The sequence below is a fragment of the Tenacibaculum sp. Bg11-29 genome, assembly GCF_002836595.1.
Lineage (GTDB): Bacteria > Bacteroidota > Bacteroidia > Flavobacteriales > Flavobacteriaceae > Polaribacter.
In genome coordinates this window covers 3,247,430-3,362,772 of the sequence record NZ_PJBB01000003.1, presented here as the reverse complement: position 1 = coordinate 3,362,772, position 115,343 = coordinate 3,247,430, and the positions used below count along the sequence as shown (strand labels likewise).

Genomic DNA, 115,343 nt, shown 5'->3' with positions numbered 1-115,343 from the left:
TAGATAGCGAATTATTATATAATGATATTAAAATATCTGATATAACAATCGATGATAAAGCTGATTTTCCTTTTAATATGACTTTTAAAGATGGTGAAAAGGAGAGTGCTGAAGTTTATTTTGGTGACTTTACTAAGAGAATCGAAGAAATTACAAAAAAATATTTTAATTAATGAATTGTTCAAAAAAAATAGTTCTACTACTTTTTTTAACTATATATAAAATCGCTCTTTCTCAAAAGAGCGATTCTTTTTTGGATATAAGAGATAGTAAACATCAAGTAAGTATTACTGCATCCCGATTTATAAACTCAGTTTTTCCTACGGACAAGAATGCGTATTTATTAACATATAGATTTAAAAAAAACAAGAAATATCATTACCGTTTAGGTTTAAATTATAATTTAGATACAAGTGAAGGAGGAACGGTTGATTTAGGAGTTAAAATAGGATATGATAAACTATTTAAGAGAACCCGAAAGTGGGAGTTTTATTATGGTTTTGAGTTGGGTGGTATGTATCATCATATTAAAGAGAGTGATAAGCATTTAGGGGCTGCCTTAGGAAATAGTTTTTTAGGGATAATGTTTAATATTTCTAAACACTTTAGTATAAGTACAGAACCAGGTATTTTTATTAAGTATAACTTTGTTGTCGATAATGGAAGTTTTGATAAGAAAGCAAACAAAAAATGGATAGATAGTGGTTTCTCTAATGTAGGAATTATTAATCTAAATTTTCACTTTTAATATGTAATATAATTATATTTATACGACTTAAGATGTATAAAATATGATATATGAAATTAATAAAGATACTTACCTTATTAGTTATTCTTGTTAGTTTACTTGGTTTTAAAAGTAAAAAAATAAAAAATGTAGAGGGTGTAAATAAGGAAAAAAAGGAATTAAAAAAGGCTTATTTTGCAAGTGGATGTTTTTGGTGTGTAGAAGCAGTCTTTGAAAGTGTAATAGGGGTAGAGGAAGTTGTTTCTGGTTACGCAGGTGGTCATACAAAGAATCCGACATATAAAACTATAGGAACAGGTCGTACAGGACACGCTGAAACTGTAGCTGTATATTACAACCCTAAAAAAGTAAACTTTAAAACATTAGTAGCTGTATTTTACGGGTCTCATGACCCAACAACTAAGAATGGACAACATCCGGATTATGGATCACAATATAGATCTATCGCTTTTTATAGTACGGTAAATGAAAAGAGAATTATTGAGGACACAATTAAAAAGTTAAACACAGAAATATATAATGGTAAAATAGTTACAGAAGTTACAAGGGTTATAAAATTTTATCCTGCTGAAGAATATCATCAAAATTATGAACGTCTGCATCCTGAAAACCCATATGTAAAAAATGTTTCAATACCTAGGTTGAACCGTTTTAAACGTAAATTCCCTCAATTATTAAAAAAAGGAAAGAATTAAGATTTAGCTTTTATAAATAATATTACAAAAAAAACTTCCCAATTTGGGGAGTTTTTTATTATAAATTATAGTAATTATTGTACAGTTATAGGAAAAGTATTTTTTTTATTCGTAGATGTATTTTTATGAAAAGTATTTTTTCTTTATTTGGATGATTTTTATAAAATAAGCTTCTTATGCAGGTATTAAGGTTGTTTATTTTAAGAATAGATACTCTATTTAGCTGTCTCTAAAGTAATTTGTTAAGATGTAATGTGTTTTGTTAATGTGTTTTTTTAAAGTGAAAAATTAACACTATTTTTGCAATCGCTATGTATTAAAAATCTTATAAAACTATGAAAAAAAAACTACTTTTCTTTTTCTTTATTTTTTCTTTCACTACTCTTTCTTACAGTATTAATAATAACTTTATTCCCATAGATAGTACTTCAATAAAAAAAGAACTATCTAGAGTGTTTTCATTTAATTCAAATGTAAAAGGTGAATTAGATTATAATTATGTAAATGAAAATTATTCGTTAAGTGCCAAAGGAGATAGTATAAAAAAGAAGGCTAAAGCACTAATTAATAGTATTGAAAAAACAGGTAGTTATGTCGGTGTTTTAGGTGCAGATGATATGATAAGTTTACCGGTTGGAGTAAAGAAAAAATTCGGAAAATATACTACTACAATGGGGGTTAGCGAAGCTAAATTTTATCCCAATTATACAGAGGTAACTTTATTTGTAAAGTTGGTGATTGCCCAGATTGGTGTAAATGGAAAGCAAAGAGAACTTTTTTTTGGAGCTGATAATGTTAAAATTTCACATAAAGGAGGTATTTATGGAGATATGAATATTTCTTTATTAGGTGATGTTGCGATACCTATAAATGGAAATAAAGCTTTATTAGAATTAAAAGGTGGTTTTGATATGAAAACTGGTGCAATAGATAATAAAACGTACATTACTATTGATTGTTCTGGAATTAAGAAGATTGGTGTAGAAGGAGCCGTTGTGCTTTCAAGGGACCTAGTAGAGCCCCTTGAAAAGAACTATATGCCTTTAAAAGATAAAAAAGCGAAAGTAAGGGGCTCTTTTAAAACAACAGCTACAGATTGGAATGATATTTTAGCAGAAGTAGATTTTAATTATCCTTTTCAAGTAACAAATGAAAAAGCAAAGGCTGATGCAAAAGGCAATAAGAAAGGAAAAGGAGGTTTAATAATAGATGTACAAAATGCTGTTTTTGATTTTAGTGATCTTAGGAACTCAGAAAAAGTTAAGTTTCCTAAAAACTATAAAGAGAAGTATTTAATAAAAGGAAATGAACAATTATGGAAAGGAATATCTATCGAGAAAGTAAATGTTATTTTACCAACAGAGTTTCGTAAGAGAAATGAGAATAATAGAATTGAAATTTTAGCTGAAAATTTTTTAATTGATGGAGAGGGGCTTACTGGTGAATTTGGAGTGAAAAATCTTTTTGATATAGAAGATGGGGATGCGTCTGGATGGCAAATTTCAGTAACAGATTTATATGCTTCTTTTATGGCAGGTAAATTAACTGGAGCTGGATTCGGGGGGCATGTTGGATTACCTACATCTGGTAAAGTAACTAAAGAAGATATTATAAATCAAACAGAATTGGTAAAAGGTTTACGAAAAGCCGCTAAATATACAGCTATAATTGATGTTGGTAATGACGAATATAGTTTAGCTTTAGAACCTATTTCTAAGGAAGGATTACATTTTCCTGTTTTTATGGCACAGGCGCATTTAAAATCTAATTCTAGTATCACTTTAAAAGTTAAAGATGGTAAATTTAGGCCGAAAGCAAATTTATATGGTAGTTTAACTATTAAAGGAGGTAGTGGATCTAGTAAGAAGTTGGTTGATTTTAAGGGAATTACTTTTGAGAACTTACAGTTACAAACAGAATCACCACATATTTCTGTTGATTATATGGGGTATGAGGGAATAGTTAATAAGTTCTCTAATTTTCCTGTAACGATATCAGATGTAAGTGTTACTACAAACGATAAAATAGCAGCTTTAAAGTTTACTTTAGATGTAAATTTAATGAGTAAAGGTTTTGCAGGGAACACTGATTTAGAAGTGATTGGTAGTTTCGAAAATAAAGAAAAGATACATACTTGGAAATTTAAAAAAATTAAATTACATAAAATAGAAATAGAGGCCGATCTCGGAAGTGTTAAATTTAGAGGGTTAGTTGATATAAAGGATAATGACCCAGTTTATGGTAATGGGTTTTATGGTGAATTAGAAGCTGATTTTAATGATATAAATGTAAAAGCAACAGCTTGGTTTGGAAAAACAGATGTACGATATTGGTATGTAGATGCTTATGCAGATTTATCAGGAATGCCAACGAAACCAACTATTGGAATTGTAGAGGTTAATGGTTTTGGTGGGGGAGCTTATTATCATATGAAAAAAAAATCTATACCACCTAAATTAGTGTACCAAGGAGAGGTGGATAAAGAAGGAAATGCAATTGCTGTAAAAACTCCGAAACCACCTTCAGGTATGGATTATGTTCCTGATGCTAAATCTGGTTTAGGGTTTAGAGCTATGGTTGGTTTTGCTTTAGGTAACGAAAAAGCGTTTAACGGAAAAGTTGGTTTTGAAATGGCTTTTAATAGCCATGGTGGATTAAACCGAATATTCTTCTTTGGAGAAGGACATATTATGAAAGCGATTGATATTCCGTTTGGAGATAAGTTTAAAGAGAAGCTTACGAAAATGCAAAAGAAAATTAATGATTTCGGAGAACATAATAAAATTATACAAAAATTAAAAGAAACGAATTTAGTTGAATATAGTAAGGTTTCTTTCCCGCAAGATGGTTTAAGTTTTGATGTAGGTATAGATGCACATTTTTCTATGGAAATGGATTTTGTTAATCATTCTTTTCATAGTGAAATGGAGGTGTATTTAAATACGCCAGGTGGTATACTTGAAGGTGTGGGAGATAGAGGTAGAGCTGGTTGGGCTGTATTTCATACCGGACCAGATGGTTGGTATTTGCATATGGGAACTCCAAAAGACCGTATAGGTTTAAAGTTTGGTATTGGGGCTTTAAGTGTAAAAGCAACGACTTACTTAATGATTGGTGATAAAATACCAGGTAGCCCACCACCACCACAGGCAGTAGCAGATATTTTAGGGGTTAATTTAAATAGTTTAGATTACATGAGAGATCTAAATGCACTAGGAGACGGTAGAGGTTTTGCTATTGGAATGGATGTAAGTGTGGATACAGGAGATTTAAATTTCTTAATTTTTTATGCACGTCTTAGAGCAGGAGTTGGTTTTGATATAATGATTAAAGATTATGGTGAAACAGCATGTAAAGGAAGTGGACAGATAGGTATTGACGGATGGTATGCAAACGGGCAGGCATATGCCTATGTAGAAGGTGAGTTAGGTATTAAAGTAAATTTATGGTTTTATAAAGGTAAATTCCCTATTTTAAAAGCTGGAGCAGCTGTGCTGTTACAAGCTAAATTGCCTAACCCTGCTTGGTTTAGGGGGTATGTTGGTGGCCATTATAGTGTTTTAGGTGGTTTGATTAGTGGCCGATTTAGATTTAAGATAGAATTGGGTGATGAATGTGAAGTAATTGGAGGTGCTCCTTTAGGAGGTATGAAAATTATTTCAGGTGTAACGCCAAATAATAATGCTAAAGAAATGGATGTTTTTATAGCTCCTCAAGCAGCATTTAATATGAAAATAAATAAGCCTTTTAAGTTAGAAGATGATGAAGGAGTAAAGACCTATCGAATTTTATTAGATGAATTTTCGGTAACAAAGGAAGGAAATGTTATAACGGGTGAATTGGAGTGGAATACATCTAACGATGTCGTTAATTTTATATCTTTTGATGTACTACCCCCAAAATCTACAATAAAAGTAAAAGTTGCGGTTAGTTTTCAAGAGTTAAAAAATGATACTTGGGTTACGCTTATGAATAAAGGAAAAAAAGCACAAGAAATTGAAGAAAGAACGTTTACAACAGGCACAGCACCAGATTATATTCCAACAAAAAATATTGTTTATTCATATCCTGTAATAAAACAATCTTATTTTTATCAAAAAGAAAGTCCACAAGGGTATGTAAAGCTAAAAAGAGGACAACCTTATTTATTTTCACCTGAAACAAATTGGAAACAAATAGTAAGATATAATAATGAATCAGGTCATGTTGTAGCAAATACTGTTTCTTATGATAAGGGTAATAGACAAGTTAATTTTAATTTAAGTAAATTAAATAATACTAAAAAGTATACATTAAATATTGTAAGTTATTTAGATGGTCAACAAACTTCAGAAAACGGGGTTACTTATACTTCACAAAACACAGGGCAAGAAGGGAATACTATAAAAATAAAAAATAAGGAGGTACAAACTGTTGTAAATAATAATGCAGAAACTGAAATTTTAAAATATAATTTTACAACAAGTAAGTATGACACTTTTAAAGAAAAAATAAGAGATAAGAATGTTGTTCAGCATTACTTAGAACCTATTTATTCAGATGTACATGCTATACAAACGGATGTTAAAAAGTCTGAAAGATTTGGTATTGAGGAATTAGAAGGTAACAAATATTCAGGTAATGAAGCATTAATTGCAGTAGAAGCAACTTTAGAGGATTCTTATTATAAAGACAGAATACATCAGTTAATTTATGATAAATATCCGTTAGAAAAAGAGTTTACTGTAAACAGAAATGTAAATGATTTGGGTATTCCTCCTAAGAAAGGAATCGATGTTTTAACATGGTATATACCGTATTTAAGAGAAAAACCTACTTTTTCTTCATTAGATTCAAGAATACCGTTTAGATACAATTTACCATATCATTATAAAAAAGATTTTATTGATATACAATATAAGGTTGTAAATAAGTACCTGAATTATCCTAGTCAATACTCAACACAAATTAAAAAATATAACTATATAATTAATGGTATTTTTCCTGCTATTAGAACAGGTAAATATAAAGTAAAAATGCAGTACGTTATGCCAGGGAATATTTTGGGAACTAACGCTATATTTAAATATAAAAACCCTTTTTAATGTTGTTTTATAAAAAAGAAAAAAATATTTTATTGTTGATTTTTATGTTGTTAGTTCAACTAAGTTTTTCTCAAAAATCTTCTAAAAAAAATGAAATAATGGTTTTGGCAAGACCACTTACTAGTAATAAAATAATGTTACGATGGGGACCAACAACACCAATAGCTTATAGAAAACTTAGTAAATATGGTTATAAGGTTAAACGATATACAATTAGTATTGCTGGTCAATCGCTATCAAAACCTATAGAAAAAGATTTAGGCGTTTTTAAACCAGCACAAAAAGAAGAGTGGTTAAAAATAATGAAGAGCAATAGTAATGCGGCTGTAATGGCACAATCATTATTTGGAGAAAGTTTTAATGTAGAAGGAGTTGGTACGCTACAAGGTATAATTAATATGTCTCAAGAACAAGAACAACGGTTTACTTGGGGGTTGTATGTTGCTGATCAGGATTTTAAAGTAGCACAACTTGCAGGTTTAGGTTTTGAAGACCTTAATGTAAAAGCTACTGAAAAATATGTTTATAAAGTTTTTTCTCTAGTACCTAAAAATGAGATAGATATAAAAGATGGCGGTGTTTTTGTAGGATTACAAGACTATACTAAATTGCCTAAACCAGTAGATTTGGCAGCTATTTTTACAGATAAAAAAGTAATGTTAAATTGGAATTATGCAATTTATAAGCGAGAGTATAATAGCTACTTTATAGAGCGTTCAGAAGATGGGGAATTGTTTAGTAAAGTTAATAAATTGCCTTATACAACACTAAATAGTGGAGGGAAAACTAATAGTAAAAGAATTTATTATATCGATTCTATAGTAAATAACAAAACATATTATTATAGAGTAAAAGGTAGGACACCTTTTGGTGAATTAAGTCCAGCATCAGAAGTGATTTCAGGAAAAGCGGTGAAAGTTTTAGCCTATGTACCAAGAATAAAGACAAAAGAAGTCGTTAATGAAAATAAAAGTGTACTCCTTAAATGGGAATTTTTAAAAGAAGGTAATAAATTTATAAAGGGATTTGAACTGAATAAAAGTAACAAAGCAGATGGAAATTACAAAACAGTAATTAGAAATATATCTGTTAAAACTAGAAAAATACAATACGATAAATTAGATCCTACAAATTACTTTACAATTACTGCCATTGGTAAACAAGGTAATAGTAGAACCTCATACCCTGTACTGGTTCAACCTGTAGATTCTATACCACCAGTAAAGCCAGTAGGCTTAGAAGGTAAAGTAGATAGTTTGGGGGTTGTTACTTTAAATTGGAAAGCAAATGTAGAGCCAGATATGTTGGGTTATAGAATATTTAAAGGAAATAATAAAAACGAAGAATACAGTCAGCTAACAGTAAAGCCACATGTAGCAACTACATTTTATGATAGTGTATCTGTTAAAAGTCTTAATAATAAAGTGTATTATAAAGTGGTAGCGGTAGATAAACGTTTTAATATGTCTAAATATTCGGATATTTTAACATTAAAGAAGCCCGATTTTATACCGCCAGCTCCTCCTGTTATAACTTCTTATAAAGTTAGTAAAGAAAATGTGTATTTAACATGGGCAAATAGTCAAAGTAATGATGTTGAAAGACACGAAGTTTATAGAAAAATTAGAGACAGTATTAACTATAATTTAATTGCAACTTTGCCTAAAGATTCACTTAAAATTGAATATACAGATTGGCAAGATTCTAATGTAGAAGGAGCAACGGATTATAATTACCTGATAAAAGCGGTAGATGAAAGTAATTTAAAATCTATAAACACCAAATCAATAACTATTGAAGTACCAAGGTTTAAGCTATTAACTGGTGTTAAAAATATTGGGAGTTATGTAGATAAACAAAATGGATTTATAGAATTGTTTTGGAAAGTGATAGATGAAAAGGCTATTGTTGAAATTATGATATATAAAGGTAGTAAAAATGATAAAATGTCTTTACTAAGAAATGTATTACCAAGCATTAATAGAGTTGCAGATGAAGATGTAAAACCTAATAATATATATAATTATATTTTTAGGCCTGTATTTATTGATGGTAGTTTAGGTGCTATCAAAAAAATTGAAGTGAAATACTAAGGTTACATTATGAAAGTAAAAATAATTTATATCTTCTTTTCACTAATATATTTTGCTGGTTTTTCTCAATCCGAGTTGTATGTTTTAAACTCATCAACAGAAGGGTATTCAAGTAGATATGACAATTCTTGGTACAGTTTGTCTTATTATAAAGGAAAATATAATTTAGTAGACACATCAGTTGATATAAAATTAGATTATATTCATTTTTATAATGACGATCCTAGTAATGATTGTGGAGGTCCATGTGGACAATATCTTGATCATTGTGATGGAATTGAGTTTTTCAATAGGATTATTTTTTTTGATAAGATAGAGGTGGAAGCCGATATTGAGCCGTTTAGTTGTTTACCTTTAAGTTATCATGCTGTTTTATTACCAAAAATAGAAGCCCCAATAGATAGACGATGTGAAAAACAAGAATTATTCCCTCAACATTCGGATGGAGTTGATCATAATATAAAAGGTATAGTTTGGGAGTATATGAATGCTTCTAATCGTTGGGAGACTCTCCCTAATTTTCAAGATAGATATCCATTAAATGTAAGTTTATTAGATGTTTTTGGAAATGATTGGCGTAATCAATTCACAGGTAACCTGCAATTACGATTTAAATTTACAGCGCTTTTTACTAGTGAAGTTATATATTCTATTCAGAATTATACAATTCAATTAACAGAATGCTCACCTGGATTGGTTGGTATCCCTATTCCTCAAAAAACAACATGTAATTATAAAGATGATGGGGTATTTACTTTTACTATAGATAGAGATTTGGCCCCTAATGAAAAGTTAATAGCTACATTATATTATGAGTTTTTACCTAATAATTATGATATTCCACAAAATGGTCAAGAAGAAATAACAAGTTTAATAGATAATTTAAATGGAACATATAGCTATACTTGGAAAGGAAAATTACCCTCAGGAAAATATAAACTTAAATATCAAACGTTAATAGGTACGGGTAAAATTAGTTCAACTGATCCTAGTTGGGCAAGTCTTGAGTTTCCAAAACCAGATAATCCATTTATAATATTACCAGCAGAAAATGTAAATTTTACAGCAACTAAATTTAGTAATGAAACTTGTGCTGGTGCAAAAAACGGAAAAATAAAATTAGCTATTACTAGCGGAGAAACCAATAAGTATAAATATATAATTTACGAAGTTAATGGTACTAGTGTAACACTTTATAGAAATTGGATAACCTTTACAGGACCAACTACCATTATTGAGAATTTAGAAAAAAAGACTGAATACAGAATAAAAGTACAAGACACCAAAGGATGTTTTGCAAGAAAATAAATAAGTTAGCTATGACAAAAAAAATAATTTTATTTTTATGTATGCTTTTCGTATTAATGTTCATAACAAGAATACAAGCCCAAGTTACTGACTATGGTTATTTAATAGAAACAAATGTTACTGGTTATTTGCATGCTAATAATGGTGAAATGTATGTATCTTCAAATGTTGGATTTATTGGATCAACAAGTTTCTTTGCAAGTTCTTCAACTGTAGGTAATGTGTATTTTAATTTTATGCCTATTCAAGATAGTTTTACAGATGTAACAATAAAAGTAAATAACACAGCTATCCGTATTAATAACTTTCCAGATTGTACTTACGAAAGAGAACAAGAGGTCTTAAAAGCTAATTTTAATAATGGTATTTTATATTTTAGTGGCTGCAGTTTTTATCAAAAAATGTACCCTCTTCATATTATTGATGAACTCGCAATAGGTGATAATACCGTATGTGCTAGAAACACATTAGAATTAAGCGGTGGTTATGATTGGCAATATTATATAGGTAGTAAAACCAGCCCTTCAGACGGTGATTGGAAAGAATATGCAAGTGCAGTTACAAATATTAGTGTAAATGTAGGCGATTTATATGCTACAGAGGGTATAAGTATTATTGACCTTGCTCCAGCCGCACCACAAAGATCTTTAAAAATTAGAACTGGGCATAAAGCCAGTGATAAATTTGTATCTGCTAAAACGTATCAAGTATCAGACTGTTCACCAGAATTTAAGGAATATTATAACAAAATAAAAACATCATGTGTGTATAATACTGATGGTAGAATTTCACTAAACTTAGGACGTGACATAGATATAGCAACTGACGAAAAATTGGTAGTTACTCTATTTAAAGAAGATTTAGTTAATGGAAATTTATTGATGGGACAAAGCTCTATAGAGACCAATTTAGTAAATAATGGAGGAAGTAAATACGGTTTTGTTTGGCCTTTCGATATTGATACAGGTAAATATTTTTTTAAATACCAATCCATAAATAAAAATACGCAACCACCAGACCCTTTGCCAGATGCAAATGATAATTATTGGAAATCACTGGTTGAAACTCCTGTCTTTGAAATATTTTCAGCAAAAAACGTGAATTTTACTGCAACTAAATTTAGTGATGAAACTTGTGTTGGTGCAAAAAATGGGGAAATAAAATTAGATATCACTAGTGGAGAAACCAGTAAGTATAAATATATAATTTACGAAGTTAATGGTACCAGTGTAACCCTTTATAGAAATTGGACAATTTTTACAGGGCCAACTACCATTATTGAGAATTTAGAAAAAAAGACTGAATACAGAATAAAAATACAAGACACCAAAGGATGTTTTGCTAGAAAAAATTAAGTTAGCTATGACAAAAAAAATATTTTCATTTTTATATATACTTTTCGCAATGTTGGCGATAACAACAATGCAAGGGCAAGAAACAGATCCTAATGATTTAAGTTTGTATTATAAAATACAAATTTTAGGACCTGATGCTGGGGTAGGATTATCTACAGAGGTAGAAACAGTAATTAAAGAACATAATACAGGTACAGAAATTGCTATAAATAAAAGAGGAGTATTAAGTATTGTTCCAACAGGCGGAACAGCTCCTTATAAGTTTTATGTTTATAAAGATGGTAGTACTACACCGTTAGCAGAGAGTAATAGAGATATTAATAATGCGAATGAAGAAAGAATTGTAGATAATCTACTTCCAGGGAATTATGTAGTTGAAATACGTGATGCAAATTATAGTTCATCTCCAGTTACAGCTTGTAACACTATAAGTAAAACAGTAGTATTAAAAAATCCAACATTATTAGAAATTTCAGCTTCACCAGAAGCTATTAAATGTAAAGGAGATAAAGGAAAAATAACAATTTCAGTAAAAGGAGGAATAAAACCAATAGTGAATTCAGGAAAGTATAAAGTAGCACTATTTTTAGGTGGAATATTACAAGAAGAACAATCTGTAAATTACAATGAAACCACATATAATTCATGCACTTTTACAGGATACCCTGCTGGAAATTATAGGGTTGTTGTTTCTGATAGGTATGTTTCTAAAGAGTATAAGGATATAATAGTAACACAACCGGCTGCATCATTAACCATTAATATAGTATCAGATAGTATAAAAGATGTAAGTTGTAATAATACAGATCCATCAGATGATGATGGTTCAGTTGAGATTCAAGCTACAGGTGGTACAGTTCCTTATAGCTTATTATTAAATAATGCTAGTTCAGGTATTACATATACTCCAGTACCAGGTACATTTACAAATACTAAAGCAATAAATAATTTAAGTGTTGGTACCTATAATGTAAAGGTTAAAGATGCTAATAATTGTGTTAGAGGGTTTAAAACTTTTACTATTGAAGAGCCAATTAGTCCGTTAATAATTACACCTACACCAGGAATTCAAGGGAATACTACATCTACGGGTGGTGTAAATGGTTTTGTAGAATATTCGGTAACAGGAGGTACACCAAACCCAAATTATACCTACTCATTTAAAGGCGCAAATACTACTGCACCTAATGCTGTAGATTTATCAGGCTCATTTCCAGGATTAGGAGTTCCTAAATTATTTAATAATTTAAGAGCAGATACATACATATTAATAATAACAGATGATGAGGGATGTATTAATGAAGAAGAAATAGTAATCTCAGATCCTGCTCCAATTGAAATTGATTTTGATAAAACACATGTTAGTTGTTTTGGAGGAAATGATGGAACAATTACAGCAAAAGTCATCGGAGGAGCAAGTAATAAATATCACTATGAATGGACTAAAGTAGGAACAGGTGTTATAGCAATTCCAACTCCAGGCACTGCTTCAATAACTGTTTCTGAAGGTACTTATATAGTAAAAGTAACTGTTATTTATGATTTTAATCCTGTAGAAATTAAAAACTCTACTGAAGTTATTATTACTCAGCCAATACAACCATTATCAATAGCAGAAACCATTAAAGACGTTTCATGTAAAGGTGGTAATGATGGAAATATACAATTAACTGTTACAGGAGGTACACAGCCTTACACATATTCATGGAAAGATATTGGCGATACTGAAATAGCGACAACCAAAGATATTACAGCACAACTTAAAGGAAGTTATAAAGTAATAGTTACAGATGCTAAACTATGTAGTGTAGCACAAACATATACTATTAATGAGCCTATCGATGATCTTATTGTTGCACTAGATAGCGCAAAAGATCCATTATCATTTAACGGAACAAATGGTAGTATTAATATATCAGTTACAGGAGGTAATGGAGGCTACAGTTATGTATGGACAAACAGTTTAGGTATACAAGTAGGAACTTCGGAAGATCTTATAGGAATTGGAGCAGAAACATACAAAGTGATGGTTACAGATGCTAAAGGATGTACCGATGAAATATCTCAAACATTAAGTCAACCAGATGAATTAATAGCAACAGTAACTATACCAACCGACGGAGTCTTATTCTGTAACGGTGATGCAGATGGTAAATTAGAAGTTACAGTAAGTGGAGGATTGGTACCTTATACATATCATTGGTATGAAGTTTTATCAAACGGATCTAAATCTTTTTTGTCAGGAGAAACAAATATAACAGTAGAAGGTTTAGTTGCGGGAGATTACGGAGTAGAGGTAACTGATAGAAATGGACTAGGAATAAAAGTATATGACAAAGTTAAATTAAGCGAACCAAATAAAGTTATAATAAATACCCCTGTAATAACAGATGTAGATTGCCATGGGAATACAACAGGAGCTATAACACTGGATGTTGTTGGTGGTACAGGAGCTTATGTTTATGAATGGTATAAAATAGGTACTACAACGCCAATTTCTACATCAAAAGATTTAATAGGTAGAGAAGCAGGACAATACAAAGTTATAGTACAAGATACGAATAACTGTCCTAGTATACCATTAGAAGAAATTATAACAATAAATCAACCAGCATCTGAATTGTCAATAGATTCTGCAACAGAAGTAGTTACAAATGCAACCGGTTTTGAAGTAAGTGATGGAAGTATAAAAATAGACGTACTAGGCGGTACACCATTCGATCCATCTGGATCACCACATTATAATTACTCATTAATAGAAAAAAGTTTAGGTACCGTAGTAGCAATGTCTAATTTGGTTACAGGATTAGCAGGGACAGTCTTAGGAATTACTTATGAAATGACAATAACTGATGCAAACGGTTGTCAATTACAAAAAGAATACACGATACACCAACCAGAAAAATTAATAGTAAAATTAGGTTTACAAACAGCAATTCGATGTAATGGTGAAAACGGAACTTTAAATGCTACCGTTACAGGAGGATATTCAGCACCAACACCAGTTTACACCTATAAATGGTATAACAAAAATGATCTAACTACAGTAATTGGTGAGCTAACAACATTAACGAAAAAAGCAGGAGCATATCGATTGGTGGTAGAAGATGAAAAAGGAAATACTTCATATGACGATTTTGAATTACTACAAAACGATGAAGTAATTGTAACGTATACGAAGCAAGATGTTACTTGTTATTCAGGAAATGATGGAGCGATTAATTTATCAGTTTCAGGAGGAACAGGCATATATACTTATGTTTGGAGTAACGGACAAAGAACAGAAGACGTATCTTCATTAACATCTGGAGATTATAATGTAACAGTATCCGATGAAAATGGTTGTAGTAAAAAAGTGTTAATTACAATAGCACAACCAAGTGAATATAAAATTTCATTAAATTTATTTAAAAGACCTACAGGAAAAGGATTATCTAATGGAAAAATTGAAGTTGAAGTTATTGGAGGGGATCAACCAGATATATTTGAATGGAAAGATGAAAACGGAATCGTAATAGGGAATACAAAAAGTATTACTGACATTCCTGCCGGAAAATACACCTTCTTTGTTACAGATAAAAAAGGATGTAAATTACAAGAAACCTATAATTTAGGTGAACCAGAAGAATTACTAATAACATTAAATCAAAACAACATAATATTATGTAATGGTGGTTCAGAAGCTAGTGTTAAAGCAACGGTAACAGGAGGAGTTATACCTTATCAGTATACTTGGTATGATAGTGAAAATACGCTTATATCCAATGAAGTAATTTTAACTAACGTAAAAAAAGGAAGTTATTATTTGGTGATAAAAGATAGTGAGAATAATCAAAAACAAAGTGTTGCTATACTAATATCTCAACCAGAACTTTTAAAAACTGAATTAGAAAGCACCCCAGGTAATTGTGGTACAGCTAATGATTGGACAATTACTGCAAATACAACAGGAGGTACATTACCATATAAGTATTTTTGGAGTACAGGTGCTACAACTCAAAATATTACAAACATGTCTTTAGGTAGCTATTTTGTAATGATTACAGATGCCAATGGATGTCAAACAACACAAAACATTGTATTAGAAAACACAAGTCCATTAACAATAAATGTAAATGTAACAGATGTAAATTGCTACAATACATGTACAGGAACTATTAATTTAGATATAGCAGGTGGGTTAGCACCATATACAGTAGCTTGGAATACGGGAGATACTGGTAAATCTATTGTAAATGCTTGTAAAGGCGAATATATAGCCACAATAACAGATAAAAAAGGTTGTACAATAGTAAAAACAATAACCATAAAAAACACTGACGAAGTTGTTTTTAGCCTTGTACCAAACAAGGTTACTTTATGTTACGGAGAAACTATAGAATATGATGTTACTATGAATGATGTTTCTAAGTATTCTTGGACATCAGATAATGGTTTTACAAGCAACGAAAGTATCGTAACATTATCAGAAGGAGGAAAATATACATTAACGGTAACTACAACAAAAGGATGTATAATAGTTAAAGAATTAGAGATTTTAAAATCAGATGTGAAAATTGATGCACAATTAATATTAACATCACAAGCCTTTGTAGGCGAAGACATTGCTATAATAAATGTATCGAATCCAATAAGCTCAAATATAGCATGGAGTATTCCTTCGAACGTAACAATAGTACAACAAACAGATGAAGGTTTAGTATTGCGTTTTCCAGCCCCAGGAAATTATAATATTGCTTTAGTTGCAACTGAAGGAAACTGTATAAAAAGAGCAATAAAAACAGTAACGGTTTTAAAATCTAGAAATTTAGATGCTATAGGAGATACTAAAAATCCATTTATTAAAGAATTTAAAGTGTATGCAAACCCAAATAAAGGAAACTTTAAAGTAGATATCGTTTTAGAAAAAGAATCTGAAGTTTCATTACGTCTTTTTAGTTTAAGTGCAAATTCAGTGGTCGCTGATAAGCGTTTAAAAGGATTAAAAGAATATACAGCAAATTACGAAATGAACTTGTCGGTAGGTATTTATGTATTACTATTAGAAACACCAAAAGGAAAAAGAATTAGAAAAGTAATAATTGAATAATGAAGAAGATAATATTTTTTATAGTTATACTTTTAAGTAGCTATGCCTGTGTAAATGAAGTAGCCTTACCGGTTATTGCAACATTTAGTACAGAAATTGTAGTAAATGATAAAACTGTACCTGTTAAAGTGAAAATAATAAACAGTACAGAAGGTGCAGATACGTATAGTTGGACATTTAACGGAGCAAGCCCTGCAACATCAAGCAATAGAAATCCAGGAACTATTACTTACGATAAAGAAGGAACTTATATCGTAAAACTAGAAGCATCAAATAGAGATGGAAGCATCGATGTTAAAGAAAAAACAATAAAAGTAAATTCGGCTATAAATATTGGTTTTGAAACTCAAGTTGTAGAAAATAACTTTTCACCTGTAAAAATTAAAATAACCAATACAACAGTTGGAGCAACAACCTATGATTGGTTTTTTGAAGGAGGCGTACCAAGTACATCTACAAAACAACATCCAGAAGACATTGCTTTTACTACACCAGGTACGCACAATATTCGTTTAAAAGTAAGTAACGGAGACGAAGAGTACACGCTAGAAAAAACAATAGAAGTTGCACCACTACTATCAGCAAATTTCGAATATGCTGTTGCTTTTGAAGACGACGATTATCAAGTACCTGTAAAAGTTACGTTAGAAAACAAAAGTATAAGCGCAACAAATTACCAATGGACTTTTGAAGGGGCTAATATTACAACTAGTAGTACCGAAAACCCTGAAATTATATTCAATACACCAGGAACTTATACCATGCAATTAAAAGCATTGAATAGTAAGAGCGAAAAAACTATTTCTAAAACAATTACTGTATATGAAAATACTAATTTAAGAACATTTACAAATATTAAGTTAGGTATAAATACAGCACACAAAAACAATCATATAGGCGCATATTTTTCAACTCAAACAAGAAAAGTATACACCCAAAGCAAAGTAAATAATACAATAGGCTCAAAAATTGATATTGCTTTTTTTGGATTAAATGAAACCTTTAATTTTAATAAATTTATAAGCCCCAATAAGGTACAAGAATTAGCGTTTTCGGCAATACCAAATGCTACAATAACAAAGCTTATAAATAAACAAGAATCATGTGGTTGTTCATCATCAGTATCAGTAACTAATTTTAATGCAATGACGAATGATGCATTTCTAACAAGTTTAAATGTTGATGAAACAGTTGGAGGATTAACTGAATTTGACAATGTAGAAAAACCAAGGATTGTAATTTTTGAAACTGCCGATAAACGAAAAGGAGTTATAAAAATAAACGAATTTGTTAAAGACGGAGCAAACTCATATATCGTAATTGATATAAAAGTTCAAAAAGAAGCTAATTAAGAAGAAAAAGTTTATGAAAACTAGCCCAAACTATAAAAACATACAACAAAGGTTGCTTTTAATTGTAAGTATTTTTTTAAATACGTTATTATTTGCCCAAACTTACCCTGTACAAATAAACCCGCAATTAATACCACCGTATAGTTTAAAAATATCAGATTACGCTACCACCACTAGCGAAAAACTATACCTTAATATCCTATTAACCGATATAAATGAAGTAGGGCGAAGAGTTCGACTTAAAATGTATATAGAAGGGCAAGGATTTGCTATTAGTACCCAAGAAGTAATTATGGGTGAAACCCCTATTTTTTTAAACGGAGGTATTAACACACGCTTATCTAATGTAGATTTACAAGCCTATTTTCAACTAAATAATTTAATAGGAATAACACCACAACAATTTAATAACCCATTACCAAATGGTGGTTATGATTTTTGTTTTGAGGTATATGATTATTTTACCAACCGTAAACTATCAGGTAAAAGCTGTACTACCGCTTATTTATTACAAAACGATCCGCCAATATTAAATTTACCTTTTAAAAATAATATTGTAACCGCAACCAATCCGCAAAATATATTATTTACTTGGACCCCAAGACATACCAATGCTAATAACGTACAATACGAGTACACATTAAAAGAATTATGGGATGTACAAAACCCACAAGCATCCTTTTTAGCATCTATTCCTTTTTACCAAACTACAACTTATAGCACTACTTTATTAGTGGGACCAGAAGCACCACAATTAATGTCTGGTAAAATATATGGTTGGCAAGTACGTGCATTTGTAAGCGATGGAATAAACGAAACATCGGTATTTAAAAACGATGGTAAAAGTGAAATTTTTTGGTTTAAATATTTAAAAGACTGTAGCGCACCTAGTTTTGTAATATCACAAGCGTTAACAGCCGAATCGGTACAAATTAACTGGCAAGCCTCAGCGCATATTCGTTACCGCATACAATACCGAAAAAAAGGATTTGGAGACGATGATTGGTTTGATGTAAACACCTATACCAATGAAGGGAAAATATTTAATTTAGAAGCAAATACTGTTTATGAATTTAGAGTAGGAGGTGAGTGCACCCAATTATCGGGATTTGCATATTCAAACATTCAAGAATTTACCACACCAACAACCGATGAAGCTGCCTATTATAACTGTGGACTTACACCAGAAATAAACATAACCAATAACGATCCCTTACCAAAATTAGGCATTAATGAAACCTTTACTGCAGGTGATTTTCCTGTAATAACAAGAAAAGTAACAGGTAGTAATGGTACATTTAGTGGTTGGGGATATATTACACTTCCTTTCTTAGAAAACATAAAAGAAATAATTGATGCTGTAAATATACTAACAGACGACGGTACAGAAGAAAAAAAAGGAAATATAAACATTGGTAAATATACCCGTATAAAAGTAACATTTAGTGGAATAAGCATAAATACAAGTTATGAATTAACAAAAGGACTTGTAAAAACAGACTATGACCCTGAATGGGGAGGTATACTAGATCTTGATGCTGTTATTGATGATGTTTTTGGTGATGATGGTGAAACTAACAGTTTTGATGCTTCAAATATTGATATTAAAACGGTTACTGTTAATGCAGACGGAGCTATTGTTATTACTGCAGAGAATGGAGAAACTCAAACAATAACTAGTGATAAGCCAGTTACAATTACTGATAAAAATGGAGATCAGTGGACTGTTAAGGAAGACGGTACAGTAACCAAAGGAAAAGTAGCTGAAGGAGGAGTACCTACAAAAAATAATACAGAAGGTATTTCAAGTGCTGGAAATGTAACAGAAATTAGCTCGAAAGATGTACGTGTAAAATTTATACCGTCGGGGTATTATAGTAATGATACTCATAATGAAAGTATAACCTCTAGTAAATATAAAAAACAGTATGAATTTATAAAAACACACGACGATAAAGAATATTCAGTTTTATATAAATTAGTAAGTGATGTAAGTAGTAATAAAACAGATGTAGTAAAAGCGGAAGTATCTTTTGCAAATGGTAAAACAAAAAAAGATATAGTTTTTAAAACAAAACAAGGAATTAAGATTGATAGTTCTTGGTCTGGTAACGTAGTTACTTTAAAATTAAAAAGAGAATTTGAATTTGCGAAAGATGAAATTATAGCTACTGTAAAACCAAAGGATTCTACTAAAAAACATACGGTTGCAGGTAAATTAAATATTTGGCATGCACAACAGCAAAGTATTAACTTAACGTTGGTATCTGTTAATAAAGCAAATACTGATGGGGTTAAAAAACGTATTAATGAAATTTATAATAAAGCTGGGGTAAATTTTAATATAACGACAGACGAATTAAAGTTAGGTTTAAAAAACTTAGATGTCGGAGATAGCGATATGATATCAAATTATACCCAAGGTCAAAAGAATATTATTAGTGCCTATAAAAATAAAGCCAAAAAAGAGCAGTATTATATATTCTTCTTGGATAAAGACGTAGAACTATCTAAAAAAAATGTGGAAGGTTTTATGCCATTAAAACGTCAGTTTGGTTTTGTATTTACTCAAAAAGATCCAGGGCGGGTAGCAGCACACGAAATTGGTCATGGTATTTTTGGTTTAAAGCATCCTTGGGATCAGTACAATACCAAAAAAGGAGAAAGTACCTATTTAATGGATAGCGGTACTAACGGTACCGATTTTACCCATATGGATTGGCAAAAACTCCACGCACCAGGTATTCAATTGTATATTTTTCAAGGTGATGAGGCTGGGGAGCTTAGTGGAAGAACTTTTTTAACGGCTGAATGGAAACCTTTTACTTTTAAAAATGAATCAAGTTTAGTTTCTCCATCAGGTTTGGAAAACATACCTAATGGAGCGATAAGAGGAATTAAGTATAAGAATGTTGTCTACAAATCAAAAGGTAATTCTTTTACTAGTGATTCAGGAAAAAAATTGGATGGTATTAGTTATAAAAATTTGTTAAAAGATGATTATGTTTATTTATTTAAGTATATAAAACCTTGTGATAACGAATTGTATAAAACTAAATGGAGTAATGCGATTGGTTTAAAAGGAGAAAAAAATATTGATTACACTTCTGATATCTTTGAAGCTAAGGTAGCTGTTAAATGTAAAGTGCCAGAAAAAAATAATGAATGTGATAAATTTACTGTATTAAAAGATGAGAATAAAGAGCACCAATCACGACTTAATTTTTATCAAAAGAAAATAGATGAAGCTCTAGAAAAAGCTTTATCTGGAATAAATAGTAGTAAAGGAACTGAAGAAAGAAATAAGGGAAATTTTAATCACATACAATTTGCAAATGTAAAAAATAGCTCAATTTTACAAGAATCTAAAAACTTTGATATTTTAGAGGATAAACTTCATTTACTAACGCATTATACTAAAGATACATACATGATTGTTACGCTATTAACAATAGATAACAATACAAGTATATCAAATGCTAAATTGAGTGAAATGGCTCAAATAAGTTTAAAGCATAAAGAAAGTTTAGTAAATGGTAAAAAAGTAATTAATGTAATAGTTTCTTCTGCTGATTATGAATCTATTTTTGGGGTAGGTTTATTTAATAAAGATGCTTGTTATAGTATTGGTTATCATCAAAATGACTCAAGTTTGATACAACCATCACAGATAAAGACTGGGAATACGCCATTTATGGATATTATAAGTTTTTATACAAATATAGAGAAGCCTTTAAATTTATATGCTACAGTAGTAAAGTCAAGTGGATCTTTTAGTTCTTTAGAAAAAAGATCACGTACGAATGTAAGAGGTTTTCCTTTAATAAATTCGTTAGCTACTTTAAAATCTCCTCATTTGAGAGATATTAAAATATTAAGAAAAGAAAGACCAGAAAAATTAGAAGAAGATGCTTCTATAACAGAAAGACTTAAGTATGAAAATGACTTTGTAAAGTGGAAGAAAAAATATGATGATTTATTAGAAAAAGCTGAAAGAGAAGATACTGAAGCTATAAAAGCAAATAATAAAGATTATTTTGCTCAAGTTACCGGAGCTATTGAGTTAAGAGAAGTATATATAACTAATAGTAGTTTTAAAAGTGGACTTCAAATGAGGTATGGAGCATTTCATTTTCATAAGGAAGAAACGTTTGATTTTGTTGTTAAGATAGCATATACATTTGGAGAATATGATAATTTAGATAGTAAAAAACATTTTTACGAAGGAGAAATAAATAGGAATGAAGTAATCTATGGTATGATAGATGCTGGTTCTCTTATTTTCGCTCCAATTGGAGGAGATACTCTATTTGATGTTGCAGGGTTATTATTTGCAGCTTATAATCAGGATGCAGGTCGTATGGGGGAGTATTCTGTAGGATTAGTATTGGTTGGGTATGCTCAATATGGTAAGGTGGCATATAAAAATTTTAAATTAATTAAGTCAAACATAAAAGGGTCTAATAAAATAAAGTATTCTTTAAAGAAAATTAATGATGCATTAGGTGAAGGTGAAAAATTTGTTACCAATGTAATTGGTCGAAATATTTTTGATACTCGAAATAGTATGAGAGCAGATAATTTTGTGTTTGGAGCTATTAAAGGTCTTGGAGATATTATAGCTAGTAATCATATGATTGTACTCGGTGGAGATTTAGCAAAAACTAAAGCTAGACTTGCTGCAATTGAAACTAAAACAAAAGATGGTTTTATTGATATTGTAATTCATGGAGCAGACAATAAATTAATTATTGATGGAAAGGAAATTAGTGATTATACAGAAATAACAAAATACCTTGATAAAGTACATCCAAGTAATAAAAAAGTTAGGTTACTTTCATGTACAAACCTTGAAGGAGCAAGAGATTTTACCAAAGCTTTAGGAGATGATTATATAGTACACGCTACAGATGGTTATGTTCGTGTACATAATGATGGTTTAATAACAACTGTTCCAAGAGAAATAGGAGGAGATACAAAGTGGTATCAATTAACTGAAGGGAAGGATGAAGTTCTAACAATTAATGGGCCGAGAGGACCTGATGGTGTTTCTGATGCTAAATATTTAGATGATTTTATAGAACTTTCAGCAAGGTCTGCAGATGAAATTAATTGGGCAAAACTACAGGAACTTAATCCTAAATTAGCTAGTAAAGTTGAAAGTGAATTTTCTGATAGTAATGATAGGGCAAAATTTGTAGAAGATTTATTACATAGAACAACCATAAAAAAACCTAAAACACTACAAAAAGAATTACTTTTTAAGAATTTAGATAATATTACAGAGGCACATATGGATGCCTGGATAATATTACGAAAGGCTAACCCAGATATAGTTAAAAACTTCTCTAATTTAGAAGGTTTTTCTAATATATTAAATCGTTTTAATAAGTTAGAAACTGAAAAGCAAAAAGAATTTTTAAAAGTATTAGGTGTAACTGATGCAAATAAAATACAAAGTGTTGCTCAGAAAGAATTATTGGGAAGCAGTATTAGTAAACTAAAAGAAGAGCATATAGATGCTTGGTTAAAGTTGAGAGAGTATCCTGAAGTAAATGCACAATATAAGTTTGATGATATAGCTTCGTTATCTAGAAAAGAGGCTTCGCTTGAAAGTATAGTTCTTAAATATGGAGAAAGAGGTGGAAGCTTAGAAAGTTTTTTATTAAAATTTAATTATAAGAATGCGGCTTATGCAGCAAAATGGGCTGGTAAAGTGAGTGCTTATAATTTAAATGCTCTTAAAAAATTAACTGGAACTCAATATGAATTTATGAAAAAAGCATATACTTTTGAGGTTATCGTAGATGGTGAAAAAATAATTTATTCAGTTAAAGGTAACGATTGGAAAGCTTTCTTTAAAGAATTAGAAGACTCTGGTCATTTTAATGGTTTTCAATCCCATCACGTATTTGTAGTAGAAACATTAAAAGCATCGGAAGGTTATAGAAAATGGTATGATAAAATAGGGCATACTGTTATGGATATAAATGGAAAACACCACGATGGGTTATTAAATCTTATTATGTTAGAAGGCTATACCAAACCTACAGGAATTATAGCTGCAAGAGGTGTACATGCAAATCATAAAAAATATAATAGAGCTTTAATAGAATTTTTTAATAAAAGATGGAAAAAGCATTTAGAAGATGTAGGAGGAGATATAGGTGATGCCATAGATTTATTTGACGATGAAGTTTTAAAAGTTCAAGAAGGTATGCAAAAATTATTACTAGAAAAATCTGTTATCGGTTATAAAGATGCATCAGGAAAATGGATACGAACAAAAGTAGATGACTTGATAACAGTAGAAAAATTAGAATTAATGTTATAAAAATATAAATATGAAGTTTTTTGAATTTTCACCAAATACTTTTCAATGGAATATAAACATTAATCAAGAAGATTATGGAAAGGTTATAGCTCCTATGAACGATAATGAATGGGTAGCTAAAGAAAGTTTACCAATAAAAATGAGATTGATAGATGCTTATGAAGACATTGATTTATGGCAGGGGGAAACCCCTTTTGTAGATGCATTAGGTTGGTATACTAATATTACAACAGCAGATATTGAACCTAATAAGGGAGTTAATCTAGTAATTAGTAAAAAAGTTAAAGAAATTTTAGAAAAGTACAGCTTACCAGAACATCGTTTTTATCCTACAGCTATTTATTGTAAAGAACTTAAAGAAACAAACGGAGATTATTATTTATTTCATATTGTAGTTGAAAATGCTAGAATAGGTGATGATATTATAGATTATTCTAAATGTACTTTTGTGGAAATAACTCAAAATTCAGAAAGAAAAAATATACCTATAAAGATTCATTCTGAGGGTTCTATATTATCAAAAACATATTTATTAGATATAAAACGTGGAGATATAGAACTTTTAGGATCATATAAAAAGAAACGAGGGAATAAAGAAATAACAAGGTTAAATAAATTAGAATTTAAAAACAAAGTATACAAATACGATTATGATGTACTGTGGGGGTTATCAGGAGTATTATATATAAGTGAAGAAATAAAAAAAGAACTAGAAGCTGTTGGCATTACTAATGGGCATTTTTATGAAATGTCAGAAAATATGATACGCCCATTTGAATATGAACAGATGAAAAACAGTTAAACGCTTTACAAAACCTGATAGCGCGGATTTGCAATCCGTGCCCCGCTAGCGCGAGTATCCTGCTCGTGACGGCATGAGTAAGAAAAGTAAAAGGAGTAATAAACAATGAGTAGAAAGTATAAATTTCATAACGAATCAGCAGCATACTTTATAAGTTTTGCAACGGTTTATTGGTTAGATATTTTTACTAGGCAGGCTTATTTTTCTGTATTAGAGGAAAGTATAGATTACCCGATAGCGCGGATTTGCAATCCGTGCCGATAAAGAGTAAGCAATACGTATTAATTTAAAATAAAAACAACAGGTAATTTAGAATAGTAATGCTATAATAATAAATGTCAAGAAAATATAAAGCAACAGATATCACACAAGCTTATTTCATGTGGATTGGATAGATATTTTTACACGTTTAAACAAAAGTATGTGATAATAGATGCTTTAAAATATTGTCAACAAAATAAAGGATTAGAAATTTATGCATATTGTTTAATGCACAGTCATTTACATTTATAGTGTAAAGCTGTAGGAGAGCTTACGTTATCAGAAATAATGCGCGATTTTAAAAAGTTTACGAGCAAAAAAATAATAAAAACAATAAAGGAAGAACCTGAAAGCAGGCGAGAATGGTTATTAGCTTATTTTAGTAAGAGTTGTGAGCATTTAAAAAGAAAACAACAATATAAAGTTTGGCAAGATGGGTATCATGCTGAAACAGTTTATAGTAATAGTTTATAAAAGAGAAGTTAAATTACATACATCAAAATCCTGTAAAAGAGAAGATAGTAAGTAATGCTGAGGGTTATTATTTTAGTTCAGCTCGAAATTATGCTGATTTAGATAATGATTTAGAAGTATATATGATTTTTATAGATTAATAAAATAGTATGCACGGATTGCAAATCCGCGCGATCGGGTAGAAATAAGAACTATCAATTTTGGCAATATGGTAATCATGCAGAAGAAGTTTATTCTAATAAATTTATGTGGTCTAAGTTAGATTATATTTATTTAAACCCAGTACGAGCAGGAATTGTAGAAAAAGCATCACACTATATATATTCAAGTGCCAGTAATTATGTGAAAAATAAAGGTTTAGTGACTATAGAGATTGTAGATAATCCAGTTATTGATGTTTTAAAAAATACGTCAATAACAAAACAGAATCAGTATTAAAATATGAATTTAGCTAAGAAAATATATAAAGAATTAGGTGGCTCAAAGTCAGGAGACTTTGCGTAGCGGGGAGTAAAAGTAAGAGATTCTAAAAAATGTTATACTAGATAAATGAAATCAATGAAAAATAAAATAATGCGTGTAGTTATATATGAAGTTCTTTCACAAAAAAAAACTTTGAGAATGTTATTTTCATTAATAATCTATAGTTCTTGTTTGAATGCTCAAACTATTAAATATCATGTGTCCGCAACAAATTTTGGTAAATTTTCAAACGAAGGAGCTTGTCAAGCTCCATTTCCTATTCCAGGCCCAGGATCAGAGATAAGAATATCCGATTTTTCAAATAATATATTAGCAAATAATACAGGTAATTATGAATTTAATGTACCATTAAAAAAATATTTTGTTGCTCTTGGTTCATGTAGAAGAGATATTGATCCTTTTCTTGGAGTTGCTACTTTATTGACATATGAATTTAATGTTCCAAGCGGAATTGATTCATTTTATGAAGTGAAAAGGTATTCTGGTGGAAGTCTTTCAGGGGAACTTTTAGGAAGCCTTTTTTATGAAAAAGTAGATACTAATATTTTAAATGAAATTAATTGTAGAGGATTAAGTCTTAATGTCATACCAGATGTAAAACCATCTGATGTTTTAGAATGGCAATATTCATTTGAAGGAAACTTACAAACCATAGCAAGTTCACAAAGTAAGTTATCGGTGAATATTGATTTTAATAATTTTTCAGTTAATTTTTCTGAAAAGATAGGTAAAACTATTTTTTTTAGATATAAATTATTAGGAAATGTCTTTTCTCCCCTTAAAGCATATACTATTGTTGCATGTTCACCAGAATTAATAAAGCCAGTAATAACAAACCCAATAACCTGTGGTTATTCTAGAGATGGAGAATTTACCTTAAATTTTAAAAGAGATTTAAATGATAATGAAACTTTGGTTATTACATTATACGACTCAGATGATGAAAGTGTATTATTTAACCAAGAATTTATAGATACTTTAATAAATAATGGAGATGGTACTTTTGGCTATACTTGGCAAGCATTATTAGATGCAGGTAATTATAAGGTAAAGTTTCAAACGCATAACGATAATAATGGAATAGATACTGATGATGCCTCTTGGGACAGTCTAGAATTTTCTGATTCATTTACTATTAGTAAACCAGATAAAGTTTCATTTTCAATAACTAATATCTCCGACAAAACCTGTTTTAATACAAACGATGGTTATATAGATGTAAATGCTACAGGGGAATCGGATAGAACTTTTTTATATCAATTAACAAAAGAACAGGTTGTACAATTTTATAACGGTACAAATTGGGTTGATTACTCGGGTACTAAGGCAAATGATGAAACATGGTTTCCATTTATAAGTAAAAACAATACAAAAATAGGTAATTTAGCCAAAGGAAATTATAGGGTAAAAGTAAAAGATTCAAAAGGTTGTTTTGCTAGGTAAAAAAAAAGAAAGAAATGTACATTTTTAATGATTAAAATGAAGAAGAAAAAGCTACTTAAATTAGTAGTGTTTATAATAATTTGTACACAGAGTGTTGTTAGTCAGCAATTAGATTTTGCGACTATATCATGCCGAAACAGTTTATAATAATCGTTTTATAAAAGAGAAGTTAAACTACATATATCTAAATCTCGTAAAAGAGAAGATAGTAAGCAAAGCAATCAATTATTATTTTTAGTTAAGCTCTTAATCATAATGATTTAGAAGTATGTATGATTTTTATAGATTAATAAAAAGTGCGCATGGATTGCAAATCCGCGCCATCGGGAATACATCAAAACCCTGTAAAAGAGAAGATAGTAAGTAATTCTGAGGATTATTATTTTAGTTCAGCTCGCAATTATAATGATTTAGAAGTATGTATGGTTTTTATAGATTAATAAAATAGTATGCATGGATTGCAAATCCGCGCCATCGAGTATTTAGTTAAGGAAATCTATAATGAGTTATTTGACTCAAATTTGAAAGACTTTGCGTAGCAAAATAGCGAAAAAGGAATAAGAAGTTTAAGTGAATTAAATAAGAAAGTTAAAAGAGGTTAAGTTTAAGTAAATGAAAAAAATATTATTACTAATACTATTATTTTATAGTTTTTTAGGTTTTGGACAAGAATATGGTGTGTGGTTTAGCACTTTAATAAATAATTCTAGATATGAATCATTTAATATCAGAAATGTTAATGAGTTTACCATAAAATATTTAAGGCAAGGTAGAGGTGAAGAAGCAATTATTGGAGGAAGGGTTAGAAGAGGTGAAAGTTATAATGTATCAGAAGTAGTTAAAGTTGAGAGTGAGCGTATGCCTGTACAAATAAAAATATTCAGATATGAATATAATTCAAGTACAGAGATATGTCGTTATGATTCTGGTAGTAACGGTAGTATTCCAGAACTTAAAAAGTACCAGTATTATGGGGCGTACCAAAAAAGTAGATATCTTTGTGACGGTATTGAAATAATAAGGTCACGTTCGAAGGAAAAAAAAAGCACTTGTTTTGGAATAATGTTACCTTATTATACGCAACCAGATGATAATTTAAGAAGTAGAAAAGATTTACTTTTTAAAACTCAAGAGAATATTTTTTTGGATGCTATTGTACAAGTACCTGAAATAGTATGGGAATATAACTATGATAATAAAGGTTTTAAACATTTTCCTGAAAGTATAAAACATAATTTCCCTATGAAATCTACTGTGGGAGAAATCTTAATTAAGGAAAATATTCAGGTAGGAAAACCTCTGAAAATAAAAGTAAGAACGGACAAATCAAATCTGTTTAGTAAAGTAGTGTCTATAGGGGGTAAAGAAATTATACGTTTTTTTCCAGAGCTATCTTTAGGCATCATGAGTTTTAATATACTTGCAGCTTCTCCAGAACTAAGTAGTATAAAACCAGTTAAAACAACATGCAATTATTCAATAAATGGAGGTTTTACATTAAATTTAAAAAGAGATTTATATACTAGTGAAAAAGAAACCTTAGTAATGACTCTATATTATGATAATAATGTATTGATTAACCAAGAGTTTACTAGTAGTAAATTAACTGATAATAAAGATGGTACATTTGGGTATACATGGAAAAAACTATTAGATGCAGGTAATTATAAGGTTAAATTTCAGACACACAAAAAAAAAGAAGGTATTGATAAAGATGATCCATCTTGGTCTAGTTTAATTCCAGCAGATTTTGTGATTACTAAAGCAAACAAAGTGAAATTTTCAATAACCAATACTTCAGATGAAACATGCTTTGAGAAAAATAATGGATATATAAATATTAAAGCAGAAGGGGAAGGAGAAAGAACTTTTTTATATCAATTAACAAAAGAACAGGTTGTACAGTTTTATAACGGTACAAGTTGGGTTGATTATTCAGGTACTAAAGTAGATGAGAAAACATGGTTTCCATTTATAAGTAAAAACAATACAAAAATTGGTAATTTAGCCAAAGGAAATTACAGGGTAAAAGTAAAAGATTCAAAAAGTTGTTTTGCTAGATAAAGTTAAAGAAAAAGAAAGAAAAAGTACATTTTTAATGATTAAAATTAAGAGGGAAAAGCTACTTAAATTAGTAGTGTTTATAATAATTTTTACGCAGAGTGTTGTTAGTCAGCAATTAGATTTTGCTACTATAGGTAGAGGTAAACCTTTTAAAGTAAGCGGTAATATAGCCGCAAATTCGGTTTTTTATTCATCAAATCAGAATGTAGCAAGAGCACCTTTTACTTATTTTTTACAAGGAAGTTTAAATTTTAACGTGTATGAGTTTTCGATACCCGTTAGTTATAGTTTTTCTAATCAAGGAGACGATTTAGATTATCAACTGCCATTCAGTTTTAATCGTTTAAGTTTACACCCTAAATATAAATGGGTGCAAGCGCATGTAGGTGATGTAAGTATGACTTTTTCTCCATATACACTAGCAGGACATCAATTTACAGGTGGAGGAGTAGATTTAACACCAAAAGGAGCTCTTACTTTTTCAGCAATGTATGGTCGTTTATTAAAAGCAACAGAAGATAGTGATGATGCTAGAACGCAACCTGCTTTTAAACGTATGGGATACGGAGCCAAAGTAGGTTTTAAAAAGGAAAAATATACTATAGAATTTATAGGTTTTTATGCAAAAGATAAAATAAACTCACTTAGCGTAATTCCTGAAGAAAAAAAAGTATTGCCCAAAGAAAACTTGGTATTAAGTATGTCTGGTTCGGTACTTATTATGGAAGGATTAAGGTTTAAAGGAGAATATGCCTCAACAGCTATTACAAAAGATTTAAGAGCACAAAAGGTAAATAACAGTAGCGGAATTGCAGGGATTATTTTTGATAATAGAGCATCAACAGAACATTATAAAGCATTTAAAACAGCAATTGAATACAGTTTTGATAAATTTAGATTTGGTGTTGGTTATGAACGAATAGACCCAGGATATCAAACATTAGGAGCTTATTTTTTCAATAATGATTTTGAAAACATTACACTAAACGGAAATACGTCAGTATTTAATAATAAAGTAAATATATCTTTTAATATAGGATATCAAAGAGATGATTTAGCAAACCAAAAAGAAACAAATACGAACAGAACAGTAGGTAGTATAAATGCAAGCTATGCGTTAAATAAAAAAATAAATATAACAGGAAGTTACTCTAATTTTTCAACATTTACGAATAATAAATTAGACCAGTTTGATGTAATAAACGATGATAATTTATTAGACAATGAGCAAGAGCGTTTTAATTATAAACAATTATCGCAAAATGCCAATGTTAGTCTTAGCTATATACTTGAAAACAGTAAAAACAGGCGACAGAATTTAAATACTAATTATTCATTGGCAGTAGTTGCAAATGCAGAAAATGGTATTGTACGATTGGGGAACGGATCTACATTTCATAATTTTAATACCTCTTATACATTAGGATTACCTCAAAAGAAGATGAATATTACTTCGGCTTTAAATACGACGTATAATACAATAGGAAAGGAAAATGCGTATACATGGGGCCCAACGTTAGCAATCAATAAAAAGTTTCTAAAAGATAAATTAAACGCTACTTTTAGTAGTTCATACAATCAGAACAATAGTAAAATAAACAAAACGAGTGCGGCGAACTTGCGCGCAAATGCAAATTATATTTATAAAGAAAAACATAACTTTAATATAAATGCAATACAGTTGTTTAGAATGAATGCGCTTAAAAATACGCAAGATTTAACAGTAACGTTAGGTTATAATTATGCATTTGATTTATCAGCAAAAAATAAAATTCGTAAAACTAAAAACAGTCAATTTAGTTTTAGATATAGAGCCTATGAGTTTAAAGGAGGATTAAGTGAAATTACATCTGAAATTATAGCTATAGCCAAACAGAAAAAATTCGAAGAAATTAAAGAGATTAAAACGATTAAAGAAAATTTAGAAAAAGCAAAACAAGAAATGCTTGATGCTGAATTAAAGTCTAAAACTAAATACAAAAGTAAAGCAATAGCGTATTTAGATGTAATTCATAAAAACCAAGAGTTTTTAGATACATATTATAGTTTAGTATTTAAAGGATTAAAAAAATTATATAGAGATGCTTCAAAAATAGAACATATTATAAAACAAAAATATACTAAGGCGCTTACTGTTTATAATAATTCAACAAAAAAAGAAGATGTAAGAATGAAAAGATTTTTACAAAAAAGAAAGGAAGCTTATTTCGCAAACAAGTTTACATTAGAGAAATTAAAAGGTATAGAAGCTGTAAACATAAAAGAAGCCAATGGAATTATATATAATTTTAAGCAAAAACATTTAGGAGCAATTTTTAAAATGTTAGAAGAAGGGAAAACAAATATTGAAGTAGCCATTTATATTGAAATTATATTTGCCAAAACATATCATAAAGAAAGTTTGCAGAAGTAGTTTTTATAACTATAATTAAAAACTATTTCTAACTAGTTATTTTATTAGAAGAACTAAATTATTAAGAGTTTAATATTTAGTTATTATTTGTAAGTAGAACTTTGTTGCATAAAAAAACTTCCCAATTTAGAGTGCTCCCAAAAGTTTAGACAAATTTATAATTAATTTTGATAATGATGAGTTAGATATTTTATCGGACTCATTTTGTTTAAATTAGATTTTATTCTTTCGTTATTATAATTATATACTCACTAATTTCTTTTTTTAATTGTTCAATTGACTTGTATTTTTTCAGATAGAATAATTCTGATTTTAGTATTCCAAAGAAATTTTCAATAATTGCATTATCTAAACAATTTCCTTTTCTTGACATACTTTGTTTAATTCCTTTTTCTTTTAATAAATATTGATATTGTTTCATTTGATATTGCCAACCTTGATTAGTGTGTAATATTAAGTTCGTATTATCTGGTATTTTTTTAAAAGCTTTTTTCAACATCATAACTACTTGCATAAACACTGGTCTTTCAATTAGTTCATAGCTTATTATTTCTTGATTAAATAAATCAATTATAAGTGATAAATAGCGTTTCTTACCTAACACATTAAATTCGGTTATATCTGTTGCTCATTTTTACTAGGAGCATCTGCTTTAAATTTCCGTTCTAATATATTAGGTGCTATTTTTCCAAAATTGCCTTTATAGGATTTATATTTTTTTACTCTTATAAGGTTTTTTAACCCTAATGATTTCATCAACCTTAAAACAGTTTTATGAATAATAATAATCCCATTATTGTTCAACTGATCAGTAATGCATCTATACTCATAACGCCCTTTGTGTTTGTGATAAATAGTTATTATTAACTCTTTTATTACTTTGTACTTATCAGTTGACTTGTTTTGTTTCTGATGATAATAAAAACTACATCTAGCTATATTTGTGTGTGTTAAAAGTAATTCTAAATAATACTTATGCCTTAATTCCATAATAACTTTTACTTTCTTGCTTTTTTTTCTGCTTGAATTAAGGCATGAAACTTTTTTAGTAAATCGTTCTCACATCGTAAAGATTCTATCTTTTGCAACAACTCTTCTTCCCTTGTTAAAGGTTTAGTTGATTTGTGTTTTTTTCGTTTAAAATTAGCCATAGATTTAGGTCTGCCTTTTTTAGCTTTAGGTTGTAACCCTTCAAAACCAAAGTTAGCAAAACTTCTTTTCCATTTAACAATCACACCAGGGTCTGGAATATTGAATTTAAAACAAGCATCTCTTAACGATAAAAATTCTTTATCGATTGACTGTAAAACTTCTAACTTGAAAGTTGCTGAATAGCTCCTGTTATTCCTAGGTAATAATCCTTTTTCTCCTTGGACTTTGTAAAAACCAACCCATTTACGAATGTTAGATTGATTTAGACCTTTTTGTTTAGAAACAGCTGCTGCTGAATAGTGTGATTCTAAAACTAATTTTACACATTCAAGTTTAAATGCATAATCATACTTGACTTTTCTGCCCATAAAAATACCCCCAAATAGTGTCTAACTTTTTGGGGGCAGTGTAATTTGGGGAGTTTTTTATTATAAAATATAGTAATTATTGTACAGTAATAGGAAAACTAACTTGTATATCAGTTTCTCCACCAGCATTAGTAATATCTCCTTCTTTTACACCAGTAGCGCTTTTAGAAGGCTCATGTCTTAAAGTTACAACATAACTACCAGTACCAGCATCACTTGTAGTTACAGTAAAATTAATACCTACAGGGTTTCCGTTAGCGTCATTATTACCAGCATAGGCAAATGTACTTGATACAATGTTTGCACTATAAAAAAATTGATGTTCATCAGCCTCTTCAGCAACTTCTGTAGTAATATTTTCAGCAGGAGTTTCTAATTCATTTAATAATGTAATAACTCCACTATAGGTTTTGTTTGCAACTAATATACCTCCTGTAATAACTGGAGCATTTGGCCCTTCACCATCAGCATCTTTACTTTGTATAGTTACTTTATCGCCACCTCCGTTAGGTGTTAACTCAATAGTCATTGTTGTAATAACCTCTTCTTCATGTACTGGTACAGGAGTGTCATCAGAACAAGAAGTAATTGTTAATGTAGAAATAAATAATATAGCTAATAATTTAATAAATTTCATAATATGTGTTTTTTAATAATTAATTTTTAATTGAATTTTAAAATTTCTCCCTAAATCATCTGCAAAATATCGTAATCTGTTTAAATAATTTCTATAATTTTTGTTTAGTAGATTGTCTATTGAAAAATTTAAATTAAAATTTGTTTTAGACATTTTAAAATCAAACCCTGTAGAAAAGTTAAATAAGTGATATGCTGATGGAGGAGTGCTAATGTCAACAACTTCAAAACTGTTTGAAAGCGGTAAATAAGCTTCAAAATTATTGTTTGGATAGCTGTTTTGTTTAGCATTGTATTCGCTTTCTAACGAAGCATAAAAATTTCTCCAGTTTTCTTTTTTGAAAATTAGAGACGTTACTGTTTTAAAAGGAGGTATGTCAATCAAGGGTCTATTACTTGATAAATCTTTACCTTTTAAAAGAGAACTTTTGTTTGTTAATGCAAAATTATCATTTATTTGAAACTTTATATTGGTATCAATACCTAATAACTGAGCGTTAACTTGTTTATAGGACCAAACAGGAAAAGCACCTCTATTTGTTGTTTCTTGACCAGTTGGTTCTATATAAATAAAGTTTTTAATGTGATTATAAAAGCCTTCAATTGTTAAATTAAGTCTAGCGTTAGCATACTTATATGAAGCAGAAAATCTATTAGAAACTTCTGTTTGCATGCGTAAATCACCTAATTCTATTCTAGCAGCCGAATGATGTAAACCATCACTAAACAATTCAGAAGGGTTAGGTGCTCTATTTGCTAAACCATAATTAACGATAAATAAATTGTTGCTATCAAAATTATAAGTTGCGCCTAAAGATGTAGAAATATTATGATACGTAAACTTAGGATTTGTTAAAATTTGAGATCCAGATACATTAGGATCTATAACGATGTCATTAAAATCATCTTGATAATTTAAAGAATTCCATCTACTTTGTAGATAAAACTTTTTTGCATCAATATGTTCTAAATCATATCTAATTCCAGCTGTTAAAATTACATCATCAAATTTAAAATTAGCAATAGCGTAAGTTCCAAAACTAAATTTTTCGTAATCTGGTATTAACCTTCTAACTTCAGTAACAGGATCAGGAAAATTATTTTGATATAATCCACTAATTCCAAACTTATAAACATGATTTGGATCTGAATCTAGATTAAAATCAGCTTTAAAGTTGTGGGTAGTTAAATCTAAATCAACCGCTTGTAAATTTTTTCTATCTCCAATTCGTCTATCAAATTCTAATCGATTATTTATCTGAAAATCATATTGTAATGATAGCTTACCAAACCCTTTAAATCGCTTGTAATAAGATGCTTTTAATAAATGATGTGTTACATCTTGTTTTGGGTTATTAATAGTATAGCTAAAATCATCAATAATCAATGGTTTAGGGCTTTTAATTGCGGCAACTAAATCGGCAATATTACCAAAATGCGATGCTCTTAAAATTCCCGTTTCATTAGTTAAGTAACTATAAAAAAGTTCAAAACCATTTTCAAATTGTTTTTTACCCACACTAAAGGTAAAGGCTTTTGAATTAACTCCTGTATTAGTTAAACTGTAATTTGCAGTCTCAAAATCACCAGCTCTTTTATAAGATGCTTGACCATTAATAAACCAACCACTTTTATAACTTTTATTTAAGTTTGTAGTTACAGAGAATAAACGACCATTAGTTTGCTGAGAAATGATACTTTTTCCATACAAAGTATCTTTGTCGATGCTACTTTTAATAGGATTGATAATAACAACTCCACCAATAGCATCTCCACCATATTGTAATGCGTTTGCACCTTTAATAACTGAAATAGTTTTAGCAGCGTTAACATCTACATTTGGTGCATGTTCAATTCCCCATTCTTGATCTTGAAGTCTCACATTATTAAAAGAAACGAGCACTCTACTACCATGTAAACCGTTAATTACAGGTTTAACAATACTGTTACCAGTATTGATAGATGAAACTCCTGAGATATTTTTTAAAGCATCACCTAAAGAAGCTCCACTAAACTTATCTAATGTTTTTGTTTTAATTAAAGTTTCTTGAGCCGTTTTAGTTTTTAAACCTATAGCTCCTTTAACATTAACTTCGTTTAGTTCTTCTTCATGGTGCTCTAAATCAATAACCTTGTAAACATCATTACTGATGTTTAATTCAAGAATTTGAGGTTCACAAGCAATGTGAGAAATTTCGACTATAATTTTACCTGAACACAGATTTGGTAACGAAAATTTTCCTTCAAAATTAGTAGTAGTGTATTTGTTTTGCTTTTTAATAAAAACAGTAGCACCAACTATTGGAGATTTATCATGAAAATCTTCTATTAAACCAGAAAATGTATTCTTACAGTTTTGACTAGCAACAATTGATGACAACAACAAGAGTACACAAGTAAAAACAATATTTTTTGATTTCATTTGAGTTTATAATTATATAATTAAATAATAAAAATTTAATTACAAACTAGGTGGACCTCGTGAATATTTTCGTGAAAAGAATGCCGAATTTAATTGTTGTGGTTTTACTACAGATTTATCTAAATACTTAACAGTAAGTATTAAATCGTAATTATTACCTAAATAGCAATTAAAAAGTTTTAATTGTAAATGTAAATCACCACAATCATTTTCTAATTCATGTAAGTGATGATCAGTTTTAGAAGTACAAGTAATGTGTTCGTGATCTTCAAAAAAATCATGAGAAGCTCTTACTATGGTTGGTGTTAACAACGTAAGTATAAATATAAGGGCTATATGTTTTTTGAAATCATACATGAATGAAGTTGCAAATGTATAAAAAATAAGACCTATTAATAATTATTAATAGGTCTTATTTAAAAAAGAAATATAAAAGGTTTGTTAATAAAAGGCATTTTTAGAATAACTACACACTTTTAAGTCAAGTCTTTTATACAGAGTATATAGTATCGTTACTAATATTAAATTGATATTAGCAACTATATTGTACGTATACTTTGCTCTCTTATTTGATTTTATATACAGTTCCTTTTTGCTTAAAGTTCGAATAACCAATCCTTGCAGTAAAACTAAAAGAACTATCAGTAACCTTTGTTATTTGAACAAATATAGGATCTTTATCTAAGTCTGTTTTCGGGCTTTTCATTCGCAATGAATAAGCGAAGTTATTTTTCCATTTAATAAACAGCGTATCTGTATGTTTTATTTCTTTCTCAGAAACTAAACTATCAGTAGAAATATTTACTTTTTTAGTATATGTTTCTATTTGTAAACTGTCTTTTCTTATGATTGTAGTTTTACCATATCCGTTTCCTGCAGGAATTTCAAAAGTACCGTATACAAAACGTTTAGGATCTCCTTTCTTCTTAGGAGTACATGAAAACATGATAGAAAGCACTAAAAAAGTAAGTAAATATCTCATTAAATTCCTGTATAGTTTGCTGGTGTTATTGCTTTTAATTCATTTTTAATTTCAGAAGAAACTTCTAAAGTATCAATAAAATTAGCAATAGATTTTTGGTTTATTTTTTCATTAGTACGCGTTAACCCTTTTAAAGCCTCGTAAGGATTAGGATAAGCTTCACGACGTAATATTGTTTGAATAGCTTCAGCTACTACAGCCCAGTTATTTTCTAAATCTTCAGCAAATTTAGCTTCATTTAATAATAACTTATTCAACCCTTTTAAAGTAGATGAAAAAGCAATTAAAGTATGACCAAAAGGAACACCTACATTACGTAAAACTGTACTATCTGTTAAATCACGTTGTAATCTTGAAATTGGTAATTTTGCTGATAAATGCTCAAAAATAGCATTTGCTAAACCTAAGTTACCTTCAGAGTTTTCAAAATCAATAGGATTTACTTTATGTGGCATCGCTGAAGAACCAACTTCACCTTCTTTAATTTTTTGCTTAAAATAATCATTAGAAACGTATGTCCAAACATCACGATCTAAATCAATTAAAATATTATTTACACGCTTTAAACCATCATATAAAGCAGCCATATGATCGTAGTGCTCTATTTGAGTAGTTGGAAAAGAGTGGTGTAAACCTAAAATATCTTCAACAAAATGAGTTCCAAAATTTTTCCAATCAATATCTTTATACGCAACTTTATGTGCATTAAAATTACCTGTTGCTCCTCCAAATTTAGCAGCATGAGGTGTGTGTTGTATGTGTATTGCTTGATTGTTAATACGTTCTACAAAAACAAAAAATTCTTTACCTAAACGAGTAGGAGAAGCAGGTTGTCCATGTGTACGTGCTAACATTGGTATATGATCCCATTCTTCAGCTAAATCAGCTAATTTAGAAACCAAAGTATCTAAAGCAGGATAATATACCTCGTCCATTGCATCTTTAATAGACAATGGAATAGCAGTATTGTTAATATCCTGAGACGTTAACCCGAAGTGGATAAACTCTTTGTATTGCTGTAAATTGAGCTTATCAAACTCTTCTTTAATAAAATATTCAACCGCTTTTACATCATGATTTGTAACGGCTTCAATATCTTTTATTTTTTGAGCATTTTCAGTAGAAAAGTCTTCATATATTTTACGTAAATCAGCATATAATTCTTTGTTAAAATCAGCTAATTGAGGTAAAGGAATTTCACATAAAGCAATAAAGTATTCAATTTCAACTTTAACTCTATATTTTATTAATGCTTCTTCAGAAAAATAGTTTGCTAAATTTGCTATTTTATTACGGTATCTACCATCAATAGGAGAGATGGCGTTTAATTCTGTTAAGTTCATATTTTGTTGTTGTGTTGTATTTGGCAAAAATAGAAAAACCTATGCTTTTATAAGTTATTAATAATAGGAAATTTTTAGGGCAAACTTTTCATTTTAAGAATTTAAGTATTCCTTTTTTTAAAGCCTGTTAAAATAAAGCAACAATTATTTTATATCATTTATGATTTAAGTCATAAATTAGTAGTGTGTAAAAAGATACTTTTGCAGTATATTAATATAAGTTTTTAGATGGGGAGAAAAGAAATTGAAAATAGAGATGATGTTTATTTATTAGTATCAACTTTTTACAATAAACTTAAGAAAGATGATTTCATAGGACCTATTTTTTTAAAAGCAATTCCTGAAGAAAAATGGGAAAGTCACTTACAGAAACTCACAGATTTTTGGGAAACGAACCTTTTTTTTGTTAGAAAATTCAAAGGAAATCCTATGAAAGCACATAAAGATTTAGATAGAAACTTTAATCATAGTATTTCTCAAGAGCATTTTGGAAGATGGTTACAACTATGGTTTGAAACTATAGAATCACTTTTTTATGGAGCCAAGGCAAATGACGCTAGAGAAAGAGCACGGAATATTGCATCTATCATGTTTTTTAAAATTTACGAAGCAAAACCAAAATTAACAAACGAATAAATACATTGATCAATCTATTTTTATTTGAAAGCTTTTTTTATCTTCACAAATTAAAATATTATTGGTGGAATCTATAACTCTTATTTATATTGTTTTAGCAGTTTTGTTAAGTGTAACTATTGCTTTTTTTCAATATTTCTATAAAATTAAAAACAATCCTAAAATAAACATATTGCTTTTTTGGTTAAAAGCTTTAAGTTTATTTTTACTTGCTTTATTATTTATAAACCCGAAAATAGAAATTATTGAAACAGAAAATAGTAAGCCTATTTTATCTGTTTTAGTAGATAATTCACTTTCTATAAAACATTTTAAAGAAGAAAAAAAGATACGAAGTATTATAGAAAAGGTAAAAAAGAATAAAAAAATTAAAGATAAGTTTGATGTTCAGTTCTTTTCTTTCGGTAAAGATGTTACTGTTTTAGATAGTTTATCATTTAAAGAAACACAAACTGATATTACAAAAGCTGTAGAGTCGATAAATGAGTTGCATAAAAAAAATAATAATGCTACGATTTTAATTAGTGATGGAAATCAAACAACCGGAGATGATTATGAATACTTAAACTCAAAAAATAGAATATTTCCAATTGTTGTAGGAGATACCACTATATATCAAGATATTCAAGTTTCACAGTTAAATGTTAATAAATATAGTTATATAAAAAATAAATTCCCCGTAGAAACTTTCTTGTATTATGAAGGAAAAGAAGCTGTAAATGCAGTTTATTCTATTATGAATAAAGGAAAAAAAGTTTTTTCTAAAAAGCTTCAATTTTCACCTGATAACCCTACACAAACAGTTACTACAAACTTAGTATCAAATAAAAAAGGAGTCCACTATTATACAACATCTATAAGTAAAATAAAAAATGAAAGGAATACGAAAAACAACTATCAAAGTTTTTCTGTAGAAGTAATAGATGAACAAACAAAAGTATTGGTTTTAAGTTCAATATTACATCCCGATTTAGGAGCTATAAAAAAAGCAATAGAAAGTAACAAGCAACGAACAGTTGATATTGCTTTAATAAAAGATAGAAGTATTAAATTTTCTGATTATCAGTTTTTTGTTTTATACCAACCAAACTTCTATTTTAAAAAAGTGTTTCAAAAAATAAATTCTAATTATTTAGTAATATCAGGAACTAAAACAGATTGGAATTTTTTAAATAAGCAACAAGTAGGATTAAAAAAGGAAGTAATAAGTCAATCAGAAGACTACAAGGCTGTATTCAATACAAATTTTTCAACATTCTTACAAAAAGATATAGGTTTTAATGAATTTCCGCCATTACAAGATAGATTTGGAGAAGTTAAAATGAATGCAGACTCACAAACATTATTATATCAAAAATATGCAAGTATTAAAACTACAGAACCCTTATTAACAACTATCGAGAGCAATACAAATAAATATGCTGTTTTATTTGGAGAAGGAATTTGGAAATGGAGAGCAGCAAGTTTTTTAAAAGAGCAATCATTTGATGTTTTTGATGCTTTTATAGGAAACCTTGTACAATATTTAGCATCTACAAAAAAAAGAAAAAGATTAGAGGTAAAAAGTAAACGTTTATACCCTGCAAACGAACCAATAACAATTTCGGCATTTTATGTAGATAAAAACTATAAGTTTGATAATAGAGCTTCATTAGAATTATTGATAACAAATAGTAAAACCAAAGAGAAGAAAATACTTCCTTTTTCATTGGTTAATAATTCCTATCAAGTGTCGGTAGAAGGACTATCGTCAGGTGATTATTCTTATAAAGTATCAGTAGTTGATCAGAAAATAAATAGCTACGGAAAATTTAAAATTACCGATTATCAAATAGAAGAACAATTTACGAATGCAAACTCAAAAAAAATGAACTCTTTAGCTTTAAAAACGAATGGTAAATTAACCTATTCAGATAAAGTTGATGATTTGTTAAGTATGCTATCATCAGATACCACATACTATACTATTCAAAAATCAGTTACCAAAAATCAGAATTTAATAGATTGGAAATGGATTTTACTATTGGCTATAATATTATTATCAACAGAATGGTTTATCAGAAAATACTATGGTAAAATTTAAAAAACGAATAGCATTTCGTAGTTTATAGAGAATTAGTTTCAGAAATTTGTAGCAAACAAAACAATATGAAATTTCACACACGAAAATGGGTAAAACCAGAAGATTTAAACCCAAACGGAACTTTATTTGGAGGGCGTTTATTACAATGGATAGATGAAGAATTAGGAATTTATGCAATTATTCAATTAGAAATACCTCGAACTGTTACTAAATTTATGTCAGAAATAGATTTTGTTAGTTCAGCAAAACAAGGTGATATTATTGAAATAGGAATTGAAGTTGTAAAATTTGGATCAAGCTCTATAACTTTAAACTGTGAAGTACGTAACAAACTTACACATAAAACAATTATTGAAATCGATAAAATAGTTATGGTTAGTTTAGGCGAAGATGGAAACCCTATGAGCCACGGGAAAACTAAAGTAGAATACGTTAAAGACAGATTAAAAAATGATAATTGATTTTTTTTTCTTATTTTTATAACGTTAAAATATTTTTTTGAAAAACATTAGCATCATCATATTAACACTGTTGTTATTTGTGCCTCCAACTCAGGCGCATGTAGATGCTATTGTTTTAAATGATATTACCGAAAGCCATGTTGATGCATTTGATGTTGCACATCAAGATGCTCATCATAAAAATGATTCTGATGAAGAAAAAGAGACAGAACATCACCATCATTGTACAGTAATGGTTTTTACAGGTGCAATTATTTCACCTAGTTTTAAATACAATTTTTCGAAAGTATTTAAAGTAAAAAAAGAAATTGTATTTTATCAAGCACTACACACATCTAACTTTTTAGATGAACTTCTTCAACCTCCACAGGTTTAATTCTTTTCAATTTTAACAACATTCTTTTTTACCTAATAAAATAGGTAATAATAAACGTTGTTCCTATAATTTTTACTATTTATTAGAAATAAGCTAAACAATATATTATAAAAATAATTGTAGCTATTTCCTGATTTTCGCACTCGCTTTTTTTAAGAAAAATAAAAAAGAGCTCAAACAATTGCTGTAATCGGGGCTAGGCCAATTTATAAGTTTTTGTTTTATATTATACTAGTTTCTTTTATAAGTATGTAACGAATTATACTCAAAATTTATAATAAATAGAATTAAACAAATGAAAGATGTTAGATAACATTATAAAATTTTCAATTAAAAATAAATTGATTATTGGTGCTTTCGTATTGGTTTTAATTGGTTGGGGGATATATTCTCTAAAGCAATTACCAATAGATGCGGTACCAGACATAACCAATAATCAGGTGCAAATAATTACTTCAGCACCATCACAATCAGCGCAAGATATAGAGCGATTAGTAACATTTCCTATAGAAATGACAATGTCTAGCATTCCAGAGATCGAAGAAGTGCGTTCTTTTTCTCGTTTTGGACTTAGTGTTGTAACCATTGTTTTTAAAGATGGTGTTGATATCTATTGGGCAAGACAACAAATTAATGAACGATTAAATGAGGCAAAAAATAATATTCCAGCAGGCATAGGTTCTCCTGAAATGGGTCCTGTAACTACAGGTTTAGGAGAAATTTATCAATATACATTATTTGCTAAAAAAGGGTATAAAGAGAAGTTTTCAATAATGAAACTACGTTCTATTCAAGATTGGATAGTTCGTCGTCAATTATTAGGAATTGAAGGAGTAGCAGATGTAAGTAGTTTTGGTGGTTTCTTAAAACAATATGAAGTTGCTTTGCAACCAGAAAGATTGCAAACACTTAGTGTAAGTGTTAAAGAAGTTTTAGAAGCTTTAGCAAATAACAATCAGAACACAGGAGGCGCTTACATAGATAAAAATCCGAAAGCTTATTTTATTCGTAGCCAAGGATTAATTAAATCACCTGAAGATATTCAGAATATTGTAATTAAAAACACTGAAAATGGTACTCCTATTTTAATTAGAGATATAGGTAAAATACAATTAGGAAATGCTATTAGATATGGCGCAATGACTCGAAATGGAGAAGGAGAAGTTGTTGGTGGAATTGTAATGATGTTAAAAGGAGCGAATTCCTCTAAGGTAATTAAACGTGTTAAAGATAGAGTTAAGCAAATACAAGAAAGTTTACCTGAAGGTGTATTAATTAAGCCTTTTTTAGACAGAACAAAATTAGTTAATAAAGCTATAAAAACAGTATCTACTAATTTAATAGAAGGAGCACTAATAGTTATTTTTATTCTTGTTTTATTATTAGGGAATTTACGAGCGGGTTTAATTGTTGCTTCAGTTATACCATTAGCAATGTTATTCGCTGTTATACTAATGAATTTGTTTGGCGTTTCAGGGAACTTAATGAGTTTAGGGGCTATTGATTTCGGAATTATTGTAGACGGTTCAGTTATTATAGTAGAAGCAACACTCCATTATTTAGGTTTAAAAAAATCAGGAGTAAAGCTTACACAATCAGAAATGGATGAGGAAGTATATAATTCGGCTTCAAAAATAAGAACAAGTGCAGCTTTCGGTGAAATTATAATATTAATAGTATATCTACCAATTTTGGCTTTAGTAGGCATAGAAGGTAAAATGTTTAAACCAATGGCTATAACCGTAAGTTTTGCTATTTTAGGAGCATTTATCTTATCCTTAACTTATGTGCCAATGATTAGTGCCTTGTTTTTAAAGAAAACAATAACTAATAAAAAGAATATTTCTGATAAAATTATAAAAGCAATACAAGATGTTTATTCACCAATATTAACAGTTTTTTTAAATAACAAAAAATCGGTACTTGTAGTAGTTGTATTAATTTTCACCTTAAGTATTTATACATTTAAAAACATGGGGTCAGAATTTATTCCATCTTTAGATGAAGGAGATTTAGCAGTTCAAGCAACAGTTTCAACAGGAAGTTCATTATCGTATACTATTGATGTTACGAATAAATCTTCAAAATTATTAATGGCAGAATTTCCAGATGAAATTGAGCAAATTGTAAGTAGAATTGGTTCTTCAGAAATACCTACAGACCCAATGCCTGTTGAAGTAGCAGATATTATTATTATTCTAAAAGATAAAAGTGATTGGACGAAAGCACGCACTAAAAACGAGCTGACAGAAAAAATGAATCACTTATTAGATGAGAATATGTTAGGTGTTAATTACGGATTCCAACAACCTATACAAATGCGTTTTAATGAATTAATGACGGGAGCGCGACAAGATGTAGTGTTAAAAATTTACGGAGAAGATTTAGATAAATTAGTGAAATATGGTAATGATTTAGGTAAAATTATACCACAAGTAGCAGGAGCAGAGGATTTGTATATTGAAAAAATGACAGGTTTAAAGCAAATTGTTATAGATTATAAACGTAGTCAATTAGCTTTATACGGATTAAGTATTTCAGCTATAAACACAGTCATAAATACAGCATTTGCAGGTAAAACTGCTGGTTCGGTATACGAAGGAGAGCAACGATACGATTTAGTAGTACGTATGGGTAAACAACATAGATCGAGTATTGAAGATATTCGTAAACTTTATGTAACTACACCAAACGGAGTACAAATTCCGCTAGAAAATGTTGCTGATGTAAGCTTTAAAACAGGACCAAATCAAATACAAAGAGATGACGCAAAAAGAAGAATAACTGTAGGTTTTAATATTAGAGGACGAGATGTAGCTACTATTGTTAATGAATTACAACAAAAGATTGCTGATAATATGAAATTCGATCCTGGTTATTACATCACCTATGGAGGAACTTTTAAAAATTTAGAAGAAGCAAGAATTCGATTAGGAATAGCAGTACCTGTGGCATTGGCATTAATATTTTTGTTATTATACTTTACATTTAAATCAGTAAAACAAAGTGTTTTAATTTATACCGCAATACCAATGTCTGCCATTGGAGGAATTTTTGCTTTATGGTTTAGAGATATGCCTTTTTCAATTTCAGCAGGAATAGGTTTTATAGCCTTGTTTGGAGTAGCTGTATTAAATGGAATTGTATTAATTGCTGAATTTAACCGCTTAAAAGAAGCGGGAATGACTAATGTTAAAGAGATAATAAGAAAAGGAACAGCAGTACGATTACGACCTGTAATTATGACTGCTGCTGTTGCATCATTAGGTTTTTTACCAATGGCAATTTCATCATCAGCAGGAGCAGAGGTACAAAAACCATTAGCAACCGTAGTTATTGGAGGTTTAGTATCTGCTACTTTATTAACATTACTAATTTTACCAATATTGTATTTACTGTCTGAAAGTAAAACTTCTAAAAAAGTAAAATCAAAAGTACTTATCATTACGCTCGTTTTATTTAGTAGTTCTTTTATTCAAGGGCAAGAATTACCAAAAGAAGAACCTCAAAAAATAAGTGAACAACAAGCAATAAAATTAAGTTTACATAAATCAGTAACACTATATAAATCAAAATTAAATGTGATTAAAAGTGAAACAAGAATTTCAAAAGCGATTGATTTAAATCCTACTGTTGTTAAATATCAAAAAGTAGGAGTTGGTGTTGGTACATCAGAAAAAGAGTGGTCTGTTAATCAAAATTTCGGAGCTATTTTAACACATATTCAAAAAAGAAAACTAGCTATAGCAAAGTTTGATTTAGCAAAATCAAACAATAAAATTTCTAAAAAAGAAATTATTAGAAAGACAAGCACATTATATCAACAATGGCATTATTTATATGGGCTTATTACATTAGTGAATGAGCAACAACAAAATAGTAATCAGATAAAAAAAATTGCTCAAAAATTATACGAAGCTGGTGAAATTGGTGGATTAGAAAATGATTTAACAATATTACAATCTTTAGGAACTCAGTCTAAAAAAAATGCCATTTATAAGGAGTATTATGAAGTTGAAAATAAGTTAAAAGAATTATTACAAATAAATGAGGCAATAATTCCAACAACAAAATTACCGTTAAAAAAGGTTGTTTTATTAAAAAAGGATATGCTTTCAGAAGCATTATTAGAAACTTTAAAGAAACGATATAAAGTAACCGAAAAAAGCCTTTTAGTAGCTAAATCAAACTACTTTCCTGAGTTAACAGCCGGAATAGTAAATAGAAAAACAGGTAATGCAACAGGCTATAATGGCTTTAATATTGGTTTGAATGTACCTTTGTCATTTTGGTCTAACAAGGCTAAAATTAAAGAACAAAAAATTATAAGTCAAGAAATATCCTATGAAAATGAATCAAGAAAAGTAGCTATTGAAAATAATTTTAAAAGTTTACAAAATCAATTAAAATACTTAGAAAGTGAATTAGTAAGCATAGATTTAATGGTTGTTAAAGCCGAAAAATTTATTCAAAAATTAAAAATTGCCTATACATCTGGTGAAATTGATGCGTATAAATACAATCAAAGTTTTAACACCTATTTTAATGTAATGCAAAACTATTTATCACTTATTAATAACTATAATAAAACCGTAATAGCTTACGAGTTTTATACCAAAAAATAAAAAATGAATAAATTTATAATTATAGTATTATTAACTGTATCGATTATCAGTTGTAATTCAAAGAAGGAAGACCATTCAGGTCATGACCATGTATCTGAAGAAAAGAAAGTAGCAACTATTAAAAGTACAAAAGAAGATAAACATAATGAAAATGAACTCCACTTAACAAAAGAACAGGTGGTTTCTGCAAATATAATTGTAGCCAAAATAACACAAGAAAAAATACGTAGTAGCGTAGCGGTTACTGGTACAATAGAAGTACCACCACAAAGTAAAGCAACAATTTATGCACCTTTAGAAGCTTTTGTTTATAAAACCGATTTATTACCTGGTGATAAGGTACGTAAAGGAGAAGTTGTAGCAGTATTACAACATCCTAATTTCATTAAATTACAATACTCATATTTAGAAGCAATTAATAATTTTAATGTTAAAAAGGCTGATTATGAGCGTAAAAAAATGTTATTAGAAAATGAAATTACCTCTAGAAAATCATTTCAAATAGCTGAAGGAATATATCATTCAGCAAAAAGTTTGGTAATAAGTTATAAATCACAATTAAAAATGGCAAATTTGTCGCCAAGTACAATATCAGCAAAAGGAATTCAACAATATGTATATATAAAAGCACCTATTTCTGGCTATGTAGTTGAGAATAATTTAAATAAGGGTATGTTTTTATCAGCAAATTCTGAAATGATGGAAATTATAGATAATGACCATATGCATGCAGAGTTAAATGTTTTTGGTACTGATATTACCAAAATTAAAAAAGGAGATGAATTTATTTTTAAACCCTCAGGTGTTGATAAGCAATACAAAGGCTACATAAAATTAATTAGTCAAAAAGTAAATGATAAAACAAAGACGGTTAATGTTCATGGTCATTTTGAAGATGAAAAAAACGTGTTAAAATCTGGAATGTTTATCAATGCTCAAGTATTATTGGAAGGAGAAAAAATATTTGCTGTACCAGAGAGGTCAATTATAGAAAAAGACGGAAAAAGTTTTATATTTTTGGCAAAAAGTGATGTAGAATTTATTCCTTTAGAAGTAACCTTAGGTATTACTGATGGAGGCTTTGTAGCACTAAAAAAGATTCAAGGTAATAGCTTTGATATTAATATAGTAACTAAAGGAGCTCATTTTTTAAAAGGTAAATTAATACAAAAATCGGGCGGTATGGATGGCCACGTACATTAATAATTAAAATATGAATTTAAAAAGTAAACGATCAAGCTTGTTATTAATTATTTTATTAATTATTCCTTTTGCAACTTTTGCACATGGAGTAGATGATGAAACACAATCGTTTTTATTAAGTAATAAAGGAATTGCATTTGGTCCTTTTCTCTACATAGGTGCTAAGCATATGATTACAGGTTATGATCATTTACTTTTTTTAATTGGAGTAGTATTCTTTTTATACAAAACAAAAGATATTATAACATACATAACCTATTTTACAATAGGGCATAGTGTAACCCTTCTTTTAGGTGTAATGGCAGATATAAATGTAAATGTTTTCTTAATTGATGCTATTATAGCACTATCAATAGTGTATAAAGGGTTTGATAACTTAAAAGGGTTTAAAATTATCTTTGGTAAACAACCCAACACTAAAATAGCAGTGTTAATTTTTGGTTTATTTCACGGATTTGGTCTAGCTACAAAATTACAAGAATTTGAATTTGATAAAGAAGGTCTTTTTATAAACTTATTAGGTTTTAATCTAGGAGTAGAAGTTGGTCAGTTTTTGGCATTAGGCTTTGTTTTATTATGTATTTCTTATTGGAGACAATATGATAGTTATCTAAAATTTTCTAAAAACACAAATATACTTTTAATGGCAGCAGGTTTTTTGTTGTTAGGGTATCAATTAACAGGATATTTCACTTCTTAAAATATGAATATAAACATGAAAACAGACAAGCAGTCTTTAATTAGTAAAAAGCAAATATTTAAATCAATATTTTTAGCCTTTACTATTGGTATGGCCGTTTTTTTAGTAGCCGTTTTACCAGCTGAATACGGTATAGATCCTTTAAAAACAGGAAAGTTATTTGGTTTTAATAAATTATATAAAAAAGAAGTAATTACACCCTCTTCATCAAGTTTAAATTTTAAAAAGATAACACTTAACGATGTTGGTTCTAAAAAGAGTATTCAAAAGCCTATAGAAGCTAATAACCCGCCTCCAAAAGAACAATTTATAGAAAGAGAGGATACAATTAAAATTGTTGTAGCTGCAAATAAGGGGATAGAATATAAAGTTAAGATGCTAAAATACGGTAGTGTTAAGTACGAATGGTATACAACAAATGACGATATTGTTTTTATTGATTTTCATGGTGAAGTTAAAGAAGAAAATCCTCCAAAAGATGTTTTTTATGAAAGCTATACAGTAGCATATTCTAACAATATGGGAGGTACTTTTACGGCTCCTTTTTTTGGGAAACATGGTTGGTATTTTAAAAATTTAAAAGAAGAAGATGTTGAGATTGTTCTTAAATTAAAAGGGCAGTATGAACTATTTAATAAATAAGAATTTATATTAAAAGTAGTTTTTAAAGCACTGTATTTACAGTAACTTTAAGGAAGATTAATTGTATATTTGAAAGATATATATATAATAAATTATGAGTAATAACAGACAATTAGATTTACAATTACCAAAAGGAGCAATTCTTTTAGTTGTTTTAGCAGTAGTAGGAATTATTCTTTTCACTAAATCTACAATAACAATTGGTCCTGGAGAAGGAGGTGTAATCTTCGAAAGTTTAGGTAATGGTATTAATACTGATAAAACATATGGAGAAGGGTTTCATATCGTAGCTCCTTGGAATAAGATGATTGTAAGAAAAGTACGTCAACAATCAATTTCTGACGAAATGAATGTACTATCTGTAAACGGATTAGAGGTAAAGGTAAACGGAACAATTTGGTACGAACCAGAGTTTAGTAATTTAGGAAACTTAATTAAAACAAAAGGTGAAGATTATGAGCGTGAACTTTTAGATCCAGCAGTTAATGCGGCAGCAAGAAGTGTTGTAGGCCGTTATACACCAGAACAATTGTATTCTAGTAAGAGAGATGTTATTGAACAAGAAATTTTAGATGAAGTAAAATTAATTTTAAAAGATCAATACTTAATCGTAAAAAGAGTATTAGTTGAAGATGTTAAATTACCTCCAACTATTAGAACAGCTATTGAAACAAAATTAAAGCAAGAGCAAGAATCTCTAGAGTATGAATTTAGACTTGCAAAAGCAAAGAAAGAAGCTGAGAGACAAAAAATTGACGCAGAAGGAAAAGCAATAGCAAATAAGATTTTAAGTGCTTCTTTAACTGATAAAATTTTACAAGAAAAAGGTATTGAAGCTACATTAAAATTAGCTGAATCTCCTAACAGTAAAGTCGTATTGATTGGTGGAGGAAAAAGCGGAATGCCAATTATTTTAGGAAATCAATAGTATCTTATTTCTTAGAGTTTCTTTTTTAAAAAAAGCCTTAACAATAAATTTATTGTTAAGGCTTTTTTTAAAAAAAATAGTGCTTAGTATTATTCTGACTAGTAAATAGCCGTTATTCTTTATTAGCAAGAGAACTCGTCATACAGTTCTTCAGTTTTTGTGTTGCTGTTAGCATATATTATATATGTGAGTACTCTAAGAACGAATCCCCCGTAATTATATGAAACATTATCTTGTCCAGAATAAGCATCGAGATCATTTAAGTTATCTCCGTGACTAAAAAAACATAATTTAGGTTCATTAAAAGAATTTAAATTTTCTGAATCACCAACGACACAATCTTGTCCTAAATCACAAAAATCATAATAACGTTCTATATCACTTTCATCTTCTGTGTAAAGTGATTATACATAAAAGAAGGTGAATTTAACCTTTCTGAATCCGTCTCAGGTTTAAAAAGTAGTATTGCTTCATGTAAACTTGTTATAGAGTCTTTAAGGCCTGTATTAGTTTTATCACTAGGTGAAAATATAGCCCAGACAGGTTCTGCTTCATCATTCCAATTTGTACCTTTAAATTCAATAAATAAAGAACCTTTTTTCCATTCTAAAGAAATTTCTTCATCCTTCTCTAAAATCCTCATAGAAATTGCTTTTTCTAAAATAAGAGCAAATGTTTGATAGCATTTGTCAGTAATAATCCATGTTTTAAAGTGTTTTTTTAAATAAGTTACTTCCTGTGTTGTTAGTTTACTCAGAATCTATTTAAATTATTGTTTGTTAAATAACACAATGTTATGTGCTTTAATAGAGAGAGGTTTCTTATTAATTGAATATATAAATAAAAGTAGATTTTATAATAAAAAAAATAATTTAATGAAAACAAAAACCTGAACAATAAATATATTGTTCAGGTTTAAATATGTTTTAATTAAATATAATTAATCTCTTTTACGTTTTCTACCGAACCCTGAAGATGCATTGCTATCACCGCTACTTCTTCTTGGAGAAGAAGAACTCGAGCCACTATCACTACGTCTTCTAGAGTCTCCTCTAGGGCCTCTAGAATTTCTGTCACTTCCGCCACCACTTTTTCTTTTTCCGCTGAAACCACCACCGCCGCCACCGCGAGGTCTTCTTCCGCCACCACCGCCACCACGGTTAGACTTTGTAATTTCAATATTTACTGATCGTCCATTAAAATCAGGATCATTATCGCTAAAAGCTTCTAATGTTTCCTTTTCAAAGTTCTTATCAATTTCAAAGAAAGAGAAAGTATCTAAAATATCAATCGCACCGATTTCAACTTTATCCGCAATTTTTTGATCGTTTATTAATCCAATTAATGTTGCAGGATTTAATTCATCTTTTCTTCCTAAGTTAATGAAGAAACGAGTCATGTTTTCGTCATTAGATCTACCTCTTGAACCACTATCTTTGTTAGATACGTCGTTTAAATCGTCAGATTTGTTGTAGTAAGATAAAAATTTATTAAATTCTAATGAAACGAATTTTTGTACTAATTCCTCTCTACTTAAATCTTCTAATTTTTCATAGATACTAGGTAAGAACTCTTCAATTTGTTCAGTATTAACCTCTGTAGCCTTTACTTTTTCAATTAAATGCATTAATTGATTTTGGCAAATTTCTTTACCTGTAGGTACTTTTTTAGGTTCAAATTTCTTTTTGATAATACGCTCAATCGAACGTAATCTACCTTTTTCTTTATTGTTTACTAATACAACAGAGATACCTTTGTTACCAGCTCTACCAGTTCTACCACTACGGTGATTGTAGTTTTCTATTTGGTCTGGTAATTTATGGTTAATTACATGTGTTAATTCAGTAACATCTAAACCACGTGCAGCAACATCAGTTGCTACTAAGATTTGAATAGTTTTCTTACGGAATTTACCCATAACACTATCTCTTTGTTGTTGAGATAAGTCTCCATGTAACGCATCAGCACTATAACCATCTTTTATAAGGTTATTAGCAACTTCTTGTGTTTCTCTTCTTGTTCTACAGAAAATAATTGCGTAAATATCAGTATTTACATCTGCAATCCTTTTTAAGGCTTGGTAACGTGTTCTTTCATTAACTACATAGTATTCATGAGATACGTTATCAGAACCTTGATTTTTTTCTCCTGATGTAATCTCAACAGGATTTGTCATATAATTTCTAGCAATCGACTCTACTTCTCTAGGGAAGGTTGCAGAAAATAATAAGGTTTGTTTAGTTTCTGGAGTTGCATCTAATACTTTATCAAGCTCATCTTTGAACCCCATGTTAAGCATTTCATCAGCTTCATCTAAAACTAACCATTTTACGTTTCCTAATTTTAAAGCTCTACGATTTATTAAATCGACAGTTCTACCAGGAGTACCCACTACTATTTGAGCACCTCTTTTTAAACCTCTAATTTGTTCTTCTATATTAGAACCACCATATACAGTTACCACTTTTAAATCTGGTATGTATTTAGCAAATTCTTTAATATTATTTCCTATTTGAACAGCAAGTTCACGAGTAGGAGATAAGATGATTGCTTGAGTATTTTTATCTGAAGAATTTATTTGCTCGATAATTGGCAAACTAAATGCTGCCGTTTTTCCAGTTCCTGTTTGAGCGAAAGCTTTTAAATCAGCCGTAGATGAAATAATTTGAGGAATTGCTTTTTCTTGAATTACAGTAGGCTTTTCGTAACCTAAATCTGTTAATGCTTTGTTGATAGACTCTTTTAAGCCTAAATCTAAAAATGTTGACATATTATACGTCTGTGTTCTTTTAGATTCACAGACGCCAGTATCTGTAAACCTGATTCTTATTTTGGACAATAGATTATATGGCTAATAATCTGGTAGTTAATAATCTAAATTTTATTTCACTTCGTGAATAAAATCGCGCAAAGATAGCTTAAATAAAGGAAAGTAAAAAATGTTATTTACTGTTTCGTAAATTACTTATTTGAGATTCTATTTCTTTAGAAGATAAACTCGTGTACCCATTTTTAATAATTCCTTTTTTATTCACCAATATTACACGAGGAAAACTACTTGATGAGAAGCTACAAACCTTACTTTTATTGGGTAACGTATATTGGTATTTAATAGCTATCTTTTTAGTATATCTTTTAGAAGTAGCACATAAATTAATTATAATAAAGGTTACATCTGTGTTCTTTTTCATTAAATAATTAGTACGTGATGCAATCCATTCATCTGAAGCATACTTGTAATCCTTAAATAAAATAACAGTATTTTTTCCTTTTATTAATTTTGAAATGTTTTTAATGTTACCTGTAGCAGCAACTAAATCAAAAGAAGGTAGCGGTTCTTCTTCCTTTAATAATTTTAAATCATTAATTAATCGTTGAACATTCTTTTTTTGTTCAATATCTGAATTTAATTTAAAGAAATTAAAAAACATTTTATTAATGTTTTTATGATTAGGTTCTTTAAAGAAATGTTGTATTACTGTATTGTATAAAAATTTGTTTTTTATTTCTTCTGAAGAGATGCTCGAATTTATATTATTTAATAAGTTAATTGTAAAATTATCCTTATTATCTTTCTTAAGATACACATCATTATATAACTTATTAACTATATAATTATAGTATGGTCCGAAGAAAATTAAAGAATCTTTAGTTGAGTCAATATCTTTTCGATAATCAAAATAACTATCAACTAATATTTCAGGTTTTTCGCTTGAAAAGTTTTTAATTGCGTATTTTTCTGAGTTTGTATATACAGGGTATAGTAAAGCTATTTTTAAGATATCTATATACTCCTTAGAAACATTGTTTGTACTATTTTTATAATCATTAATAATCGTTTCCTTTAATCTTTTAATAGAGTCGGTTTTTTTTAAAAAATTACGTTGGTTCAGATTGTGAAATTTAGAAAAACTCTTTTCATCTAGTTCATTTTGTAAAAAAGCTTCTATTAATAAGTTGTTTACTTCAGCTTTTTCACCACTAAAAACCAAAGATTCATCAAAATTCCATGTATTTAATCTAAAAAGTAAGCTATCATTAGGTTCTAGATACACATATTGATGTTCAGGACCGTGTTTAAACATATATAATCCTTTTTTAAACTTATTATAAGACCCTAAAAAGCTATTATCTTTTTTTAAGTAAATTGTATCGTTAAAATTACTGTTATTTGATAAAGTAACATAACTACATTTTGGGTTTATGATCTTACCTCCAAAAGAAGTTTTCTTGGAAATTTCGCGTTCATTACAACCAATGAATAGAATGAATATAAGGAAGGGTACTATATATTTAATCATGATTATACTTAATTATTTAATATAAAGATATTGCGCTCAAAAGTAAACATCTTTATAGAATTTAGCTGTTAATTCGTTGTTAAAACAAATTAGCAAAACATAAAAAGTAAGATGTTAAAAACTTCCTTGCAAATTCTTTTTAACCCAGTATATTTTATATTTTTGCATTCGAATTAAAAAAAGCCTATAAATGTTATCAGTTTCTAATTTATCAGTTCAGTTTGGTAAGCGTATTTTATTTGATGAAGTAAATACTAAGTTTACACAAGGAAATTGCTACGGTATTATCGGAGCAAATGGAGCAGGAAAATCTACTTTTTTAAAGATTATTTCTGGTATACAAGACGCAACATCAGGTCATGTTCATTTAGAACCTGGAAAAAGGATGTCGGTTTTAACCCAAGATCATTATGCTTTTGATGAGTATACGACTTTAGAGGCTGTTTTAATGGGTAATAAAGAATTGCATAAAATTAAAACAGAAATAGATGCTTTATATGCAGATTATACTGATGAAAATGCTGAAAAAATAGGAGAGCTTCAAGTTAGGTTTGAAGAAATGGATGGTTGGAATGCAGATTCTGCTGCTGCAACATTATTGTCTAATTTAGGTATAAAAGAAGAAGATCATTACACTTTATTAGCCGATTTAGATTCTAAGAAAAAGGTACGTATATTATTAGCGCAAGCGTTATTTGGTAATCCTGATGTGTTAATTATGGATGAACCTACCAATGATTTAGATTTTGAAACAATTGCTTGGTTAGAGAATTTTTTAGCTAATTTTGATAATACGGTGATCGTTGTATCGCATGACCGTCACTTCTTAGACGCTGTTTGTACGCATATTTCGGATATTGATTTTGCTAAAATTAATCACTTTTCAGGAAACTATACATTCTGGTATGAGTCTAGTCAATTAGCGGCAAAACAAAGAGCCCAACAGAATAAAAAAGCAGAAGACAAAAAGAAAGAATTAGAAGAATTTATTCGTCGTTTTTCTGCAAACATGGCTAAGTCTAAACAAGCTACTTCTCGTAAGAAGATGATAGATAAGTTAAATGTAGATGAAATTAAACCTTCTAGTCGTCGTTATCCGGCAATTATTTTTGATAGAGATAGAGAAGCGGGAGACCAGATTTTAAATATAGAAGGTTTATCAAAAAACTTTGAAGGAAAGCCATTATTTGCAAATGTTGATATTAATTTAAACAAAGGAGATAAAGTAGCTATTATTTCGAAAAGTTCTAAAGCTGTATCTACTTTTTATCAAATTATTTCAGGAAATGAAGAAGCTGATTCTGGGAAATGTAATTGGGGAGTAACAACAACGCAATCGTATTTACCTTCAGATAATTCATCATTTTTTCAAAATGGAGAATTAGATTTAGTAGATTGGTTACGTCAATATGCGCAAACAGAAGAAGAAAGAGAAGAAGTGTTTTTAAGAGGTTTCTTAGGTAAGATGATTTTTTCTGGTGAAGAGGCTTTAAAAAAGAGTAACGTATTATCAGGGGGAGAGAAAGTACGTTGTATGTTATCTCGTATGATGATGACTAGAGCTAACATAGTAATGTTAGATGAGCCAACCAATCACTTAGATTTAGAATCTATTCAAGCATTAAATAACTCTTTAATTAATTTTAAAGGAACGGTATTATTTTCTACTCATGATCATGAATTTGCACAAACAGTAGCAAATAGAGTTATTGAGATAACACCTAAAGGGGTTATTGATAAGTATTCAACTTTTGATGAGTATTTAGCAGATCCTAAAGTAAAAGAATTAAGAAAAAAGTTGTATTCTTAATAGATAAAATAAAGCATAAAAAAGGCAGTTACTAAGTAACTGCCTTTTTTTATGCTTATATAAAATTAAAGTTTCTACCCTTTAATCTTATTTTTAAATTTATCAAATTTAGTTGTTGTCTTTTTAGGCCAACTATTATTTGAAGTATCTACATCTGCAGTTTCTAAATCTGGATCAATAGCTATGCTTTGTATTTCTTTATCAGATGAAAAAACTTTACTAATTTCTTTATCATTAAGTCTCCAAATTTGAGCTGGGTATGTTTTTCTTTCTTTTGTTCCGTCTTTATAAGTAAACTGAACAATTATAGGCATTACTAAACCACCTGGTTTGTTATAAGTAATTTCGTAATGATACTTATTGTGACTTTTAGCATATCCTAAGCCATTAGTAGTATCTTCATTAAAATTTACAGAATCATCAGTATTCTTGCTAGTATAAAATTTCTTAACACTTTTTATACCAATATCCGTTACATCTGTAGTATAAAACCAACCTCTCCAAAACCAATCTAAATCCATTGCAGATGCATCTTCCATAGATCTAAAGAAATCAGCAGGTGTAGGGTGTTTAAATTTCCATCGTTTAGCATAAGTCTTAAAAGCATGATCAAATAACTCTTTACCCATAATGGTTTCTCTTAAAATCCATAAAGCAGTTGCGGGTTTACCGTAGGCATTGTTACCAAAGCTATATACATTATCACCTTTAGACATAATAGGAGCAATTTTAGATTGATCACCACTCATGTATTTTACAATATTTTTAGGCAATCCTCTTCTTAATGGGTATCCTTCTTCATATTCCATCATAGCTAGCATTTGTAAGTATGAATTTAAACCTTCATCCATCCAAGTCCATTGTCTCTCATCAGAATTTACAATCATAGGAAAAAAGTTATGTCCTACTTCATGAATAGTAACTCCAATTGTTCTGTATTTTTGTCTATCTGAATATTTACCATCAGCAAGGTCAGGTCTTCCAGGGTTGAAACAAATTTGTGGGTATTCCATTCCCATTTGTCCATCTACAGAAATTGCTTTATGATAAGGGTAATCAAACGTGTATTCTGAGTATGTTTTTAAAGTTTGTACTACCGATTTTGTAGAATGATCTCCGTATAAAGGGTTTGCTTCTTTAGAATAATAAGAATACGCCATAACAGTTCTACCATTAATATTTACAGCCATACCATCCCAAATAAATTTTCGTGAAGTTGCAAAAGCATAATCCCTTACGTTTGTAGCTTTAAATTTCCAAGTATTGGTATTTTTAGTACGTTTTTTTTCTATCTTCTCTGCATCTTCTTGTGGGTGAATTAGAACAATTTTATCAAAAGATTTTTTTGCTTTTTCTAACTTTTTCAGTTGTTTTTTAGTCAAAACTTCTTTTTCGTTCAATAAAACACCTGTTGCGCCTAACATATGATCTGTAGGAACTGTAATATTTACATTAAAATTACCAAATTCTAATGCAAATTCACTTCTTCCCCAGAATTGATCGTTCTGCCAGCCTTCTACATTATCATATACACATAACCTTGGGTAGAATTGTGCAATTACATAGTTTTTATTTCCATCAGGAAAGAGTTCGTAACCAGATCTACCTCCTTGTGTTCTGTGATTGTTTATATTATACCACCAAGCTATATTAAATTTAAAGCTTTTACCAGAAGCTAAAGGTTCTGGCAAATTAATACGCATCATTGTTTGATTAATAGTGTGCGATAATTTACTTCCATCAGTATTGGTAACACTTGTTATTTTAAAACCACCATCAAATGATTTTTCAGGAAAAGCCCTGTCATACCTTTTTTTACTTAATTTTTTAGGGATTTTATTGGTACTGATATCTGGTGTTTTAGAATCTGATGCACGTACATTTTGGTCTAATTGTACCCATAAATAAGTTAATTCATCATTAGAATTATTGTGATATGTTATGGCTTCTTTTCCTGTAATTTTTGCTGTATCATCATTTAAAATAATATCCATCGAGTAATCAACTTTTTGCTGTGAATACCCTTTACCAGGGGCACCTGAAGCTGTATGTTGATTATTTGGTGTAGCTAAGACATCTTTTAACTGTCTAAATTTGTTTTGGTTTACATGTCCTTTCTTTGTTATTTGTTGAGTACTCTGAGAAAAACCAGCCGTAACAGCAAATAAAAGAGAAAAAACGAATAGAATGTTTTTTTTCATTTATAAAGTTGTTGTTAGTAATTTTTTAAAAGTAAGAATAAGTAGGAAGGATAATAATGTAATGTTAAAATTTTAACAAACCTTTATCATTTTTTTTATCTAAGAATAAACTCTTTCGTTCTTCTTTTAGAGATACCTTAACTAAGTTTTGTTGTTCTGGAAAATATTTTACAAGTACATCATTTTCAATTTCAATAGACTTTGGATTCAGCACATTTTCAATTTCTAAATAAAAATATACAATATCACCATCATATTCTTTACCTATAAAACGATAATTTACTTTTTTAGAATTAATTTTAACTTTAAAGTGGTTATTTAGGTAATTAAAGAAAAGACTATCTGTTTTTTTTAATTCGTCTTTAGTTGTAAGTTGTAGGTTTACTTTATAATCTTTATTAATAGCAGTTTCTATATCATCCATAAAAACATTCATAATCATTTGAACTGATTTTGTTTTTTCTTTATAAGCGATTTCTGTTAACGAAATATAATATTTGTGAACACCAAAAGATAATAACGGAAGGATAAGAAATAATATTAAAGTTTTTTTCATATTTTGATAATACCAATTATCCGACCAAATTACTCTTTTGCTATCATTTTAAGATAATTTAAATGTTCTTTTCTTAAAAATTTAACAATTTTAAGTGCGTTGTTTTGATAATGTTTTTCACTTTATAAAAGAGCAAAATATTTTATAAAGTGGTAATATTTATCTAATTCGGTTAAAAAAAATGTAGATAAAATATTATTTTAATGTCAGTTATTTGGTGATTTACGTGAACTTTTAGAGTCTTTAAAAGGAATAAATATTGTAGTTCCTACTCCCTCAAATGCTGTTGTAGGATCTACGCTTACAATATTAGGTTTTACCTTTGTATTGGTATAATCATTTGTAGATTTTTTTTTAAGATCTATTTCAGTAAAATCAGTAGCATTTGTTATTGATTCTTGTTTTAAATCGATTTTTACTTTCTTTAAGTCTTTGGCAAGTTCACCAGAGAGTTCGTTGTTTTTAATTAAAACTTCATCTAATTTATAATCTTGTTTTTCTAGAGTTACTAGTTTTATGTAAGTATTAAAATCTTGTTTTGTAAGTGTTTCAGAAATTGTTTTGTAGCCTATTGAAGTGAATTTTATAGAATCGTTAGGTTTAGCAAAAATTCGATATTCACCTTTTTTATTTGAAAAAGTAGCTTGGTGTGTATAGGAATTAACAATATGTGCGTTTTCTAGTACACCGTTAGGCCCATAAATAATTCCGAATATAGTTTTTCGTTCTTGTTGCGAAAAAACAACCTGTGATAATAAAACAAGTAGTAATAAAAAGTTTTTCATGACTGTATTTTATTTAGAATGATGCTCTACTAATTTATGCATTTTTCTAGATAAATACTAGTTATCAGTTAATTATAATTTTCAGGGTTTAGTTTTTTAAAGCTTTCGGCTTTATTTTTTAAAAAACGAATCATATTTATATCACTTGAATTGTAAGCCTTAGTAAAATTTTTATCAGATTCACAATAATAAATAAAACGATAAATGTCTGTTTCATTTATATCTAATTCTTTTATAATCTGTAAATGATAAGTATTTTTGATTTGATTAATTTTAAGTTCTAAATCTTCAATCATTTTGAGTTTTTTTAATCTCTTTGTTCTTCCAGAAATCCAATTTAATAAAGGGTGAATTCCAAAACCACCAGATGCTGTACGCAACCTTCTTTCAGCAGGAGTCATTATCCTAGAGCCTGCATACGGTAATTTTAATGTTTTTGCATTTATTTTCTTTTCAGTTTTAATATTTTTACTGTCAGCAGATAAATAACCTAACAGGTTATTATGCTTTATATTAACTTCATCTAATTCGTAGTTAGTTTTAAGTAATTCAAAAATTGTTTTTTGTATTCCAAAATATTTAATCTCTATATTAAAAATACTTGTTTCATAACCCACAAACGATATTTGTAAACTATCGTTATTTTTTGCTAAAATTCTAAATTCTCCATTTTCATTAGTAAAAGTACCTTGTTTTGTATTTTTATTTAAAATATGTGCATTAATTACAGGGCCAATTTTATCTTTTACAGTGGCATATAAAAAAGATCTATTTTCTTGCGATTGGGTTTTAAAAAAAGAAACAAGGAAAATAAAAAAGAATAGATATTTGTTCATTCTTGTAAATTTATAATTTTTAAATAGCTTTTACTTTCTTGTTGCAATATTTTTATGACTTCTAATACTTTACCATTTTTATATAATTTTTCTATTTGTAAAGGATTACAATACTCTAAAAAGTGAAGATATTTTTCTTTAGGAATTTTTAAATCTTTAAAAAAGAAACTTTTACCAAATTCTGAAATTAACATTTTCGGGAATTTTTCTTTAAATTCAATTTTTTTTCTAAGTCTTCTTTTTTCTGCGGCATATCCATCAATTCCAGCACTAAAACTACGACCTATGCCCGCAAATTTAGCAGTAGGATCAGTTTCTTTACGCATGTTTGGAGCTTTTGATCTATCAATTGCATCAGTTTTTGAAATAACTTTTTTTTCAAAATCAATCATAGAGAAATCGAAAGCACTTTTTGATTTTACAATAGCAATATCATCTGGAGTTTGCTTCATATCTCTTGATAAAAAACCGAATAAATTATGTTTTTTTAAAATAACTTCATCTAATTCATAGGTTTCTTTATCTAAAGTAAAGTTGTTTTCTAACATCCCAAAATGGTTCTCTTTTACAATGAAGATAGCTGTTTTATAGCCAATAAATGATATTCGTAATGAATCATTTTTTTTTGCTAAAATTCTGAATTCTCCAAGTTCATTGGTAAAAGTCCCTTGGTTTGTATTTAGGTTAATTATGTGTGCATTGCAAACCTTATCTATTTTATCGTGAACTTTAGCATATAAAAATCGCCTTTTTTGCTGCGCTTTTATAGTAATAGGAATGATAAAAAGAAATATTAGTGAGATTTTATTCATTTTTAATAGCTTTTAAAAACTTAGAACTTTCCTCTTGAAATATAGTAATTATTGTAATTATCTTTTTTTGATAAAATAAATGTTCTAAATTTCTATTACTACAATAATCTATAAACTCATGAATTTTATCTTCAGGAATTTTAAATTCGTTAGTAAAAGTTTTTTTACCTAATAGACTAATAATTTTAAAAGGTAATTGAGTTCTTTTTTCTAAGTTATCTGTTTTTTTAAGGGGAATGTTTTTTTTGCTTTTGTTTAACCAATTTGAATTAAATAATGTAACTCCTTGGTAAAAATTTGGTGGTTTTATATTTATTACTGGAGCTTTCATTCTGTCAATATTATCAATATCTGTATTCACTTGCGACATATTAATATCCTTTATTCCTTCTAAAATTTCATCCATCATATAAGAAACTTTATCATCAGGAGTTTGTTTAATATCAAGTTCTAATTTTCCTAATAAATTATGTTTTTTTAAAACAACTTCATCTAATTCATAGATCTCTTTCTTTAAAGGAAAACTGTTTTGTACCATTCCAAAATGATTGTCTTTTACCATGATAGTAGTTGTTTTATAACCTATAAAAGATATCTGTAAGGAATCATTTTTTTTGACTAAAATTCTGAATTCTCCAAGCTCATTGGTAAAAGTTCCTTTATTTGTATTTAGGTTAATTATGTGTGCATTGGTAACAACCCCAATTTTATCTTTTACAACTCCGTATAAGAATTTTTGATTTTTTTGGGATACAGATTTTAAGACACTTCCAAAAAGTATCAGAAGAAAAAGTATTTTTTGTCTCATGCAATTATTTTTGAGTTACTCTTGTGTTATCTCTGTTAATAAGGTAGGGGGAGTTTTTACTATTATCTAGTAACACAGTAGTAAGTTCTAGTAATTTATTTTTATGGTATAAATTAATAATTCCTTTAGAAATACAATGCTCTAAAAATGAACTAATATTTTCTTTTTTGATTTTTAATTGATAAACAAAAAAACCATCAGTGAAGTGTTTTCTAATTTGTAATAGGTTTTTATCCTCTATTTTTATTTTTCGAAGTATCTTTTTCTGTTTTGATTTTCCATTTAACGCGTTAATTAATCCTGATATGCTAACAGAAAGCCCTGATTCAAGTTTTAAGGTTCCTTCTTTTTTCGGTTTTTTGCTATTAGCATATGGTAAGTTTAATGTTTTAGCATTCACAATAGGAGCATTGTGTAATAATATATCCTTATCAACATCAAAAATGCCTCTCGTTTTTTTAAGAACTATTTCATCTAGCATATAATTTTTGCTATTTAAATGAATGTTAACATTTGTTGATTTTAAATCATCATTTGTAATTAGATGCTCTTTATATTCAAAATTTAAATGTGAAATAATTAAAATATCTCCTTTTGAAGCCAGTATCTCAAAAGATCCATCTTTATTAGAAACTGCGCCTATATCTAGTTTTTTATTAATAATATGAACATCTTCTATGGCTAAACTATCTAAAAATATATGTCCTGTAACAATTTTAGTGTTGTTTTGAGAAATAGCAATTAAAGTTGTTAAAAAAAGGAATAAAAATAAGAGTTTCTTCATATTACAAAGAAACTACCTAATGGTCTTAAAAATGTTTTAAGGGTTTTGTAAATTTTTGTTAAATAATATCATTTGTAACTTCAAACAATAAGTAGGTATAAAAAAAAAGCTTCACAAGTTGTGAAGCTTTTATATAATAATATTCTAATTACTATCTTTCTAATGTTATAATGAGCTCACGAGATGTTTTAATAGTTGAATTCGAGAATTTTTGAGTTTCCTCAATCTTAACTCTTAATTTTAATGTAGCACCAGTAAAACCGATTACTTGTACAGGTATAGATTTATTATCTCTACTGATTAATGATATATTACCTCCATTTAAGCTCCAGTTAATAGAGTCAAAACCGTCAATTGTATTTAAATGAGTCTCTTTAGTGATGCCAGATTGATCTTGTGTTGTATTTGATTGACCAAGTGTATTATTTGTTTCTCCTGGGACAGTAAATGATTGATTTGGAATAATATTAGTTGATACGAGCGTATATACTCCTTGAGTAGTCGACGTGTTTGGGTTTTCTATAAAAGTAATTGTAAAGTTAAAATCTTTACCTAAGCCATTTATATATGAGATTGTAGATACACCTTGTTTAATAATGGTTTGTTTAGTTTTTGATGTTTGAGCTACAAGGTTCCATTTACCCACTAAATCAGATTTTTGTATGTCAACAGTATCATAATCATCCGAACAAGAAATAAAGGCAATAGATAAAATAAATAATAAGATTAATTTTTTCATGTTTTTATTGATAAAATTTCATGCAAATCTATCTTTTTAATATGTTTGTTCAATATAAAATTTTGTTAAATGAAAAAACTAATAATAGCGAGTACATCAACAGTTCATGGAAGTGATTATTTAGAATATATATTACCAACATTGTCTACTTTTTTCAAAAAAGTGAACACTATTTTATTTATTCCGTTTGCAAGACCTGGTGGAATTAGTTATGACGAATACACAGTCATAGCAAGAAATGCTTTTATAAAAATAGATAAAAAAGTAAAAGGAATTCATGAATTTGAAAATCCTATAAAAGCATTAGAAGAAGCTGAAGCTATTTTTACAGGTGGTGGAAATACTTTTGAGTTGGTTAACCAATTATATAAAAATAATATAATTGATATTTTAAAAGAAGTTGTTGAAAACGGAACACCATATTTTGGTACAAGTGCAGGGAGTAATATTTGCGGTGTTACCATGATGAATACGAATGATATGCCAATAATATATCCACCAAGTTTTAAAACACTTGGCTTTATACCCTTTAATATTAATGCACATTATTTAGATCCGATTGAAGGTTCGACTCACATGGGAGAAACACGTGAAACGAGAATAAAAGAGTATCACGTATTTAATACAACTTCGGTTTTAGGTTTGAGAGAAGGAAGTTGGTTAGCTGTTAATGGAAGTTCAATAACTTTAAAAGGAAATTTAACTGCTCGATTATTTCAAAAAGACAAAATAGCTGTTGAATTGGAAACAGAAACTGAGATAAATTCTTTCTTTTAAGGTTTTAGAAGGCAAGCTAGGATTATATATCTCTGAATTATTAGTATTGTAAAATATAGGTTGTTTTAAGTGAAAGCATATCAGTTAGGTAAAAAGTATTTTTTACAATGCTGTTAAAGTTCATTTTAAAAAGATGAACTCTATTTATAAGTAATGAACATATTTAAAATTTGTTTAACATGATAAAGAAAATATTTTATGTTTTTCTAGGATTTATAGTTTTTTTGCTTTTAATAAAGTATTTTGATTATAGTCTTACTTATAAAAAAATATATAAAGAGTCAATTGAAATTAAAAAGAATGTTTTTGATTTTTTTTATTATACAGCAGAAGAAGACTTGACAAAAAAGACTCATTTAGAAAGATTAAATTCTTATTTTAAAGAAAATATGAAAGAAGAAGTATTTGGAAATGGATATAGAGTTGTTAAATCAAAAGACAATACTAAATATATTTTTTACACTTTTGGAAAAGATAAAAAAGATAATCATTTAAAATATTTACCTTATAATTCAATAGATGAATCGGGTTCATACATATTTAATAAACAGTCTTTTTTTGATTACCTTATCGGAAGTTTTAAACAATATGATTTAGTATTATTTGAATATAAAAATACAAATAATAATTTTTTGTATAATGGAAGTTATTTTAGAAGGAAAAAATTATTCTTAAATTTAGATGGTAAAAAAATTAAAAAACCATTTGAAAACAAAATACTTAATTGTGTTAAGGATGTTGAATCTAATTATATAAATAAAGATAGAAAAAAAATAGTTTTTCACGAGTTGGGCTTGGACAAAGAATATAGGCAAATCTTTTTTAAAATAGATAATCAAAAAATTGAAAATCTAAATTTCCGTAATTTATCTAAAGAAAAAATAAAGAAATTAGAGCTTAATTTAACGAAAAGTATTTTTAAATTAAAAGGAATTGAAAATGTTAGCTATGGTTATTTCTCTATGTTAGTAGATCCAAATAAATTCCCATGATGTCTACAACTCCTGGTATTTCAGCGTCTGGTCATTTACCAGAAAATCATATTCCCTTTGTGCTTATTTAAAATAAAATTTAAATGATAAGAAACGTATTAAATAAATATAGAGAATTTTCTGATTCATTACTTGTAAGTATATTATATAATTATAATATCGATAACTCAAAGTCATATATTGAATTAACATTATCATGTATTAATGTGGAGAATAATTTCTCCTATGAAAAGGTTAAATTAATTATGAAAGAGATTGAGGAGTTTATTTTGATAGAGCCTTATAATGCAGATAATAAAATGGTGATTAAAGATGCTCTACTAAAAGAAGAAAATGGATTAATTATATTTGATTTTGATCCAATTGATCATTTTGATTACCTCGAAGAAAATCCAAATTCTACTTTTAAAATAAAGAGTAAGCAAATAAAAATATCCGCCCCCACACCTTGATATTTGAGCGTTAGCGTTAATGACAAGTATTTAAGTAAAGCTAGTAAGAAACGAAAAATATAAAAGCCATTTGTAATAGTAAATGAGAATTTAATAGAATTAATTTATAGGATAATTTTAACTGGGTAATAATAATTTAAAGTTAAGGATTCGGTTGCCATTGCAAATGACAACCAATGTGGAAAAAGAAGTTTACATTTAGAGTTTCAAGAAAAATTTGGAAACTCAGCAACTATTAGAATATTTTTTAGTTTCGCTTATTCACTAGGATTCAAATGTCAAATAGATATTAAATGGGAGTAATAGTAGAAATATTTAAATATAGTATTATAATATCATTATTTATTTTTTTAATCATATTTCTGATTAAAATAGCATATTTATATGATAATTATTTATTAAATTATCATTCTATCCCGCTAGATGATATCTTTTTGTCAAAAAAAAAAATCATAAAAAAATATTCTAAAAATAAAACAGAAAAAGAACTTATTCATTTTATGAAAATTCAAAAAGGAATTTTTTATTTTATTTTCACAGGTGTTATTATTACTATTTTACTATTATAATGTCTAAGTACTCTGATGATACTAATACATCACCTAATCGCTAGCATCTAATTTGTAACTAGTACCGTTTTCGAGTAATTGCTAGCATAGTTAAATAAATAATATTTAAACTACCTTAATGTAAGATTTAGGGTAGTTTTTTTTATGCTTACTATAACCTCTAGTGTTAGTAAATAAGTAATTGAATGTTATTAAAACTTAGGATTAATTAATTTTTTTTGAGTTTATCAATGTTTTTCACATGAAAGTAAGATTTTTATTAATTAAATGTGAATTAATAGGTGTGAAATAGTTTTTGAAAGAAGTTTTTCTGTTCATTTATTTAAGAAAAACAGTAAATTTAAAAGAGGTTGTTCTTGATATTACGGAGTTTTTAAGTTAAAAATGAATTTATACGCCTGATTATCAGTAGTTATGTTTTTTTTGTAATTTATAATGAATGTATATAGTTTTTTAGTGATGAAAGTGTAAATTGCTACAACAAGTAATTTTACCTTAATATGATGTACTAGTCATTTATAGTTATGGTCTTTATTACTAGATAAATAAGAGATAGCATATCCCCTGAGTGCAATCGGACTGCATAATGAATTATATAATTTTGTAATATGTCATTATAGCTGTTTAAAATCCTATATTATTTATATTTCGTTACTAAGAAATATGATAAAAGGTATGATTTCTTTGGTGTAATGCTGTTTAAAACAGTCGGTAATCTGACTTGTTTCCTTATTTTAAATAAATTATAATTAACGCATATAAATATATTTTCAATATGAAGAGATATACAGGTTTTAAAATACTTGCATTATGTTTAACAATGCTAGTATCGTGTAATGAAGAAGAGGCTTTTGATAATGAAAATTTAAAAGCATCTAAAAGTCAATTTTTAAATGAAGATATTCCTGACGGAATTAGTAATCTAATAATTAAAGAGATTACCCAACAAAATAGAAGCCTAAGATCTGAGGTTGAAACAAACTGTGTAGAGAAAGAAGTAAGCTTTGATAAAACGGATTCAGATTTTTTTCTGATTAACCCAAACGGAAGCTTATTATGGCCAGGTAACGTAGTAGGAGCAAGGTCTATTCAAGATGGAGCACCAACGTCTGTTCCGTTTTATGGTGAAGATCGAAACTCAATAGAAATAGGTTTAGATGTTATTTCAGGTACATCTGCATCTACATCTACAGTTGTTTCAAACCCAACACCAGGCTCTGTAAGAAACGAATTGAATAGAATTTTAGGAAATTACTATGATTCAGGAGCACGTTTTCCGGCTGCATTTGAAGTTTCTATAGAAAGAGTTCATAACTCAAGTGATTTACAATTTGCTTTAAAAGCTGGTTATTCAGGTTCAGGAGTTGATGTTGCTGGTCAATTAGGAATTAATTTTAGCGATAAAAAAACACGTTATGTAGTGTCGTTAAAACAACGTTTTTTTACTGCTACAGTAACGCCTAAGGCTGAATTAATAGGAGATAGAGGTTGGTTTAATACTAATGTAACTCCTGAGGATCTTACTAATTATGTAACAGATTATAAAGATAATGTTTCAAATGTAAATATGAACCCAGCTTCTTATATCGAATCTATAACGTACGGTAGATTATTTTCTTTGATTTATGAATCGTCAGAAAGTGCCAAAGATGTGTCGGCTGCATTAAATTTTGCCTATAAAGGTGCTATAGGTTCTGTAAATGCTGATGTTTCTACAAAGTATAATCAAACATTACAAAATACGACTGTAAAAGTAAAGCAAATTGGTGGAGATGCGCAACCTGGTATAACTGCAGGTTTAAGTGCAGTATCAGGTGATTTGAAAGCTATTAATACTTTCTTAAAAGAAGGGGCAAATGTATCTAGAACAAATCCGGGATATCCTATTTCTTATAAAGTAAACTATGTATCTAATAATTCTCCTTTTAAGGTTGTAAGTAATGTTAAGTATATACAAAGAGATTGTGAACTTGTAAGTAGAAGAAAAGTACGATTCAATCCGCTAACTGTTTCTACTAATTATTGGGGATACGATCATGGTACTTCTGGTTTAGAGTTATTTGGAACATTAAGTGTACAAAAGTTTAATAAAGCTACAAATAGTTGGTACAGTATCGGTTCTTCTATTAATTGGGGCTTTAGTAATGAGCATTGGGTAAGAGATTTTTATAAATTTAATACCACAAAAAACATTTGGAATCGCAGTAAGTCTATCGATTTTGATGTAGATCAGGTAAATGGTGAACGATTTAGAGTTGTATCTGTTGCTGGCGAAGCTGATGATAGTTATGTAGTTCAAAAAGATGGTGGTACTGCTGCTATTATATATGAATATAATGCAGAAAAGAAAGAGTGGATAGGTTATGATAGTCGTAATAAATTAATTTCTGTACCAAAAAACAACGATGGTAGTACATTTGAATTTTTAAATGCTATTGATGGATATTATGGTGGAGAATATGATAGAATATCTTTAAAATATAGTATCTATTTCTTAGATTAAGAACATTTTAGCTTAAATGTAATAAAAAAAGGAGGTCTAGTAAATAGACCTCCTTTTTATTTATATAATTTACTCTTGTAATTTTGAGTACCGTTTTTATGAATCATTTCTTTTACAAGCTAGTAATGTATTCTGTAATAACATTGCTATTGTCATTGGTCCTACACCACCAGGAACTGGAGTAATAAAGGCTGATTTTTCAGAAACTTCTTTAAAAGCAACATCACCAACTAAGCGGAAACCTCTCTTTTTAGAAGCGTCAGCAACACGAGTGATTCCTACATCAATAACAGTAACGTTATCTTTAACCATATCAGCTTTTAAAAATTCAGGAATTCCTATTGCAGCAATAATTATGTCTGCTTGCAACGTAATCTCTTTTAAATTTTTAGTTCTACTATGCGTTAGGGTTACAGTAGCATTACCAATTTTTCTTTTTTGGGCTAGTAAAATACTCATAGGACTACCAACAATATGACTACGACCAATAACAACTACATGTTTACCACTAGTTTCAACATTATAACGATCTAACAGTTCTAAGATACCAAACGGTGTTGCAGAGATAAATGTAGGTAAGTTTAAAGCCATTTTACCAACATTGGTTGGGTGAAATCCATCAACGTCTTTATCAGGATTTATAGCCATTAAAATTTTTTGCTCATTTATATGATCGGGTAGCGGTAACTGTACTATGAAACCATCTATATCATTATCAATATTTAAAATAGCAATTTCATTCAATAATTCTTCTTCAGTAGTTTCCTTTGGAAGTCTTATTAAAGAAGATTCAAAACCTACACGGTCACATGCTTTTACTTTTGCGTTAACGTAAGTTAAACTAGCGCCATCACTACCAACAATAACAGCAGCTAAATGTGGTGTTTTTTTATCGTGAGCTTTTAATTCTGATACAGCATGAGCAATCTCTTCTTTAATGTCAGCTGATGTTTTTTTACCGTCTAGTAAAATCATTTGTTGTTATGTTGTTGGTTCTTGTTAAGAGTTGTGTATATCTAAAAAGAGAAGCTTTCGCTTCTCTTTTATATTATTTCATTCCTTGCATCATTTGCATCATTTTTTTTCCGCCACCACCTTGCATCATCTTCATCATTTTGCTCATTTGGTTAAATTGCTTCATTAATTGGTTTATTTCTTGTACCGAAGTACCAGAACCTTTAGCAATTCTTTTTTTACGACTTGCATTAATTGTTGTAGGAGTACTTCTTTCTAATGGAGTCATCGATTGTATAATAGCTTCAATACCTATAAAAGCATTATCGTCAATGTCAACATCTTTTAAAGCTTTACCAGCTCCAGGAATCATTCCAACTAAATCTTTCATGCTACCCATCTTTTTGATTTGTTGAATTTGACTTAAAAAGTCATCAAAACCAAATTGATCTTTCGCTATTTTCTTTTGTAATTTTCTTGCTTCGTCTTCATCGTATTGTTCTTGGGCACGTTCTACTAAAGAGATAACATCTCCCATCCCTAAAATACGATCGGCCATACGATCTGGGTGAAATACATCAATAGCATCCATCTTTTCACCAGTACCAATAAACTTAATAGGTTTGTTTACTACCGATTTAATAGATAATGCAGCTCCACCACGAGTATCACCATCTAATTTGGTAAGTACTACACCGTCAAAATTTAATATATTATTAAAGGCTTTTGCTGTGTTTACAGCATCTTGCCCTGTCATAGCATCTACTACAAATAATGTTTCTTGCGGGTTTACTGCTTTATGAATGTTAGAAATTTCATTCATCATTTCTTCATCAACAGCTAAACGACCTGCAGTATCAATAATAACTACATTTTTACCATTTGCTTTTGCATGCTTAATAGCATTTAAAGAAATTTCAACAGGATTTTTGTTTTCTACCTCGGCATAAACCTCTACACCAATTTGTTCTCCAACAACTTGTAATTGATTAATAGCGGCAGGACGATAAACATCACAACCTACTAATAATACTTCTTTCGATTTTTTAGTTTTTAAGTAGCTAGCTAGTTTACCAGAAAAAGTAGTTTTACCAGATCCTTGTAAACCAGACATTAAAATTACGCTAAGTGAACCTCCTAAATTAATACCAACAGTGTCACCACCCATTAATTCAGTTAATTCATCTTTAACTAATTTAACCATTAATTGCCCTGGATTTAACGTAGTTAATACGTCTTGTCCTAAGGCTTTTTGTTGAACTTTTTTAGTAAAATCTTTAGCAATTTTAAAATTAACATCGGCATCTAATAAGGCTCTACGAACTTCTTTTAGCGTTTCTGCAACATTAACTTCAGTAATTTTTCCGTGTCCTTTAAGCGTATGTAACGCTTTATCTAACTTTTCACTTAAATTATTAAACATGTATCGGCTTCATTTTTAGAGGTACAAATATAATAATTTTGTTGTTAGAAGTATAATTTTTTTAGAAGCAGTTTTACTTGTTTTTTATTTAAAAATAGAAAATTAAAATTAATGATTGTCTTTTAAAATATTTGTATGATGTTCGGTATGGTAAGCTGTCCACATAATAATTTCACGAATTGGCATTTTTCCCATTAATGGATGTGGAAGAATCAACGTATCTAAATCTTTATTTTTCCAACGCTGTGTTTTGTGTTGCAGTTTTTTATTTTGTATTTGAAGTGTTGATAATAATTGATGAAAACTCTTTTCAGATGGCGTTTTAACATCAATATTAAACATTTTAGCTTTCTCTTTATTTTTTAAAAGTTTGTCTTGGTAGCGTTTAGTAACTTCATCATAAGAACGAACTTCACGGTTTGCCTTACCAAATTTATACTTCAATAAAAATTTAGGGTAACTTAAAGCGCTATTTACTTTTTTTATTGAGTCTACTAAATGAGCTATATGTTGTCCTGTTGTCCATTTTCCTTTAGGACCTTCTTTAAAATTATTTTCAGATTGATTTTCTAACCAGTTAAATAATTGTTGATGTTTCTCTTCAAGTACAGAAATTATAGCTTCTTTATCCATTAGTAAGTGTTTAAATGATTATTATAAATCTTCTGTAAAATGTTTACGTGATTTTTCTTTGTTAAATTTCTGAGCATTGTATTCTTTTGATGTTCCTTTAGCTACTGATAATGTTTGCCAATTGTCACCTAATAATAATTTACTTAAGAAAACAATTTGACCAATATGGTATGAATAATGGCACAACTGCCTATTTATAGCTTCAGTAATAGTGTGTCCTTGGTTTCTGATGTAAACAATTGTATCAGAATTTTGAATAGTTATAGTGTTTAGTGCATCGAATAAACATTTCCATCCCATTTCCCAATATGCAACTACTTCTTCTTTTGATGTAAATGAATTTACAAACTCATCATCTCTATTACGCCATTCTTTTTCACCATCTTCAGTTAAAAAATTTGTCCAACGAGAACGCATATTTCCTGATATGTGTTTAATTATAATAGCAATAGAATTATCTTCTTTATTTTGAGACCAAAAAAACTGATTATTATCTAATTGAGTGAAAGTCTTATCTCCTAAATTTTTATAATATTCAAATTGTTTTTTTACACTTGATAAGTAGGAAGTATCCATAAAAAAGAGCTGATTTTAGTCAGCTCTAAGTTACAGTATTTTAAATAAATTATTATTTAGATATAAACTCTAATGCTGCGCCATTAATGCAATGACGTTTACCTGTCGTATCTCTTGGGCCATCATCAAAGGAATGCCCTAAATGACCACCACAAGTATTACATTTTAACTCGGTACGAGCATAGCCAATTTTATAATCTACATCCAATTCAACATTCTTTTTTATTGCTTTATCAAAAGCTGGCCAACCAGAGCCAGAATCGTATTTGTTTTCAGATTTGTACAAAGGTGTTTTACAAGCAGCACAAACATAAAGACCTTTCTTATAATTTTTATTTAATGAACTTGAATTTTGACGTTCAGTACCTGCTTCTCTAAGAACGTAGTATTGTTTCTTTGTTAAAAGAGTTTTCCATTCTTTATTTGTTTTTGAAACTTTATATTCTTTTTTGTCTTGTGCATTTCCTAAATAATTAAAGAGTATTGTTAAAACGAATGCGAATAAAATTTTTTTCATGTTTATTGGGTAATAAAGTTTACAATTTCTGAGGTAATCTTTTTATTACGAAGTATTTTAGTATGTCCTAATCCTTTTGTAATTAAAAGTTTGCCTTCTTGTAAGTTTTGACGAATATTTATAGCACAACTTACAGGAACGTCACCATCATTAGAATCATGAACAATTAAAGTAGGTATTTTTATTTTTTTAGCAATAATACTTGATGAATGAGAATCAATATCTTGTTGCCATTTTTTATCAAAGCTATCTTTAATCTTTTTTGCAACAATTGGTTTTGTTTTTAAATTATGTGTAAAGTTTAAAATAACATCAGAAATTTTATCAGCAGCACCAACAGTAACTAGTTTTTTAATTTGAAAGTTAGTAGCAACACTATTATATAAAGTCGTCCCACCAAAAGAATGTCCAACAGCAGCTTCAAAAGGGCCAAATTGTTTATCAATTTCATTAATTGTTTCTATAAATTCAGGCATTGCAGTTGTTTTTCCTGAAGATTCTCCATGAGCAGGGCCATCAAAAGAAATAACCATGTATCCTTTTTCTAATAGTTTATCAGCAATCATATATAATTGTGTACTTCTCCCAGCCCAACCATGAACTAGTAAAACTTTCTTTTTTGAATAACCATAAGATAAAACTTTAATTTCTTTTGAAATAGAAGGTATATTTATTATCTTTTTTTGAGCACTTTCTAACATAACACTTTCTCTTTTAGGAGTAGAAAACTGAATAGGAGTTATGAAAATTCTAGCGGCAAATTTAGCAGTTAAACTTGTAGAGAAAAATTGTGTGAATTTAGCTAGAGCGATAACCGGTTTTGGTATAACTATGCTTGGAGGAAATATATTTGAATTATTAAAATTCATGAAAATTGATTTTAGATAAAGATATAATTTGTAAATTTAAACTTAATAATGTTAATTAATTTGTGACATTTTATTTAATTTGTGTCATAATTACATAACCCTATTTTAATAAAAACATTAAATAATGAAAAGAATCATAGCCTTAGTATTTTTAGCAGTATTTTTAGTACAATGTAGTACAGTACCTATTACTGGTAGAAAACGACTTAATTTTGTAAATGATGCTCAAGTATTACCAGCTAGTTTTGCACAGTATAAAGGTTTTTTAGAAAAGAATAAATTATCTAAAAGCGTTACTAAATCAAATCAAATTAAAAGAGTAGGTAAGAAAATTTCTGAAGCAGTTGATCGTTTTATGAGAGCAAACGGAATGGTTTCTGAAGCTAATTCGTATAAATGGGAATTTAACTTAGTTGATGATAAAACGGTTAACGCTTGGTGTTTACCAGGAGGAAAAGTAGTTTTTTATACGGGTATATTACCAATTTGTGCAAATGAAGATGGAGTGGCTGCAGTAATGGGACATGAGGTTGCACATGCTTTTGCTAAACACGGTCAAGAACGTATGTCTACAGGGCAATTACAACAACTTGGTGGAGCTGCAGTAGCTTTAGGAACAAGAAATAGTAAGAATGCAAAAGTTTTTAACATGGCTTATGGTTTAGGATCTCAAGTAGGAGTAATGTTGCCTTTTAGTAGAGGCCATGAAACAGAAGCTGATAAGTTAGGATTAGTATTTATGCTTATGGCAGGTTATAACGGTGTTGAAGCTGCTGAAGTATGGGTAAGAATGAGTGAACGTACAAAAGGAAAAAAAGCACCAGCAGAATTTATGAGTACACACCCATCTAATCAAACTCGTATACAAACACTTAGAGCTTATTTACCAGAAGCGAGACAACTAGCTGCTAAATACAATGTGCCTGGAAAAAAATAAAGAGATAAATATTTATATTATATTGCAAACCGTTCAATTTTTTGAACGGTTTTTTAATTAAGATATATGTATAAAAGAGGAGATAAGAAGTTAATTAATGCTTGGGCATTTTATGATTGGGCAAACTCGGTATATTCATTGGTAATTAGTACCGCAGTATTTCCGCTATATTATAGTGCTATAACAGATAATAAAACCGTTTCATTTTTAGGAATAAATTGGGAGCACCCAGATAGCTTATATACCTATGCAATTGCATTTTCATTATTAATAGTCGCAATTATTTCACCAATTTTATCAGGTATTGCTGACTATACCGGAAGTAAGAAGAAATTTATGAAGTTTTTCTGTTGGATGGGAGGTTTATCTGTAGCAGCATTGTATTTTTTTGAAGGAGTAGATACCGTATGGGTAGGTATTTTGTTTACTATTTTAGCAAGTATAGGTTTTTGGGCAAGTTGGGTTTTTTATAATGCATATTTACCAGAAATAGCATTTCCTGAACAACAAGATAGAGCAAGTGCTAAAGGTTTTATTCATGGATATGTAGGTTCTATAATTTTATTATTAATAAATTTAGGAATGATTATGTTTCCAGAGGTATTCGGTTTTGATATAAGTATAAGTGAATATATAAAGGCAAATGGAACTGAATTAGAAATTGGAAAAGCAATAGATGAAGCAAAGGGAATAGCTTCCTCAAATGCGTCAAGGTTTTCTTTTGTTATGGTTGGTATTTGGTGGATTGGATTTGCACAAGTAACTTTTCGTAAATTACCAGACGATATTTATAACAAACAACCTGATAATGATTATATATGGAAAGGGTATAGGGAGTTACAAATTGTTTTTAAAGAAGTCTTAAATTATCCTGTATTAAAACGTTTTTTATTAGCTTTTTTCTTCTTAAGTATTGGAGTGCAAACGATTATTTTAATGGCAGCAATTTTTGGATCTTCCGAATTAGGGTTAGAGTCTACAAATATGATAGCTACTATTTTATTAGTACAAGTAGTTGCAATATTTGGAGCATTTTTCTTTTCTAGATTTTCTGATAAATATGGTAATTTTACAGCCTTAAAAGTTACAATTGCTATATGGATGTTAGTGTGTTTTGTAGCATTTATGTTAGATAAGAAACAAGAAAATGTAACACTTTATTTTTACGGATTAGGAGGTATACTAGGTTTAGTGCAAGGTGCAATTCAATCATTAACACGATCTACATATTCTAAATTATTACCAGAAACAGAAGACCACGCTACCTATTTTAGTTTTTATGATGTTACTGAAAAGATAGCGATAGTTATAGGAATGTTCTTATTTGGATTGTTAAATTCAATTACAAATTCAATGCAATGGAGTGTACTTTGTTTAGCTGTTTTCTTTTTAATATCATTTATTATTTTAAGTACCTTAAAGAAAACAAAGTATGTAGCATAATTTTATAGCTTCATATCTTCAAATACATTTTCAGAATGTTCGTATCGTTTGGTGCTTTTTTGCCAATGATAGCTAGCTGAAATAATTACATTTAAAGCATCAATGTATTTTAAAACAATAGGTTGGTGCAATGGAACTAATGAAATACATTCTTGAGATGTTTCTTGTAAAGTAGCTTCAAATTCAGAATGAATAGCATTTACTTTAGTAATTGATTTATCTACAGCATCATGATAATTAGTAGCTTCGTTACAAATAAGATATGCATTAATTAAATTGTAATTACTATGTTTTTCTTTGGCATAAGAGAATAAATCATTAGATAAAGCTCCAATTAAAGCACATTGTTCTCGTAATTTTATTATTGAAGGAACCTTGTTTATTATTTCTGGAGATATATAAATTGAATGGACGTATTCAATCAAGTCTATTACAGGAAACATTCCTCCAGTATATAGCCTTATAGCAATATATTCATCAACAGTTGTGTAGGGAATAGCTTTTAAAGAGTAAGTCAAATGTTCGGCTATTGATTGTGTGTATTTATTAAAAAAATAAGAAGGGCTGTCTTTTTTTATAACATCACTTATATAAGATATTGATTTGTAAAGCCTATCAATTTTAGAGTTAGAACTACATTTATATTGTGTTTTTCCTGTCCATATATCGAATATCATTTTAAAATCAGCTTGTATTCCATTACTAGTATCTTCACCAAAAAAATCATCAATAAAATATAAAACATCATAGGTTACAACAGCATTAATCATTTTATTTATAGGAGCATTAATGTATAAATAATTAGTCATTGTTGTGTGATGTTTGTATAAATCATCATCAATAATACCCATTTTTTTTGATATAGATTTTGCTTCTTTTAATATAGTTGTAGCTTCCTTATGTTTTTTAAGTTCTGTGTTTGATATTGTTAAGCAGGTAGATGTAAATTTCATAGTTTTTTTGTATTCAAAATATATTTAATTCAATCTTTTAAAAATATATTAAAATGATTGAACGAGTAGAAATACTTTCCGAACTGTACATTATACTTTCTAAACGTTAAGAAAAAAAACAAATAATTACTATTAAAAGTAAAAATGTGTTTTTATAAGTTAATCTATGTCGTTAAAAATTAGTAGGTTCTGTAAATTCAACCCATCTTTTGGTAATGGGGTGATTAAAACCTATTTTTTCGGCATGTAAATGTAATCTATTAGAAGAGGTTCCATATAAATCATCTCCAATAATAGCTGTATTTAAACCTAAGTTGTGTGCTGCATGAACACGTAATTGATGTGTACGACCAGTAATAGGATAAAAATATACTTTTGTTTTATTGTTGTTAACTTCAATTACTTCCCATTTCGTACGAGCAGGCTTTCCATGATCATTGCAAACTAATTGTTTTGGCCTATCATTTAAATCTACTCTTAAAGGCAAGTTAATTTCACCTTTTTTATTTGTTAGTATACCATCTAATAATGCAACGTATCGTTTTTTTATTATTCTATTTACAAATTGAACTTGTAAAGCTTTATATATTTCTATATTTTTTGCAATTAGTAATATACCAGACGTAGCCATATCTAGGCGATGCACAACTAACGGACCAGTAGCATTAGGAAACATTTTTTTTATACGAACATATACAGAGTCCTGAATCTCTTTTCCAGGTACAGATAACAATCCGCATGGTTTATTAATTACCATTAAAGAATCATCTTCAAATATAATTTTTAGCTCTTTTTTTTCTTGATGCTGTACTAATAAAGGATTTTCATTAACATTTAAACCTTTAAGCATATGATTTAAAATAGGTTTGCATTTGGTAGTACATGCAGTGTAATAATATTTGTGTTTTCGAACGGCGGTAGTTAATGGTTTTCCCCACCAAAATTGCGCCATACAAATAGGAGTGAAGTTGTGTGAAAAAGCATATTGTAATAATTTAGGAATGCAACAATCACCTGAATTATTAGGAATATTTTGTGCAGAATCGTTAAATATATCTAATAAATTCTTAGCTTCATTTTTAGTATTTAAAAACAGGTATTGTTTAAGTATTTGTTGTTTACCTGATACTGAAACAGCTATTAATTCTTCTTCTAATTGAATTATTTGCTGGCTATATTTGGTGTATTCTTTTTTTAAAGAATCTATTTTATTATTTAAATAAACTTCATATTCATGAATATAAAACTCCTCATTTATATTAAGTTGATTGTGCTGTTTCCCTTGTTTTTTTCTATCTTTTCTTCGTTCTTTAATTTTCGTTTGTTCTTCAACTATTAAAGACTCATGTTGTAATTTCTTTTTAAGATACTTTTTTTTAGTATTTAAGTAAGGGACACTATTTTTTAAATTATCAAGTACTTGATTAATCTGTTTGTGTTTTTCGTTTACTTGTAATAAAATACGTTGTTTACTTAAAACATCATAAACTGGTGGAACAAAATGATTATGTGTTGTGCTTTCTGAAATCTGACCAGAAAAAGCCGCTAAATAACCTAAAATACCTTTACTATTTTTAACAACTAAAACCCCAAACATTTTACCTGACGCGTTTTTGTTATCGGTATCATCTAAACCGAAGTCATGAGAGAAATCTGTTTGTTTTTTTAAATATTCTTGTAACTCACTTGCAGCTATTTTAGCTATTGAATCTGGAGTGTAATTATATGGATAATCAAAGTTATTTGGTAAAGTAAATGAGTTTACCTCATTTGTAAAAGAAATGAACTTATTCATAATTTAAAAAGAAAAAAGTGTTGCTTTCACAACACTTTATAATATTAACAGTTATAAATTTTATCGTATAAGTCTTTATAAATTTCTTTAATAATTTTACGTTTCATTTTCATGGTAGGAGTAAGGTGGCCTCCATCAATAGACCATTCTTCTGGTGTTAATTCAAAACGTTTAATTTGTTCCCATTTTCCAAATTTTGAATTACAAAGAGAAACCTCTTCTTGAATACGTTCAATTACTTTTGGATTATTTATTAAATCATCGTTAGTCTTAAAATCAAGATCATGTCTTTTTGCCCACTCTCTCACAAAACTGAAGTTTGGCTGAATTAAGGCTGCTGGCATTTTTTCACCTTCACCAATAACCATAATTTGTTCAATAAAACGTGATTGCACTAATTCTCCTTCTAATAATGGCGGAACTACATATTTCCCTCCAGAAGTTTTAAACATTTCTTTCGTACGACCAGTAATTTTTAAGAAACCATCTTTAGATACTTCTCCTTTATCTCCTGTATAAAAGTAGCCGTCTTTAATAACTTGCGCTGTTTTTTCTGGATCTTTGTAATAACCAAGCATTACATTAGCTCCTTTTACTAAGATCTCACCTGTATCTGCAAATTTTAAATCTATTCCATCGATTACTTTACCAACAGTTCCGGGTCTAAAACCATTATTACGAACATCATTTACACTAATAACAGGCGATGTTTCAGTAAGACCATAGCCTTCCATAACAGGCATACCTGCAGCGGCGAACATTCTTGTTAAACGTGGTTGTAATGCGGCTGAACCTGAAACCATTAATTTTAATTCTCCTCCTAAAGCAGCTTGCCATTTAGAGAAAATTAATTTACGAGCAATACTTAATTGTTTTTCATACCACCATCCGTTAGCGCCGTATGGTTCGTATTTAAGACCTAAATCGATAGCCCAAAAGAATAACACCTTTTTTATACCTTTTAAATCAGTTCCTTTAGTGTATATTTTATCATAAATCTTCTCATATAACCTGGGTACAGCAGTCATTACGTGAGGTTTTATTTCTTGCGCATTTTCACTCAGTTTATCAATTGCCTCTGCAAAATATATAGAAACACCGCAATATTGATATAAATATAATATCATACGTTCAAAAATATGACAAATAGGTAAAAAACTTAAACCACGCTCTTGTCCATATAATAATGGTACTCTTTTTTCACTAGATAGTACGTTAGAAACAATATTTCCATGAGAAAGCATTACACCTTTAGGTCTTCCGGTAGTACCAGAAGTATAAATTAAAGTAGCTAAACTATCTGAAGTAACCGCTTTTTTACGCTCTTCAACTTCATTCTGATTACTTTTATCTTTACCTAGTTCTAAAATTTCTTTCCAATTTTTTTCACCAACTATATCATTAAACGTAAATACTTCTTTAACTTTTGTATTTCCTTTAATTTTATTCAACTTTTCTAAAATAGCTTCATCAGAAACAAAACAATAAGTAGCCTCAGAATGATTTAAAACATACTCATAATCTTCTTTAGAAATTGTAGGGTAAATAGGTACATTTTGTGCACCTGTTTGTAAAATACCGATATCACAAATATTCCATTCAGTACGGTTATTTGTTGAAATTACAGCAATCTTATCATTAGGTTGTACACCTAAACGTAACAAACCTCTACTAATAGTGTTTGCTTTATCAATATATTCGTTAGTAGATATTGATTTCCATTCACCATCGTATTTGGTTGTAAATGCTTTTTTTAAATTGTAAGTTTCTTGTTGATAATAGGGAAAGTCAAAAAGACGGGTAATTTCAATCGACATATGTTCATTTATTTTGCGTCTTGCAAATTAGGGAAAATAGCTTGATTTCACAAGTTTAACCTTAGTGGTTGATTTATTGCGGGTTATATATTTTTTTGCTTAAATCAGTGTATTTTTCTAATATAATCTTGCGTCTCATTTTTAATGTAGGCGTTAAATGTCCTGCAATAGTTGTCCATTCATCAGGTGTGATTTCGAAACGTTTTATTTGCTCCCATTTTCCGAATTTCTGATTATAATAGTCAATTTCTTTTTGAATTCTATTGATTAATATCTGATCTGTTGAAAAATCATTAATTATATGATTATGTTTTTTAGCCCATTCGTTAACAAAATTGAAAGAAATTTGAATAATAGCTGCTGGCATTTTTTGACTTTCACCAATAACCATAACTTGCTCAATAAAACGAGATTTTTTTAATTCGCTTTCTAAAACAGCAGGAGCTATATATTTTCCTCCAGAAGTTTTAAATATTTCTTTTTTTCGATCAGTAATTTTTAAAAACCCCTCTCCATCTATCTTTCCAATATCGCCAGTATGTAAATAACCATCTATAATAGTCTCGTTTGTTTTTTTACGATCTTTATAGTATCCCATCATAACGTTAGGGCCTTTCACCAAAATTTCTCCATCATCTGCAATTTTAACAGAAACATCGTCAATAACTTTCCCTACACTACCAATTTTAAAGCCTTTATTACGCATATCTGTGACTGATATGGCAGGTGATGTCTCCGTCATTCCGTATCCTTCAAAAATAGGGATTCCTGCCGCTGTAAAAACTTTAATTAATCGAGGTTGCATAGGAGCACTTCCGGCAATCATAAAATCTAAATTACCACCTAAAGCTTGCTTCCATTTAGAAAAAATAAGTTTTCTTGCTATTTTTAATTGCATTTCATATAGCCAACCATTCGCTTTATAAGGTTTGTATTGTTCACCTAATTTTAAAGCCCAAAAAAACAATTGTTTTTTTAAGCCAGATAAACCACTTCCTTTATCAACAATTTTATCAAATACCTTTTCCAATAGTCTAGGTACTACAGCCATAAAATTAGGTTGTATTTCACGAAGATTATCACCAATTTTGTCAATACTTTCTGCAAAATGAATTTCAAAACCCATATACTGGCAATAATAAGATGCTGCTCTTTCAAAAATATGAGAAATAGGTAAGTAACTCATGGCAATGTTTTTATTGTCATGTAAATTTATATGTTTGCCAACAGCAAAAACATTACTCACAATATTTTGATGAGAAAGCATTACACCTTTTGGTGTTCCCGTAGTACCAGATGTATAAATAATAGTCGCTAAATCAGACGGTTTTACATTGTTTTTTAAATTAGAAACTTGTTTTTGTAACATACTATCGTTACCTAAAGATAAAAAAGAGTCCCAGCTATAATCAGTTGATATTTCTTCAAAAGTAAAAACATTTTTTAGTTGCGTTTTGTCTTTTATAGCCATTACTTTCATATACAAATCACTGTCTGAAACAAAACAATAAATACTATCAGAATGATTTAAAATATAAGCATAATCGTTTTCAGAGTAAGTAGGGTATAAAGGAACATTTATTGCACCTATTTGCATAACTCCAATATCTAATAGATGCCATTTAGGTTGGTTTGTAGCGGTAATAACCGCTATTTTATCTCCTGGTTTTACACCCAGTTTTAATAAAGCAAGACTTATTGTATTCGCTTTATTTATATACTCTTGTGTAGTTATGCTTTTCCATTTTCCTTCTTCTTTAGATACCAAGCATTTTTCTTGTGGGTAGTGTTTTAATTGATGGTATGGAAAATCAAAAAGACGTGAAATTTTAGTAGACCTATGCATTTGGGGGCGTTTTGCATAAATCTATAAAAAAAATATGATATGTAATTATTTAAATTCTTTAAAGTGTTGTAATCGGGTATTTTATTTTTTAAGCATGTGTGTGCTATTAATAAACTAAGAGATAGAGTTTATGTATTTAATCGTTTTTTCATTAAATACAGTTGCTTTTTCAACATTAACAACATGCCCACATTTTTGTAAAACAACCAAAGTGGCATTTACATGTTTTTCTACAATATTCTTTATAGATGGTAAAAACAAATGGTCTTCATCTCCCATAATATATAATGTAGGTATTTTAAGGTCTTTCATTCGAAATAATCGTAATAATGGATTAATTTCTGCCGTTAACTTAAACCAACGTATAAATTCTTTTTGATATAGTTTCTTTGCCTCATTAACAAATAATAAACGTGAATCTTTATGATTTTTATTAGGCATAATTATAAAAGCAAATAGCTTGTATAATAGCATATAGGGTACTACCGATTTAAATAGATTACCTACAAAGATTAAAAAACGAGAGCGCAAGTTAAACTTAATAATTGCACCACCCATAATCATACTTTTTACTAAGTTTGGTTTTTTCTCAGCAAGGTTTCTAATTAAAATAGTACCTAAAGAAATACCAACAAAATGCGAATTTTTAATTTTTAAATGATCTATAACCTCTACAATATCTTCTGTAATAGCATCAAAAGTGTACTTTTTATCAAAAGGTGATTTTATAATAGATTTACTATCTCCATGCCCACGTAGATCTAAAATTAAAACATTAAAATGCTTCTTAAAATCTCTAAGTTGCTTGTACCATATACTACTGCTTCCGCCAGCACCATGCACAAATGTTACCCATTGATTAGATACAGCGTGCTCATAAGAATAGTAGTTTAACAAATTAAAAAATATTTTAAATTCAGGCAAAAGTAAATTAATAAAACAACTTTACTTATTATTTTTTTTATAGAATTAATTAAAGAGTACTAAAAACAGAAAATATATTCACATACAAGTTCTCCTTTTTTACTGTTAAGTCTACTAAAATTAGAACATTTTTTGTAATAAAGTGTTTTCAATTCCGCTCTAAATAGATAAAAAATAAATAGGCCTACTCTCGTTCCTAAAATTAATACGCTTAAGGGTTTTTCTTGCTTAAGAATTAGATATAATCTTAATATAGCTACTGTAAATATTTAGTTAGCTGCCAATTGTTAGTTAATTAAGTAAAAGAATAATGAACCTAAAACTAATTAAGATGAATTTAATTTCAATTATTTTACCTGTAATAGATCAAATGAAAGATTCACATCTAAAAACGCAATTAACTACTTATTTTCCTTTGCAAGAAGAAAAATTTTCGATGATAGAAGCTTCTTTTAAATCGTTAACTATTCAAAAGCAACATAAAGAAACACTTAATTCGTTTTTTAAAAGTTGGAGTCAGACAAATAATAGTGCCATGACAGTTGCTGGTTTAAGTAATAGAATGACCATGCTTATTCACAAAAATAAAGAAGTTAAAAGTGAACACGATTTATTTAAATCGGTGGCGAGTCTTAATAGAATTGTAGATGAAGATTTAGCTGTGGTTGGTCGAGTTTTACATTCAAAATTATTTTATACCATGGCTACTAATATTGCAGGAGATGATTCTTGGCTTTCAAACAAGTATTTAAGTACTGAGGCAATTGCTTTTAAAGCTTGGAAAGATAAAAATTCTCTTAGAAATAAAGATATTATGATTGGTTTATTAACAACATTAGTTCATGAAATATATACGCATGGTGAGGTTGAGTTTATTATTCCATTATTTGAAAATTGGTTAGCAAAAGAAAGTGATTTGTCAGCAGAAGAAATTGATGTTTCGTTAGCTTGGATAAGAGTTCATTGTGGCCCAACAGAGAAAGATCATTTCTTTCATGCCGTAGATGCTGTAAATTCTTACGCAAAGGCTTTTGAAATAGATATTAAGCAATATGATTTAAAACAAATAATTGAAGATTATTTAGACTTAAAATCATCGGTAATGAATGTGCTAAATAAAGAGGTCTTAGTAGCAGCTACTTTTTAACTAAATAAAAATTGTATGATAAGAAGTTCGTTTAAACAGAAAAAAGCCGAAGACTATTCCATCTTAAATAAAGAAGTAAATCAAGAAGGTTTTACTTTTTTATTAAAAGAACAAATAGGTGCTATTTCACATGATTTAGAAAAGTTTTTGGTTAGCCCAATAATGATAACTACTATTGAAAGAAACAAGTATTCTCGCTTAAGTAGTTTACTTAATGAAGTATTTGAAAAGGTAGTATTAAATTACTTTAAAGATAAAGATATTCGAGAAACATATCGTTTAGATGCTGGGTTAGAATCAATTTTAAAACTAACAGAAGGTATTCCTTATAAAGTTGGTATGTATCGTCCTGATTTTATTTTTAATAAAAGAGGAGAACCAAAAATATGTGAGATAGGTTGTCGATATCCCATTAATGGTTGGATGATTAGTTATCATGTAAATGAAGTGCTAAGTAAGTTAGAAGTATTTACTAAGCATAGTAATGTAATACCAGAACAATTAGACTTTATACCAACTATTTTAAACGATTTAGATATAAATAAGACCTTGTTTTACGTACATGATAAAGAAAAAGGGACAGAAGTACATTCCTTTTTTAAGAAGTTATCAGAAAAAGGTTTTTCTATAGCTGATATATCATTTAACGATTTAAAACTTGTAAATAATGAGTTAGTAGTAAATGATGAAATAGCTGTACAGTTTATTTTAGAGGTGGATAGAGAGGAACTTAAAAACAAGGATCCTAAAATTTTAAAAGCTTTAATAAAAGCTGATGCCTGTATAAATGACCTACGCTCTATTATTTTGGTACATGATAAACGCATTCTTTCTGTTTTATACAATGAAGCGATTATGACTAAATATATTAGTGAAGAAGATTATGTTTTTTTTAAGCAATTTTTGATTCCGTCATTTACCTTAAACTCAAAAAAAATAAGAGACCAACTAATTAACTCTTCTCATAATAATTGGATTTTAAAAAGAAGTAGTGGTGGTAGAGGTATAGGAATGTATGAGAAAAATAATTGTTCAGAAAGCCTTTGGAAAAAGGTGGTTACTGAGCAGTGGGCTGATTATATGGTTCAGGAATACATCAGTCAAAAAGAATTGAGTATAAGCTATAAGGGAGACAAACAAACAATAAATGTTGTAGGTATGTTATTGGCTTATAATGAGCAGTCTTTTGGATTAGGAATCTATAGAGGTTCAACAGAGAGTATTATAAATGTACATAGTGGAGCTTATGTCTTTCCGAGTGTAGTAGCTATTTAAAAGAATGAAATTTTCAATTGTAATACCCTTATATAATAAGGCGCTGTATATTAAAGAAACCCTACAATCATTAGTTGATCAAACAAAGTTGCCTTATGAAATTATTATTGTAGATGATAAAAGCACAGATAATAGTTTACATAAAGTAAAAACGTTTTTTAAAAATCTTCCTTTACATTTAAAGAAGATAAAAGTTAAAATTATTGAGTTAGATAAAAATAACGGAATAGGATATACGAGAAATAGCGGTTTTTTAGCAGCAACAGGTGATGTTGTTAGTTTTTTAGATGCAGATGATTTGTATACCAATGATTTAATAAAGGCTGCAAATGTTTTAATGTCATCTTATAGTATCGATTTTTTAATACTAGGAATTCAATTTTTTCCAAGTAATGAAATCCTTCCAAAAATTAATAAGATAAAAAATGAGCTTACTCAAATCTCTTCTGTTATTTCTGTTACTTCAAATGCGTATTGTATTAACGAGCCATTAAAGTTAATTACTTCTACTAATTTTTATATGGGAGTAGGAAGTAATGTTATGTTAAGAAGAACACAAGGAACAGCTATAAGTTTTACAGAAGAGCCTATTATTTATGAAGGAATAGATTATTGGTACAGAGTATTGCGAAGTGTACTTACAAAAGGAAACAGCAAAGTAGGTTTACTAATGGGAGCGCATTTAAAAGTAAGAGAAGTATTTGGAAGTGCCTCAAGAAAGCGATATAATAATTGGAGTGAAATAGATTATCCGCCAGTACTTACTAGATTTAAAAGTAGTACAGATTATTATGATAAAAGATTAAAAAGAGTGGTGGCTACACGTTGGATAAACCATGCTTTGTTAAGTATTAACTCTTTAAATCAGAAAATAATATTCATTTTAAAATATAAAGTGTTGTTTTTTAAAACGCTGCCATATTTTTTGATGCATAAATTAAAAAAATAAGGAAAGTTATGATAAACGAAAAACTTACTTCACATTTTGCTATTGTAAAAAAATCTGAGTTGTTTAAAGAGCATTATAAAAACGTAAATGAAATATCAGAAATTGTTCCTTTAGAAAAAAATGAATTACGAGAGGTCTTAAAAAAATATTTTAACCTTCAAAGAGAAACCAAAGGAGTTTATTTAGTGCGTTCTGGCGGTTCCTCTACAAAACCACTTATTTTTCCTGTAGACATACAAGAAAACTTATATCAGCGTAAATTATTAGCCATCGAATTAGTAAAATACGGTATGTTTTCTTCAAAAACGATCGCTATCAATTTATTTAGTTATAAAGGTATGTATCGTACAGCCGCTATTGTAGATGATATTTTAGAAAAATGTGATGCGACAACGATATCTTTAGGAGCAGCTTCTTCATTTGAATTGGTGTTTAATTCAGCCACACAATTTAAAGCAAATATGCTTATGGGAACGCCTTCTAAACTTACGTTGCTTGCTAAGTATATAATTGATAATAAACTGAATTTAGTAATAGAAAATATAATGTATGCTGGGGAGTTTTTATTAGCATCACAAGCTAAATTATTAAAAAAGGCTTTTAAAAATAAAAAGATTTATTCTTTATATGGATCTGCTGAAACGGGTATTTGGGGATGGTCAACTTATTCTGAAAAAGAAACCTCTTTTGAGGTATTAGATGCTGTTATTATAGAAATTGATAAAAAAAATGAACAAAGTAGTGGAGCAGTAGTTGTAACCAATTTACTAAGAAAGCGTTTTCCTGTTTTTAGATATTTAATGGGCGATGTTGGGCAATTAAACTATGTAAATGATAAGCGTACTTTACTATTAAAAGCTAGAGTAGCTACTTCTTTTTCGGTAGATGCTGAAGCTTATTTTTTAGATGATTTTAATTGGCTTCTTGAGTTTGTAGATCGTTATCAAATTCAAATAGCTGTAAAATCAATAGTAAAAACGGAGATTACTTTTTTATTGATAGCTGAAAACCAGTTATTAAAAACTGAAATAAGAAATAAATTAAATCAGATTTTTGATGTAAACGCCGAGATTATTACTCTTTCTTTAAATTTTGTAGAAGAATCTGACTTATATATAAACAACACCACCTCAAAAACACCAACATTTGTTGATTTTAGAAATTAAAAACTTTAGTATTAAAGATAAGAAAAAGGTGTCAGTTCGAGTGAAATTCTGGAATAATTTAGTATCGATAACAACATTTTTCGTTTATAAATTATATTTCTCGATACAATTTTCTATCTAAAATCACTCGAAATAACAATTTAAAAGTCAAAATTTTTATATAAAAATCACGTTAAAGTAAGTATCTTTAAATAGTAACCAAACCAACTAACATTTTATGAAACTAAAAGAAATATTAATGCTGTTATTAGTTATAACGCTAGTTAATTGTAACGGTAAGAAAAAAACAAAAGTTGCTACTAAAAAAAGTAAAGTAGCATTACAACAACAAGATTCGGTAGTTTTTAGCTTTACTTTTTTAGGCTGTAACAGGGTAGATAGAAAACAAGAAGGTGATAGTACTGCAACCAATGCTTCTACAGCGAATTTAACTGCAATGAAACGAATTTGGACAGAAATTGCTGCTTTAAAACGCAAACCAGATTTATTTTTCTTTTTAGGAGATATGGTTTTGGCAGAATCGACCACCACTAAATTAGAAAACCAGTTAATAGCATGGAAAAAATTATATTACAATACCGATTTTAGTCCTATTAGTACTTCAAATATAGAAATGGTTGCCATACCTGGAAACCATGAAATGTTGTATTGGCATGATTATAATGTACCAAATCATGATGAATGGCCTTTAAAAGGAGCTACTGAAATTTGGATGGAGCACATGGCTGAATATATGCCTAAAGATAGAGCGATTGTAAAAGGAAAAGATAGTATTAATAACCAAATGACTTTTGCTTTTACTCGTAAAAATATAGGGTTTGTATTAATGAATACTGATACTTATAATGCGCCGACCAAAGATAATCCTTATGGCTTAGAAGGACAGATTCCTACAGATTGGATTGTTAAAAAAGTGGAGGAATATAAGAGTAATCCTAAAATTGACCATGTTTTTGTATTAGGGCATAAACCATATTATGTAAGTGGTAAACCCGAAACTGGGCACGCTGGTTTTCCTGAAGGGCCTGTTTTATGGCCAAAATTGGTTGAAAATAGGGTAGTAGCAATGTTATCGGCACATTTACACGATTATCAACGAATGCAACCAGGTAATGAAGGCACGTATCAGGTAATTGCAGGAAATAGTGGAAGTCCTGGTTCTGCTACGTTTTTCGGCTATTCTAAAATTGATATTATGAGTAATGGCGAAATTAAGTTAAGCTCTATTGGTTATGATAAAGGGGATCCTTATTATAAAAGGATGCCAGAGAGTCCATCTACAATTAGAGATCAAACAGTATTAACTTGGAAACAAAATGCAAATCCGTATAAAAATAATTAAGGGCTGATCATAAAGTTTTATTTATCTATTTATAAAAAAAATATAAGCTCAAAAAATATTGAATGATATTCTTTGAGCTTAGTTTTTATTGTGTGGAATTAATGAAGAATTTGTTTGTTTTTATCTTAGTTCTTTGTTATGTGTAGTTTTTTATTTAATCCCTGAATATTTCTGGCATATATTTTAGAATTAGACCAAGGTGCACATTTATACGTGTACTTACAAGATGACCTAATTTATCATTATTATCTTTATAATGTTCTATAATAATTGCAGATAAAAGTTGTTTTTTTTCTTTTCTAATTTTATCTCTATAAAATGGATGTGTTGATGTTCCTTGAGCTTTTATTATTGCACCTCCGCTCATACCTCTTGGTATTGGACTTGTTTTCCATTTTTTATCCATTAAAATTTGATTTTCATGACTAATGACTAATTGAGTTTCAGCTTTGTATCCATATTGAATATAATCAGGTATTTCGACTGATGGGTAAGTACTAATTCTTGCTGTTAATTCATTTTTAGATAAGTTAGAATCTTTATTCCTGAATCCAGTGGCTATAAAAATAGGTCTTATATTGATGTCTTCTACTATACTTTTATCCATATCATTGAACGTAATTGCTATTTTTTTTAAACCTTGACTAATGTTATTTTTAATATGAAATACAGTTGCATCATGCATATCAATTTGTTCTTCTTTATTTCCAGTAGTAAATCTTTCTCCAGTTAAAGGTTCTATAAAATTATTTTCAGGTGAACCAGTATAGATAGTTTCAGATTCAAATCCATTAAATACATGTGTTGCACTAAAAATAAAAAAATGTTTTTTAATTTTAACAAGAACACCAGAACCAACTTGTTCTGGTTTTCTTTTTTTTATTTGATGAGCTTTTGTTTTAGGTATAAAAGCAATTGGAATTACTGCTTTTTGAATATTTTTTTCAATATTTAATGCTAATTCCGTTTCATCTTCATGAATTTTAATAGCAATTTTAAATATAGGGTCGTTTAAATCAAATTTTGTTTTCATTTTTAATTATACCTAACGGTTGGTATAAAAAACGTAGGGCAGATTATAAGCACATTCGTTTCGGTTTATTACTTAGCTAAATATAAATATTTTGCTTTTATTTTTTCTCTTAAATACCAAATTTTATATTTAGCGAACTTTATAAATATGCACAGAACTTTTGGTTTAGCACTTATTAGCCATGTTTTATACACTTCTTAAGTTAGCAATTTAATAAAAAGGTTAAATTTAATGAGGAATTTGTTTGGTTTTTACCTCAGTTCTTTGTTGCCAAATGTTATTTTTATTCTTCATTTCGGTTATCAATGCTCTTTTTCATTTTAAAAATTATATCATCTATTAATATTCTAGTTTTTTTTCCGAAATCTTTTTTGTCACTTGTTCCTTTTGCGTCACTAAAGTCAGAAAGTAATTGATTTAGAATATCGTATGTTGCTGTTGTTTCTAAATCAGTTGTTTGTTCAATCATTTCTCTGTTTTCATTAAAATGAAAAATAAAGTTTTGTAAGCTTTCCGAGTCTTTACCAAATTGAACTCCTACTAAACTTTTATTTGATTGAGCAATTGAATACTTTCCAAAAATTTGTTGTGTTTTTTTTGCCTCAAACAAAATTCCAGTTAATGAAGTTGTTTTTTGTTTTTTCAAAACTTCATTTTTTGCAGATTCAGCAAGTTTGGCAGAAGAAACAGCTTCGTTTTTTGCCTTTATTGCAAAATATGCTCCAAATATTGAAGCAAATGAGCCTAGAACACCAATTATTATTACGATAATGTCCATAATGTGATTAATAGGCTTTAATTGCTAAAAGCTCTTTTACATTTTCCTCTGTTAATTTATATGTGTAGTCAATTTTAAATTCCTTCCATTTTTCTACCATTTTTCTATATTTTGGAATTAATCTCATATGACTATTATAATATCCATTTGTTGATTCTTGTATTTCTCCAAATCTGTCTAAATCTTCTATGAAGTATTTTGTATATGACATATACATTGTTTCATTGTTTCCGTCAAAACCAGGGAATGTAACAGATTCAATAGTGAGGTCGGAGTCTTTAAATTCACGGACAGAAAAATGAAGAGCGGCATACATATCTAAAACTTCGAGGACAAATGAACATTCTTCTGTAGTCAAGCCTTCTGAAAGATGCTCGGTTATCCAGTCGTAATGTAATTGATAACCATGTTCGATAGCTTTTCGATGATTAGCATAATATTCCTGTTCATCGGGATATAGTTTTTCTAAAATGCTTAATTGAAATGATAGTTGTAATCTTTCTTTTATGTTTAGTTCCATTCGGTTTTGTTTTAATAGTTGGCAGCGTTGTTGTATATGGTTTGTTGCGTGGTTTAAGCAATTAATTTAGTAAATAATTACTGACCAAGAAAGTCCGCGAGGACTTTCGTTAGTAGGCAAGAAGCCAGCAATAAATTATATACGGTGTTGTGCATAATTTTATTCTACTATAAATCTAAAATATCCAATCGGAACCTTTCTTACATAACCATTTTCATCTTCAATTATAGCAACAGTTCTACTAAACCATCCACCTGTTCCTCCTGTCAAAAAAGGGGAATCAGCAAAAGTATGAAAGTGGCCATCGAAAGATTGAACTTCATTTGAATCAAAGTCTTTATGAGCTGAAACTCTTACTTTTCGTAAATTGTTTTTGATATCCATTTTATAATTCTTTATCTGTAAGTTTTCAATTATTTGGTTACTTGGAAAATCCCAGTCATTGAATTTATTTTTTAAAGCGTGATATACTTTATTTGGGATGTGTGTTCCAGAATATCCATCGTGTCCACTTCCATCTTTATTAATAGATAATATTTCATTTTCCTTTTTGTAAACGTGCAAGTGATATTGACCTGTAGGATTATGAGGTTGATGTTTTTTGTATGAATAATTACCGATTAAACTTGTTCCTTTTACTTTAGCCTCTAAAATTAAATTCTCGTTTTCCGTCTCAACTGAATGAACAAAAACAAGATATTCGTCTACTTCAATTAATTCTGTTTTCATTGTGTTAAATATGTTTTTTATAACTCATATATGTTTAGAGTACTATTTTATATGTTAATATTTTCAATGTCTTCAGAAAACCATTTTTTTATTAATTCAATACTTTCCATTACAGAGCTTCTTGTGAGATATAAAGAAATTACTAATTCATTAATTATTATCTCATTTTTATCGTAAGTGTCAATTAAAAGAGTTTTAGAGTTCCACGCTTGTAAAAGTTTTATGTCAGAGTAGTTTTCAAGTTCCTTTGGGTTTTCTTGTACAATTCTTAATCCTTTACGTTTATTAATATTTACATAGCTATAAATAGGATTACCATCATAATAACTTTTTCCTTTGTCGTTTTTATTTGTAACATAGTTACTTTCAATTAAAAATTTTTCGTCCAATGCTTTTTGAAGCTTTTTTTTCCAGTAGCCAACATTAAGATTATAATTTCTTTTGTCTTCTAAAAATTTTTGATATAATATTTTTTCTTCTGCCATAACTGAATAATATTAATTGTCAATAAAAGCAATACCTGCTCGAATTTCAACATCAACTCTAATAGACCTATTTTGTGGGCTATTAGGAAATGTTTTTATTATCAAACTTTGACCTATTACACTATGTCCATTTGAAGGTGATTGGTGCACAAAATTCTCTGCTTTTACAAATGCGTTAACCCTTTCGTTTAATTCACGATTCGATAATTGATTTCTTAAATCAGTAATTAAATTTTGGCCATCTTGTTTATTAACATCAAGGTTAGTATTCCAAGGTTCAGACCTCTCTAATCCATTTCCTTGAGCTTGAAATCTTCCTCTATTATCCATTTTTCTTAAATTATGCACAACAACAACAATATAGTTACCTTAGTAACTATATATCTCATATAAGACGGGTATAGTTACCATGGTGATCATATATCGCTTATATAATTGTAGTTTTTTAATGTATTATATGCGTGATATTATTCTTTTATTAGTTTTTTTAGACGAAATAAAAGAAACTTTTACATTTTTATTTTTCTTTGCCAAAAGTAACTTATGAAAAACAAAAAAGTGACTAAAAAACCGTAATATAAGTATGGTTTTACCTTAAATTATATTACAAATTTGGTGTAAAAATAAAGAGCTAGGAGAGAAAAAGCATTAGCGTTTGTTATTTTGATATAAGTAAAGGATATATAAGTATAAGTGTTGTTTTTTATTAGGTAAGAGCTAGAAGGTTTCAGTTTCAATATATTCTAATCGTCTCATATTTACTACCTACATTTTTTGTGTTTTCCTTTTATTTCTATAACTCCATTTAAGCCTAAGATTCCATAACGTTTTATTGCTTTTTCACCTTTGCGTATTTTTAGTTTCTTAACCTTGAATTTTTTCTTATCTAAAATATTCTTTAACGTTATGGCGTCTTTTTCAGATTTTAAAATTTCGTCATTTATAGCCGTCGCTAGTGCGAGCATCTTGCTCGTGACGGCATGACTAAGTAAAAAGTGCTAGGATATTAGAGATCAAACAGTATTAACATGGAAACAAAATGCAAATTCGTATAAAAATAATTAAGGACTGATTATAAAGTTTTATTTATCTATTTATAAAAAATATAAGCTCAAAAAATATTGAATGATATTCTTTGAGCTTAGTTTGTATTGTGTGGAATTAATGAATAATTTGTTTTTTTTACCTCAATTCTTTGTTGTAGTTAGTGTTTTGTTTTAATTTTTCTCTCTTAAGACCAAATCAAAAGATTTGGCGACTATTATAAAATAGACACAACCCTTTGGGTTAAACACTAATTTGCTCTATAGTATTACCTGCTGCTTTTTATTTAGTCGGTTTCTACAACTCACGAATTGTTCCAGAAAGAGGTATTATTTCTTTATCTATTTTTAAAAAGGAGTTTATAGTATTTTCTTTTAAATTAATTACTTGGCTAACACCTAATCCACCTTGTTCAATCCAAGAAACGAAGAGAGTATAGTTATTCAGTCGTTGTGTAGAATAGGTTTCATCTGCTTCTTCTCCTTTTTCATCTCCTTTTACACATTTCCAATGTAGTTTGTTTTCCGATTTAAAATTTAATTCATAAACAGAATTGCCATAATTATATTCAAGTGTTTTTCCAGATAAGGATATGATTTTTTCTGAAATACTTTTTTCCTCTTGAGTTATTTCAGCATTTTCACAAGATATGTTTATTATTAAAATCATAATTGCGAAGATTGCGTTTTTCATAATTTGTTTTTTTAAATGTTAGTTATTCGTTTTTTTAGCTTGCAAGTAACAACAATATATAGTTACCATGGTGATCATATATCGTTTATATAGTTGTAGTTTTCTAAGGTATTATAATTTGTTATATGCGTGATATTATTCTTTTTACTAGGTGTTTTTAGACGGAATAAAAGGAACTTTTACATTTTTATTTTTCTTTGCCAAAAATAACTTACGAAAAATAAAAAAATGAAGAAAAAACCGTAATATAAGTATGGTTTTACCATAGATTATATTATAAATTTGATGTGAAAATAAAAGCTTATCAGGAAAAAGAGTATGAATGTCTATAATTTTGATATAAGTAAAGGATAGATAGGTAAAAGTGTTGTTTTTTTATTGAGTAAGAGTTAGAAAGTTTCAGTTTCACTATATTCTAATGGTCTTATATTTATTACCTACATTTCTTGTATTTTCCTTTTATTTCTATAATTCCATATTACTCCAAGCTACATTACTTCGTTCATAGCTGTTAGGTACTATTTTTTTAACATTCACTTTCCAATGTTCCGTATGTAAAACCCATTCTATATCAAAATTAACATTCCAACGAGTTTTAACATGTTTTTTTGCAAAACCAGCACCACCTTTTACTTTAAGAAAAAAATATTGCCCCCAATTATTCCAAATCAAGTTATCAACTTTTTATGATAATCTTACTTTTCTGAATAAGTCCACGAAGAAGTTTCCATTGAGTTTAACCAAAAGTATCTCCATTTTTGTTTAATCATAATAGTTCCTCGGCTTTCTTCTATATGAATATCCATTCTATCTGTACTTTTTTTGTAATACGCCATAATCTTGGTTTTGTATTATTTGTAACAGCAAGCACTATATCCTGTGCGGATCTTCACCGTGGTTATTTACCCGAAGATAAGAATAGATTTGCTAATCCAAAAATGTTCCATTCGAAGTAAGAAAACCGTATTGGATATAGTGTGTGTTATATGCATTAATAATTTTTTCACGCCAATCACAATCATTTGAAACCAGCAAATGATTGTTTTATGTCACATTGGTAATAAACAAATAACTTTCAGTTTGTAATCTCCATGGTGTCTTAATACGAAATATCCGTCTGCGACGTTCCCTCTTACTACTTTTTTTATAGTCGCCGGAGTTTATATATACCGACCTGACGGAAATGTTTAAAAATCCATTGATATATTCTACAATAAAAGTGATAAAACCAATTTTGAATTCTTCATCATTGTTAGCTTCAATCATGCGTATTGCCTCCTTGCTTAAGCCTGTGAGAATGGAAGATATTTTACGAGATTCCTTCTTTCTTAAGTTAATATTGAATAACTGAGAGTAGAGTCTTTTGTTGAGATCACGCAGAAATCTATGCGCCCTGATAGTCGTGATATCTTCTGATACTTTTACAAATTTATTTGAGCCCAAAAGAATGGATTCGGTTACATGATAATTATAAATGGAGTAAGGTTGTCCTGTTCTAGGGTTATTAATTGCCGAAATAGCACGTAACATTGCTGCGTAAAACACTGTACAACGAGCAAATTCTTTTTGAATAGATTCGGGTAAGGGCTGGTTATGGGGTAAATTCGTCCGAATCAGGATGCTACCTGTTTCATCGAGTTGTTTATATATTGGTGATTTAATCATCAAATACAGGGATGCAGAACCCGCTAAAATTATTTCAGTGAGTATGAGAAAAAATAGCGACCTATTATGATAACAAGCCGCTACAAATTAGATTAATTATCTGAAGCAATCATACACCTTCCTTGACTTTTATCAATAGGTCTAATCAATTTCATTCTTACGTAGTTACCGAAATATCAAATGTTCCAGCACTGATTTGCGTTACTCCATCATCGAGCGTAATCATGATTGGCGCAGATATCGGGTCGGTACCAGTATACGTCATCTGGAAATCTATTCCGCTAGAATTCCAAATACTTGTAGCGAATGTAAGCGCAGGATTTGGTGGATTAATATTTATTGCTGATTTGCCAGTAACTAGTGTACCTAAGTACTGTCCAAAAATGGCATATTTCTTCGCCCCGCCTACAGTAAGCTTACCATCAGTAATTCGCGTTGGCTCATCAGGATTGGTAATATCAAAAACTCCGTCCACTTGTGGTTTGCGCTCAACAAGACCTTCAAGTTGCGTGATTAATTCCAAATAACTAGGGTCGTTCATACCTGAATTTAAATCACCGGCATATTGTTTAATAAATGCAGGAGGAACAAACATATATGTATCCTTGTGAACTGTCATTGTAGTTTTCTTAGACTGTTCTTTGAAGCAGGGACCTACAGATACAGTTTGAGAAACAACCTTCGAGTCTGCAGTTACAACAATGGCGCTCACTACAGGCATACCAAGTAGGTATTCGCAGACAAACATAACATTTGCTACCTTGCTAGTAAGACTGCTAGATTGCCCTGAGATACTTACTCCCTCTTTTCCCATAGAGCCTAACATTGCTGATGCGAATTTTAACTCCCCAGTTCCGGTGGCTAGACCAATAATAGCTTCAATAAGTTCTTTGCTGAAATCTGCTCCCCAACTTTTGGTTGTATAAGAAACATCTTCTTCATTTACGTGAACAAAAAATCCTGATCCGTCAATAACGGCCTCCAGGGCATCATAGTTGTAGAGGTTGTAAAAAGGGTAATTTCCTTTGTTGTCTTTTACCCCATAAGGATTTCTGGTTTGGGATATTGCCTTCGTCATTGCTGCAAAGAATACAGAAACTTCGGCAAAAACATCTCTAACAGATTGTTGAATGGTATCAGATTTCTCATCTGTTGATGCCATCATAATGTTCCCCGTTTCGTTAAAAACATATCGCTTGACGGCTTCAATGTTAAAAGGGTCTTGTTGTGGTAATTTTAGTTTTGTGACGTTGGTGTCTGACATAGTGATTTAGATTTGTGGTTAATGAATATTATTTACCCCTCGAACTTCCGAATGGATATTACTTTTTGGACTAAAAAATAAAATTGATAAAGAGATGGGTATCACGATTTTTATTTTCAAGCTTAGGTCTGTTGCATATAACGTTTCATGTATGGTGTCGTTTTAATGATTTTTACATAGTATTAGCATGATTTACTTGTTTTTTGAAGCTCTTTAATAAAGTCTTCTGCATATTCAATATGTTTGTACCCCTTTTCAAGTCGGAACTCAATTAAACTGATGGCGTCTACATATTTGCCTTGATCTTTCATTATGGCAACTCTCCAAAAATAAAGTTCTTTACTAACAGCTAAATTCGTATGTTCTTTTAATTTGAAACAGACATCCTACATTAATTTTTTAATGTACTACAACTTGTTATATGCGTGATATTATTCTTTTTTATCTGGTGTTTTTAGACGGAATAAAAGAAACTTTTATTCTTGTTAACAACAAATTAAAAGTAGTGTATCCATAATAAAAAGAACGCTAAAAAACCGTACAATAAGTAAGGTGAAACCTTATTTATTATACAAATTTGGTTTAAAAATAAAGGCTTATTAGAAAAAAGAGTATGAATGTTTATTATTTTGATATAAGTAAAGAATATATGAGTATAAGTGTTGTTTTTTATTAAGTAAGAGTTAGAAGGTTTCAGCTTCACTATATTCTAATGGTCTCATATTTCTTACCTACATTTCTTGTATTTTCCTTTTATTTCTATAATTCCATTTAAGCCTAAGATTCCATAACGTTTTATTGCTTTTTCACCTTTGCGTATTTTTAATTTTTTAACCTTGAACTTTTTCTTATCTAAAATATTCTTTAAGGATATCGCATCTTTTTCAGATTTTAAAATTTCGTCATTTACAGCGTATATAATTTGATTTCCTAAAATACTATCTACAGCAGTTTTATTAAAGTAAACTTTTTCCGTTTCTATTTGAATTATAGCGTTTTTTGATTTTCTGTAAAAACGAGTATTCGCAAATTTAGATACCAATTTATCATTGGCTAACTTAATTCCCTTTCCCTGTTTTATATCTTTTTTTTCTTCAAAAATATAAATTGTATCATTTTTTATTTCACTAATAAAGTTGATATTTTTTTCAGGAAATAAACCCTTTGAAGGTAGTTTTAATGACACTTTCTGGTGTTCAATAAATAAAGAATGTTTAGGAAGTGTTTCAGTTGAATACGTAATGTATGTATTATTAAGAAACCTTTTTTGAGCAAAAGACAAAAAAGAACCTAATAACAAACAAATAAATATTCCTTTTTTAATATTTAACATAGATAAAGGGATTATTTTCAATAAATACTTTTATAAAATCAATATATGGTTCATTCTTATCTCTTTTGTCAATAGTTAAGTAATGTTTTATTAGTTAAAAGTAAATTATAAAAAACAAAAAAACCACTATAAAACCGTAATATAAGTAAGGGAAAACCTTATTTATATTATAATTTTGATGTAGAAAGAAACATCTTTTAATAAAAAGCATAAATGTCTATTATTTGTATATAAGCAATGACCAATAAGTATCCGTTATTTCTTTCGTATGGAAAAACAATAAGATTAAAGAATAGGGGAGAGTGCTAGAAATTTAAAGTATAAACATTAGAATAATCATTCGATAATTTACAGGTGTTTTTATATTTTTTAAAATGTGTTTTAATCTATTAATATTTTAGTTGAAAACTTTATTTCTTCAAGAACTATTTGACTTTCTATATCACCGATATTATGGATAGATGCAACTTCGTTAACTAAGAAATTTCTGAAAGATTTAATATCAGAAAATCGAACTTTTACCAAAAAATCGAAACTTCCAGATGTGTGGTAAAATTCTATAACAGCTTTTAGCTTTTCCATTTCCCGAACAAATTCATTTCGCTTTTCTGAGTGATGATCTTTTATGGTAATGTTCATAAAAACTAAAATACTTTTTCCAAGAATATCGGCATCAAGTAAAGCAACATACTGTTTAATAATTCCTGTCTTCTGTAGTTTTTTTATGCGTTCATAAATGGGAGTTGTAGTCAGAGATAGCTTATGAGCCATTTCTTTGGCTGTTGCCATCGCGTTTTCTTGGAGAATTTCAAGGATTTGTATATCAGTATTATCAATGTTTAGTGAATTGTACTTCATTACTTTTATTTTATAGGGTAATTTACTTAAATTAAAACAGTATACAACTATATTCTCTTTTTTAATTGAATTTTGCTTTGAAAAATACTAATATCAAATGAAAATCTGTTTTATAATGTATCCTTGGGAAAAAGTAAATCCTAAGCAAGATTCTACTCTTAGAATGATTCATGAACTTACTGTTCGTGGACACGAAGTTGCTATAACATATCCATCCAATTTAACAATTAGAGATAGTGTTACATTGAGTTTGTGCAAAACAATTATTAGTCAAGACAAAGTATCGAATAGTATACCATCATTTTACAAGTCGGTTAAATTTCATAAAGAAATGAAGCCTTTGCAGCATTTTGATGTAATATTTATGAGAGACAATCCACCTATGGATCCATTGGTGCTCAATTTTCTTGATTCTATAAAAGACGATGTATTTATATTAAACGCTGTAGATGGTTTGCGAGAAACCAATAATAAAATTTATACAGCTGCGTATTATGATCCGAAACGAGAATTGATTCCTGCTACTCATGTTTCAAAAAACATCGACTACTTATTAAGAATTATCGAAGAATCAGAAAATGATAAAATGATTTTAAAGCCATTAGATGGCTATGGAGGTAGTGGTGTAATTGTAATTGAAAAATCAGCAATGCATAATATTAAATCTTTACTTGACTTTTATATTAATGGAAAAGAAGGTAAATCTAGTTATGTAATTCTGCAAGAGTATGTAGAGGGAGCTGAAAATGGTGATGTACGTGTATTAATGCTAAACGGAGAGCCTATTGGTGCTTTGCGCAGAAGACCTGCGAAGGGAGATGCACGTTCAAATATTTCTGCAGGAGGTACTGTAGAAAAATACAAGTTAACCAAAACAGATAAAATTTTATGTAGAAAAGTAGGTGAGAAGTTAGTTCGTGACGGAATTTATTATGCTGGACTTGATTTGATAGGTGGAAAATTAATTGAGGTAAATGTAATGAGTCCTGGAACGATTACAGACATTAATAAACTGAATAACACAAAGATTCAAAAGAAAATTGTAGACTATTTAGAGCGTGTTGTTGAAGAAATAAGTGATAGAAAAAACAAGTCAGAACTTATAAAGTTAGTATCCGATGAGGAGGTTAGAGATTAATGAAATTATAGCGCTAATAAATGCTGAAAAACATTTTGAAGCTATTGTCTCTGACGGTTCTTTTTCTGTAAAAATAAATAAATATCTACCATATTGTTGTACCGCTATCCATGATGGTAGTAATTTGCGTTCTGAGTTAAAGGAAAAGATAAATCATGACGAGTATAATCGTTGGTATGAAGAAGATCCTTTTACCGGAGATTTTATATCTTCAATGCCTATTACTTTAATTAGTAATGATTCTCGTTTTGAATATGATTTGAACAGAAATTCAGATAATTGTATTTTTGATATTGCATGGGAGAAAAAAGTCTGGAAAAAGAAACTAACACCTAAAGAGAAACAGAAAAGTATTGAAAAGCATAATAACTATTATAAAGTTACTCATGCATTAATTAAAAAATTAGAAGCACTTTTTGGAGGATGTGTAGTTTATGATATTCACTCTTATAACTTTCAGCGTTGGGATAGAAAAGTACCACTGTTTAATATAGGTACTGAGAATATTGACATGAACCGATTTGGAAATGTTGTAGAGCATTGGAGGCAAGAACTTGGAAAGATTGAGTTACAAGATATTGAAAACGATAGTGTTATTAATGATGTTTTTTATGGAAGGGGTTATAATCTTGAATATATCACTAAAAACTTTAAAAATACTTTAGTTTTAGCAACAGAGGTTAAAAAGGTTTACTGTAATGAGATCACAGGAGATGATTATCCGAATATAATTAAGACATTACAAAAAGGGTTTAAAAAGGCAATATTAAATAATGCTAATTTTTTTAATCAAAAGCATTCCGATTGGGAATATCAAGTAAATGCTAAACTATTAGATAAAACAATGGACTCCTCAATTCTTAAAGTTGACAAAGAATTGTTTAGATTATTAAAAGGTTTTGAGCTATTAGCTTCGGTCAATCCAATTAATAACATTAAAGAAAAAAAACGTTTTTTTAAAAACAAATGCACAGAAATTCCTCATTTCAAGTATAACCCTATTAAAATTAATCCGTTTGAGTTAAAACAGCAATTAAGTAACCTTAAAGTACAGGATATTTCGGATGTTTCAATTCGTCATTTATATGAATCTGTTATCAATAGTTATTTTGATAAAATAGACATGTTATCTGAATTAGATACTCGAAAATTCTTATATAATTCATTGCGTTATTTTGGAAGACCTTCTAAAAAGGATATCGAAAATGCACATTATTTTTTGCATTTGCCTGATGTAGCAGGTGAACCTAAAAGATCACCTAGTTTAGGTGTTGAAGAAGCTATGGTTTCATTTAAAGAAGGTCTTGAAAGTTATGGTTTTAAAAGTAGAATAGAAAAAAGTAACCGTGTTGTCTCACAAGTAATGGTTTTAAATGCCAAAAAAACTATTTTATTTAGGCCAGATGCAAAATTCACTAGAAGTCAAATAAACGCACTTGTAGAACATGAAATAGGAGTACATATGGTAACAACGATGAATTCTAATGCTCAAAAATTGAATTTATTCAATCTAGGGCTTCCTGTAAATACGATGACGCAAGAAGGACTAGCTATTTTATCTGAATACCTTAGTGGTAATATTTCAATGAAAAGGCTTAAAAAGTTAGCCTATCGTGTTATTATAGTAGATATGATGTGTAATGGAGCAGATTTTGTTGAGTGTTATAGTTTTCTTGTAAATGATCATGGTTTAGATAAAGACGATGCATTTAGTGTCGTTACAAGAATATTTAGGGGTGGCGGCTTTACAAAAGATTATTTGTACTTAAATGGTTTTGTGAAAATTTTACGTTTCTGGGAAAACGATAATGACTTAAGTCCTTTATTAATAGGTAAAACTTCTCTTAATTTTTATCACACAATTAACGAAATGATGCAGAGAGAAATGATTCAGAAACCAATTTATACAACACACAGCTTTAATGACCCAAAGCTTGGTAGAAATAACAATATATATGAATATATATTAAGTGGTCTTAAGTAGTTAATGTGCTGCACTACATAACGTTTAGTTTAAAGAATGTAGGGTAGAGCAAAACACTGCATTTCGAATTCTTACTAAGTCTAAAAATTTCAGGTACTTTTTGTTGAAATTTTCGATACCTAATGCTTGTGATTTTATAGCATATAAGTAGCTGTTTAACAGTAGTTATTTTGGTACAGGTACTTTTATGCTTTTTCAGTAAAAGGCTAGGAGTGAAGCATAAAAAAACACTTATAAATATATTTATAAGTGTTTTAAAATAAGTGTTTTAATTTTTGTGTACATAACAAGAGTCGAACTTGCACGTTCTTACGAACACAAGCCCCTCAATTTAGTGTTTGCACTTTCTTAAACTATTATTTCTAACTTACCTATAAAATACACCTGTTAACAAGGACAGGTATAAGTACTGCAAGTCTACGTTAAAAACTTTTAAACTGATTTTGTATTGTGTTTATAAATAGATAGTTGTGGTTATTGTAAGCTGAAACATTAATACGTTAAGAATCAATTTAGTTAATTATATGTAAATCTACTAGAGCCATTTTCTATTACTTTCTGCTCATTCCTAAAGGAACAGCCATTTTTTTATTAAATGTAATTGAGTCCTTAATTTTTATTGATCAATTTTGTTGTTTGTATGGTTATTTCTACAATGAAGTACAACGTTTAGTTATGAATTTTATGGTACTGAAAACTCGTAATTTTTCCTGATGTCATAAGGCATAAGCTTTTTTTATTTGCCGTTATAAAAAAGCTAAATAAAAAATATTTGGCGTTGATTCTAAACATACACCAACCTTCAATTTCACACACTAAACTCCTTATTATTTATAGGTTTTATTGGCAGTAGTTATTTTCTAAAATTGTTAATGTAATAACTTATCGAATGAATATAGTTTATTTATAGTTTTATAAACTAATGAGTATTACTTTAGAAATGTAACCTCATTGGTTTTTAATAAAGTACCTTTACGAAGTATTATTTATCTCTTCGCGTTACTTCTGCGAATAGTAGGGCTATTCTTAAAAGCCCTTAATTTGATTAATGAAACTCTAGTAGCAACTTAATGTCTTATTGCTGGAAATTAACTATTTAATAGTAATTTAATCTAACGCTTTGCTAATTTCATTAGTCTGCAACTTGTTTCAAATCAAAAAAAATGGCTTTATTAAAAATGGGGGTTATTGGAACCTCTAAAAAAGAAGATGAAAGACGTGTACCTATTCATCCAGAACACCTAAACAGACTTCCAGAACATATTCGTAGACAACTTATTTTTGAGAAAGGTTATGGAGCTCCTTTTAATATAGAAGATAAAAAGATTAGTCAATTAACGGGGGGGATAGCAACACGGAGTGAAATATTATCTGATATTGGTTCTGTTATTATTGCGAAACCAATTTTATCAGACTTAGAAGAATTGAAAGAAGGTGGTATTATTTGGGGATATCCACATTGTGCTCAACAAATACAGATTACACAAACTGCAATAGATAAAAAATTAACTTTGATAGCTTTTGAAGATATGTATACTTGGGGAGATCAAGGAAAAATAGGGAGACATACTTTTTATAAAAATAATGAAATGGCAGGATATAGTGCTGTGATTCATGCTCTTCAATTAAAAGGAATTGATGGTCATTATGGGAATCAAAGAAAAATCATTGTCTTTAGTTTTGGTGCTGTAAGTAAAGGAGCTATTTATGCTTTAAAAGCACATGGGTTTAGAGATATTACAATTTGTATTCAAAGATCAAATCATGAGGTTACTGAAGAAATACTAGATGTACATTATACAACACTTAGAAAGGGAAAAGAAAATGAACCTAGATTAATTATTGTTGAACATGATGGAGCTGAACGACCATTATTGGATTTAATAAGTGAATCAGATATAATAATTAATGGAACATATCAGAATACAGATAACCCAATTGATTATATAAGGGAAGATGAAAAGTCTATACTTAAACCTGGTACATTAATTATAGATGTAAGTTGTGATGAAGGTATGGGGTTTTATTTTGCTAAACCTACAACGTTTAAAAAACCAATTATATCAATTGATAAAATTGATTATTATGCAGTAGACCATACACCAAGTTATTTTTGGGAAAGTGCTTCTAGATCCATTTCTGCAGCATTAATTGTACATCTACCATCTGTTATATCCGGTCGCAAAAACTGGGATAAAAATAAAACTATAAAAAATGCTATAAACATAGATAATGGTAATATTGTAAAAGATACGATTCTTCGGTTCCAGAATAGAGATAAAAACTATCCACATAAAGTATTAGGGGGGTAATTCGGAATGCTACATTGCTTAAAGGGGGGGGCTATATGATTATTTTTCAGGTAGCTAAGTAAATATGTGAAATGATGGAAAGAAATATAGTTCAGGAGAAAAATCAGTTTGAAGAGTTAATTCAAGGGCTAATTAATGATAATTATGGTTGCTAAAATTATTTTTTATCACTTAGCGCTATGTTAGGTTTAAGGGGAAATATGGTAATTCTTAATGATTCAGGAAAAATGATGCAATTAGAAAAAATAAAGTTAATTGGATTTCGGAACAAAGTATAAATGAAAATGAAGGGGTTTATTTGAGTAAAATATGGAGATTTATTGATTATTTGAATAAAACATGTTTTACTTCAATAAGGAATTTTTAAAGTCATTACTCAAGTTATGAAAGGGAAGTTTTTATAGAAAGCATGTAGACCAGTTTAAAAGCGAAAAGGGTAGGGAATATTCTATTATTTTGTACTTAAATCAGCATTTTAAGGATGAAGACGACGGTCAATTATCTTAATATCTTTTAAAATAGGGAACAAATAAATATTTCATCATTAGAAGGACAACTAGTGTTCTTTAGAAGTGATGAAATGGATTATGAAGTGCATTCTTCCTCAACTCATAAGAGAAAAAGTATAGCGGGGTGATTAAAAGTATGAGGTTTTAATTATTTCCAACGGTCTTGTATATGGAATGTAGCGTGTAAAAAGACACTAACTTTTTAGATTAAAATAGCGCCGAATTTTTATCTTTTGTTTTTATCTTTTTCTATTTTAAAAACCAAATTAAAAATTTGGAGGAACTTAGAATAGGAGTGAACCTTTAAATTTAGCACTTATTAGTTATGTTTTATACATGTAGTTGGCAATAGTTTTTTTATGTTACTTTATTTTCAGCCAATTGTCTAAAGATATTTCTCAAATCAGTTTCCTTGGTCAATTCAAAAATCTCTAATAAAGAACAAACACTTTCTGCTTCCCAACCATACTGAGTACCTTTCTGATTATATTTTTTCAAGAGTTTTTTGAGACTTGTTTTAGTCACAGTTCTTCCAGTTTCTATTTCAAGTACAATTATAAAATCTGTTAAAGATTCCTGAGATGTAATTTTCCAACCTCTTTCTGCTTCAAATATTTTCTGCAATTTTTTTGTCAGTCGGGTTTTCAAAACGATTTTTTTCAATTAGATCAAATAATTCATCAAAAGTAAGTGAGGGAATTTCAGTCATATCATTAATTTCTGACAGGTTTTCATTAACCATTTTCTTTTCGGCATTTCGTTCTCCTTTCCAGAAAAATCGCTTTCCAATTTTACGTAGATGTTTATGCCATTCTATATCAGTTGTTAGTTGACCTTTTTGTTTGTATCCCACTTTATCTAATTATTGCCAACTTGTTTATGTAGATGCAAAACGTATTGTTATACTTTTAATGTATACCATCAAAAATAAGAAAAAATATAATGAAATATTATGGAAAACAATAATATGCATAGGTACTTTTTTTTAAAATTCAGAACACAATATGTTTTTAATAACCTGTATTTCAGTGTTTTATTGATTGCAGTAATATGTGTATAGGTACTGTAACAGGTACTTTTATGCTTTTTCAGTAAAAGGCTAGGAGTGAGGCATAAAAAAACACTTATAAATATATTTATAAGTGTTTGAAAATAAGTGTTTTAATTTTTGTGCACATAACAAGAGTCGAACTTGCACGTTCTTACGAACACAAGCCCCTCAATTTAGTGCTTGTTTCTTTTTGTTTTTTAATATGTTAGTTGTCAGTTTATTAGTTTTTTTACTTTTTATAAAACGCATCTATATAGGAGACCGTTTAGGGACACGAATCAATCCAAATATACTAAAAAAAAATGTTAATGAAATGTTAACAAAAATAGGGTTAACCCTCATTTAGATAGGGTTATTGGGTATTGTTTCTTTAAATAAAAGTTCGTTTATTTGTGAGAAAATAAAAGGAATTCTTCAATGCTATGAATAAAATTATTATCCATTTATCTATATCAGTTGCCAAAATAACAAAGTTTGCAATATCTAATTAATACTTAGTTTAATACTTTTACTTTTTTAATATTAATTTTAAATAAAGTAAAAATGAAAAAAGTATTAGTAATATTAGTAATGTTTAGTGTCGTTATTTTAACAAGTTGTACAGATAATTCAGAAGAAAACTTAATAGAAAAAGAAAGTTTACAATTAATTGATAAAGATAAATCTAAAAACCCAAATGGAGGAGGACAAGGTGGCGACGACGATAATGGAGAAGGTTAAAAAAATTTTACCGTACATAATTGCGGTAGTTTGTACTACCGCTTTTTTTTCCTTTGAATATGCTCCAGAATTCACAAAAGAATATAAAGAAGCAAAAATAAACCATTTAGAGGCAAAGAGAAATAGGACTCTGGCATTAAATAAAGTTAAAGCGTTTGCTAAAGGAAGTGAAGTTCATAATAATTACTTAAAGAATAAAAAAAATACAGATGATGCATGGAGTAAATTAAAAAAAGTTAAATCAAATGATGCAGTTTTTGGTTTTACAAATCTGCAACAATTCCTTGGTGAATTTGGTTGGGTTTTTGGGTTATTCATTTATTCAGTATTTAATCTTTTGAGGTCTTTAACTAATATGAATAAAGAAAAAGGCTTTATTTTACTTCATATAACACTACTATCAATATCTATTTTCTATTTGTATTGGATTTTTCAACCCTTTCAAGATTTTAGTAAATTCAGTTATTACCTAATGTCGGTTTTAACTGGAGGAATAGTTTCATTTTCAATTTATTTTATGTCAAAATATAAATTCACAGATATAGGTAAACTTCAAGTTATAGTAAGAAATCTGTTCGATTTTATTTTAGTAGACGTGAATGAAAAAGAGTTAATTAAGGAAGAAAAAAAAGAGTATTACGAGAAAAAGAGTATGGAGCTTGTTAAAAATGCATTAGATAATGAGTGATCAAGAAAATAAAAAACACATTAAAAAATTAAATAAATCATGTCTTTTCAATATAAAAGCAAAAGATATTTTGCGGAAAAAATTAGAGAAGGAAGCAATTGAAAATGAGAAATATTTAAAGTCTTTGTGTAAAGACTTAAGTTTAAGTGAGGTTGAGAGTATTTATAACAAGTTTATTATTTAACTATTTTTCTTTATTGAAATAGCCCACTCACCAGCCTTGGCTTTAAAATTAGCATTGAAAAGATTGTCCTTCATCATATTATCCCAATTTTCCACAATATACTCAGATATTATACTTTTTTTAATATTGCTTAAATCTATAGAGTTTTCATTTTCTTCAAAAACATCAGTTAAGTTAATCTTATAATGAGAAACAATCTGTTTTAATTTTTCATTAGGAATTGTTACACTCCCTTTTTCATAGTTCTGTACAGTTCTCAAACTAACATTTAGCACATCGGCTAATTGCTTTTGTGTTTCCCCTTTATTTTTTCTTATTAGACCTAATCTCATTTGTTTTGAAATAATAACACGCAATATTATTGCGTAATTTGTAATGTATTATAAACAAATATAGTAAATAAGACATCATTTACTATTAAGCAGGGCAAAATTACAAATAGTGTTACAGTCAAACAATTTAACATCAACAATGCAGCATTTTGGAAGCTTAACGGCAGCCGAAAGAGAGGTGTTTTTATCTGTAGTCGCTCCAAGTACTATAAACCCTGTACAAACGCAAACATTAACGCAAAAGCGCAAAAAAAAGCAATTGCCTTTAGAGTTTACTGAAGAAGCCTTGTACCAAAAAGTGGTAAAGGGTAATAACAAAAGGGTAGAGCAACGATTTTTAAAATTAAAAAATAAAGCTAAAAAGGTCAGTTTTATAGCTAGTAAACAATGCCAAGGGGATAAGGAAAGCTTATCTACTCAGTAACTCACAACGAATGTTACCAGATAACAACTTTAGATACTGACCTATTTAAAATAAGTTGTGAGTTACTTTCTTTAAATTAATAAATACGTAAGCAATGAAAAAAGGTCAGATCACTCAGCAGAATTGCACAATTAAATCACAAAACAGTATTCAAGTATTTTTCTCAGAAAAACTACAACTTTTTTATGTAAAAGAGAAAAATAGCCACGCACCCAACAATCAATTTAAATCATTAATTACCTGTAATAATACGGTTTTTAACGAGTTTTTAAAATTCTTAGAAAAGTTTAAACCTTCCGAATCTTTAACGTTTTATAAAAGTAGCGATCTAGAAAATAAATTAAATGAGTTCTTAATCAAAAGGGCTGGGAATTGTAAAGTACTAATAGACAAAGTAGCCTAAAAGTAAAGAAAGTGGCTAGAAATTTCGAAGCCTCTACCACTCTCTACCAAAGAAATAAGTATGATCAAATCAATCTTAAAAAGATTGGTAAAAACACCTTGTTTTCCTATGAACAAAAATACAGATAATAACGTAAATAAAGCGCAAAAAAGTAAAATAATATTTAGCCCTATTGGTCTTTACAACCAAGCTGTTAAAGATGGTTTAAATACGCGCAAACCTGACCCGATACTTCAGCATACCATCAAAAATTTTATTGATAATGCGTATCGAAATAAACTTACAAACACGCAATACAATAAAGCGGTAGCGGTATTTAATACTGCGCATGGTTTATTACTCCTTAAAAGAGGAAATGAACGAGAGAACGAACAAAAGCAATACGCTTATATAAACTATCCTTATTTAGATCGTCAAGCTGTTAAAGGCACCATGGACAAGTACAGACAGTATGTCTTCCAGTACAACGAGAAAACGGATGTAGAGAACGACGATATTAGAAAATACAACAATACGGTTGTTGCGCAACATTTTCAACTTTCAGAAACGCAAAAAAAGCGCAAAGCTGCATTTCATACGCAAAACAAAAAGGAGTTTGCAAGAGACTACAACGAATTAGTTATTCAAGAGAATAAAGGAATCGCAATTATTCCAAAGAGAGCTATCCAAAAAATAAAATATTCTAGTGAGTTGGTTTTTCATGTTTTGGTAGGCTTTTACGTGTCGCAATTAAGAACACGTAATGCCTACCTATTAGAAATGAAAAAAAGTCCCCGTACTTTAAAAAATTCATTGCCTAAGCTGAAAATAGATCACAGGAAATTAGCCACTCATAAAATAGCGGACATCCCAAGGCTTTCTATTTGTAAGAAGACAGCACAAAACCATATTAAAAGACTTCGAGAGGCTGATATTCTAATCAACTATCTCCGTATTAATCAAAACAAGCCTGTTTCTGTAAATTTTAATCCTCTGATTATTGAAATTTTAGAAGGAAATCCTCCAAAACCCCAACCTCCTCAAAACAAACCGTTTAACTCCCTAATTGAGAAGAGTTTGCACGATAGTAATGAGACTACTAGAACTAAAATATTAAAAGAAAAAGAAATAAAAGACTGTGCAAATAGCACAGCCTTGATCAAATCCGGTTCGATGCCGGAACAGGACAACGAAAGCAACTCCGAACGCCTTGCAGGCGGCTACAAGAACACCAAGGGGATAAGAAATGAAAAACAAAATTCTTTCGGCGGCGCAAATAAAATAATACTGCCCGATTTTTTGAATACTACTTCAAAACCAATAAAAACCTCCAATCAATTAACCAGGAATTTTTTAAATAAGCTAGAGGATGATCAAGTGTTGGCTAAAAAACTAGCTGCTGGCGCATATGACCATTACAAAGGCGAACGGTATGATTATTTATTAAAAATTGTACAGTATGGTTTGCTTTCTACAGAAGATTTTAAACAAGTCATACTCCAAGATTTTATGAAATCGTCTGCTAAAATTTGGAAGAAACACAATGTATACGTCGGGGATTGGAAGAATACCATTAACCGATTAAAGGGGCAGATGTTTGTCAATATGGTGAATAAAGAGACCGTAATCGCAAAACTAAAAGAGTACCGTTGGAAATTGGAGTTTGCAAGAAACTGGTTTCTAAAAAAGGAAGAGGTGAATGCCTTGTTTCCTTTTGCATACTTCGATAAAACAAGAACAAAGTCAAACGAACTTGGGTTTTACGGATTGCATTCTATTTGGAAAAGTCATTTGAAGTACCTGGAGAAAAAAGAAATAAATGGTAAAAAGGAAATCCAAGATTCGAACATAAGAAAACGCCGATTATCTGCTCAAAAGAAACTTACCAGGGCAATTAGCAAATATGAATTAGGCACATATAACCAGGAACAATTATTCAATTATGTACAGGATAATTTACCACATGAGTATCTGCTCTTATTACCCAATTTAATTAAAAACCAAAACACAAACCTAGCATAAAAACAACAAAAACATGAGCCAAGAAAACCAATCTAAAAAATGTACCTGTGGTGCTAACAATAAAATTACCTGTCCTAATTGTAGTGAATTAAAAATGGTAATTCTTTTAAAAAATGGGAATAATGATTTGAAAATTTCAGGTTCCGGTGGTCGAAAAGTAAATCCTGTTTGGTACAACCATTTAAACAAAAATAAAAAGGATCCTAATGTATTGGTAAACGCCATGTATAGGCGGTTCCAAGAGTCAAAATATGCAGGCTTTGCTAATAAAGTAAATTTTTACAGCAATACAAATGGTCAATTAGTAACAAGTATAGCTGTTTAATTATGAAAATCAAATTAAGTATAAAAATTAACGAGTTGATCTCTCTTCACAAAATCACTAGCAAGCTGTATGATTTAAACTTTTCATTGCTTGAGAAAGAGGAAAAGATTGCAGTATCAATCGGTTTGATTTTAGCCGATAAGTTTGATAAGAAATACAAGACGATTCAAAAGAAACTTGATCTGTTTGAAGCTAAAAAACCAATCTCATTCACGTTAGATTTTCATGAGGCTTGGGCTTTAAAAAAATTGTGTTTTGAACTGTATGGTATTGGAGAGAATCATTTTGAAAAATTAGGTATTCAAAACGTACTAAATAAACTGGATCGTGATGGATGCTAAAATTAGAAAAACAAACAAAAAAGAGCTATATGAATCATTAACATCAATGAATTCTTTAGCATATTCAATAATCAGTTACGGAATATTTTACGGAATTAAACAAGCGGCATTCTTTTTCAAATTATTTGCATACCTAATTACCAACGAACTGTTGAGAATCGTTCCATCATTATTTTTTGGCTATTTCATTTCAAGGGCTATGTTAAATACTTCAGTACATGTTGCTGAAAAAAAAGAGTGGGTAATTATCTCTATTTCGTGTTTTGACTTTTTGGTTTTATGCGTAATAACAGATGTATTAAATCAGAATAATTGGGTTGACATTACCAACTTACTAATCTTTTGTGCATTCGTTACCTACTTAGGTTTTTGGTTAAACAACGTATTTGTTAATCGAGTAAAAGAGAAACGAAAAGAAGCAATACAAGAGCAAAAAATAGCAGATTCAAAGCACCGCTTAGCAGATGTAGCGCAAAAGATTGAGGTCTCTAACACTACACTAGCTAGTATCAGCACATCAATAACAGAAGAAAAGCAATACTTAGAAAATTTAAAGCAAGAAATAAGGGAGAGATCATGTCCTTATTGCTTAGCACCTTTCCCTAGCAAAAAAGCAAGAGACGGACACAAGGGAAGGTGTTCTGATAAACCAACAACTTTAAACTAAAGAAAAATGGCTGAAGAAAAAAAATACACAAAAATAATGAATGAGTGTACTCCTATCCTTTTTAATAGAAAAGAACGTTGGATTCAAATGCTTGACCTTGCTGATGGTTCTTATTTTGTTTCTAATTATGGTAGAATAATGAGGTTCAATAATCAGGGCATTTTTCATGAAATTAAACAAGCTAATTTCTGTAACTCTTATTATGTTTCTATCGAATTTAACGGTGAAAACAGAAAAGTTTACGCTAGAAAGAGAGTTGGAAAATTAGTCTTAAAGTATTTTGTTGGTGGTGCCACTGGAAGAAGAAGATACACTCATATTAATGGGGATTTAACAGATAGTAGCTTATTGAATTTAAAATGGAATAAAGGAAATGATTTTGATTTTGATTTAATTCATAAGAAATTAAAAACACAGAGACACGCAAATTTTATTGTTTTTAACAAATATGAAAGATGGAAACGGATACAACATTTAGCAGATAAATCTTATTTTATTTCTGATTTAGGTAGAGTAATGAGGTTTAATAATCATGGTATTTTTACAAGATTTACAACCAAGATTATTAAAGGTCATTTATCGGTTTACTTTCATAAACAAAGCATAAGAGTAGGTAAACTTATTCTTAAATATTTTACTGGAAGTAAAAATATTGATCATAGAATATATATATATTTAGATAAAAACCCGAATAATTGTACGCTAAATAACATTCGTTGGAGAAAAGGTTTTATTGATAAAGTAGATGTTGAATACTTAACAAAATTACCAGTAAACAGATTATGTGAAGAAAATATATTAGTTAAAAATTTTCTATTAACTAATGATGCCAAAAACATTTTCACTTTACTTGATAAGTATAAAAAACTAGTAACTTATTTAGACTACGCAAACAAAACATTCTATTTAAGATATAATGATTACATGTCTTTTTGTTTGATCATAATTGAAAGACTACAAGCTGGAGAATATAAACCGAATATAAAAGAAAAAGAAATTATTTCATTCGAAAAATTCATTCAAAATTCTTTTTTAGAAATCTCTTACCACTACTTAAATACGAGAGAATTTAACCTTAACGAATATGCTAAAGAACCTGCTTTTTTACCTGATTTCGTAGATGCTAATTACAACGATGTGTACTTCTAATCATGTCACCAACTAAGAATACTAATGTGATGAAAAGGAAATTAAAATAAAAAACGAAATAATATGGAGTATCAAATACAATATCCACCGCTAATGGGCACGAAAAAAGAATTATCAAATCATTATTGGAAATTATCTTCACGATTTTTTAAAGAGACGATTAATCGGATAATTTCAGAGTCTAGAAATATTGATTTACAAATAGCTAAACACAAAAAAACAATTACACCTAAAGAATTCCGCCTGTTTGTAGAAGAGATTGACGGTATCTAATAAAAAATTATAGAGTCTAAAATGTAATAATCACCTATGATGGGAACAAAAAATAATTAGCAAATTATTATTGGAGGTTCTTAACTCGATTTTTCAGGAAGTTTGAATTAAGGTACAGATAAAGAAGAAACTGTTATTCAATATGATTTCGAATTTATTCATATTGATTTTTAAAAGACTTCCTGTTTTTTTGTTGCAACAACTGTTGGTTATTGTTGCAACAGTTTTAAATTCTGTTGCGAAACTGTTGCTGTTTTGTTGCAACAGTTGTTTCTTTAAGATTAAAACAAACTACAATCTCAGTAAAATGGGGTTTTTTAATACTTTTTTCTTGTTGCAACATTGTGGATTCTTGTTGCAACATTGTGGATTCTTGTTGCAACATTGTGGATTC

The 115,343-nt window shown here is 29.1% G+C and carries 99 protein-coding genes and 3 pseudogenes (2 of these 102 running past the window's edge); 54 read left to right on the top strand and 48 right to left on the bottom strand.

Features of this window, described 5'->3' with window-relative positions; translation table 11 throughout:
- The 17 genes and pseudogenes from CXF68_RS15350 to CXF68_RS15265 all read left to right on the top strand — a co-directional run.
- A protein-coding gene (locus tag CXF68_RS15350; protein ID WP_101046001.1) for a hypothetical protein crosses the window boundary here: on the top strand, positions 1 to 173 show its final stretch. 940 nt of this gene lie to the left of the window's left edge; 173 of the gene's 1,113 nt are visible here — the last part of the coding sequence; its start codon lies off the left edge, out of view; its stop codon occupies positions 171 to 173.
- Positions 173 to 748, top strand: coding sequence for a hypothetical protein (locus CXF68_RS15345; RefSeq protein ID WP_101046000.1), 576 nt, complete (start codon positions 173 to 175; stop codon positions 746 to 748). Before CXF68_RS15350 ends, CXF68_RS15345 begins: the two co-directional genes overlap by 1 nt.
- A gap of 50 nt (positions 749 to 798) precedes the next feature.
- A complete protein-coding gene (gene msrA, locus CXF68_RS15340) occupies positions 799 to 1,443 on the top strand; it encodes a peptide-methionine (S)-S-oxide reductase MsrA (RefSeq protein WP_101045999.1) in 645 nt (214 codons plus the stop codon).
- Between the two features lie 335 nt (positions 1,444 to 1,778).
- Complete coding sequence (locus tag CXF68_RS15335; protein ID WP_101045998.1) at positions 1,779 to 6,527, top strand: hypothetical protein; 4,749 nt, start codon at positions 1,779 to 1,781, stop codon at positions 6,525 to 6,527.
- Complete coding sequence (locus CXF68_RS15330; RefSeq protein WP_101045997.1) at positions 6,527 to 8,620, top strand: hypothetical protein; 2,094 nt, start codon at positions 6,527 to 6,529, stop codon at positions 8,618 to 8,620. The genes CXF68_RS15335 and CXF68_RS15330 overlap by 1 nt, the downstream gene beginning before the upstream one ends.
- A 9-nt stretch (positions 8,621 to 8,629) precedes the next feature.
- On the top strand, positions 8,630 to 9,928 hold the full coding sequence (locus tag CXF68_RS15325) for a hypothetical protein (protein ID WP_101045996.1): 1,299 nt from the start codon (positions 8,630 to 8,632) through the stop codon (positions 9,926 to 9,928).
- Between the two features lie 11 nt (positions 9,929 to 9,939).
- Complete coding sequence (locus CXF68_RS15320; protein ID WP_101045995.1) at positions 9,940 to 11,283, top strand: hypothetical protein; 1,344 nt, start codon at positions 9,940 to 9,942, stop codon at positions 11,281 to 11,283.
- A gap of 7 nt (positions 11,284 to 11,290) precedes the next feature.
- Complete coding sequence (locus CXF68_RS15315; RefSeq protein ID WP_101045994.1) at positions 11,291 to 16,372, top strand: T9SS type A sorting domain-containing protein; 5,082 nt, start codon at positions 11,291 to 11,293, stop codon at positions 16,370 to 16,372.
- Positions 16,372 to 17,724: a PKD domain-containing protein gene (locus tag CXF68_RS15310; RefSeq protein WP_101045993.1), complete on the top strand. Its 1,353-nt coding sequence runs from the start codon at positions 16,372 to 16,374 to the stop codon at positions 17,722 to 17,724. Before CXF68_RS15315 ends, CXF68_RS15310 begins: the two co-directional genes overlap by 1 nt.
- A gap of 13 nt (positions 17,725 to 17,737) precedes the next feature.
- Positions 17,738 to 24,058: a fibronectin type III domain-containing protein gene (locus CXF68_RS15305; RefSeq protein ID WP_101045992.1), complete on the top strand. Its 6,321-nt coding sequence runs from the start codon at positions 17,738 to 17,740 to the stop codon at positions 24,056 to 24,058.
- 10 nt (positions 24,059 to 24,068) lie between these two features.
- Entirely contained in the window at positions 24,069 to 24,860 is a 792-nt protein-coding gene (locus CXF68_RS15300; protein WP_101045991.1) for a hypothetical protein, read from the top strand.
- A 335-nt stretch (positions 24,861 to 25,195) separates the two neighbouring features.
- A pseudogene (locus CXF68_RS15290) lies at positions 25,196 to 25,735 on the top strand (transposase).
- A 106-nt stretch (positions 25,736 to 25,841) separates the two neighbouring features.
- Positions 25,842 to 26,033: a hypothetical protein gene (locus CXF68_RS15285; RefSeq protein ID WP_369800517.1), complete on the top strand. Its 192-nt coding sequence runs from the start codon at positions 25,842 to 25,844 to the stop codon at positions 26,031 to 26,033.
- 120 nt (positions 26,034 to 26,153) lie between these two features.
- Entirely contained in the window at positions 26,154 to 27,521 is a 1,368-nt protein-coding gene (locus CXF68_RS15280; protein WP_101045990.1) for a hypothetical protein, read from the top strand.
- A 302-nt stretch (positions 27,522 to 27,823) separates the two neighbouring features.
- Positions 27,824 to 27,961, top strand: a complete 138-nt coding sequence (locus tag CXF68_RS15275) for a hypothetical protein (protein WP_369800516.1) — start codon at positions 27,824 to 27,826, stop codon at positions 27,959 to 27,961.
- Positions 27,962 to 28,133: 172 nt separating this feature from the next.
- Positions 28,134 to 29,585 carry a hypothetical protein gene (locus CXF68_RS15270; RefSeq protein WP_101045989.1) on the top strand — a complete coding sequence of 484 codons (1,452 nt, stop codon included), beginning with the start codon at positions 28,134 to 28,136 and terminating at the stop codon, positions 29,583 to 29,585.
- Between the two features lie 34 nt (positions 29,586 to 29,619).
- The gene (locus CXF68_RS15265) at positions 29,620 to 31,998 is read left to right on the top strand and encodes a hypothetical protein (protein ID WP_101047557.1); all 2,379 of its coding nucleotides are present in this window, start codon (positions 29,620 to 29,622) and stop codon (positions 31,996 to 31,998) included.
- A 161-nt stretch (positions 31,999 to 32,159) separates the two neighbouring features.
- On the opposite strand, the pseudogene CXF68_RS15260 reads toward CXF68_RS15265, so the two are convergent.
- From CXF68_RS15260 to purB, 8 genes and pseudogenes are all read right to left on the bottom strand, one after another.
- Positions 32,160 to 32,602 (bottom strand): annotated as a pseudogene (locus tag CXF68_RS15260) (transposase).
- A gap of 11 nt (positions 32,603 to 32,613) precedes the next feature.
- Positions 32,614 to 32,988, bottom strand: a complete 375-nt coding sequence (locus CXF68_RS15255; protein WP_101045987.1) for an IS3 family transposase — start codon at positions 32,986 to 32,988, stop codon at positions 32,614 to 32,616.
- 8 nt (positions 32,989 to 32,996) lie between these two features.
- Positions 32,997 to 33,518 (bottom strand): helix-turn-helix domain-containing protein, encoded by a 522-nt coding sequence (locus CXF68_RS15250; RefSeq protein ID WP_101045986.1) that lies wholly within the window; start codon positions 33,516 to 33,518, stop codon positions 32,997 to 32,999.
- A 76-nt stretch (positions 33,519 to 33,594) separates the two neighbouring features.
- Positions 33,595 to 34,155, bottom strand: coding sequence for a type 1 periplasmic binding fold superfamily protein (locus tag CXF68_RS15245; RefSeq protein WP_101045985.1), 561 nt, complete (start codon positions 34,153 to 34,155; stop codon positions 33,595 to 33,597).
- Between the two features lie 12 nt (positions 34,156 to 34,167).
- Positions 34,168 to 36,576 carry a TonB-dependent receptor domain-containing protein gene (locus CXF68_RS15240; RefSeq protein WP_101045984.1) on the bottom strand — a complete coding sequence of 803 codons (2,409 nt, stop codon included), beginning with the start codon at positions 36,574 to 36,576 and terminating at the stop codon, positions 34,168 to 34,170.
- 39 nt (positions 36,577 to 36,615) lie between these two features.
- The gene (locus CXF68_RS15235) at positions 36,616 to 36,933 is read right to left on the bottom strand and encodes a hypothetical protein (RefSeq protein WP_101045983.1); all 318 of its coding nucleotides are present in this window, start codon (positions 36,931 to 36,933) and stop codon (positions 36,616 to 36,618) included.
- A gap of 208 nt (positions 36,934 to 37,141) precedes the next feature.
- A complete protein-coding gene (locus CXF68_RS15230; protein ID WP_101045982.1) occupies positions 37,142 to 37,558 on the bottom strand; it encodes a hypothetical protein in 417 nt (138 codons plus the stop codon).
- Positions 37,558 to 38,901 (bottom strand): adenylosuccinate lyase, encoded by a 1,344-nt coding sequence (purB, locus tag CXF68_RS15225; protein ID WP_101045981.1) that lies wholly within the window; start codon positions 38,899 to 38,901, stop codon positions 37,558 to 37,560. Before purB ends, CXF68_RS15230 begins: the two co-directional genes overlap by 1 nt.
- Before the next feature lie 228 nt (positions 38,902 to 39,129).
- Here purB and CXF68_RS15220 point away from each other — a divergent pair, with 228 nt between their 5' ends.
- From CXF68_RS15220 to CXF68_RS15180, 9 genes are all read left to right on the top strand, one after another.
- Complete coding sequence (locus tag CXF68_RS15220) at positions 39,130 to 39,537, top strand: group III truncated hemoglobin (protein WP_028888936.1); 408 nt, start codon at positions 39,130 to 39,132, stop codon at positions 39,535 to 39,537.
- A gap of 64 nt (positions 39,538 to 39,601) precedes the next feature.
- Positions 39,602 to 41,620, top strand: a complete 2,019-nt coding sequence (locus CXF68_RS15215; RefSeq protein ID WP_232771669.1) for a VWA domain-containing protein — start codon at positions 39,602 to 39,604, stop codon at positions 41,618 to 41,620.
- A gap of 65 nt (positions 41,621 to 41,685) precedes the next feature.
- Positions 41,686 to 42,081 carry an acyl-CoA thioesterase gene (locus tag CXF68_RS15210; protein WP_101045980.1) on the top strand — a complete coding sequence of 132 codons (396 nt, stop codon included), beginning with the start codon at positions 41,686 to 41,688 and terminating at the stop codon, positions 42,079 to 42,081.
- Positions 42,082 to 42,118: 37 nt separating this feature from the next.
- A complete protein-coding gene (locus CXF68_RS15205; protein ID WP_157821953.1) occupies positions 42,119 to 42,457 on the top strand; it encodes a hypothetical protein in 339 nt (112 codons plus the stop codon).
- Between the two features lie 302 nt (positions 42,458 to 42,759).
- Positions 42,760 to 47,082: a CusA/CzcA family heavy metal efflux RND transporter gene (locus CXF68_RS15200; RefSeq protein WP_101045978.1), complete on the top strand. Its 4,323-nt coding sequence runs from the start codon at positions 42,760 to 42,762 to the stop codon at positions 47,080 to 47,082.
- A 3-nt stretch (positions 47,083 to 47,085) separates the two neighbouring features.
- Positions 47,086 to 48,285 carry an efflux RND transporter periplasmic adaptor subunit gene (locus tag CXF68_RS15195; protein WP_101045977.1) on the top strand — a complete coding sequence of 400 codons (1,200 nt, stop codon included), beginning with the start codon at positions 47,086 to 47,088 and terminating at the stop codon, positions 48,283 to 48,285.
- Positions 48,286 to 48,295: 10 nt separating this feature from the next.
- Positions 48,296 to 48,985 carry a HupE/UreJ family protein gene (locus tag CXF68_RS15190; RefSeq protein ID WP_101045976.1) on the top strand — a complete coding sequence of 230 codons (690 nt, stop codon included), beginning with the start codon at positions 48,296 to 48,298 and terminating at the stop codon, positions 48,983 to 48,985.
- Between the two features lie 3 nt (positions 48,986 to 48,988).
- Positions 48,989 to 49,627 (top strand): hypothetical protein, encoded by a 639-nt coding sequence (locus CXF68_RS15185; RefSeq protein ID WP_232771668.1) that lies wholly within the window; start codon positions 48,989 to 48,991, stop codon positions 49,625 to 49,627.
- 94 nt (positions 49,628 to 49,721) lie between these two features.
- Positions 49,722 to 50,555, top strand: a complete 834-nt coding sequence (locus tag CXF68_RS15180) for a prohibitin family protein (RefSeq protein ID WP_101045974.1) — start codon at positions 49,722 to 49,724, stop codon at positions 50,553 to 50,555.
- 373 nt (positions 50,556 to 50,928) lie between these two features.
- Here the strand turns inward: CXF68_RS15180 and CXF68_RS15175 are convergent, their stop codons facing one another.
- From CXF68_RS15175 to CXF68_RS15165, 3 genes are all read right to left on the bottom strand, one after another.
- Positions 50,929 to 51,198, bottom strand: coding sequence for a hypothetical protein (locus tag CXF68_RS15175; RefSeq protein WP_101045973.1), 270 nt, complete (start codon positions 51,196 to 51,198; stop codon positions 50,929 to 50,931).
- 297 nt (positions 51,199 to 51,495) lie between these two features.
- Positions 51,496 to 53,325 carry a DEAD/DEAH box helicase gene (locus CXF68_RS15170; RefSeq protein ID WP_101045972.1) on the bottom strand — a complete coding sequence of 610 codons (1,830 nt, stop codon included), beginning with the start codon at positions 53,323 to 53,325 and terminating at the stop codon, positions 51,496 to 51,498.
- Between the two features lie 172 nt (positions 53,326 to 53,497).
- The gene (locus CXF68_RS15165; RefSeq protein ID WP_101045971.1) at positions 53,498 to 54,856 is read right to left on the bottom strand and encodes a hypothetical protein; all 1,359 of its coding nucleotides are present in this window, start codon (positions 54,854 to 54,856) and stop codon (positions 53,498 to 53,500) included.
- 190 nt (positions 54,857 to 55,046) lie between these two features.
- Here CXF68_RS15165 and CXF68_RS15160 point away from each other — a divergent pair, with 190 nt between their 5' ends.
- Positions 55,047 to 56,666 carry an ABC-F family ATP-binding cassette domain-containing protein gene (locus CXF68_RS15160; protein WP_101045970.1) on the top strand — a complete coding sequence of 540 codons (1,620 nt, stop codon included), beginning with the start codon at positions 55,047 to 55,049 and terminating at the stop codon, positions 56,664 to 56,666.
- Between the two features lie 74 nt (positions 56,667 to 56,740).
- Here CXF68_RS15160 and CXF68_RS15155 read toward each other — a convergent pair whose 3' ends face one another.
- From CXF68_RS15155 to CXF68_RS15120, 8 genes are all read right to left on the bottom strand, one after another.
- Complete coding sequence (locus CXF68_RS15155; RefSeq protein ID WP_101045969.1) at positions 56,741 to 58,867, bottom strand: M1 family metallopeptidase; 2,127 nt, start codon at positions 58,865 to 58,867, stop codon at positions 56,741 to 56,743.
- A gap of 64 nt (positions 58,868 to 58,931) precedes the next feature.
- Positions 58,932 to 59,423, bottom strand: a complete 492-nt coding sequence (locus CXF68_RS15150) for a DUF6702 family protein (RefSeq protein ID WP_101045968.1) — start codon at positions 59,421 to 59,423, stop codon at positions 58,932 to 58,934.
- 206 nt (positions 59,424 to 59,629) lie between these two features.
- Positions 59,630 to 60,208 carry a carboxypeptidase-like regulatory domain-containing protein gene (locus CXF68_RS15145; RefSeq protein WP_101045967.1) on the bottom strand — a complete coding sequence of 193 codons (579 nt, stop codon included), beginning with the start codon at positions 60,206 to 60,208 and terminating at the stop codon, positions 59,630 to 59,632.
- A 68-nt stretch (positions 60,209 to 60,276) separates the two neighbouring features.
- Positions 60,277 to 61,044, bottom strand: coding sequence for a carboxypeptidase-like regulatory domain-containing protein (locus CXF68_RS15140; protein ID WP_101045966.1), 768 nt, complete (start codon positions 61,042 to 61,044; stop codon positions 60,277 to 60,279).
- Positions 61,041 to 61,856, bottom strand: a complete 816-nt coding sequence (locus tag CXF68_RS15135; RefSeq protein WP_101045965.1) for a carboxypeptidase-like regulatory domain-containing protein — start codon at positions 61,854 to 61,856, stop codon at positions 61,041 to 61,043. Before CXF68_RS15135 ends, CXF68_RS15140 begins: the two co-directional genes overlap by 4 nt.
- Positions 61,849 to 62,664, bottom strand: a complete 816-nt coding sequence (locus CXF68_RS15130; RefSeq protein ID WP_101045964.1) for a carboxypeptidase-like regulatory domain-containing protein — start codon at positions 62,662 to 62,664, stop codon at positions 61,849 to 61,851. The genes CXF68_RS15135 and CXF68_RS15130 overlap by 8 nt, the downstream gene beginning before the upstream one ends.
- A 4-nt stretch (positions 62,665 to 62,668) precedes the next feature.
- Complete coding sequence (locus CXF68_RS15125) at positions 62,669 to 63,448, bottom strand: carboxypeptidase-like regulatory domain-containing protein (RefSeq protein ID WP_101045963.1); 780 nt, start codon at positions 63,446 to 63,448, stop codon at positions 62,669 to 62,671.
- Between the two features lie 151 nt (positions 63,449 to 63,599).
- Positions 63,600 to 64,187 carry a hypothetical protein gene (locus CXF68_RS15120; RefSeq protein ID WP_101045962.1) on the bottom strand — a complete coding sequence of 196 codons (588 nt, stop codon included), beginning with the start codon at positions 64,185 to 64,187 and terminating at the stop codon, positions 63,600 to 63,602.
- Between the two features lie 69 nt (positions 64,188 to 64,256).
- Between CXF68_RS15120 and pepE the strand changes: the two genes are divergently transcribed.
- The 5 genes from pepE (at position 64,257) to CXF68_RS15095 (ending at position 69,480) form a co-directional block, all read left to right on the top strand.
- The gene (pepE, locus tag CXF68_RS15115; protein ID WP_101045961.1) at positions 64,257 to 64,964 is read left to right on the top strand and encodes a dipeptidase PepE; all 708 of its coding nucleotides are present in this window, start codon (positions 64,257 to 64,259) and stop codon (positions 64,962 to 64,964) included.
- A 179-nt stretch (positions 64,965 to 65,143) separates the two neighbouring features.
- Positions 65,144 to 65,956 carry a hypothetical protein gene (locus CXF68_RS15110; RefSeq protein WP_101045960.1) on the top strand — a complete coding sequence of 271 codons (813 nt, stop codon included), beginning with the start codon at positions 65,144 to 65,146 and terminating at the stop codon, positions 65,954 to 65,956.
- Positions 65,957 to 66,039: 83 nt separating this feature from the next.
- Entirely contained in the window at positions 66,040 to 66,408 is a 369-nt protein-coding gene (locus CXF68_RS15105; protein WP_101045959.1) for a hypothetical protein, read from the top strand.
- A 293-nt stretch (positions 66,409 to 66,701) separates the two neighbouring features.
- Complete coding sequence (locus tag CXF68_RS15100; protein WP_101045958.1) at positions 66,702 to 66,977, top strand: hypothetical protein; 276 nt, start codon at positions 66,702 to 66,704, stop codon at positions 66,975 to 66,977.
- Between the two features lie 775 nt (positions 66,978 to 67,752).
- Positions 67,753 to 69,480: a thiol-activated cytolysin family protein gene (locus CXF68_RS15095; protein ID WP_101045957.1), complete on the top strand. Its 1,728-nt coding sequence runs from the start codon at positions 67,753 to 67,755 to the stop codon at positions 69,478 to 69,480.
- A 96-nt stretch (positions 69,481 to 69,576) separates the two neighbouring features.
- On the opposite strand, the gene folD is transcribed toward CXF68_RS15095, so the two are convergent.
- From folD to CXF68_RS15065, 6 genes are all read right to left on the bottom strand, one after another.
- Positions 69,577 to 70,455 carry a bifunctional methylenetetrahydrofolate dehydrogenase/methenyltetrahydrofolate cyclohydrolase FolD gene (gene folD / locus CXF68_RS15090; RefSeq protein ID WP_101045956.1) on the bottom strand — a complete coding sequence of 293 codons (879 nt, stop codon included), beginning with the start codon at positions 70,453 to 70,455 and terminating at the stop codon, positions 69,577 to 69,579.
- Between the two features lie 73 nt (positions 70,456 to 70,528).
- Positions 70,529 to 71,857 (bottom strand): signal recognition particle protein, encoded by a 1,329-nt coding sequence (gene ffh, locus CXF68_RS15085; RefSeq protein ID WP_101045955.1) that lies wholly within the window; start codon positions 71,855 to 71,857, stop codon positions 70,529 to 70,531.
- Positions 71,858 to 71,965: 108 nt separating this feature from the next.
- Positions 71,966 to 72,490: a DinB family protein gene (locus tag CXF68_RS15080; protein ID WP_101045954.1), complete on the bottom strand. Its 525-nt coding sequence runs from the start codon at positions 72,488 to 72,490 to the stop codon at positions 71,966 to 71,968.
- Positions 72,491 to 72,511: 21 nt separating this feature from the next.
- Complete coding sequence (locus CXF68_RS15075) at positions 72,512 to 73,066, bottom strand: DUF1572 family protein (protein ID WP_101045953.1); 555 nt, start codon at positions 73,064 to 73,066, stop codon at positions 72,512 to 72,514.
- 52 nt (positions 73,067 to 73,118) lie between these two features.
- A complete protein-coding gene (gene msrB / locus CXF68_RS15070; protein ID WP_101045952.1) occupies positions 73,119 to 73,583 on the bottom strand; it encodes a peptide-methionine (R)-S-oxide reductase MsrB in 465 nt (154 codons plus the stop codon).
- 2 nt (positions 73,584 to 73,585) lie between these two features.
- Positions 73,586 to 74,452 carry an alpha/beta fold hydrolase gene (locus tag CXF68_RS15065; RefSeq protein ID WP_101045951.1) on the bottom strand — a complete coding sequence of 289 codons (867 nt, stop codon included), beginning with the start codon at positions 74,450 to 74,452 and terminating at the stop codon, positions 73,586 to 73,588.
- A gap of 124 nt (positions 74,453 to 74,576) precedes the next feature.
- On the opposite strand from CXF68_RS15065, the gene CXF68_RS15060 reads away from it, so the two are divergent.
- Together CXF68_RS15060 and CXF68_RS15055 are read left to right on the top strand one after the other, a co-directional pair.
- Positions 74,577 to 75,389, top strand: coding sequence for a M48 family metallopeptidase (locus tag CXF68_RS15060; RefSeq protein ID WP_101045950.1), 813 nt, complete (start codon positions 74,577 to 74,579; stop codon positions 75,387 to 75,389).
- 66 nt (positions 75,390 to 75,455) lie between these two features.
- Positions 75,456 to 76,832 (top strand): MFS transporter, encoded by a 1,377-nt coding sequence (locus tag CXF68_RS15055; protein ID WP_101045949.1) that lies wholly within the window; start codon positions 75,456 to 75,458, stop codon positions 76,830 to 76,832.
- A gap of 2 nt (positions 76,833 to 76,834) precedes the next feature.
- On the opposite strand, the gene CXF68_RS15050 is transcribed toward CXF68_RS15055, so the two are convergent.
- From CXF68_RS15050 to CXF68_RS15030, 5 genes are all read right to left on the bottom strand, one after another.
- Complete coding sequence (locus tag CXF68_RS15050) at positions 76,835 to 77,785, bottom strand: terpene synthase family protein (protein WP_101045948.1); 951 nt, start codon at positions 77,783 to 77,785, stop codon at positions 76,835 to 76,837.
- Positions 77,786 to 77,957: 172 nt separating this feature from the next.
- A complete protein-coding gene (locus CXF68_RS15045) occupies positions 77,958 to 79,580 on the bottom strand; it encodes an RluA family pseudouridine synthase (protein WP_101045947.1) in 1,623 nt (540 codons plus the stop codon).
- 44 nt (positions 79,581 to 79,624) lie between these two features.
- Positions 79,625 to 81,397 carry a long-chain fatty acid--CoA ligase gene (locus CXF68_RS15040; protein WP_101045946.1) on the bottom strand — a complete coding sequence of 591 codons (1,773 nt, stop codon included), beginning with the start codon at positions 81,395 to 81,397 and terminating at the stop codon, positions 79,625 to 79,627.
- Between the two features lie 73 nt (positions 81,398 to 81,470).
- Positions 81,471 to 83,243 carry a long-chain fatty acid--CoA ligase gene (locus CXF68_RS15035; protein ID WP_101045945.1) on the bottom strand — a complete coding sequence of 591 codons (1,773 nt, stop codon included), beginning with the start codon at positions 83,241 to 83,243 and terminating at the stop codon, positions 81,471 to 81,473.
- A 114-nt stretch (positions 83,244 to 83,357) separates the two neighbouring features.
- The gene (locus tag CXF68_RS15030; RefSeq protein WP_101045944.1) at positions 83,358 to 84,140 is read right to left on the bottom strand and encodes an alpha/beta fold hydrolase; all 783 of its coding nucleotides are present in this window, start codon (positions 84,138 to 84,140) and stop codon (positions 83,358 to 83,360) included.
- Positions 84,141 to 84,498: 358 nt separating this feature from the next.
- Between CXF68_RS15030 and CXF68_RS15025 the strand changes: the two genes are divergently transcribed.
- The 5 genes from CXF68_RS15025 (at position 84,499) to CXF68_RS15005 (ending at position 90,046) form a co-directional block, all read left to right on the top strand.
- Positions 84,499 to 85,314 (top strand): hypothetical protein, encoded by an 816-nt coding sequence (locus tag CXF68_RS15025; protein ID WP_157821952.1) that lies wholly within the window; start codon positions 84,499 to 84,501, stop codon positions 85,312 to 85,314.
- A gap of 15 nt (positions 85,315 to 85,329) precedes the next feature.
- Positions 85,330 to 86,589 (top strand): hypothetical protein, encoded by a 1,260-nt coding sequence (locus CXF68_RS15020; protein ID WP_101045942.1) that lies wholly within the window; start codon positions 85,330 to 85,332, stop codon positions 86,587 to 86,589.
- A gap of 4 nt (positions 86,590 to 86,593) precedes the next feature.
- Positions 86,594 to 87,538 (top strand): glycosyltransferase, encoded by a 945-nt coding sequence (locus CXF68_RS15015; RefSeq protein WP_101045941.1) that lies wholly within the window; start codon positions 86,594 to 86,596, stop codon positions 87,536 to 87,538.
- Between the two features lie 8 nt (positions 87,539 to 87,546).
- Positions 87,547 to 88,704 (top strand): hypothetical protein, encoded by a 1,158-nt coding sequence (locus tag CXF68_RS15010; RefSeq protein WP_101045940.1) that lies wholly within the window; start codon positions 87,547 to 87,549, stop codon positions 88,702 to 88,704.
- Positions 88,705 to 88,921: 217 nt separating this feature from the next.
- Complete coding sequence (locus CXF68_RS15005; RefSeq protein WP_101045939.1) at positions 88,922 to 90,046, top strand: metallophosphoesterase; 1,125 nt, start codon at positions 88,922 to 88,924, stop codon at positions 90,044 to 90,046.
- Positions 90,047 to 90,200: 154 nt separating this feature from the next.
- On the opposite strand, the gene CXF68_RS15000 is transcribed toward CXF68_RS15005, so the two are convergent.
- From CXF68_RS15000 to CXF68_RS14940, 14 genes are all read right to left on the bottom strand, one after another.
- Positions 90,201 to 91,079 (bottom strand): hypothetical protein, encoded by an 879-nt coding sequence (locus tag CXF68_RS15000; RefSeq protein WP_101045938.1) that lies wholly within the window; start codon positions 91,077 to 91,079, stop codon positions 90,201 to 90,203.
- A 283-nt stretch (positions 91,080 to 91,362) separates the two neighbouring features.
- Positions 91,363 to 91,857 carry a hypothetical protein gene (locus tag CXF68_RS14995; RefSeq protein ID WP_101045937.1) on the bottom strand — a complete coding sequence of 165 codons (495 nt, stop codon included), beginning with the start codon at positions 91,855 to 91,857 and terminating at the stop codon, positions 91,363 to 91,365.
- A gap of 7 nt (positions 91,858 to 91,864) precedes the next feature.
- Complete coding sequence (locus tag CXF68_RS14990; RefSeq protein WP_101045936.1) at positions 91,865 to 92,377, bottom strand: YfbU family protein; 513 nt, start codon at positions 92,375 to 92,377, stop codon at positions 91,865 to 91,867.
- A gap of 159 nt (positions 92,378 to 92,536) precedes the next feature.
- Positions 92,537 to 93,106 carry a hypothetical protein gene (locus tag CXF68_RS14985; protein ID WP_101045935.1) on the bottom strand — a complete coding sequence of 190 codons (570 nt, stop codon included), beginning with the start codon at positions 93,104 to 93,106 and terminating at the stop codon, positions 92,537 to 92,539.
- Positions 93,107 to 93,153: 47 nt separating this feature from the next.
- Positions 93,154 to 93,591 carry a hypothetical protein gene (locus CXF68_RS14980; protein WP_101045934.1) on the bottom strand — a complete coding sequence of 146 codons (438 nt, stop codon included), beginning with the start codon at positions 93,589 to 93,591 and terminating at the stop codon, positions 93,154 to 93,156.
- 12 nt (positions 93,592 to 93,603) lie between these two features.
- On the bottom strand, positions 93,604 to 93,921 hold the full coding sequence (locus CXF68_RS14975; protein WP_101045933.1) for a hypothetical protein: 318 nt from the start codon (positions 93,919 to 93,921) through the stop codon (positions 93,604 to 93,606).
- Positions 93,922 to 94,352: 431 nt separating this feature from the next.
- Positions 94,353 to 94,556 (bottom strand): hypothetical protein, encoded by a 204-nt coding sequence (locus CXF68_RS14970; protein WP_101045932.1) that lies wholly within the window; start codon positions 94,554 to 94,556, stop codon positions 94,353 to 94,355.
- 376 nt (positions 94,557 to 94,932) lie between these two features.
- Positions 94,933 to 95,328, bottom strand: a complete 396-nt coding sequence (locus CXF68_RS14965; RefSeq protein WP_101045931.1) for a MoaF C-terminal domain-containing protein — start codon at positions 95,326 to 95,328, stop codon at positions 94,933 to 94,935.
- A gap of 465 nt (positions 95,329 to 95,793) precedes the next feature.
- On the bottom strand, positions 95,794 to 96,000 hold the full coding sequence (locus CXF68_RS14960; RefSeq protein WP_101045930.1) for a hypothetical protein: 207 nt from the start codon (positions 95,998 to 96,000) through the stop codon (positions 95,794 to 95,796).
- Positions 96,001 to 96,023: 23 nt separating this feature from the next.
- On the bottom strand, positions 96,024 to 96,164 hold the full coding sequence (locus tag CXF68_RS20645) for a hypothetical protein (protein WP_157821951.1): 141 nt from the start codon (positions 96,162 to 96,164) through the stop codon (positions 96,024 to 96,026).
- 208 nt (positions 96,165 to 96,372) lie between these two features.
- Positions 96,373 to 96,993 (bottom strand): hypothetical protein, encoded by a 621-nt coding sequence (locus CXF68_RS14955; RefSeq protein WP_101045929.1) that lies wholly within the window; start codon positions 96,991 to 96,993, stop codon positions 96,373 to 96,375.
- A gap of 157 nt (positions 96,994 to 97,150) precedes the next feature.
- Complete coding sequence (locus CXF68_RS14950; RefSeq protein ID WP_101045928.1) at positions 97,151 to 98,257, bottom strand: hypothetical protein; 1,107 nt, start codon at positions 98,255 to 98,257, stop codon at positions 97,151 to 97,153.
- Between the two features lie 727 nt (positions 98,258 to 98,984).
- Positions 98,985 to 99,590, bottom strand: coding sequence for a hypothetical protein (locus CXF68_RS14945; protein WP_101045927.1), 606 nt, complete (start codon positions 99,588 to 99,590; stop codon positions 98,985 to 98,987).
- Positions 99,591 to 99,971: 381 nt separating this feature from the next.
- Positions 99,972 to 100,448 (bottom strand): Lrp/AsnC family transcriptional regulator, encoded by a 477-nt coding sequence (locus tag CXF68_RS14940; RefSeq protein ID WP_051263738.1) that lies wholly within the window; start codon positions 100,446 to 100,448, stop codon positions 99,972 to 99,974.
- Positions 100,449 to 100,545: 97 nt separating this feature from the next.
- Here CXF68_RS14940 and gshB point away from each other — a divergent pair, with 97 nt between their 5' ends.
- The 4 genes and pseudogenes from gshB to CXF68_RS21220 all read left to right on the top strand — a co-directional run.
- On the top strand, positions 100,546 to 101,586 hold the full coding sequence (gene gshB, locus CXF68_RS14935) for a glutathione synthase (RefSeq protein ID WP_101045926.1): 1,041 nt from the start codon (positions 100,546 to 100,548) through the stop codon (positions 101,584 to 101,586).
- A complete protein-coding gene (locus tag CXF68_RS14930; protein WP_101045925.1) occupies positions 101,567 to 103,570 on the top strand; it encodes a flavohemoglobin expression-modulating QEGLA motif protein in 2,004 nt (667 codons plus the stop codon). The genes gshB and CXF68_RS14930 overlap by 20 nt, the downstream gene beginning before the upstream one ends.
- A 1,163-nt stretch (positions 103,571 to 104,733) precedes the next feature.
- Positions 104,734 to 105,882 carry a N(5)-(carboxyethyl)ornithine synthase gene (locus CXF68_RS14925; protein ID WP_101045924.1) on the top strand — a complete coding sequence of 383 codons (1,149 nt, stop codon included), beginning with the start codon at positions 104,734 to 104,736 and terminating at the stop codon, positions 105,880 to 105,882.
- A 441-nt stretch (positions 105,883 to 106,323) separates the two neighbouring features.
- Positions 106,324 to 106,389 (top strand): annotated as a pseudogene (locus CXF68_RS21220) (hypothetical protein); the annotation flags it as partial.
- 359 nt (positions 106,390 to 106,748) lie between these two features.
- Here the strand turns inward: CXF68_RS21220 and CXF68_RS14920 are convergent.
- Entirely contained in the window at positions 106,749 to 107,015 is a 267-nt protein-coding gene (locus CXF68_RS14920; protein ID WP_101045923.1) for a hypothetical protein, read from the bottom strand.
- Entirely contained in the window at positions 106,999 to 107,244 is a 246-nt protein-coding gene (locus CXF68_RS14915) for a hypothetical protein (protein ID WP_101045922.1), read from the bottom strand. The genes CXF68_RS14920 and CXF68_RS14915 overlap by 17 nt, the downstream gene beginning before the upstream one ends.
- A 741-nt stretch (positions 107,245 to 107,985) precedes the next feature.
- Here CXF68_RS14915 and CXF68_RS20640 point away from each other — a divergent pair.
- The 3 genes from CXF68_RS20640 to CXF68_RS14905 are packed head-to-tail and all read left to right on the top strand — an operon-like array spanning position 107,986 to position 109,034.
- Positions 107,986 to 108,162 (top strand): hypothetical protein, encoded by a 177-nt coding sequence (locus tag CXF68_RS20640; RefSeq protein WP_157821949.1) that lies wholly within the window; start codon positions 107,986 to 107,988, stop codon positions 108,160 to 108,162.
- The gene (locus CXF68_RS14910) at positions 108,149 to 108,850 is read left to right on the top strand and encodes a hypothetical protein (RefSeq protein ID WP_101045921.1); all 702 of its coding nucleotides are present in this window, start codon (positions 108,149 to 108,151) and stop codon (positions 108,848 to 108,850) included. The genes CXF68_RS20640 and CXF68_RS14910 overlap by 14 nt, the downstream gene beginning before the upstream one ends.
- Positions 108,843 to 109,034 (top strand): hypothetical protein, encoded by a 192-nt coding sequence (locus CXF68_RS14905; protein WP_101045920.1) that lies wholly within the window; start codon positions 108,843 to 108,845, stop codon positions 109,032 to 109,034. The genes CXF68_RS14910 and CXF68_RS14905 overlap by 8 nt, the downstream gene beginning before the upstream one ends.
- Here the strand turns inward: CXF68_RS14905 and CXF68_RS14900 are convergent.
- Complete coding sequence (locus CXF68_RS14900; RefSeq protein ID WP_157821948.1) at positions 109,031 to 109,366, bottom strand: helix-turn-helix domain-containing protein; 336 nt, start codon at positions 109,364 to 109,366, stop codon at positions 109,031 to 109,033. The genes CXF68_RS14905 and CXF68_RS14900 overlap by 4 nt on opposite strands.
- A gap of 109 nt (positions 109,367 to 109,475) precedes the next feature.
- On the opposite strand from CXF68_RS14900, the gene CXF68_RS14895 reads away from it, so the two are divergent.
- From CXF68_RS14895 to CXF68_RS14860, 8 genes are all read left to right on the top strand, one after another.
- On the top strand, positions 109,476 to 109,790 hold the full coding sequence (locus tag CXF68_RS14895; RefSeq protein WP_157821947.1) for a hypothetical protein: 315 nt from the start codon (positions 109,476 to 109,478) through the stop codon (positions 109,788 to 109,790).
- A gap of 94 nt (positions 109,791 to 109,884) precedes the next feature.
- A complete protein-coding gene (locus tag CXF68_RS14890; RefSeq protein WP_101045917.1) occupies positions 109,885 to 110,193 on the top strand; it encodes a hypothetical protein in 309 nt (102 codons plus the stop codon).
- Positions 110,194 to 110,301: 108 nt separating this feature from the next.
- Entirely contained in the window at positions 110,302 to 112,194 is a 1,893-nt protein-coding gene (locus tag CXF68_RS14885; protein ID WP_198553831.1) for a hypothetical protein, read from the top strand.
- A 13-nt stretch (positions 112,195 to 112,207) separates the two neighbouring features.
- Complete coding sequence (locus CXF68_RS14880) at positions 112,208 to 112,519, top strand: hypothetical protein (protein WP_101045915.1); 312 nt, start codon at positions 112,208 to 112,210, stop codon at positions 112,517 to 112,519.
- Positions 112,520 to 112,521: 2 nt separating this feature from the next.
- A complete protein-coding gene (locus tag CXF68_RS14875) occupies positions 112,522 to 112,860 on the top strand; it encodes a hypothetical protein (RefSeq protein ID WP_101045914.1) in 339 nt (112 codons plus the stop codon).
- Positions 112,850 to 113,527, top strand: coding sequence for a hypothetical protein (locus tag CXF68_RS14870; protein WP_101045913.1), 678 nt, complete (start codon positions 112,850 to 112,852; stop codon positions 113,525 to 113,527). The genes CXF68_RS14875 and CXF68_RS14870 overlap by 11 nt, the downstream gene beginning before the upstream one ends.
- Positions 113,528 to 113,533: 6 nt before the next feature.
- Positions 113,534 to 114,676: an NUMOD4 domain-containing protein gene (locus CXF68_RS14865; protein WP_101045912.1), complete on the top strand. Its 1,143-nt coding sequence runs from the start codon at positions 113,534 to 113,536 to the stop codon at positions 114,674 to 114,676.
- Positions 114,677 to 114,739: 63 nt separating this feature from the next.
- Positions 114,740 to 114,949 carry a hypothetical protein gene (locus tag CXF68_RS14860; RefSeq protein WP_101045911.1) on the top strand — a complete coding sequence of 70 codons (210 nt, stop codon included), beginning with the start codon at positions 114,740 to 114,742 and terminating at the stop codon, positions 114,947 to 114,949.
- 226 nt (positions 114,950 to 115,175) lie between these two features.
- Here CXF68_RS14860 and CXF68_RS20635 read toward each other — a convergent pair whose 3' ends face one another.
- A protein-coding gene (locus tag CXF68_RS20635; protein ID WP_157821946.1) for a hypothetical protein crosses the window boundary here: on the bottom strand, positions 115,176 to 115,343 show its 3' portion. It continues 138 nt past the right edge of the window; 168 of the gene's 306 nt are visible here — the last part of the coding sequence; the start codon falls outside the window, past its right edge — the gene reads right to left on this strand; its stop codon occupies positions 115,176 to 115,178.

Excerpts from the sequence above, each read along its gene's own strand:
- CXF68_RS14925 (WP_101045924.1), top strand. The coding sequence starts at position 104,734 with ATGGCTTTATTAAAAATGGGGGTTATTGGAACCTCTAAAAAAGAAGAT.
- CXF68_RS14965 (WP_101045931.1), bottom strand. The coding sequence starts at position 95,328 with ATGAAAAACGCAATCTTCGCAATTATGATTTTAATAATAAACATATCT.
- CXF68_RS15060 (WP_101045950.1), top strand. The coding sequence starts at position 74,577 with ATGAAAAGAATCATAGCCTTAGTATTTTTAGCAGTATTTTTAGTACAA.
- CXF68_RS15315 (WP_101045994.1), top strand. The coding sequence starts at position 11,291 with ATGACAAAAAAAATATTTTCATTTTTATATATACTTTTCGCAATGTTG.
- CXF68_RS14875 (WP_101045914.1), top strand. The coding sequence starts at position 112,522 with ATGAAAATCAAATTAAGTATAAAAATTAACGAGTTGATCTCTCTTCAC.
- CXF68_RS14890 (WP_101045917.1), top strand. The coding sequence starts at position 109,885 with ATGAAAAAAGGTCAGATCACTCAGCAGAATTGCACAATTAAATCACAA.
- gshB (WP_101045926.1), top strand. The coding sequence starts at position 100,546 with ATGAAAATCTGTTTTATAATGTATCCTTGGGAAAAAGTAAATCCTAAG.
- CXF68_RS15105 (WP_101045959.1), top strand. The coding sequence starts at position 66,040 with ATGATAAGAAACGTATTAAATAAATATAGAGAATTTTCTGATTCATTA.
- CXF68_RS15180 (WP_101045974.1), top strand. The coding sequence starts at position 49,722 with ATGAGTAATAACAGACAATTAGATTTACAATTACCAAAAGGAGCAATT.
- CXF68_RS14885 (WP_198553831.1), top strand. The coding sequence starts at position 110,302 with ATGAACAAAAATACAGATAATAACGTAAATAAAGCGCAAAAAAGTAAA.
- CXF68_RS20640 (WP_157821949.1), top strand. The coding sequence starts at position 107,986 with ATGAAAAAAGTATTAGTAATATTAGTAATGTTTAGTGTCGTTATTTTA.
- CXF68_RS15170 (WP_101045972.1), bottom strand. The coding sequence starts at position 53,325 with ATGTCAACATTTTTAGATTTAGGCTTAAAAGAGTCTATCAACAAAGCA.
- CXF68_RS20645 (WP_157821951.1), bottom strand. The coding sequence starts at position 96,164 with ATGGCGTATTACAAAAAAAGTACAGATAGAATGGATATTCATATAGAA.
- CXF68_RS15270 (WP_101045989.1), top strand. The coding sequence starts at position 28,134 with ATGAAAAAAATATTATTACTAATACTATTATTTTATAGTTTTTTAGGT.
- CXF68_RS15160 (WP_101045970.1), top strand. The coding sequence starts at position 55,047 with ATGTTATCAGTTTCTAATTTATCAGTTCAGTTTGGTAAGCGTATTTTA.
- CXF68_RS14900 (WP_157821948.1), bottom strand. The coding sequence starts at position 109,366 with ATGAGATTAGGTCTAATAAGAAAAAATAAAGGGGAAACACAAAAGCAA.
- CXF68_RS15075 (WP_101045953.1), bottom strand. The coding sequence starts at position 73,066 with ATGGATACTTCCTACTTATCAAGTGTAAAAAAACAATTTGAATATTAT.
- CXF68_RS14870 (WP_101045913.1), top strand. The coding sequence starts at position 112,850 with ATGGATGCTAAAATTAGAAAAACAAACAAAAAAGAGCTATATGAATCA.
- CXF68_RS14955 (WP_101045929.1), bottom strand. The coding sequence starts at position 96,993 with ATGATTAAATCACCAATATATAAACAACTCGATGAAACAGGTAGCATC.
- CXF68_RS15135 (WP_101045965.1), bottom strand. The coding sequence starts at position 61,856 with ATGAATAAAATCTCACTAATATTTCTTTTTATCATTCCTATTACTATA.
- CXF68_RS14930 (WP_101045925.1), top strand. The coding sequence starts at position 101,567 with ATGAGGAGGTTAGAGATTAATGAAATTATAGCGCTAATAAATGCTGAA.
- CXF68_RS15035 (WP_101045945.1), bottom strand. The coding sequence starts at position 83,243 with ATGCATAGGTCTACTAAAATTTCACGTCTTTTTGATTTTCCATACCAT.
- CXF68_RS15285 (WP_369800517.1), top strand. The coding sequence starts at position 25,842 with ATGTGGTCTAAGTTAGATTATATTTATTTAAACCCAGTACGAGCAGGA.
- CXF68_RS14985 (WP_101045935.1), bottom strand. The coding sequence starts at position 93,106 with ATGAAAACAGAATTAATTGAAGTAGACGAATATCTTGTTTTTGTTCAT.
- CXF68_RS14950 (WP_101045928.1), bottom strand. The coding sequence starts at position 98,257 with ATGTCAGACACCAACGTCACAAAACTAAAATTACCACAACAAGACCCT.
- CXF68_RS15320 (WP_101045995.1), top strand. The coding sequence starts at position 9,940 with ATGACAAAAAAAATAATTTTATTTTTATGTATGCTTTTCGTATTAATG.
- CXF68_RS15345 (WP_101046000.1), top strand. The coding sequence starts at position 173 with ATGAATTGTTCAAAAAAAATAGTTCTACTACTTTTTTTAACTATATAT.
- CXF68_RS14905 (WP_101045920.1), top strand. The coding sequence starts at position 108,843 with ATGAGTGATCAAGAAAATAAAAAACACATTAAAAAATTAAATAAATCA.
- CXF68_RS15325 (WP_101045996.1), top strand. The coding sequence starts at position 8,630 with ATGAAAGTAAAAATAATTTATATCTTCTTTTCACTAATATATTTTGCT.
- CXF68_RS15100 (WP_101045958.1), top strand. The coding sequence starts at position 66,702 with ATGGGAGTAATAGTAGAAATATTTAAATATAGTATTATAATATCATTA.
- CXF68_RS15240 (WP_101045984.1), bottom strand. The coding sequence starts at position 36,576 with ATGAAATCAAAAAATATTGTTTTTACTTGTGTACTCTTGTTGTTGTCA.
- CXF68_RS14880 (WP_101045915.1), top strand. The coding sequence starts at position 112,208 with ATGAGCCAAGAAAACCAATCTAAAAAATGTACCTGTGGTGCTAACAAT.
- CXF68_RS15330 (WP_101045997.1), top strand. The coding sequence starts at position 6,527 with ATGTTGTTTTATAAAAAAGAAAAAAATATTTTATTGTTGATTTTTATG.
- CXF68_RS15210 (WP_101045980.1), top strand. The coding sequence starts at position 41,686 with ATGAAATTTCACACACGAAAATGGGTAAAACCAGAAGATTTAAACCCA.
- folD (WP_101045956.1), bottom strand. The coding sequence starts at position 70,455 with ATGATTTTACTAGACGGTAAAAAAACATCAGCTGACATTAAAGAAGAG.
- CXF68_RS15110 (WP_101045960.1), top strand. The coding sequence starts at position 65,144 with ATGATAAAGAAAATATTTTATGTTTTTCTAGGATTTATAGTTTTTTTG.
- CXF68_RS15005 (WP_101045939.1), top strand. The coding sequence starts at position 88,922 with ATGAAACTAAAAGAAATATTAATGCTGTTATTAGTTATAACGCTAGTT.
- CXF68_RS15140 (WP_101045966.1), bottom strand. The coding sequence starts at position 61,044 with ATGAACAAATATCTATTCTTTTTTATTTTCCTTGTTTCTTTTTTTAAA.
- CXF68_RS15155 (WP_101045969.1), bottom strand. The coding sequence starts at position 58,867 with ATGAAAAAAAACATTCTATTCGTTTTTTCTCTTTTATTTGCTGTTACG.
- CXF68_RS15335 (WP_101045998.1), top strand. The coding sequence starts at position 1,779 with ATGAAAAAAAAACTACTTTTCTTTTTCTTTATTTTTTCTTTCACTACT.
- CXF68_RS15305 (WP_101045992.1), top strand. The coding sequence starts at position 17,738 with ATGAAAACTAGCCCAAACTATAAAAACATACAACAAAGGTTGCTTTTA.
- CXF68_RS15230 (WP_101045982.1), bottom strand. The coding sequence starts at position 37,558 with ATGAGATATTTACTTACTTTTTTAGTGCTTTCTATCATGTTTTCATGT.
- purB (WP_101045981.1), bottom strand. The coding sequence starts at position 38,901 with ATGAACTTAACAGAATTAAACGCCATCTCTCCTATTGATGGTAGATAC.
- CXF68_RS15165 (WP_101045971.1), bottom strand. The coding sequence starts at position 54,856 with ATGATTAAATATATAGTACCCTTCCTTATATTCATTCTATTCATTGGT.
- CXF68_RS15120 (WP_101045962.1), bottom strand. The coding sequence starts at position 64,187 with ATGAAAAAATTAATCTTATTATTTATTTTATCTATTGCCTTTATTTCT.
- CXF68_RS15145 (WP_101045967.1), bottom strand. The coding sequence starts at position 60,208 with ATGAAAAACTTTTTATTACTACTTGTTTTATTATCACAGGTTGTTTTT.
- CXF68_RS15010 (WP_101045940.1), top strand. The coding sequence starts at position 87,547 with ATGATAAACGAAAAACTTACTTCACATTTTGCTATTGTAAAAAAATCT.
- CXF68_RS15220 (WP_028888936.1), top strand. The coding sequence starts at position 39,130 with ATGGGGAGAAAAGAAATTGAAAATAGAGATGATGTTTATTTATTAGTA.
- CXF68_RS15175 (WP_101045973.1), bottom strand. The coding sequence starts at position 51,198 with ATGAGGATTTTAGAGAAGGATGAAGAAATTTCTTTAGAATGGAAAAAA.
- CXF68_RS15040 (WP_101045946.1), bottom strand. The coding sequence starts at position 81,397 with ATGTCGATTGAAATTACCCGTCTTTTTGACTTTCCCTATTATCAACAA.
- CXF68_RS15310 (WP_101045993.1), top strand. The coding sequence starts at position 16,372 with ATGAAGAAGATAATATTTTTTATAGTTATACTTTTAAGTAGCTATGCC.
- msrB (WP_101045952.1), bottom strand. The coding sequence starts at position 73,583 with ATGAAAAAAATTTTATTCGCATTCGTTTTAACAATACTCTTTAATTAT.
- CXF68_RS14970 (WP_101045932.1), bottom strand. The coding sequence starts at position 94,556 with ATGCTCGCACTAGCGACGGCTATAAATGACGAAATTTTAAAATCTGAA.
- CXF68_RS15015 (WP_101045941.1), top strand. The coding sequence starts at position 86,594 with ATGAAATTTTCAATTGTAATACCCTTATATAATAAGGCGCTGTATATT.
- CXF68_RS14980 (WP_101045934.1), bottom strand. The coding sequence starts at position 93,591 with ATGGCAGAAGAAAAAATATTATATCAAAAATTTTTAGAAGACAAAAGA.
- CXF68_RS15255 (WP_101045987.1), bottom strand. The coding sequence starts at position 32,988 with ATGGAATTAAGGCATAAGTATTATTTAGAATTACTTTTAACACACACA.
- CXF68_RS15000 (WP_101045938.1), bottom strand. The coding sequence starts at position 91,079 with ATGAAAACAAAATTTGATTTAAACGACCCTATATTTAAAATTGCTATT.
- ffh (WP_101045955.1), bottom strand. The coding sequence starts at position 71,857 with ATGTTTAATAATTTAAGTGAAAAGTTAGATAAAGCGTTACATACGCTT.
- pepE (WP_101045961.1), top strand. The coding sequence starts at position 64,257 with ATGAAAAAACTAATAATAGCGAGTACATCAACAGTTCATGGAAGTGAT.
- CXF68_RS14995 (WP_101045937.1), bottom strand. The coding sequence starts at position 91,857 with ATGGACATTATCGTAATAATAATTGGTGTTCTAGGCTCATTTGCTTCA.
- CXF68_RS15025 (WP_157821952.1), top strand. The coding sequence starts at position 84,499 with ATGAATTTAATTTCAATTATTTTACCTGTAATAGATCAAATGAAAGAT.
- CXF68_RS15250 (WP_101045986.1), bottom strand. The coding sequence starts at position 33,518 with ATGGGCAGAAAAGTCAAGTATGATTATGCATTTAAACTTGAATGTGTA.
- CXF68_RS15235 (WP_101045983.1), bottom strand. The coding sequence starts at position 36,933 with ATGTATGATTTCAAAAAACATATAGCCCTTATATTTATACTTACGTTG.
- CXF68_RS15150 (WP_101045968.1), bottom strand. The coding sequence starts at position 59,423 with ATGAAAAAAACTTTAATATTATTTCTTATCCTTCCGTTATTATCTTTT.
- CXF68_RS15185 (WP_232771668.1), top strand. The coding sequence starts at position 48,989 with ATGAATATAAACATGAAAACAGACAAGCAGTCTTTAATTAGTAAAAAG.
- CXF68_RS15275 (WP_369800516.1), top strand. The coding sequence starts at position 27,824 with ATGGATTGCAAATCCGCGCCATCGGGAATACATCAAAACCCTGTAAAA.
- CXF68_RS14860 (WP_101045911.1), top strand. The coding sequence starts at position 114,740 with ATGGAGTATCAAATACAATATCCACCGCTAATGGGCACGAAAAAAGAA.
- CXF68_RS14990 (WP_101045936.1), bottom strand. The coding sequence starts at position 92,377 with ATGGAACTAAACATAAAAGAAAGATTACAACTATCATTTCAATTAAGC.
- CXF68_RS15065 (WP_101045951.1), bottom strand. The coding sequence starts at position 74,452 with ATGAATTTTAATAATTCAAATATATTTCCTCCAAGCATAGTTATACCA.
- CXF68_RS15050 (WP_101045948.1), bottom strand. The coding sequence starts at position 77,785 with ATGAAATTTACATCTACCTGCTTAACAATATCAAACACAGAACTTAAA.
- CXF68_RS15300 (WP_101045991.1), top strand. The coding sequence starts at position 24,069 with ATGAAGTTTTTTGAATTTTCACCAAATACTTTTCAATGGAATATAAAC.
- CXF68_RS15130 (WP_101045964.1), bottom strand. The coding sequence starts at position 62,664 with ATGAGACAAAAAATACTTTTTCTTCTGATACTTTTTGGAAGTGTCTTA.
- CXF68_RS15125 (WP_101045963.1), bottom strand. The coding sequence starts at position 63,448 with ATGAAGAAACTCTTATTTTTATTCCTTTTTTTAACAACTTTAATTGCT.
- CXF68_RS15190 (WP_101045976.1), top strand. The coding sequence starts at position 48,296 with ATGAATTTAAAAAGTAAACGATCAAGCTTGTTATTAATTATTTTATTA.
- CXF68_RS15200 (WP_101045978.1), top strand. The coding sequence starts at position 42,760 with ATGTTAGATAACATTATAAAATTTTCAATTAAAAATAAATTGATTATT.
- CXF68_RS15080 (WP_101045954.1), bottom strand. The coding sequence starts at position 72,490 with ATGGATAAAGAAGCTATAATTTCTGTACTTGAAGAGAAACATCAACAA.
- CXF68_RS14865 (WP_101045912.1), top strand. The coding sequence starts at position 113,534 with ATGGCTGAAGAAAAAAAATACACAAAAATAATGAATGAGTGTACTCCT.
- CXF68_RS15095 (WP_101045957.1), top strand. The coding sequence starts at position 67,753 with ATGAAGAGATATACAGGTTTTAAAATACTTGCATTATGTTTAACAATG.
- CXF68_RS15055 (WP_101045949.1), top strand. The coding sequence starts at position 75,456 with ATGTATAAAAGAGGAGATAAGAAGTTAATTAATGCTTGGGCATTTTAT.
- CXF68_RS14945 (WP_101045927.1), bottom strand. The coding sequence starts at position 99,590 with ATGTTAAATATTAAAAAAGGAATATTTATTTGTTTGTTATTAGGTTCT.
- CXF68_RS15265 (WP_101047557.1), top strand. The coding sequence starts at position 29,620 with ATGATTAAAATTAAGAGGGAAAAGCTACTTAAATTAGTAGTGTTTATA.
- CXF68_RS15195 (WP_101045977.1), top strand. The coding sequence starts at position 47,086 with ATGAATAAATTTATAATTATAGTATTATTAACTGTATCGATTATCAGT.
- CXF68_RS15045 (WP_101045947.1), bottom strand. The coding sequence starts at position 79,580 with ATGAATAAGTTCATTTCTTTTACAAATGAGGTAAACTCATTTACTTTA.
- CXF68_RS14975 (WP_101045933.1), bottom strand. The coding sequence starts at position 93,921 with ATGGATAATAGAGGAAGATTTCAAGCTCAAGGAAATGGATTAGAGAGG.
- msrA (WP_101045999.1), top strand. The coding sequence starts at position 799 with ATGAAATTAATAAAGATACTTACCTTATTAGTTATTCTTGTTAGTTTA.
- CXF68_RS14910 (WP_101045921.1), top strand. The coding sequence starts at position 108,149 with ATGGAGAAGGTTAAAAAAATTTTACCGTACATAATTGCGGTAGTTTGT.
- CXF68_RS15245 (WP_101045985.1), bottom strand. The coding sequence starts at position 34,155 with ATGAAATTTATTAAATTATTAGCTATATTATTTATTTCTACATTAACA.
- CXF68_RS15280 (WP_101045990.1), top strand. The coding sequence starts at position 26,154 with ATGAAAAATAAAATAATGCGTGTAGTTATATATGAAGTTCTTTCACAA.
- CXF68_RS15020 (WP_101045942.1), top strand. The coding sequence starts at position 85,330 with ATGATAAGAAGTTCGTTTAAACAGAAAAAAGCCGAAGACTATTCCATC.
- CXF68_RS14940 (WP_051263738.1), bottom strand. The coding sequence starts at position 100,448 with ATGAAGTACAATTCACTAAACATTGATAATACTGATATACAAATCCTT.